Origin of the sequence: Pseudoalteromonas sp. GCY, from assembly GCF_016695175.1 — a bacterium.
Lineage (GTDB): Bacteria > Pseudomonadota > Gammaproteobacteria > Enterobacterales > Alteromonadaceae > Pseudoalteromonas.
On record NZ_CP068023.1, the window covers coordinates 1 to 107,500 of the forward strand.

The 107,500-nt window shown below is 44.9% G+C and carries 98 protein-coding genes, 2 tRNA genes and 3 rRNA genes (1 of these 103 cut by a window edge); 50 read left to right on the forward strand and 53 right to left on the reverse strand.

The window, feature by feature from the left end; translation table 11 throughout:
* The 7 genes from dnaA to JJQ94_RS05310 all read left to right on the forward strand — a co-directional run bounded on the left by dnaA (nt 1) and on the right by JJQ94_RS05310 (nt 9,704).
* Entirely contained in the window at nt 1–1,401 is a 1,401-nt protein-coding gene (dnaA, locus tag JJQ94_RS05280) for a chromosomal replication initiator protein DnaA (RefSeq protein WP_099030049.1), read from the forward strand.
* Between the two features lie 10 nt (nt 1,402–1,411).
* Entirely contained in the window at nt 1,412–2,515 is a 1,104-nt protein-coding gene (gene dnaN / locus JJQ94_RS05285; RefSeq protein WP_099030050.1) for a DNA polymerase III subunit beta, read from the forward strand.
* 4 nt (nt 2,516–2,519) lie between these two features.
* Nucleotides 2,520–3,608, forward strand: coding sequence for a DNA replication/repair protein RecF (recF, locus tag JJQ94_RS05290; RefSeq protein ID WP_010604162.1), 1,089 nt, complete (start codon nt 2,520–2,522; stop codon nt 3,606–3,608).
* 12 nt (nt 3,609–3,620) lie between these two features.
* Nucleotides 3,621–6,038, forward strand: a complete 2,418-nt coding sequence (gyrB, locus tag JJQ94_RS05295) for a DNA topoisomerase (ATP-hydrolyzing) subunit B (protein ID WP_010376837.1) — start codon at nt 3,621–3,623, stop codon at nt 6,036–6,038.
* A gap of 176 nt (nt 6,039–6,214) precedes the next feature.
* Entirely contained in the window at nt 6,215–7,117 is a 903-nt protein-coding gene (gene glyQ, locus JJQ94_RS05300; protein ID WP_010376835.1) for a glycine--tRNA ligase subunit alpha, read from the forward strand.
* Nucleotides 7,117–9,186, forward strand: a complete 2,070-nt coding sequence (gene glyS / locus JJQ94_RS05305) for a glycine--tRNA ligase subunit beta (protein WP_099030051.1) — start codon at nt 7,117–7,119, stop codon at nt 9,184–9,186. The genes glyQ and glyS overlap by 1 nt, the downstream gene beginning before the upstream one ends.
* A 71-nt stretch (nt 9,187–9,257) precedes the next feature.
* Complete coding sequence (locus JJQ94_RS05310; protein ID WP_010376831.1) at nt 9,258–9,704, forward strand: hypothetical protein; 447 nt, start codon at nt 9,258–9,260, stop codon at nt 9,702–9,704.
* 66 nt (nt 9,705–9,770) lie between these two features.
* Here JJQ94_RS05310 and tusA read toward each other — a convergent pair whose 3' ends face one another.
* The 3 genes from tusA to fadB form a co-directional block, all read right to left on the reverse strand.
* Nucleotides 9,771–10,010 carry a sulfurtransferase TusA gene (tusA, locus tag JJQ94_RS05315; protein ID WP_010376829.1) on the reverse strand — a complete coding sequence of 80 codons (240 nt, stop codon included), beginning with the start codon at nt 10,008–10,010 and terminating at the stop codon, nt 9,771–9,773.
* A gap of 420 nt (nt 10,011–10,430) precedes the next feature.
* Entirely contained in the window at nt 10,431–11,600 is a 1,170-nt protein-coding gene (fadA, locus tag JJQ94_RS05320; RefSeq protein ID WP_099030052.1) for an acetyl-CoA C-acyltransferase FadA, read from the reverse strand.
* A gap of 2 nt (nt 11,601–11,602) precedes the next feature.
* Nucleotides 11,603–13,765, reverse strand: a complete 2,163-nt coding sequence (fadB, locus tag JJQ94_RS05325; RefSeq protein WP_099030053.1) for a fatty acid oxidation complex subunit alpha FadB — start codon at nt 13,763–13,765, stop codon at nt 11,603–11,605.
* 280 nt (nt 13,766–14,045) lie between these two features.
* Between fadB and JJQ94_RS05330 the strand changes: the two genes are divergently transcribed.
* The 6 genes from JJQ94_RS05330 to JJQ94_RS05355 all read left to right on the forward strand — a co-directional run bounded on the left by JJQ94_RS05330 (nt 14,046) and on the right by JJQ94_RS05355 (nt 21,043).
* Nucleotides 14,046–15,935, forward strand: a complete 1,890-nt coding sequence (locus JJQ94_RS05330) for a transglycosylase SLT domain-containing protein (protein ID WP_099030054.1) — start codon at nt 14,046–14,048, stop codon at nt 15,933–15,935.
* A 94-nt stretch (nt 15,936–16,029) separates the two neighbouring features.
* Nucleotides 16,030–17,352 carry a Xaa-Pro dipeptidase gene (gene pepQ / locus JJQ94_RS05335; protein WP_099030055.1) on the forward strand — a complete coding sequence of 441 codons (1,323 nt, stop codon included), beginning with the start codon at nt 16,030–16,032 and terminating at the stop codon, nt 17,350–17,352.
* Between the two features lie 65 nt (nt 17,353–17,417).
* Nucleotides 17,418–18,035, forward strand: coding sequence for a YigZ family protein (locus JJQ94_RS05340; protein ID WP_099030056.1), 618 nt, complete (start codon nt 17,418–17,420; stop codon nt 18,033–18,035).
* 63 nt (nt 18,036–18,098) lie between these two features.
* The gene (locus JJQ94_RS05345; RefSeq protein WP_099030057.1) at nt 18,099–19,550 is read left to right on the forward strand and encodes a TrkH family potassium uptake protein; all 1,452 of its coding nucleotides are present in this window, start codon (nt 18,099–18,101) and stop codon (nt 19,548–19,550) included.
* A 147-nt stretch (nt 19,551–19,697) separates the two neighbouring features.
* Nucleotides 19,698–20,231, forward strand: a complete 534-nt coding sequence (locus JJQ94_RS05350; protein ID WP_236596548.1) for a hypothetical protein — start codon at nt 19,698–19,700, stop codon at nt 20,229–20,231.
* A gap of 128 nt (nt 20,232–20,359) precedes the next feature.
* Nucleotides 20,360–21,043: a flagellar brake domain-containing protein gene (locus JJQ94_RS05355; protein ID WP_099030058.1), complete on the forward strand. Its 684-nt coding sequence runs from the start codon at nt 20,360–20,362 to the stop codon at nt 21,041–21,043.
* Between the two features lie 6 nt (nt 21,044–21,049).
* On the opposite strand, the gene trkA is transcribed toward JJQ94_RS05355, so the two are convergent.
* From trkA to def, 4 genes are read right to left on the reverse strand one after another with little or no spacing between them, the layout of a single operon-like run.
* Entirely contained in the window at nt 21,050–22,426 is a 1,377-nt protein-coding gene (gene trkA, locus JJQ94_RS05360) for a Trk system potassium transporter TrkA (RefSeq protein WP_099030059.1), read from the reverse strand.
* A 22-nt stretch (nt 22,427–22,448) separates the two neighbouring features.
* Nucleotides 22,449–23,732 carry a 16S rRNA (cytosine(967)-C(5))-methyltransferase RsmB gene (rsmB, locus tag JJQ94_RS05365; protein WP_099030060.1) on the reverse strand — a complete coding sequence of 428 codons (1,284 nt, stop codon included), beginning with the start codon at nt 23,730–23,732 and terminating at the stop codon, nt 22,449–22,451.
* Nucleotides 23,729–24,676: a methionyl-tRNA formyltransferase gene (fmt, locus tag JJQ94_RS05370; RefSeq protein ID WP_099030061.1), complete on the reverse strand. Its 948-nt coding sequence runs from the start codon at nt 24,674–24,676 to the stop codon at nt 23,729–23,731. The genes rsmB and fmt overlap by 4 nt, the downstream gene beginning before the upstream one ends.
* 33 nt (nt 24,677–24,709) lie before the next feature.
* The gene (gene def / locus JJQ94_RS05375; protein WP_099030062.1) at nt 24,710–25,222 is read right to left on the reverse strand and encodes a peptide deformylase; all 513 of its coding nucleotides are present in this window, start codon (nt 25,220–25,222) and stop codon (nt 24,710–24,712) included.
* Between the two features lie 127 nt (nt 25,223–25,349).
* On the opposite strand from def, the gene JJQ94_RS05380 reads away from it, so the two are divergent.
* The 6 genes from JJQ94_RS05380 (at nt 25,350) to hemF (ending at nt 30,358) form a co-directional block, all read left to right on the forward strand.
* On the forward strand, nt 25,350–26,489 hold the full coding sequence (locus tag JJQ94_RS05380) for a LysM peptidoglycan-binding domain-containing protein (protein ID WP_099030063.1): 1,140 nt from the start codon (nt 25,350–25,352) through the stop codon (nt 26,487–26,489).
* Between the two features lie 47 nt (nt 26,490–26,536).
* Nucleotides 26,537–27,619, forward strand: coding sequence for a DNA-processing protein DprA (gene dprA / locus JJQ94_RS05385; protein ID WP_099030064.1), 1,083 nt, complete (start codon nt 26,537–26,539; stop codon nt 27,617–27,619).
* Between the two features lie 4 nt (nt 27,620–27,623).
* Complete coding sequence (locus JJQ94_RS05390; RefSeq protein ID WP_010376797.1) at nt 27,624–28,097, forward strand: DUF494 family protein; 474 nt, start codon at nt 27,624–27,626, stop codon at nt 28,095–28,097.
* 199 nt (nt 28,098–28,296) lie between these two features.
* The gene (locus JJQ94_RS05395; RefSeq protein WP_099030065.1) at nt 28,297–28,863 is read left to right on the forward strand and encodes a DNA topoisomerase family protein; all 567 of its coding nucleotides are present in this window, start codon (nt 28,297–28,299) and stop codon (nt 28,861–28,863) included.
* On the forward strand, nt 28,860–29,438 hold the full coding sequence (locus JJQ94_RS05400; RefSeq protein WP_099030066.1) for an L-threonylcarbamoyladenylate synthase: 579 nt from the start codon (nt 28,860–28,862) through the stop codon (nt 29,436–29,438). Before JJQ94_RS05395 ends, JJQ94_RS05400 begins: the two co-directional genes overlap by 4 nt.
* 8 nt (nt 29,439–29,446) lie before the next feature.
* Nucleotides 29,447–30,358 carry an oxygen-dependent coproporphyrinogen oxidase gene (gene hemF, locus JJQ94_RS05405; RefSeq protein WP_099030067.1) on the forward strand — a complete coding sequence of 304 codons (912 nt, stop codon included), beginning with the start codon at nt 29,447–29,449 and terminating at the stop codon, nt 30,356–30,358.
* Between the two features lie 48 nt (nt 30,359–30,406).
* Here hemF and JJQ94_RS05410 read toward each other — a convergent pair whose 3' ends face one another.
* Nucleotides 30,407–32,014, reverse strand: coding sequence for a methyl-accepting chemotaxis protein (locus JJQ94_RS05410; protein ID WP_099030068.1), 1,608 nt, complete (start codon nt 32,012–32,014; stop codon nt 30,407–30,409).
* A gap of 105 nt (nt 32,015–32,119) precedes the next feature.
* The gene (locus JJQ94_RS05415) at nt 32,120–32,569 is read right to left on the reverse strand and encodes a group II truncated hemoglobin (RefSeq protein ID WP_099030069.1); all 450 of its coding nucleotides are present in this window, start codon (nt 32,567–32,569) and stop codon (nt 32,120–32,122) included.
* Between the two features lie 29 nt (nt 32,570–32,598).
* Here JJQ94_RS05415 and aroE point away from each other — a divergent pair, with 29 nt between their 5' ends.
* Together aroE and JJQ94_RS05425 are read left to right on the forward strand one after the other, a co-directional pair.
* Nucleotides 32,599–33,411: a shikimate dehydrogenase gene (gene aroE / locus JJQ94_RS05420; RefSeq protein ID WP_099030070.1), complete on the forward strand. Its 813-nt coding sequence runs from the start codon at nt 32,599–32,601 to the stop codon at nt 33,409–33,411.
* Nucleotides 33,412–33,413: 2 nt separating this feature from the next.
* The gene (locus tag JJQ94_RS05425) at nt 33,414–33,647 is read left to right on the forward strand and encodes a DUF1488 family protein (RefSeq protein ID WP_099030071.1); all 234 of its coding nucleotides are present in this window, start codon (nt 33,414–33,416) and stop codon (nt 33,645–33,647) included.
* On the opposite strand, the gene JJQ94_RS05430 is transcribed toward JJQ94_RS05425, so the two are convergent.
* The gene (locus tag JJQ94_RS05430; protein WP_099030072.1) at nt 33,633–34,178 is read right to left on the reverse strand and encodes a gamma carbonic anhydrase family protein; all 546 of its coding nucleotides are present in this window, start codon (nt 34,176–34,178) and stop codon (nt 33,633–33,635) included. The genes JJQ94_RS05425 and JJQ94_RS05430 overlap by 15 nt on opposite strands.
* Nucleotides 34,179–34,748: 570 nt before the next feature.
* Here JJQ94_RS05430 and JJQ94_RS05435 point away from each other — a divergent pair.
* From JJQ94_RS05435 to JJQ94_RS05450, 4 genes are all read left to right on the forward strand, one after another.
* Nucleotides 34,749–36,281 (forward strand): 16S ribosomal RNA (locus tag JJQ94_RS05435).
* A 268-nt stretch (nt 36,282–36,549) separates the two neighbouring features.
* Nucleotides 36,550–39,433: ribosomal RNA gene (locus tag JJQ94_RS05440) — 23S ribosomal RNA — on the forward strand.
* Between the two features lie 116 nt (nt 39,434–39,549).
* Nucleotides 39,550–39,663, forward strand: a 5S ribosomal RNA gene (gene rrf / locus JJQ94_RS05445).
* The 16S, 23S and 5S rRNA genes sit together here, the layout of an rRNA operon.
* Before the next feature lie 440 nt (nt 39,664–40,103).
* Entirely contained in the window at nt 40,104–40,289 is a 186-nt protein-coding gene (locus JJQ94_RS05450) for a hypothetical protein (RefSeq protein WP_099031424.1), read from the forward strand.
* Between the two features lie 17 nt (nt 40,290–40,306).
* On the opposite strand, the gene JJQ94_RS05455 is transcribed toward JJQ94_RS05450, so the two are convergent.
* The 5 genes from JJQ94_RS05455 to JJQ94_RS05475 form a co-directional block, all read right to left on the reverse strand.
* Complete coding sequence (locus tag JJQ94_RS05455) at nt 40,307–40,687, reverse strand: hypothetical protein (protein ID WP_099031423.1); 381 nt, start codon at nt 40,685–40,687, stop codon at nt 40,307–40,309.
* Nucleotides 40,688–40,695: 8 nt separating this feature from the next.
* On the reverse strand, nt 40,696–41,196 hold the full coding sequence (locus JJQ94_RS05460) for a hypothetical protein (protein WP_099031422.1): 501 nt from the start codon (nt 41,194–41,196) through the stop codon (nt 40,696–40,698).
* Nucleotides 41,197–41,303: 107 nt separating this feature from the next.
* Complete coding sequence (locus JJQ94_RS05465) at nt 41,304–42,680, reverse strand: class II fumarate hydratase (protein WP_099031421.1); 1,377 nt, start codon at nt 42,678–42,680, stop codon at nt 41,304–41,306.
* 8 nt (nt 42,681–42,688) lie between these two features.
* Nucleotides 42,689–43,099, reverse strand: a complete 411-nt coding sequence (locus JJQ94_RS05470) for a hypothetical protein (RefSeq protein ID WP_099031420.1) — start codon at nt 43,097–43,099, stop codon at nt 42,689–42,691.
* A gap of 117 nt (nt 43,100–43,216) precedes the next feature.
* Entirely contained in the window at nt 43,217–43,399 is a 183-nt protein-coding gene (locus JJQ94_RS05475) for a hypothetical protein (protein WP_010378070.1), read from the reverse strand.
* 166 nt (nt 43,400–43,565) lie between these two features.
* Here JJQ94_RS05475 and JJQ94_RS05480 point away from each other — a divergent pair, with 166 nt between their 5' ends.
* Nucleotides 43,566–44,156, forward strand: coding sequence for a DUF938 domain-containing protein (locus JJQ94_RS05480; protein WP_099031419.1), 591 nt, complete (start codon nt 43,566–43,568; stop codon nt 44,154–44,156).
* Here JJQ94_RS05480 and JJQ94_RS05485 read toward each other — a convergent pair.
* The 3 genes from JJQ94_RS05485 to JJQ94_RS05495 form a co-directional block, all read right to left on the reverse strand.
* Nucleotides 44,136–45,266, reverse strand: coding sequence for a GNAT family N-acetyltransferase (locus JJQ94_RS05485; protein ID WP_099031418.1), 1,131 nt, complete (start codon nt 45,264–45,266; stop codon nt 44,136–44,138). The genes JJQ94_RS05480 and JJQ94_RS05485 overlap by 21 nt on opposite strands.
* Nucleotides 45,259–46,539 (reverse strand): alpha/beta hydrolase, encoded by a 1,281-nt coding sequence (locus tag JJQ94_RS05490; RefSeq protein ID WP_099031417.1) that lies wholly within the window; start codon nt 46,537–46,539, stop codon nt 45,259–45,261. The genes JJQ94_RS05485 and JJQ94_RS05490 overlap by 8 nt, the downstream gene beginning before the upstream one ends.
* 63 nt (nt 46,540–46,602) lie before the next feature.
* Nucleotides 46,603–47,070 (reverse strand): Lrp/AsnC family transcriptional regulator, encoded by a 468-nt coding sequence (locus JJQ94_RS05495; protein ID WP_172439969.1) that lies wholly within the window; start codon nt 47,068–47,070, stop codon nt 46,603–46,605.
* Nucleotides 47,071–47,186: 116 nt separating this feature from the next.
* Between JJQ94_RS05495 and JJQ94_RS05500 the strand changes: the two genes are divergently transcribed.
* Complete coding sequence (locus JJQ94_RS05500) at nt 47,187–48,374, forward strand: PrnB family protein (RefSeq protein WP_099031416.1); 1,188 nt, start codon at nt 47,187–47,189, stop codon at nt 48,372–48,374.
* Nucleotides 48,361–49,473, forward strand: a complete 1,113-nt coding sequence (locus JJQ94_RS05505) for an aminotransferase class V-fold PLP-dependent enzyme (RefSeq protein WP_099031415.1) — start codon at nt 48,361–48,363, stop codon at nt 49,471–49,473. Before JJQ94_RS05500 ends, JJQ94_RS05505 begins: the two co-directional genes overlap by 14 nt.
* Here JJQ94_RS05505 and JJQ94_RS05510 read toward each other — a convergent pair.
* The 4 genes from JJQ94_RS05510 to JJQ94_RS05525 all read right to left on the reverse strand — a co-directional run bounded on the left by JJQ94_RS05510 (nt 49,470) and on the right by JJQ94_RS05525 (nt 50,919).
* Complete coding sequence (locus tag JJQ94_RS05510) at nt 49,470–50,219, reverse strand: MBL fold metallo-hydrolase (protein ID WP_099031414.1); 750 nt, start codon at nt 50,217–50,219, stop codon at nt 49,470–49,472. The genes JJQ94_RS05505 and JJQ94_RS05510 overlap by 4 nt on opposite strands.
* Nucleotides 50,220–50,346: 127 nt before the next feature.
* Nucleotides 50,347–50,439: transfer RNA gene (locus JJQ94_RS05515), tRNA-Ser, on the reverse strand.
* A gap of 18 nt (nt 50,440–50,457) precedes the next feature.
* Nucleotides 50,458–50,548, reverse strand: a tRNA-Ser gene (locus JJQ94_RS05520).
* A gap of 224 nt (nt 50,549–50,772) precedes the next feature.
* Nucleotides 50,773–50,919 carry a hypothetical protein gene (locus JJQ94_RS05525; RefSeq protein ID WP_017219379.1) on the reverse strand — a complete coding sequence of 49 codons (147 nt, stop codon included), beginning with the start codon at nt 50,917–50,919 and terminating at the stop codon, nt 50,773–50,775.
* A gap of 285 nt (nt 50,920–51,204) precedes the next feature.
* Here JJQ94_RS05525 and JJQ94_RS05530 point away from each other — a divergent pair, with 285 nt between their 5' ends.
* Nucleotides 51,205–52,047, forward strand: coding sequence for a diacylglycerol/lipid kinase family protein (locus tag JJQ94_RS05530; protein WP_099031413.1), 843 nt, complete (start codon nt 51,205–51,207; stop codon nt 52,045–52,047).
* Between the two features lie 41 nt (nt 52,048–52,088).
* Here the strand turns inward: JJQ94_RS05530 and JJQ94_RS05535 are convergent, their stop codons facing one another.
* On the reverse strand, nt 52,089–53,003 hold the full coding sequence (locus tag JJQ94_RS05535; protein WP_099031412.1) for a DMT family transporter: 915 nt from the start codon (nt 53,001–53,003) through the stop codon (nt 52,089–52,091).
* On the opposite strand from JJQ94_RS05535, the gene JJQ94_RS05540 reads away from it, so the two are divergent.
* Nucleotides 53,002–54,561: an aminotransferase-like domain-containing protein gene (locus tag JJQ94_RS05540; protein WP_099031411.1), complete on the forward strand. Its 1,560-nt coding sequence runs from the start codon at nt 53,002–53,004 to the stop codon at nt 54,559–54,561. The genes JJQ94_RS05535 and JJQ94_RS05540 overlap by 2 nt on opposite strands.
* Nucleotides 54,562–54,599: 38 nt before the next feature.
* On the opposite strand, the gene JJQ94_RS05545 is transcribed toward JJQ94_RS05540, so the two are convergent.
* A complete protein-coding gene (locus tag JJQ94_RS05545; RefSeq protein WP_099031410.1) occupies nt 54,600–55,385 on the reverse strand; it encodes a DUF2884 family protein in 786 nt (261 codons plus the stop codon).
* 288 nt (nt 55,386–55,673) lie between these two features.
* Between JJQ94_RS05545 and JJQ94_RS05550 the strand changes: the two genes are divergently transcribed.
* The gene (locus tag JJQ94_RS05550) at nt 55,674–55,859 is read left to right on the forward strand and encodes a PA3496 family putative envelope integrity protein (protein ID WP_010604204.1); all 186 of its coding nucleotides are present in this window, start codon (nt 55,674–55,676) and stop codon (nt 55,857–55,859) included.
* A 191-nt stretch (nt 55,860–56,050) separates the two neighbouring features.
* Here the strand turns inward: JJQ94_RS05550 and JJQ94_RS05555 are convergent, their stop codons facing one another.
* The 3 genes from JJQ94_RS05555 to JJQ94_RS05565 form a co-directional block, all read right to left on the reverse strand.
* Entirely contained in the window at nt 56,051–56,497 is a 447-nt protein-coding gene (locus JJQ94_RS05555) for a c-type cytochrome (RefSeq protein WP_010378096.1), read from the reverse strand.
* A gap of 102 nt (nt 56,498–56,599) precedes the next feature.
* Nucleotides 56,600–57,064, reverse strand: coding sequence for a DUF2721 domain-containing protein (locus JJQ94_RS05560; RefSeq protein WP_017219384.1), 465 nt, complete (start codon nt 57,062–57,064; stop codon nt 56,600–56,602).
* A gap of 12 nt (nt 57,065–57,076) precedes the next feature.
* Nucleotides 57,077–57,589 (reverse strand): TlpA family protein disulfide reductase, encoded by a 513-nt coding sequence (locus JJQ94_RS05565; RefSeq protein WP_099031409.1) that lies wholly within the window; start codon nt 57,587–57,589, stop codon nt 57,077–57,079.
* A 106-nt stretch (nt 57,590–57,695) separates the two neighbouring features.
* On the opposite strand from JJQ94_RS05565, the gene JJQ94_RS05570 reads away from it, so the two are divergent.
* Nucleotides 57,696–58,124 (forward strand): YqaA family protein, encoded by a 429-nt coding sequence (locus JJQ94_RS05570; RefSeq protein WP_099031408.1) that lies wholly within the window; start codon nt 57,696–57,698, stop codon nt 58,122–58,124.
* Nucleotides 58,125–58,168: 44 nt separating this feature from the next.
* Here JJQ94_RS05570 and folX read toward each other — a convergent pair whose 3' ends face one another.
* From folX to JJQ94_RS05600, 6 genes are all read right to left on the reverse strand, one after another.
* Nucleotides 58,169–58,531 (reverse strand): dihydroneopterin triphosphate 2'-epimerase, encoded by a 363-nt coding sequence (folX, locus tag JJQ94_RS05575; protein WP_010378103.1) that lies wholly within the window; start codon nt 58,529–58,531, stop codon nt 58,169–58,171.
* 7 nt (nt 58,532–58,538) lie between these two features.
* Nucleotides 58,539–59,093, reverse strand: a complete 555-nt coding sequence (gene folE, locus JJQ94_RS05580; RefSeq protein ID WP_099031407.1) for a GTP cyclohydrolase I FolE — start codon at nt 59,091–59,093, stop codon at nt 58,539–58,541.
* A 6-nt stretch (nt 59,094–59,099) separates the two neighbouring features.
* Nucleotides 59,100–59,816: a dihydromonapterin reductase gene (gene folM / locus JJQ94_RS05585; RefSeq protein ID WP_099031406.1), complete on the reverse strand. Its 717-nt coding sequence runs from the start codon at nt 59,814–59,816 to the stop codon at nt 59,100–59,102.
* 72 nt (nt 59,817–59,888) lie between these two features.
* Nucleotides 59,889–60,725, reverse strand: a complete 837-nt coding sequence (nadE, locus tag JJQ94_RS05590; RefSeq protein WP_099031405.1) for an ammonia-dependent NAD(+) synthetase — start codon at nt 60,723–60,725, stop codon at nt 59,889–59,891.
* 60 nt (nt 60,726–60,785) lie between these two features.
* Nucleotides 60,786–61,415, reverse strand: a complete 630-nt coding sequence (locus JJQ94_RS05595; protein ID WP_099031404.1) for a YceH family protein — start codon at nt 61,413–61,415, stop codon at nt 60,786–60,788.
* A 92-nt stretch (nt 61,416–61,507) separates the two neighbouring features.
* Nucleotides 61,508–64,864 carry an ATP-binding protein gene (locus tag JJQ94_RS05600; protein ID WP_099031403.1) on the reverse strand — a complete coding sequence of 1,119 codons (3,357 nt, stop codon included), beginning with the start codon at nt 64,862–64,864 and terminating at the stop codon, nt 61,508–61,510.
* A gap of 195 nt (nt 64,865–65,059) precedes the next feature.
* On the opposite strand from JJQ94_RS05600, the gene JJQ94_RS05605 reads away from it, so the two are divergent.
* Nucleotides 65,060–67,354 carry a penicillin acylase family protein gene (locus JJQ94_RS05605; protein WP_099031402.1) on the forward strand — a complete coding sequence of 765 codons (2,295 nt, stop codon included), beginning with the start codon at nt 65,060–65,062 and terminating at the stop codon, nt 67,352–67,354.
* 22 nt (nt 67,355–67,376) lie between these two features.
* On the opposite strand, the gene JJQ94_RS05610 is transcribed toward JJQ94_RS05605, so the two are convergent.
* Nucleotides 67,377–68,447, reverse strand: a complete 1,071-nt coding sequence (locus tag JJQ94_RS05610; RefSeq protein WP_099031401.1) for a GGDEF domain-containing protein — start codon at nt 68,445–68,447, stop codon at nt 67,377–67,379.
* A 157-nt stretch (nt 68,448–68,604) separates the two neighbouring features.
* Between JJQ94_RS05610 and JJQ94_RS05615 the strand changes: the two genes are divergently transcribed.
* The gene (locus JJQ94_RS05615) at nt 68,605–70,131 is read left to right on the forward strand and encodes a carbon-nitrogen hydrolase family protein (RefSeq protein ID WP_099031400.1); all 1,527 of its coding nucleotides are present in this window, start codon (nt 68,605–68,607) and stop codon (nt 70,129–70,131) included.
* A 1-nt stretch (nt 70,132) separates the two neighbouring features.
* Nucleotides 70,133–70,447 carry a DMT family transporter gene (locus JJQ94_RS05620; protein ID WP_010604216.1) on the forward strand — a complete coding sequence of 105 codons (315 nt, stop codon included), beginning with the start codon at nt 70,133–70,135 and terminating at the stop codon, nt 70,445–70,447.
* On the opposite strand, the gene JJQ94_RS05625 is transcribed toward JJQ94_RS05620, so the two are convergent.
* On the reverse strand, nt 70,434–71,303 hold the full coding sequence (locus tag JJQ94_RS05625; protein WP_099031399.1) for a DMT family transporter: 870 nt from the start codon (nt 71,301–71,303) through the stop codon (nt 70,434–70,436). The genes JJQ94_RS05620 and JJQ94_RS05625 overlap by 14 nt on opposite strands.
* Before the next feature lie 303 nt (nt 71,304–71,606).
* Between JJQ94_RS05625 and JJQ94_RS05630 the strand changes: the two genes are divergently transcribed.
* Entirely contained in the window at nt 71,607–71,993 is a 387-nt protein-coding gene (locus JJQ94_RS05630; protein ID WP_099031398.1) for an MAPEG family protein, read from the forward strand.
* Nucleotides 71,994–72,016: 23 nt separating this feature from the next.
* Here JJQ94_RS05630 and JJQ94_RS05635 read toward each other — a convergent pair whose 3' ends face one another.
* Nucleotides 72,017–72,709: a pseudouridine synthase gene (locus JJQ94_RS05635; protein WP_099031426.1), complete on the reverse strand. Its 693-nt coding sequence runs from the start codon at nt 72,707–72,709 to the stop codon at nt 72,017–72,019.
* Between the two features lie 84 nt (nt 72,710–72,793).
* Between JJQ94_RS05635 and JJQ94_RS05640 the strand changes: the two genes are divergently transcribed.
* Nucleotides 72,794–73,099 (forward strand): DUF6482 family protein, encoded by a 306-nt coding sequence (locus tag JJQ94_RS05640; RefSeq protein WP_099031397.1) that lies wholly within the window; start codon nt 72,794–72,796, stop codon nt 73,097–73,099.
* 3 nt (nt 73,100–73,102) lie between these two features.
* Here the strand turns inward: JJQ94_RS05640 and JJQ94_RS05645 are convergent, their stop codons facing one another.
* Nucleotides 73,103–73,972 carry a dTDP-4-dehydrorhamnose reductase family protein gene (locus JJQ94_RS05645; RefSeq protein ID WP_099031396.1) on the reverse strand — a complete coding sequence of 290 codons (870 nt, stop codon included), beginning with the start codon at nt 73,970–73,972 and terminating at the stop codon, nt 73,103–73,105.
* 114 nt (nt 73,973–74,086) lie between these two features.
* On the opposite strand from JJQ94_RS05645, the gene JJQ94_RS05650 reads away from it, so the two are divergent.
* Nucleotides 74,087–75,427, forward strand: coding sequence for a hypothetical protein (locus JJQ94_RS05650; protein WP_099031395.1), 1,341 nt, complete (start codon nt 74,087–74,089; stop codon nt 75,425–75,427).
* A gap of 29 nt (nt 75,428–75,456) precedes the next feature.
* Here the strand turns inward: JJQ94_RS05650 and JJQ94_RS05655 are convergent, their stop codons facing one another.
* The 7 genes from JJQ94_RS05655 to lptM form a co-directional block, all read right to left on the reverse strand.
* Nucleotides 75,457–76,968: a peptide MFS transporter gene (locus JJQ94_RS05655; protein ID WP_099031394.1), complete on the reverse strand. Its 1,512-nt coding sequence runs from the start codon at nt 76,966–76,968 to the stop codon at nt 75,457–75,459.
* An 84-nt stretch (nt 76,969–77,052) separates the two neighbouring features.
* Entirely contained in the window at nt 77,053–77,754 is a 702-nt protein-coding gene (locus JJQ94_RS05660; RefSeq protein WP_099031393.1) for an HAD-IA family hydrolase, read from the reverse strand.
* Nucleotides 77,755–77,756: 2 nt separating this feature from the next.
* Entirely contained in the window at nt 77,757–78,680 is a 924-nt protein-coding gene (locus tag JJQ94_RS05665) for a tyrosine recombinase XerC (RefSeq protein ID WP_099031392.1), read from the reverse strand.
* Nucleotides 78,677–79,303: a DUF484 family protein gene (locus JJQ94_RS05670; protein ID WP_099031391.1), complete on the reverse strand. Its 627-nt coding sequence runs from the start codon at nt 79,301–79,303 to the stop codon at nt 78,677–78,679. The genes JJQ94_RS05665 and JJQ94_RS05670 overlap by 4 nt, the downstream gene beginning before the upstream one ends.
* On the reverse strand, nt 79,300–80,130 hold the full coding sequence (gene dapF / locus JJQ94_RS05675; RefSeq protein ID WP_099031390.1) for a diaminopimelate epimerase: 831 nt from the start codon (nt 80,128–80,130) through the stop codon (nt 79,300–79,302). The genes JJQ94_RS05670 and dapF overlap by 4 nt, the downstream gene beginning before the upstream one ends.
* A gap of 127 nt (nt 80,131–80,257) precedes the next feature.
* A complete protein-coding gene (gene lysA / locus JJQ94_RS05680; RefSeq protein WP_099031389.1) occupies nt 80,258–81,511 on the reverse strand; it encodes a diaminopimelate decarboxylase in 1,254 nt (417 codons plus the stop codon).
* A gap of 1 nt (nt 81,512) precedes the next feature.
* Complete coding sequence (gene lptM / locus JJQ94_RS05685) at nt 81,513–81,689, reverse strand: LPS translocon maturation chaperone LptM (protein WP_099031388.1); 177 nt, start codon at nt 81,687–81,689, stop codon at nt 81,513–81,515.
* A 155-nt stretch (nt 81,690–81,844) separates the two neighbouring features.
* Between lptM and cyaY the strand changes: the two genes are divergently transcribed.
* The 7 genes from cyaY (at nt 81,845) to add (ending at nt 88,866) form a co-directional block, all read left to right on the forward strand.
* Entirely contained in the window at nt 81,845–82,165 is a 321-nt protein-coding gene (gene cyaY / locus JJQ94_RS05690) for an iron donor protein CyaY (protein WP_010604230.1), read from the forward strand.
* Nucleotides 82,165–82,821, forward strand: coding sequence for an alpha/beta hydrolase (locus tag JJQ94_RS05695; protein WP_099031387.1), 657 nt, complete (start codon nt 82,165–82,167; stop codon nt 82,819–82,821). Before cyaY ends, JJQ94_RS05695 begins: the two co-directional genes overlap by 1 nt.
* A gap of 45 nt (nt 82,822–82,866) precedes the next feature.
* Nucleotides 82,867–83,778 carry a DUF2914 domain-containing protein gene (locus JJQ94_RS05700; protein WP_201435443.1) on the forward strand — a complete coding sequence of 304 codons (912 nt, stop codon included), beginning with the start codon at nt 82,867–82,869 and terminating at the stop codon, nt 83,776–83,778.
* A 103-nt stretch (nt 83,779–83,881) separates the two neighbouring features.
* Nucleotides 83,882–84,820, forward strand: coding sequence for a hydroxymethylbilane synthase (hemC, locus tag JJQ94_RS05705; RefSeq protein WP_099031385.1), 939 nt, complete (start codon nt 83,882–83,884; stop codon nt 84,818–84,820).
* Entirely contained in the window at nt 84,821–86,638 is a 1,818-nt protein-coding gene (locus JJQ94_RS05710) for a uroporphyrinogen-III C-methyltransferase (RefSeq protein ID WP_099031384.1), read from the forward strand.
* Nucleotides 86,635–87,738 carry a heme biosynthesis HemY N-terminal domain-containing protein gene (locus JJQ94_RS05715; RefSeq protein WP_099031383.1) on the forward strand — a complete coding sequence of 368 codons (1,104 nt, stop codon included), beginning with the start codon at nt 86,635–86,637 and terminating at the stop codon, nt 87,736–87,738. Before JJQ94_RS05710 ends, JJQ94_RS05715 begins: the two co-directional genes overlap by 4 nt.
* Nucleotides 87,739–87,870: 132 nt before the next feature.
* Complete coding sequence (gene add, locus JJQ94_RS05720; protein ID WP_099031382.1) at nt 87,871–88,866, forward strand: adenosine deaminase; 996 nt, start codon at nt 87,871–87,873, stop codon at nt 88,864–88,866.
* 20 nt (nt 88,867–88,886) lie between these two features.
* Here the strand turns inward: add and JJQ94_RS05725 are convergent, their stop codons facing one another.
* The 3 genes from JJQ94_RS05725 to ubiD form a co-directional block, all read right to left on the reverse strand.
* Nucleotides 88,887–89,294 (reverse strand): CBS domain-containing protein, encoded by a 408-nt coding sequence (locus tag JJQ94_RS05725; protein ID WP_099031381.1) that lies wholly within the window; start codon nt 89,292–89,294, stop codon nt 88,887–88,889.
* Nucleotides 89,295–89,427: 133 nt separating this feature from the next.
* Nucleotides 89,428–90,141 (reverse strand): NAD(P)H-flavin reductase, encoded by a 714-nt coding sequence (gene fre, locus JJQ94_RS05730; protein ID WP_010378155.1) that lies wholly within the window; start codon nt 90,139–90,141, stop codon nt 89,428–89,430.
* A gap of 77 nt (nt 90,142–90,218) precedes the next feature.
* Nucleotides 90,219–91,691, reverse strand: coding sequence for a 4-hydroxy-3-polyprenylbenzoate decarboxylase (gene ubiD, locus JJQ94_RS05735; protein ID WP_099031380.1), 1,473 nt, complete (start codon nt 91,689–91,691; stop codon nt 90,219–90,221).
* A 316-nt stretch (nt 91,692–92,007) separates the two neighbouring features.
* On the opposite strand from ubiD, the gene JJQ94_RS05740 reads away from it, so the two are divergent.
* Entirely contained in the window at nt 92,008–94,620 is a 2,613-nt protein-coding gene (locus tag JJQ94_RS05740; protein WP_099031379.1) for a sensor domain-containing protein, read from the forward strand.
* Here the strand turns inward: JJQ94_RS05740 and JJQ94_RS05745 are convergent.
* A complete protein-coding gene (locus JJQ94_RS05745; protein WP_099031378.1) occupies nt 94,617–95,387 on the reverse strand; it encodes a tetratricopeptide repeat protein in 771 nt (256 codons plus the stop codon). The two genes, JJQ94_RS05740 and JJQ94_RS05745, sit on opposite strands and share 4 nt — an antisense overlap.
* A gap of 89 nt (nt 95,388–95,476) precedes the next feature.
* Nucleotides 95,477–96,871: a M20/M25/M40 family metallo-hydrolase gene (locus JJQ94_RS05750; protein ID WP_099031377.1), complete on the reverse strand. Its 1,395-nt coding sequence runs from the start codon at nt 96,869–96,871 to the stop codon at nt 95,477–95,479.
* Between the two features lie 190 nt (nt 96,872–97,061).
* On the opposite strand from JJQ94_RS05750, the gene dbpA reads away from it, so the two are divergent.
* Nucleotides 97,062–98,444 (forward strand): ATP-dependent RNA helicase DbpA, encoded by a 1,383-nt coding sequence (gene dbpA / locus JJQ94_RS05755; protein ID WP_099031376.1) that lies wholly within the window; start codon nt 97,062–97,064, stop codon nt 98,442–98,444.
* On the opposite strand, the gene JJQ94_RS05760 is transcribed toward dbpA, so the two are convergent.
* Nucleotides 98,433–99,017, reverse strand: coding sequence for a DNA-J related domain-containing protein (locus JJQ94_RS05760; protein ID WP_099031375.1), 585 nt, complete (start codon nt 99,015–99,017; stop codon nt 98,433–98,435). The genes dbpA and JJQ94_RS05760 overlap by 12 nt on opposite strands.
* 71 nt (nt 99,018–99,088) lie before the next feature.
* On the opposite strand from JJQ94_RS05760, the gene JJQ94_RS05765 reads away from it, so the two are divergent.
* Entirely contained in the window at nt 99,089–101,923 is a 2,835-nt protein-coding gene (locus JJQ94_RS05765) for a response regulator (protein WP_099031374.1), read from the forward strand.
* Here JJQ94_RS05765 and JJQ94_RS05770 read toward each other — a convergent pair.
* The 3 genes from JJQ94_RS05770 to trxA form a co-directional block, all read right to left on the reverse strand.
* Nucleotides 101,920–103,182, reverse strand: a complete 1,263-nt coding sequence (locus tag JJQ94_RS05770) for a methyl-accepting chemotaxis protein (RefSeq protein WP_099031373.1) — start codon at nt 103,180–103,182, stop codon at nt 101,920–101,922. The genes JJQ94_RS05765 and JJQ94_RS05770 overlap by 4 nt on opposite strands.
* A 137-nt stretch (nt 103,183–103,319) precedes the next feature.
* A complete protein-coding gene (gene rho, locus JJQ94_RS05775; protein ID WP_010378171.1) occupies nt 103,320–104,579 on the reverse strand; it encodes a transcription termination factor Rho in 1,260 nt (419 codons plus the stop codon).
* Nucleotides 104,580–104,784: 205 nt separating this feature from the next.
* A complete protein-coding gene (trxA, locus tag JJQ94_RS05780; RefSeq protein WP_099031372.1) occupies nt 104,785–105,111 on the reverse strand; it encodes a thioredoxin TrxA in 327 nt (108 codons plus the stop codon).
* Between the two features lie 91 nt (nt 105,112–105,202).
* On the opposite strand from trxA, the gene rhlB reads away from it, so the two are divergent.
* Both rhlB and gppA read left to right on the forward strand, forming a co-directional pair.
* Entirely contained in the window at nt 105,203–106,483 is a 1,281-nt protein-coding gene (gene rhlB, locus JJQ94_RS05785) for an ATP-dependent RNA helicase RhlB (protein ID WP_017219421.1), read from the forward strand.
* Between the two features lie 52 nt (nt 106,484–106,535).
* A protein-coding gene (gppA, locus tag JJQ94_RS05790; protein WP_099031371.1) for a guanosine-5'-triphosphate,3'-diphosphate diphosphatase crosses the window boundary here: on the forward strand, nt 106,536–107,500 show its 5' portion. The gene runs 544 nt beyond the window's last position; 965 of the gene's 1,509 nt are visible here — the first part of the coding sequence; it begins with the start codon at nt 106,536–106,538; its stop codon lies off the right edge, out of view.

The window sequence follows — 107,500 nt, forward strand, 5'->3', positions numbered from 1 at the left end:
GTGTATCTGTCGGTTTGGCAAAGTTGTTTATATGTTTTGCAAGATGAATTGCCATCTCAGCAATTTAGCATGTGGGTAAGACCACTACAGGCAGAAAGTACTGATGATACGCTAACTATCTATGCGCCAAATCGTTTTGTATTAGATTGGGTACGAGAAAAGTATCTCCACCGCATCAATGAACTGCTAATTGAGATCTGTGGTGATGAAGCGCCAGAGTTGCATTTTGATGTGGGCAGCAAACCTGTATTAGCAACTCAACCGAGTGTATCTAACGGAAAAGCCACAAGTGTAGGCCATGCAGCCGATAACACGTCGATGTTGCAAGGCACGCAGCCAAAGATGGCGGAAAAGGTCGAGCCTGCTCCTAAATCTTCGCACAAGGCTAATATTAAAGAGAATTATACCTTTGATAACTTTGTAGAAGGTAAATCTAACCAGTTGGCAAAAGCCGCTGCAACGCAAGTTGCAGATAATCCAGGCTCTGCATTTAACCCGGTATTTATTTATGGTGGAACTGGTTTAGGTAAGACACACCTATTACACGCCGTGGGCAATGGTATTCTTGAACAAAAACCGGATGCAAAAATCGTTTATATGCATTCAGAGCGTTTTGTGCAGGACATGGTTAAAGCCCTACAAAATAATGCCATTGAAGAATTCAAGCGTTACTACCGTAGCGTTGATGCATTGATGATTGATGATATCCAATTCTTTGCAAACAAAGAGCGTTCGCAAGAAGAATTCTTCCATACTTTTAATGCGCTGCTTGAAGGCAATCAACAGATTATTTTAACTTCTGACCGTTACCCTAAAGAAATAGAAGGGGTTGAGGACCGACTGAAGTCGCGTTTTGGTTGGGGGTTAACTATTGCTATTGAGCCACCAGAATTAGAGACTCGCGTTGCTATCTTAATGAAGAAAGCGCAGCAAAGTAATATTAATTTGCCACACGAAGTTGCCTTTTTTATTGCTAAGAAATTACGCTCTAATGTGCGAGAGTTAGAAGGTGCGTTAAATCGCGTAATTGCTAATGCCAATTTCACTGGTCGTCCAATTTCTATCGATTTTGTTAAAGAAGCGCTACGCGACTTATTAGCGTTACAAGACAAACTCGTTACCATCGATAATATCCAGCGCACCGTGGCGGAATATTATCGAATTCGTGTTTCTGACTTATTGTCAAAACGTCGTAGCCGTTCAGTTGCAAGGCCAAGACAAGTTGCCATGGCATTGTCTAAAGAGCTTACAAACCATAGCTTACCAGAAATTGGTGATGCATTTGGTGGCCGCGACCATACCACCGTGTTACACGCGTGTAGAAAAGTAAAAGCACTTCGTGATGAAAGTCATGAGGTAAAAGAAGATTATCAAAACTTAATTAGAACGCTGTCTTCTTAAGGGTTAAATGATGCAAATAACGATTCCAAGAGAACTATTTTTAAAGCCACTGGTACAGGTGTCGGGTGCCATTGAGCGCAAACATACACTGCCTATTTTGTCTAATGTATTGCTAGAAGTGAAAAATGGTGCACTACATATGACAGGTACAGATTTAGAGATAGAGCTTGTTGCATCTGTTGCCCTTGAAACAAATGTGCCAGACGCCAAGATCACTTTACCGGCGAAAAAGCTCCTAGATATTTGTAAGAGCTTGCCTGATAACTCGGATTTAGTGCTGAGTAGCCAAGAGCATCAATTGCTACTGACTAGCGGTCAAAGTCGCTTTTCATTGACAACCTTAGCCGCTGAAGACTTCCCTAATCTTGAAGAGTGGGACGGTGAGGTTGAGTTTGCCATAACGCGTTTAGAGCTTAGAAAATTGCTAGAAGCAACGCATTTCTCTATGGCTAACCAAGACGTACGTTACTATTTAAATGGTATGTCGTTCGAAGTAGATAATAGTGAAATTAAAACGGTAGCTACTGACGGTCACCGTTTGGCAATTGCGCAGCAAAAATTACCTGAGTCATTGCAAACACAACGTCAATTGATCATTCCTCGTAAGGGCGTGCAAGAGATCATGCGCTTACTGCCTGCGGATGATGAAACTATCACCATTCAATTTGGCGCTAATCATGTGCGCATCATCGACAGCGAATTTACTTTCACGAGTAAGCTAGTGGATGGCCGATTCCCTGATTATCGTCGCGTATTACCTCGTGGTGGGGACAAGTTGGTTACCGCAAATCGCGATTGGCTACGTAGTGCATTTCAGCGTGTATCTATTCTTTCTAACGAGAAGTTTCGTGGCGTGCGATTGAATCTGAGTAATGGACAATTAAAAATTAGTGCCAATAACCCAGAGCAGGAGCAAGCTGAAGAAATTGTTGAGGTAGGTTACCAAGGTGATGATCTTGAAGTTGGTTTTAACGTTTCTTACTTATTAGACGTGTTAAATACAATAAAGTCTGAAGATGTGCAATTTACGCTTTCTGATGCGAACAGCAGTGCGCTTATTGAAGCCGCTGGTGACGAACATGCAATGTATGTAGTTATGCCGATGCGTTTATAGAGTTATGAGTTTAACTCACCTTAGCCTCAATGCGTTTCGAAACATTGAGGCGATGGCGCTTTCACCTAGCAATGCCGTTAATGTCATTCTCGGTGAAAATGGTAGCGGTAAAACCAGTCTGCTCGAAGCCATTTACTTTCTCTCCAGTGGTAAATCTTTCCGTACCAACCTGCAAAAATTAATGATCAAGCATGAGGCTTCTCATTGCGTTGTTCATGCTAAAAAACAACTACATAACTTGTCTATACCGCTTGGCATTAGTAAATATACCAGTGGTGAAACTAAGCTTCGAATTCAGGGGCAGGCAAGCCGGAAAGTGGCAGAATTAGCACAGGTTTTACCTGTTCAAGTTATTACACCAGAAAGTTATGAACTGTTTTTTGGTGGTCCAAAAGAGCGTCGTAAGTTTCTTGATTTAGGTGTGTTCCACGTGGAACATCAGTTTTATTCCACATGGAAAATGTTCAATCAGGTGCTCAAGCAACGTAACGCTTTATTGAAATCTAAACCGAGAGATCTCCAATCCCAGCTAAGTTATTGGGATAAGGAGTTTGTGCGCCTTGCTGAGCAAATAAATATGTTTAGAGAGGCTTATATAGGTAGGTTTCAGACGCATTTTTTTGATAAGATAGGGGATATAAGCCCTATCTTTAAAGGCCTTGAAATTCGCTTTCAAGCGGGCTGGAAGGGGGAACTAGCTGAGGTATTAACAAATCAGTTAGAGCGAGATGTAAAACTTGGCTATACAAGTAAAGGGCCGCATAAGGCTGACTTTAACTTTTATACTCAAGGAAACAGCGTAGAACATATTTTTTCTCGTGGTCAACTCAAGTTATTACTGTATGCACTTAAAGTAATGCAAAACAGTTTGATTGACCAAGAGAGTAATAAGCAGTCAATACTGCTTATTGATGATTTACCTTCGGAGCTTAGTGAAGATACTAAGGTGGCAGTATCGCGTCTATTGGCGCAATGTCAGTCACAGCTGTTTATCACTGCTATTACTCCAGAAAGTATTGCCGCCGTTATTGAACCAATGGAACGTGAAATTAAAATGTTCCACGTGGAACATGGCAGCTTAATAACAAAATAATTGGAAGAAACCATGTCGGAAAATTACGATTCGTCGAGTATTAAAGTACTTAAAGGATTGGATGCTGTAAGAAAGCGTCCGGGAATGTATATCGGTGACACAGACGATGGTACTGGTTTACATCACATGGTGTTTGAGGTCGTTGATAACTCAATCGACGAAGCACTAGCAGGATATTGTGACGATATTTTCGTAACAATTCATACCGATGGCTCTGTATCTGTTCGAGATAATGGTCGTGGTATCCCAACTTCAATTCACGAAGAAGAAGGGGTCTCTGCGGCGGAAGTTATCATGACTGTACTACATGCCGGTGGTAAATTTGATGATAACTCATATAAAGTATCTGGCGGTTTGCACGGTGTAGGTGTTTCTGTTGTAAATGCACTTTCTGAAAAACTACAATTAACAATCCGCCGTGATGGCAAAGTGCATCAGCAAAAATACACTATGGGTGTTCCAGATGCGCCGTTAGGTGTTATCGGTGAAGCGGAATCTACTGGTACAGAATTGAGATTCTGGCCAAGTGCTGAAACGTTCTCAGATACAAATTTCCACTACGATATTCTAGCCAAGCGCCTACGTGAACTATCTTTCCTTAACTCTGGTGTGAGCATCATTTTGAATGATGAGCGCGAAGAGAATAAACAAGATCACTTCAAATACGAAGGCGGTATTCAAGCATTCGTTGCGTATCTAAATCGTAAGAAGACACCAGTTCATCAAAGTGTTTTCCACTTTTCGACGGAACGTGACGATGGCATTAGCGTAGAAGTCTCAATGCAATGGAATGATGGTTTCCAAGAAAACATCTACTGTTTTACCAATAACATTCCTCAACGCGATGGTGGTACTCACTTAGCGGGTTTCCGTGCAGCACTTACGCGTACGCTTAACACCTATATGGAAAAAGAAGGCTTTAATAAAAAGTATAAAACCAGTGCTACGGGTGACGATGCCCGTGAAGGTTTGACTGCTGTTGTTAGTGTTAAAGTTCCTGATCCTAAGTTCTCTTCACAGACAAAAGATAAGCTCGTTTCTAGTGAAGTGAAAGGGGCTGTTGAGCAAATGATGGCTGAAAAGCTAACTGAATTCTTGCTAGAAAACCCAGGCGATGCAAAAACCGTTGTAAACAAAATCGTTGATGCTGCGCGCGCGCGTGAAGCTGCACGTAAAGCACGTGAAATGACCCGTCGTAAAGGCGTTATGGATTTAGCTGGTCTACCGGGTAAACTCGCTGACTGCCAAGAACGAGATCCTGCACTTTCTGAACTATATATAGTGGAGGGTGACTCGGCGGGTGGTTCTGCTAAGCAAGGTCGTAACCGTAAGAACCAAGCAATTCTGCCGCTCAAAGGTAAAATCCTGAACGTAGAAAAAGCACGCTTTGATAAGATGCTTTCTTCTCAGGAAGTGGCAACACTAATTACTGCATTAGGTTGCGGTATTGGTCGTGATGAATATAACCCTGAAAAGCTAAGATATCACCGCATCATCATCATGACCGATGCGGACGTGGATGGTTCGCACATTCGTACGCTACTACTGACTTTCTTCTATCGTCAAATGCCAGAGATCATCGAACGCGGTTACGTCTATATTGCTCAGCCACCACTATACAAAGTGAAGAAGGGTAAGCAAGAACGTTATATTAAAGATGATAATGCGCTAACTTCATATTTAACGACATTAGCTTTAAACGAAGCATCACTATATCCGTCGGAAGGTGCAGAGCCAATTACTGGTAACAGACTAGAAAACCTAGTACATGATTATCAGAATACGATAGATATCATTGAGCGTTTAAAGCGTAAGTATCCGTCTTCAATCATGAACCGTTTGCTTTATCATCCAGAGCTAACCGAGTCAGACTTATCTGATGAAGCAAAAGTAACGGCGTGGACTGAAAACTTGGTTGCTGATCTTGTGAAGAAAGACGAAGACGCCACTATCTTCAACGCAGAAGTTGCATTTGATGAAGAGCGCCATATGTATTATCCGGTGATCAATATTCGTCAGCACGGTGTTGATAAAGCGCATACTTTGAACTTCGACTTTATTACATCTAAAGATTATGTTCGCATTGCGAACACGGGTCGTCAGATTGGTAGTTTGATCAGCGAAGGCGGTTACGTACAGCGTGGTGAGAAGACTCAAGCAATCGAATATTTTGAGGCTGGTCTTGAATGGCTTATATCAGAATCTAAGCGTGGCTTGTATACACAACGCTATAAAGGATTGGGTGAGATGAACCCTGACCAACTTTGGGAAACAACGATGGATCCAGGTGCTCGCCGTATGCTACGTGTGACTATTGAAGATGCCATTGCTGCAGACCAATTGTTTGCAACCTTGATGGGTGACCAAGTTGAACCTCGTCGAGAGTTTATCGAAACAAATGCACTGAGAGTTGTTAACTTAGACGTGTAAACTCAAACATCTAGTAAAAAGGAGGGATTTTCCCTCCTTTTTTTATGCTTTAAAGCTTAAAACCCTCCTGCGCTCGCGGTATACTGAGCATAATTTTCAATCATTGAATCTAGCGTGAGCGCCAAATTACTGTAGGCGTTTACATACGATAAGTACCAGATAAAAATAAGCCAACTATGCAAAAATACGATATCAAAACCTTCCAAGGTTTGATCCTGGCTTTACAGGATTACTGGGCGCAGCAAGGCTGTGTTGTAGCTCAACCTTTAGATATGGAAGTTGGTGCGGGTACATTCCACCCGATGACCTTCCTTAAGTCCATTGGTCCTGAGCCAATGTCGAGCGCATACGTACAACCTTGTCGCCGCCCGACAGATGGTCGCTATGGTGAAAACCCTAACCGTCTTCAGCATTATTACCAATTCCAAGTTGTATTGAAGCCATCGCCTGAGAATATTCAGGAGCTCTACCTAGGCTCTTTAGAAGCGTTGGGCATTGATACATTAACGCACGAAGTGCGCTTTGTTGAAGACAACTGGGAGTCACCAACGCTAGGTGCTTGGGGATTAGGTTGGGAAGTATGGTTGAATGGCATGGAAGTGACTCAGTTTACTTACTTCCAGCAAGTTGGCGGTATTGAATGCTCACCGGTAACGGGTGAAATTACTTATGGTTTAGAGCGCCTTGCAATGTATATACAAGGTGTAGATAGCATTTATGATCTCGTTTGGACTGATGGTCCGATGGGGCGCGTAACTTATGGTGACGTGTTCATGCAAAACGAAATCGAACAGTCGACATACAACTTTGAATATGCGGATGTAGAGGCATTATTCAAGCAGTTTGACCAATGTGAAAAAGAAAGCGAAAAACTAATCGAAGCGGGACTTCCATTGCCAGCTTATGAGCAGGTAATGAAGGCATCTCATGCATTTAACCTGTTAGACGCACGTCACGCTATCTCAGTAACTGAGCGTCAGCGCTATATATTAAGAGTTCGTGCTTTATCAAAAGCCTGTGCACAGGCTTACTATGATGCACGTGAAGCACTTGGCTTCCCGCTTTGTAAGGATAAATAATGTCGACTGAAAACTTACTCGTAGAAATTGGTACTGAAGAGCTACCACCAAAGGCGTTACGCAACCTTGCTGAGTCATTCGCAGAAAATACTAGGCAAGAGCTAGAAGCATTGGAGCTTAGCCATGAAGGTGTGAGCTGGTATGCATCACCTCGTCGCTTAGGTATTCAAGTTAAAGCATTACAAACGCAACAGGCCGACAAAGTGGTTGAAAAGCGTGGTCCAGCTATTCAGGCGGCATTTGACGCCGATGGTAACGCGACTAAAGCGGCGCTAGGTTGGGCTCGTGGTTGTGGTATTGATATTAATGATGCTGAGCGTTTAGAAACTGACAAGGGTACTTGGCTGCTACATAAAGCAAAAGTAGAAGGGCAACAGACCTTAGCCTTATTAAGCGATGTGATCAACAAAGCATTGGCTAAGTTACCTATTCCAAAGCCGATGCGCTGGGGTGCGAACAAGACGCAATTTATCCGTCCTGTGCATACTGTGGCTGCACTACTTGGTAGTCAACAAGTTGAAGGTGAAGTGCTAGGTAAAGCTATCAGCAATGAGCTGCAAGGACATCGCTTCCATCACCCTGAGCGTGTTCGTGTTGAACATGCTGATGATAGCCATGCAGTGCTAAAAGGCGCATACGTTATTGCGGATTATGAAGCACGTAAAGCGTTAATTCGTGGCCAAATTGAAGCTGAAGCTGAAAAGCTCGGCGCGCAAGTCGCGATGGATGAAGATCTTCTAGAAGAAGTTACGTCACTAGTAGAGTGGCCAGTAACTTTAGTTGCCTCGTTTGAAGAAGCCTTCTTGCAGGTGCCTGATGAAGCACTTATCTACACTATGAAAGACGACCAAAAGTACTTTCCACTGTTAGATAAGCAAGGCAACTTGATCAACAAGTTCTTGTTTGTTTCTAACATTGAAAGTAAAGATCCAAGCGTGGTGATCTCGGGTAATGAGAAGGTAGTTCGCCCACGTCTGGCTGATGCCCAGTTCTTCTTTGAAACGGATAAGAAGAAAACGCTGGAAAGTCGTCTTGAGTCACTTGATTCAGTGTTATTTCAGAAGCAGCTTGGCACACTAAAAGATAAGTCAGAGCGTATCTCGGCACTGGCTGGTTTTATTGCTGAACAGCTTGGCGCTGATAAAGCACTAGCAGAGCGTGCAGGTTTACTAAGTAAAACTGATCTTATGACTGAAATGGTCATGGAATTTACTGACGTTCAGGGCGTCATGGGTATGCATTACGCGCGCATTGATGGTGAAGCGGAAGAAGTTGCACTAGCACAAAATGAGCAATATATGCCGCGTTTTGCTGGTGATAATCTACCGTCTAACCCAATCAGTTTTGCCGTGGCGCTTGCGGATAAGTTTGATACTCTGGTTGGCATCTTTGGTATCGGCCAGACACCAAAAGGCGATAAAGACCCGTTTGCACTGCGTCGTGCTGCCATTGGCGCATTGCGTATTATGGTGGAAAAAGAACTACCATTAGACATTCAGGATATCGTTGCCAAAGCAATGACGTTATTCGGTGATAAGCTAAGCAATGCAAACGTTGCCGATGAAGTGGTTGAGTTTATGTTAGGCCGTTTCCGTGCCTGGTACCAAGATGAAGGTATCAGCGTGGATGTGATCCAAGCAGTACTTGCAAGACGTCCAACGAGCCCAGTTGATTTTGATCGCCGAGTAAAAGCGGTTAGTCACTTTAGAACGTTGGCGGAAGCCGAAGCGTTAGCCGCTGCCAATAAGCGTGTAAACAACATTTTAGCGAAGAATAACGTCGCGTCAGAAGCTGCGGTGGAGAGCTCACTCCTGCAAGAAGAAGCTGAGCAAACATTGGCTGCACAAGTTGCTGCGTTAACTGCTGAGCTTGCACCTGTTTACGCTGAAGGTGATTATCAAACTGCACTGACGCGTTTAGCAAGTTTACGTGAAGCAGTAGATAACTTCTTTGATAATGTTATGGTAATGGCGGACGATGAAGCGGTTAAAGCCAATCGTTTAGCACTACTTGGTCAGTTAAGTAAGTTATTCCTTAATACTGCAGATATTTCAGTGTTACAAAATTAATTGCTGATACAAAAGCCAGCAACTGCTGGCTTTTTGCTGATTGGTAAAAGCAAGTAAAAGGCAGTCTAGCTATGATTAAAAAACAAGGGGCAATGGCGATTGCGCTATTAGCACTTACCGCTTGTAGTAGTAACTTTCAATTACCAACGACTTCAACTTCACCGGTTGTTGCTGGTGAGTTGGATAAGACAATGTATTTACGCGGTGACTTCACTCTGTGGGATGCCGAACCTCAGTATCGCCTAGAAGAAACACAACCGGGGATCTACGCAACAAAAGCAAGATTCATGAGCCCAGGTAAAGTGTATGAATTTAAAATTGCTGATGAGCAGTGGAGTGAAGGCTACAACTGTGGCTATAAGAGTGAAGGGCAGTTAACGCTAGGGCAACCGCTGGTCGCGGATTGTAACACTGTGTATAACTACTTTAGCTTTAAGCCAAGTAAAAAAGGTTGGTACGAAATCCGCTTAGATTATCGTAATCCTCGCTCACCAAAGGTGGTGATTGTAAAATCTTAAAAAAGCGGCATCTGCCGCTTTTTTATTGTCTATGACTCATGAGTTCAAATAGTGTTAAAGAGGAGATCACTGACCTTTCTTAATCACATATTTGTAAGGCGATTCGGCCACTGCTTTGGCAACCAAAGTGTGATCCATAAATTCACAGAAGCTCGGAATGTCTCTCGTCGTTGATGGATCATCTGCGATAACTAACAACGTCTCACCTAAGTTCATCCTTCTCACCATGCCTCTAATCATCATTACCGGCTCCGGACAACGTAAGCCTACTGCATCTAAGGTATGGTCGGTATTATCAAAACTCATTGTGGGTGGCCTTGTTAGTTACGAAAGCCGCTATTTTAACCTCATGTTATAAGTAAGCTCAAGTTTGGATAACTCATGCCTGATACCAATTAGTCTTAATACTTGCTCAATTTGAAGGAGCAAATCTGACGCTAACTGCGTTAAAAATTTCTCATTTAGAACAACTAAATAGCAAAATATTTGCCTTGCCTACATGGATGTAGGTACCTCAGCGATAGCAGGACGCGGTAGCGGTGTTATCGACAAGATATTCTCGCCTCAAAATAGACCACTTAATTAAGATAATTGGTATTAGCCAACCGAGGTGAGGTAAATGCAGGTAATAAAAAAGGCAAAACAGCTGTGCCGTTTTGCCTTGGTCACCAAGTTGAAGTTGTGTGCTGGTATTGTCTTAAAGAGCCCAGTACCAGCTGGTTGGAATTAGTTATCTACGCGCTCGAATACGGTAGCGATACCTTGGCCTAAACCAATACACATAGTTGCAAGACCATACTTTGCGTCTTTCTCTTCCATTAGGTTGATAAGCGTTGTGCTAATACGTGAGCCTGAGCAACCAAGTGGGTGACCGAGTGCAATTGCACCACCGTTGAGGTTCACTTTCTCATCTACCTTGTCTAGTAGGCCTAGGTCTTTTAGCACTGGTAGTGATTGCGCTGCAAAGGCTTCATTTAGTTCTGCAACATCAATATCATCGATAGTAATGCCCGCCTGCTTCAAGGCTTTTTGTGATGCTGGAACTGGACCATAACCCATGATGGAAGGATCGCAACCTGCTACTGCCATTGACTTAATACGAGCACGAATTGGAAGACCGAGTTCTCTTGCTTTAGACTCGCTCATGACCAACATAGCTGAAGCACCGTCAGAAAGCGCTGAAGAGGTACCAGCAGTTACCGTACCCGATGCTGGGTTAAATACAGGACGTAGCTGTCCTAGACCTTCTAGGCTTGTCTCTGGGCGGATAACTTCGTCATGCTCAACAAGTACTGGCGTGCCATCGGCATCATGACCTTCCATTGGCAGGATTTCTTTTGCAAAACGCCCTTCAACGGTTGCGGCATGTGCGCGCTGGTGTGAACGTACGGCAAATTCATCTTGCTGCTCACGACTGATACCGTGCATTAGCGATAAGTACTCAGCCGTTAACCCCATCACACCAGCAGCTTGTGCTACAGATGTCGCAAGGCCTGGGTGAAAGTCATTACCATGTGTCATTGGTACGTGACCCATGTGCTCAACACCACCGATAAGGTAAGTGTCACCAGCACCTGTCATGATAGCGCGAGCTGCGTCATGCAATGCCTGCATTGACGAACCGCATAGGCGGTTTACGGTTACCGCCGGTACGGTATGAGGAATGCCAGCTAAGAGTGCAGCGTTACGACCAACGTTAAAGCCTTGCTCTAAAGTTTGCTGTACACAGCCCCAGTAAATGTCATCAATTGAGTCTGGTGCTACTTGAGGGTTACGCTCAAGTAGGCCTTTCATCAAGTGTGCGCTGAGGTCTTCGGCACGTTTATGCTTAAATACACCGCCTTTTGAACGGCCCATTGGGGTACGAATACAATCTACGATTACCGCGTTTTCCATGTTTACTTCTCCTCCACTTGATAGAACACTTTACCTTCATCTGCCCACTGTCTAGTTTGCTCAGAAACCTGATAAATTTCACCAAGATGAGCGTACTTGTCAGCCATTGCTACAAAGTTTGCGAGGCCGATTTGGTCTAGATAGCGGAATGCACCACCTCTGAATGGAGGGAAGCCGATACCGTAGATCAGTGCCATGTCTGCTTCTTGCGGTGAAGCAACAATGTTTTCTTGCAGACACAGTAACACTTCATTGATCATTGGCACCATACAACGCTCAATAATCGTTTGTTTATCAAATTCAGTTGGTGCGTCACAAATACCGCTCAGCAGCTCAAGCGCGCTGTCGTCTTTGCTTTTCTTCAGACGACCTTTGCGATCTGGTGCGTATTGGTAGAAGCCTTTTTGGTTTTTCTGACCAAAGCGTTCGGCACCCGCAAGTACTGCGACAGGATCTTTGTCTTTACGCGCCATGCGAGTAGGGAAGCCATCAGCCATTACACCAGTACAATGGTTTGCCGTATCGATACCCACTACGTCTAGTAGATACGCAGGACCCATTGGCCAGCCGAAGACATTTTCCATAACCTTATCTACTTTTGCGAAGTCAGCACCTTCTACAACAAGTTGGCTGAAGCCTGCAAAGTAAGGGAATAGAACACGGTTTACGAAGAAACCTGGGCAATCGTTAACAACGATAGGAGACTTGCCAAGCTTTAAGGCATAATCTACCACTGCGGCAACGGTTTCATCCGATGTTTGTTCGCCACGAATGATTTCTACCAATGGCATTTTTGGCACTGGGTTAAAGAAGTGCATGCCACAGAAGTTTTCTGGCTTCTCAAGTGCGGTGGCTAACTCATCAATACGAATAGTCGATGTGTTTGAAGTCAGGATCGTACCTTCTGGTAATTGCGACTCTAAACTCGCCAATACCGTTTTTTTGATTTTAGGGTTTTCAACAACGGCTTCTACGATGATGTCTGAGCCTTGTAGATCGTGATCGTTGAGCGTTGCTTTGATTTTACCTAAAGTGGCAATCATCTTGTCCATCGACATGTGGCCGCGCTGTACTTTTTTACCAAGTAGTTTTGCAGCCTCACCCATACCAAGGTCTAGGGCACCTTGTTGGATGTCTTTCATGACAATTGGCGTGCCTTTGTATGCTGATTGGTAAGCGATACCGCCACCCATAATACCAGCACCAAGTACCGCTGCTTGTTTGATCTCTGTTTTACTTTGTTTTGCTTGTTTCTTGGCAACCGTTTTGATGTATTGATCCGCCAAGAAAATACCGGTTTGCGCTGCGGCTTCTGCCGTTTTGGCAAGTTTAGCAAAGTTTTGGTTTTCGAGTGCCATCGCTTCGCTGCGGCTAAGGTTAGCTGCCGCTTTAAGCGTTTGTACCGCCATCATTGGTGCTGGGTAATGGCCTTTGGTTTTTGCCATGACTAAGCCTTCTGCCATACCAAAGCTCATGCCTTGTTCAACACGATTCATCTTCAGTGGTTCGAGCTTGATTTGGCGTTTCGCGCGCCAATCCAATTTACCTGCAATGGCTTGCTCTAAGGTACGAATAGCAGCAGCCATGAGTTTGTCAGCAGGTACTACACCATCAACCGCACCCACTTTTAGCGCGTCATTCGCTCGGTTTTCTTGGCCTGTGGTGATCCACGTCATTGCGTTGTCAGCGCCGATTAAGCGAGGAAGTCTTACGGTACCACCAAAGCCCGGCATAATGCCAAGTTTAACTTCTGGTAGGCCAATTTTTGCGTTGTCAGTTGCAATACGGTAATCCGTGGCGAGTAACCACTCGCAACCACCGCCAAGTGCGAGGCCATTTACTGCCGATAGTGTAGGGAAAGGTAAATCTTCTATTGCGTCGAAGACATCGGTTGCGGTTTTAATCCAACCAACAAGTTCTTCTTCTGGGCGTTGGAAAGTAGGAAGGAATTCAAAAATATCAGCGCCAACAATAAAGTGGTCTTTGTCGCTGGTAAAAATTAAGCCGTCGATATCGTCGCGCTGGCTCAATTCGATAAGCGCTTCGTGGCTTTCCTTAAGTACTTGCTGAGATAGTTTGTTTACTGAGCCTGGTAGGCAAAACTTAAACTCAGCGATATTGCCTTTGCAAAAATCAACTACAAAGGACTCGCGTTTGATTAACATACATGTTCTCCCGTGCTTTACACTGGTACGATGAGTTGTAATTTAAATCAGTGTGGATCCTTTGGCGGCAAATTGCAATGAAAAATTTACCGCACATTTACTGAAATACCTGAGTCGGTTTGCTATGGTGGCTTAACGCACCTCGCATTTAGTGTCATTTATGAGCACGCTCGCAAGTGACAAGCCGAGTTTTGGTCTTCAGCGCCATCTTTAGATAAGCATAATTTGGCTGTATTTCAATTTAGGTGTGTATTCTTTTGGCAGATAAAAAAGGGTTTGCATGACATATTGGTTACCCCGCTTAGCTGCAGGCAGCTTATGTATGGTGAGCTGGCTCTGTGCAGCCGATAGCACTCACGACGAATTTAAAGAGGCTGAGCGTATTGCTTGGTCTGGTAATTATAGTAATTTTAAAGCGGCAACAGCACAGCTCGATCACCCACTTAAGCCGTACGTTGAAAAGGCGTTTTATGAACGTCATCCTAAGCTCAAGTACCAGCAAGAAATTCAGCATTTTTTAACGGTATACGAACACACCCCATTAGAATGGCCAGTGCGCTCCGCTTGGCTCGATTATTTAAAGCGTCATAAAAAGAAAGCACGATTCATTGAGTTCTATCGTGAGACCAGCGATATTGAACTCAAGTGTACTTATTTAGCTTATCAGTTGGACTTAGGCGCACCGAAAAAAGCCATTCTTGATCAGGTAACCGATATTTGGACGGTGGGAAAGTCTCAGCCCAAAGCCTGTGATAGTCTTTTTAATCAATGGCAAAAAGCCGGGTATAGGACGCCTGAGCGAGTTTGGCAGCGTATTTCCAGTGCCGCGCAATCCGGTCAAACGTCACTGCTAGATTATCTTGAGAAGCTGCTACCAAAAAATGAGGCGTATCTTGCCGAGCTTTATAAAAAGGTTCGCCAAGATCCGAGTGCGGCTGCCGGGCTTTATCGTTTTAGTAAACGCACCGAAAAAGAAGCCGAAATTGCGGTATATGGTGTAAGGCGCCTAGTTTGGCGTGATCCTGATTTAGCGCTGCGTGCCTGGCAGAAGATGCAGGATATGTTTACCTTTACCCAGCAGCAAAAGGATAGCGTTGCTTATCGTTTTGCTCTGGCGCTTGCGTCTAAAGGCCATGAAGATGCACGGTTTTGGCTAAATAAAGTCCCTAAATCGCTGCAGGACAAAAAGCTACTCCAGTGGCTGATGAGTAACATGCTGAAAGAGCAAGATTGGGAAGGGATCTCGGCCTTGTTCGTGGGTCACGAGCAGCTTAGCAATGGTCAGCAATACTGGCTTGCATATAGCCTCGCGAAGCGTGACGAGTTGGCAAAGGCTAATGAGATTTGGCAGCAATTAGCAAAAGAGCGTGATTACTACGGTTTTTTGGCTGCTGCACGCTTAGGATTACCAGTCTCACTGAATGAAGAGCCGTTAAATGTTGACCCCAGCATTGTAGAACGAGTATCTCATGCGCCTGGTTTTAAGCGAGCAAAGGCTTTATACGAACTGGAAAGATATACTCAAGCACGTCGAGAGTGGAACTATCTCACTAACACTTCAAGCAAAGAGGAAAAGCTTGCAGCATCCATATTGGCTGCTGAATTTGATTGGTACGACAGCACTATTTTTACCCTTGCACAGATCAAAGCATGGGATTACGTTGATTTGCGTTTCCCGATGGCGTTTAAAGATCTGTTCACTAAATATAGTGAGCGTAATCGAGTCGATGTCGCATGGAGCATCGCGATTGCTCGCCGGGAAAGCTCTTTCGCACCGGATGCACGCTCAAGTGCGGATGCTCACGGTTTAATGCAGCTGCTGCCAAGCACCGCCAAATACGTCAACAACCGTAAGCGCGTGGCAAAAAACCGCCTATATCATCCGGCCACGAACATTCGTTTGGGGACCAGTTATTTAGAGTATCTGAAGCGTAAAAATGCCGGGAATGAGATTTTGGCGACAGCATCGTACAACGCGGGCTACCATAGAATTAAGCGTTGGCTGCCTTCAGAGGCCATGCCTGCTGAGCTTTGGATTGAGCTAATACCATACCGAGAAACACGTGACTACGTGAAAAATGTGATGGCATATCGACAGGTTTACCATGCCCGTCTTGGTCGTGATGGCAACATATTGGCAAGTATCTTGGATATGAAAATTGTGAAATAACCGCACATGGCTGGTGCTTAGACTCAGTTCGTCGTTTTTAGGTAGCAGCTATGATAGACTCGATAGTATGTGAATTTTTGAAAATGGGTACACCATGGATAAGTTAGCAAATTTATACGCAGAGCATATTGCCACGTTGCAACAGCGTACAAGAACGATAGTAGATAGAGAAGGACTGGATGGGCTTGTGATCCATTCGGGGCAAGCAAAGCGTCAATTCCTTGATGATATGTACTATCCGTTTAAAGTTAACCCGCAATTTAAAGCTTGGTTGCCTGTTATCGATAATCCGCATTGCTGGATTGTGGTCAATGGCAGTGACAAGCCGAAACTCATTTTTTATCGTCCGGTTGATTTTTGGCATAAAGTGCCAGATGAGCCGAGAGATTTTTGGGCAGAGTATTTTGATATTCAACTGCTAGTTAAGCCAGATCAGGTTGAACAGCTACTGCCATACGACAAAGCAAACTATGCCTATATCGGTGAATATTTAGAGGTTGCACAAGCGCTTGGCTTTACTCAAGTGAATCCAGAGCCGGTGATGAACTTCTTGCATTATCATCGTGCATATAAAACTCAGTATGAAATGGCATGTTTACGTGAAGCAAGCCGCCTTGGTGTGCTTGGCCACATGGCGGCGCGCGATGCCTTCTTTGCTGGTGGCTCCGAGTTTGAAATTCAACAAGCTTATCTAAGTGCAACTCAGCATATGGAAAACGATACACCATATGGCAATATTGTCGCCTTGAATGAAAATTGTGCGATTTTGCACTACACCCATTTTGAGCGTAAAGCGCCGAGTAGGCACTTGTCATTTTTGATTGATGCCGGTGCAAACTTTAACGGTTATGCGTCAGATATTACCCGTACTTATGATTTTGCTAAGCAAGGTGAGTTTGCCGAGTTGGTGAAAGTCATGAACGCTCACCAAATTGAGTTGGGCAAAGCATTGCAACCGGGCAAACTATACGGTGAGCTGCATATCGATTGTCACAATCGCGTGGCGCAAGTGCTGAGTGACTTTGGTATTGTTAAGCTTGATGCTCAGGCCATCGTCGAGAAGGGAATTTCTTCCACTTTCTTCCCTCATGGTCTCGGTCACCATATTGGTCTACAAGTACACGATATGGGCGGATTCATGGCTGATGAAGCCGGTACGCACCAAGCACCACCTGAAGGCCACCCGTTCTTGCGTTGTACTCGTAAGATAGAGGCTAATCAGGTGTTCACTATTGAGCCTGGGTTATACTTCATCGATTCATTGTTGGAAGACTTGGCGCAAACAGATAACAAACAGTATATCAATTGGGATAAGATTGATGCACTGAAGCCTTACGGTGGTATCCGTATTGAAGATAACATCATTGTGCATGAAGATAGACTAGAAAATATGACGCGAGTTCTCGGTCTCGAGTAAGCTGACTTCTAGCACTAAATGCAAGTATTTGGGGGCCGATTGGCTCCCTTTTAGTTTGGAACATTATGTCTGAATATTTCATTCCGAGTGGACCACTGAGTCATCATGAGGAAATTAAGAAAAGCACGTTTATCGTGCATTTGGCCCACACGCCAACCATCGAAGATGCTAAAGCGTTTATTAAACAGATTAATGACGCGTATCCCGATGCAAGACACAATTGTTGGGCCCATATTGCCGGCCCCCCAGGTGGCAGCCATGTATTAGGGTTTTCTGATGATGGCGAGCCAAACGGGACGGCTGGTAAGCCAATGCTCAATGTTCTGATGGGATCAGGGATTGGTGAGATCACTGCGGTGACGACGCGTTATTTCGGCGGTATTAAGCTCGGCACTGGGGGATTGGTTAGAGCCTATGGTGGCACGCTTAATAACGCTTTAGCACAGCTAAGCACGACTAAAAAGGTACCGGCTTCTATTATTGTTGGCCACAGTGATTACCATCTTCAAGGTGTGATAGAGCAGCTATTACAAAGTCAGTTTACAGTGCTAAATTTAGATAAAGAATACGCTGCTAATATTACCTGGCAAATAGCAGTAGATAGTCGTGAAACACAACAAATCATTGATGCTATTTATGAATTAACCAATGGTGTTGTATTATTTAAGCAACTCAAGGAGTAGGCTCTACTTCTTTACATTCACTAATTAACCTCTGGTTAAATAACAAAAAGCGCAGCGTACAAAATGCAATTTCGTACCATAATAAAAATACTCGGGCAGTTAGTCGCTCTATTTAGTATCACTATGGTGCCACCAGCCATTGTATCTTTGATATACAAAGATGGTGGTGGTGTACCTTTTGTTTTAGCTTTCATTTTTAGTGTGCTAATGGGCCTGTTTGCGTACTACCCAAACCGCAAGGAAAACGGCGATCTTAAAGCCAGAGAGGGCTTCTTAATCGTTGTCTTATTCTGGCTGGTACTGGGGTCGTTTGCATCATTACCGCTCATTTTCTTAGATAAACCGAATCTATCCCTCGCAGATGCCGTTTTTGAAGCTTTTTCTGGGCTGACAACTACTGGAGCAACGGTATTGACGGGCATAGAACATTTACCTAAAGCGGTATTATTCTATCGCCAACAGCTACAGTGGCTAGGTGGTATGGGGATCATTGTATTGGCCGTAGCAGTTCTCCCTATGCTTGGTGTTGGTGGCATGCAGTTATATCGCGCAGAAACGCCAGGTCCAGTTAAAGACTCAAAGATGACACCGCGCATTGCAGATACGGCCAAGCACCTATGGTATATCTACGTGTCTCTAACAGCCGCATGTACGGTGGCATACTGGGTAGCAGGAATGAATTGGTTTGATGCTATCTGTCATGCGTTTGCTACGATAGCCATCGGTGGCTTCTCAACCTATGATGCTTCTATGGGTTACTTCGATAACCCATTTATCAACGTTATTTGCGTCGTCTTCTTGTTGATTGCTGCCATTAACTTCTCGCTACATTATGCTGCTGTATCGAGTCGCAATATTAAAGCCTATTTGCGAGATCCTGAGTTTAAAGTCTTTCTGTTTATCCAATTAGCGTTGGTGGTGATTTGTTTTGCGGTATTGTCGTCAAACAATGTCTATGAAACGGGTGATGAGACCTTAGATCAAGCGATGTTTCAGGCTGTGTCAATTAGTACCACCGCAGGTTTTGCGACCGATAGTTTCTCAACCTGGCCGCTGTTTTTACCTATTCTCTTGATTTTCTCTAGCTTCATTGGTGGCTGTGCAGGCTCTACGGGTGGCGGGATGAAGGTTGTGCGTGTCTTCTTACTCTATTTGCAGGGGATCCGTGAGCTTAATCGTTTAGTGCATCCACGCGCTATTTACTCGATAAAATTGGGTCGAAAGGCATTGCCTGATAAAGTGGTTGAAGCGGTGTGGGGGTTTTTTTCGGCTTATGCACTGGTGTTTGTGATTATTATGATTGCATTGCTGGGGACGGGACTCGATAACATTACTGCATTTTCAGCAACTGCGGCTTGCCTAAATAACCTGGGCCCAGGATTGGGAAGCGTTGCAGCACACTACGGCGATATTAGCGATGCCGCAAAGTGGATCCTTACGCTTGCTATGGTTTTTGGTCGTTTGGAAATTTTCACACTGTTAGTGCTGTTCACTCCTACCTTCTGGCGTGGTTAACCACGCCCAATTGAGTTGGCTTTCATTGCTGAAAGCCCGCTCGCAAAATGCTCTTGTCTTCGTGTGACGAACTGTCATCTTATTTTTGAACTTCGCAAAGAAAAAGTTAATAAAAATTTCAAAAACTCGGATTTTCGGGGTTTTCAAGTGTCAATATTTTTACAACGATTTAACTTGGAGGTGACCATCTTGCTTGCCACATGCTTTTCAGATAAAGGATTTAAAGTGATAAAGGGATTTGCTGCTAGCCATGAGCAGGGTTTAGGTATGCAGCTTATAGAACGAAGCGTAATACAGTTGAATAGCTTAATCGATGAAGTCGGTTACTTGCAGCTTAATCAGCTTACATTAGGTCGTGCCCAGAGCTATGACTTATTTCATCAAGTTGGCTGTGAGAGCGGTGCGCGTTTCGTTGTTCAAGTGATCTCAGAAAATGAGCTCTGGCAAAAGCGCCAGATACCAGCAATTGTCGATGATTTTGAGACTGAGGGAGTGAGCTGTTTATTCAAGCGTGATGTCTCGGGCATATTATTTGTTGCTAAGCGCAATAGTGAACCTATGATGTTGTTTATTGAAGCTGAAGAGCTCGCATTGCCACAAAGTTCACTCGAAGTACAAAGTAGAATGATGACGCTAAGAGATGGCGCAATAATGCTAAAAAGCCACTTTTTAGTAAAATAATTGACCCTTTTTTAGGTATTGTTGGTGATCGAAGAGTTGTAATTAATTTGAATTCAGTTTTAAATGGCCTTCCGCTAAAACTGCTACAATAAAAAAGTAGTAGAGTGAACTCAGGAAGGGTTGGACCTATGTTAAAAACTCAGGAGGTTGAGCAAGATACTTTGCTCACCGCTATCACCGCTGGAAGTATTGTTGATTTAGAAATTTGTTTACCGGCAAATAGCAAAAGAGTAAAAACAGAATACGTCGGTATGCTCCAAGGGGCATTTTTAATTCTTAACCATCCCAACCCTAAGCGATTAGGCGCGGCGCTGGACTTTGTGATGGAAGGGACTTCGGTTATCGTCCGAGCTTTGCTCGAGAATGGTGATGGCCAAGTCATTGCATTCAAATCGCAAATAAAAGCGGTCTCAGTCCATCCCGCGCGGCTTATTTTTCTTTATTTACCCGAAAAAGTACAAACCTACAAACTCCGCTCGCAAAACCGGGTGCCAACCTTAATCCCCGCAAAATTTCACTGCCATGGCAGTAAAGATGTTGGGGTAATAAAAGACATTTCACTTGCTGGTTTACAGCTAGACTTAACGTCGATTGATGCCGAGCATATGGAAGAGGGGCTGAAATGTGAGGTTTTCATTGAAGGAAAAGAAGGGAATCAGATCACGCTAGAGGGGGATATTCGACGCATAAAAAGTCATGAACAAATCGTCTCTTTAGGTATTCATTTAACTTCAGATGCGGACATAATCCGTAGCGTATTAAAAGATTACCTAATCGACTTGTCTATTTTTCAAGACCAACAAGATACCTAGGGCGCTTTAAACGAATAAAGCGCTTACTTGGAAGAGTTTTTCCACAACACCTATTTGCTTTTTGTCGATCAGGAACATGATCACATGGTCGCCAGAGAGAATAATGGTATCGTCATGAGCGATCAGTACATCTTCATCACGGACAATTGCGCCGATAGTTGCACCTGGTGGTAATTTAATATCTCGAATTGCACGACCGACAACCTTAGAAGTGTTTTCATCGCCATGTGCGACAGCTTCAATGGCCTCTGCAGCACCTTTACGCAATGAATAAACATTAACGATATCACCACGGCGAACATGGGTTAGTAGCGCTGAGATAGTCGCTTGCTGTGGTGAGATAGCAATATCAATGTCGCCACCTTGTACGAGGTCGACATAGGCACCACGTTGAATAAGCGCCATGGTCTTTTGTACGCCCATACGTTTTGCAAGCATCGCAGCCATAATGTTGGCTTCGTCGTCGTTCGTCACCGCGATGAACACGTCTACTTGTTCTATATGTTCTTCTGATAACAGTTCTTGGTCTGAGGCATCGCCACAAAAAACCACCGTATTATCGAGCATTTCAGACAATTGTGTGGCACGAGCTTGATTGCGTTCAATGAGCTTGACGCTATGGTTTTTGTCTAATGAACTGGCCAATCCCGCACCTATGTTACCGCCACCGGCAATCATAATTTTCTTGTAAGAGCGTTCGAGCTTTTGTAGCTCGTTCATGACCGCGCGAATATGCTTAGTTGCGGCGATAAAGAAGACTTCATCATCGGCTTCAATTACGGTGGTGCCGAGTGGCTTGATGGCTTTGCCTTGGCGATAAATAGCGGCAACGCGGGTGTCGACGTTTGGAATATGCTCTTTTAATGCAGAAAGTGCATAGCCAACGAGTAAGCCGCCGTAATAAGCTTTAACCGCCACGAGTGACAGCATGCCCTCTGCAAATTGCAACACCTGCAAAGCGCCTGGGTAATCTATTAGCCTGCGGATATATTGCGTTACTAGCTGCTCCGGTGCTATGTAATGATCGACCGGTAAGTCGTCATTGTGAAACAGCTTTTCTTTGTACTTTAAGTATTGCTCAGAGCGGATCCGAGCAATTTTGGTCGGCGTATTGAAAATACTATAGGCAACCTGACACGCAATCATATTAACTTCATCCGAGCTGGTTACTGCGATTATCATGTCGGCGTCTTCAGCACCTGCTTGACGTAAGATCTCAGGGTGAGCACTGTGGCCAGTGACCCCCTGTAGATCGTATTTGTCTTGCAGCTCTCTTAAGCGCTCGCCATCGATGTCGACAACGGTAATTTCATTTTCTTCACCGACGAGGTTTTCTGCCAGTGTCCCGCCGACTTGGCCGGCGCCTAAGATGATGATTTTCATATTGGTTACGGTCGATTTTCTATTATTGTTTTGTCAACTTTGCGTAGTAAAACCCATCACTCAATCCGGGTAATAGCTGCAAGCCAGGTTGTGTTTGTGTGTCTGCATCATGCAAAGGTACAAGCGTCGCATCAGGGGTCACAGAAAGAAAGCGTGCGATCTGTTGCTGGTTCTCTTGTGGTAGTACCGAGCAGGTAGCATAAACTAGTGTGCCACCGGGCTTAAGCAATGGCCAGATTTTATCAATAATTTGTGCCTGTAACGTCACCAAGTTATCAATATCAGAAGCACGTCTTAGCCATTTGATGTCAGGGTGTCGTCTAATAACGCCAGTTGCAGAGCAAGGTACATCCAATAAGATGCGATCATATTGCTCGCCGTCCCACCATGCTTCAGGGTCGCTTGCATCGCCCTCAAGGCATTTGGCCGATAATCCGATACGCTCAAGGTTTTGCTCCACACGTTGCAAGCGATCACCATCAGTATCAATTGCGGTCACTTTGGCGTCTGCTAACTCCAAAATATGGCAAGTCTTACCGCCTGGGGCGGAACAAGCATCAAGGATATTTTCACCCGCTTGTGGCGCTAATAATCTCGCGGCTTTTTGGGCGGCGGCATCTTGCACTGAGCAAGCGCCAGCGGCAAATTGTGGTAGCGCATAAACGTCTATTGGGCTATCAAGCAAGATCCCGTCTGGGTATTCGCTATGAAGCTGATAGGCTACCCCTTCTTGGTCTAGCATTGCTGCGTAGTCGGCAGTAGAGAATTGGGATTGGTTTACACGCAGCCACATTGGTGCTTGTTGTTGATTCGCTTCTAAAATAGCTTGCCATTGAGTTGGGTAAGCCGCTTTTAGTTGATTGATGAACCAGCCTGGGTGATTGTATAAACAAGCTGGGATCTCGGCAGCACTGGTTTCTAGTTCGACCTGATGACGTTGGAAGTTGCGTAAAATTGCATTAACCAACCCTTTCATACCTGGCGCTCTTAGTGGTGTAAGCGCGTTTACAGTCTCGGCTACCGCCGCATGAGCAGGAACGCGCATATGTTGCAGTTGGTAAATACCCACATACAGCAAGAACTGGAAAACACGGCGCTTACCTTTAAGCGGTTGCTCAAGTAATTGCTGGCAATAGTGTTCAAGCGAAGGCAAGTATCTTAATACGCCGTAGCAAATTTGCTGTAGCAAGGCTTTGTCTTTGCCGTCTAACTGGCTTGTGGCAAGTGGTAATTGAGCACTTAACGACGCGCCTTTATCGACGACTTGAAATAGGGTTTGGGCAGCGAGTGCGCGTACATTACTCACGCTTCACCAACCTTAGCACCAATTGCTACCCAGTCGGCTCGACCATTCAAAAAGTCTTGTGCAGACATGGGCTTTTTACCTTGTGGTTGCAAAGTGTGAATTTCCAATGCCTGTGTGCCACAGGCAATTACGATACCGTGCTTGTCTGCACGTAGCACATGTCCTGCATCACCTTGCTCGTCAACTACCTTCGCCTGCCAAATCTTGACGCTGTTACCCGCCATATTGGTAAAGCAAACCGGCCATGGATTAAATGCGCGGATGTTACGTTCAATTTGCGCAGCTTCCATCTGCCAGTCAATGTCGGCTTCTTCTTTGCTTAGTTTCTTAGCATAATTCGCTAGCGTATCGTCTTGCTTTTCTGGCGTGATCTCGCCCGCAGATAAGCGTGCTAGCGTATCAATAAGCGCGTCAGGGCCTAGTTCAGCAAGCTTGTTGTAGAGATCTGCACTGGTATCAGTAGCCGTAATAGGGCAGCGGGCGATGTGCAACATATCACCGGTATCTAGACCCTCATCCATTTGCATGATGGTTACGCCTGTTTCATTGTCGCCAGCCCAAATAGCACGCTGAATGGGGGCTGCGCCTCGCCATCGTGGTAAAATTGAGCCATGAACATTCAGGCAGCCAAGTCGAGGAGTATCTAAAATGGCTTTTGGTAATAATACTCCGTAGGCAACAACAATCATGACATCGGCATCAAGTGCAGCTAGTTCTGCCTGTGCTTCCGATGTTTTTAATGATTGCGGTTGTAGCACTGGCAGGTTGTGTTCTTGTGCTAACACTTTTACTTCACATGCTTTGAGCTTTTTCCCGCGCCCAGCTGGGCGGTCGGGTGGGCAGTACACTGCCACGATGTCATGTTGTGATTGTATAAGAGCGTCAAGGTGGCGCGCTGCAAAATCAGGCGTGCCTGCGAAAACGATACGCAAAGGATTACTCACGAAATACCCTAAAATCAGTTGGTTGGAGATTGGTTAAGCTTGCTTTGCAGCGAACTTAGCTTCTTTTTCAAGCTTCTTACGAATACGATCACGCTTTAGTGGCGATAGGTAATCGATAAATAGCTTACCAACTAAATGGTCTAATTCGTGTTGAATGCAAACGGCAAGCAAACCATCTGCGTCTAACTCATACATTTCACCATGTTCGTTTGTTGCCTTTACCGTTACGGTTTCAGCGCGATCTACTTTTGCGTATGAATATGGCACTGACAAGCAGCCTTCTTCACTCACAGTAGAACCATCGCGTTTGGTTATTTCTGGGTTGATTAATACGCGCGGTTCGTCGCGCTCTTCAGAAACGTCAATAACGACGATGCGCTGATGAATATCAACTTGCGTAGCCGCAAGGCCGATACCATTTTCATCATACATCGTTTCCAGCATGTCTTTAACTATTTGACGTACTTCGTCATTAACCTCTGCTACAGGCTGTGCAACAGTGCGTAAACGCTCATCTGGAAACTTTAAAACTTCTAATATAGCCATGATTACCCTAAATCAATTTATCGTGTAAGCTGTTGTAAGCTAGTGTATGGTCTTATTTTAGCCATTCAAGTTCCCCTTTAACAGGTTTTGGTGGATAATAACCAAAAATAACCACAAGGAAGCCATCATGAAATATCCGATTGCTGCATTAATACTCGCTAGCTGCTCAGTTTTCTCTGTGAAAGCGGACACTTTGGCTGTAAAAGCAGATGCGCCGCAGCGTTATGTGGTGAAAAAAGGCGATACCTTGTGGGATATTTCAAAAATGTACTTGCGTTCTCCGTGGAAGTGGAAGCAATTGTGGCAGTGGAACCCTAGTATTCAAAACCCAGATCTGATTTATCCGGGAGATAGTCTTAAGCTACTCTACGACGAAAATGGTAATCCTATGCTGGTGTTAGACAAAGGTGTGAAGAAGCTGTCACCGCATACGCGCATTGTTAACCAAAAAGCGGCTGCCATTCCTACCTTGCCACTACCCATCATGGAACCTTTTTTGCGTTTTGAGCAAGCACTTTCTGAGTCGGAGTTTTCTGATAGCCCAATTGTACTGGGAGCTAATCGCAATATTAAAAATGCGACTCCGGGTCATCTTTTGTACGTTAAAGCTGATTTAGTAAAAGGTGGACACTATGCCATCTATCGCCGCGGCGAAATCTACCGTGAGTTGGATAACCAACAGCAACTAGGTATGGAGGCGGTGCTGGTTGGTACCGGTCATGTGGTTGAGCAAGGTGATCTAGCAGCAGGGCGTCCGGCAAAGCTACAGTTAGAAGTTGCCAAACAAGAGGTTAGAGCCGGGGATATTGTACTGCCTATATCTACAGGACAAAGCTTTCCAGCACAGTTTTCTATGTCCCGCCCAGAGCAGCAAACTTCGGGCCGCATTATTGCTAGCGATAATAAACTTAGAGAGTTTAGTACCATGAGTGTTGTGGTACTTGATGTGGGAAGTAAAGCACAGCTAAAAGAGGGACATATTCTTGATATTGTAAGGCAATCGCCTACAGTTATAGAAAGCCAGCACGGTCCGCGCTATATTGAAGACGCATCACGACTCGACAAAATGATCACCGAAATGGGATCTTGGTTTGGTGAGGAAAATGACGACGATAGCGTGGTATGGCACATGCCAAAGGAAAAAGTCGGTGAGCTGATGGTCTTTAAAGTGTACCAAGACTTAAGCTACGCTATGGTTGTTGAAACGTCGGAGCCGATCCGCGTTGGTGATTATGTACAAGCATTCAAGGAAACCACCAAAAACTAGGTGGTAGAATTTCTCCTTGAGTGAATCAGTAAGCTCAAGGAGAGAGTATGAAACAAACTGAACAAGCTCAAGCTTTGGCATTAACCCTGTGCCAAGGACTGGGTATCAAAACGATCACCGCATTACTTAATCAAGTCCCCATTGCGCAATTATTCACATTAAGTCAGGTTGAGCTTTGCAAGCTTGGGCTACAAGAAAATGTAGCTGCCAGCTTAGCACGTACCGACTGGATTCGTATTGAGCGCATATTGACCTACTGTAAACATCAGCAAATTTATGTCGTATCTTTGTTTTCTCCTGAATACCCAAAGCAACTGAAAGAGATCTGTAACCCTCCCTTAGTGCTATTTTGCAAAGGGAATATTGCGTTATTAAAACAACCACAAATTGCGGTTGTCGGTAGTCGCAGTTCAACGAGAACTGGGCTTGGGCTTGCACATGAATTTGCACAGGGCTTAAGTCGCTCGGGGTTGGTGGTCACGTCGGGTATGGCAAGAGGGATTGATGGCGCAGCGCACCAAGGTGCACTGGATGTTCAAGGAGGAACTATTGCCGTGCTAGGGACAGGTGTTGATGTTGTTTACCCCAAACGCCACCAACGGCTTTATGAAGACATCGTGCAGCATGGCTTGGTGGTGAGTGAATTCTTACCAAATACTCCAGCAAATAGTAACCACTTTCCACGGCGTAATCGCATTATCTCGGGTTTGTCTTTGGGCGTCTTGTTGGTTGAAGCAGAAGTAAAAAGTGGTTCGCTAATTACCGCACGCTATGCACTGGAGCAAAACAAAGAAGTGTTTGCGATCCCGGGCTCAATTAAAAATCGATTAAGTAGCGGTTGTCATTACCTGATTAAGCAAGGGGCAAAACTCACCGAAAATATTGAGGATATTTTGGAAGAAGTGAGCTTTTTTTGTGAAAACAGTCTATATAGTATAGAAATAGGGGAGCAAAAAGAGGAGCAATGTCCCGTATTAGAAAACCTTGGCTTTGAGGTGACGTCAGTCGACACTTTAACGCAAAGGACCCAGTGGCCAGTAGAGCAGGTGATTGCCAGACTATTGGACCTAGAACTCGAAGATAAAGTAGAGCGTGTACTCGACGGCTACATAAAACTCGCGAGGGGTTAAGAAGATGTTTGATATTTTAATGTATTTATTTGAGAACTATATTCACAGTGAGGCAGAAATCTTTGTCGAACAAAATGAACTCACCGATGAACTCCTTCGCGCCGGCTTTAATCAAGGCGAAATATACAAAGCGCTTGATTGGCTTGAGCAACTTGCAGATTTACAACACAGTGACGAAAACCCCTATTTAAATGCTAAACCGGACCATGCAACACGGATCTACACCGACAGCGAATGCAATATGCTAGACGTTGAAAGCCGTGGTTTTTTAATGTTTGTGGAACAAGTCGGAGTGATTGACAGTACCACCAGAGAAATGGTGATGGATCGCTTATTCGCGTTGGATAAAACCTATATCAGCCTAGATGATTTAAAGTGGGTGATACTAATGGTGCTATTTAATGTGCCGGGTAAAGAACATGCTTATGCGCAGATGGAAGATCTGATTTTTACCGAGCCTGCATCTGTAGTTCATTAACTCTGCTCTAGCAAGATAAGTTTACTTCGGTAAGTTGAGGTCTTGACCTCAGCTTACCACCTTTCAAATAATGTTTCCTGCTTAGTTGAAAACGCTGATATCAAATACTTGCAAGGGGGAATTTCCATCATTTCCTTGACCCTAAAAACGAGGCGATTATATTAGGCGCATACTTGCACAAAGGGGCGGTGGTAAAGCGATGAGTAAAATAGATCATGCATTATTTAATGCAGACAAACATGCATTAGAAAAAGAGTATGAAGTATGCCCAGAATGTGGCTCTGAGCTGGTAATCAAAAACAGTAAAAATGGTCCATTTATTGGCTGCGCTAGCTACCCAACTTGTGATTATATTCGCCCACTCGCACATCATGATAGCCATGTAATTAAAGTGCTAGAAGATGTGGCTTGTCCTGAATGCGGCAAAGATCTAGTGATAAAAAATGGTCGCTATGGCATGTTTATTGGCTGTACGGGGTATCCTGATTGCCACTATATTGGTCATGAAGATGCGCCACCAACAGCGGTGTTACCTGCGTGTCCAAAATGTCAAAAAGGCAACCTAATTCAGCGTAAAAATAAGTTTGGTAAACACTTTTATAGCTGTGACACTTACCCAAGTTGTAAGTATACCTTGAACGCCAAGCCTGTAGAGCAGACTTGCCCTGAGTGTCATTGGCCCGTGCTGGTGGAGAAAACCCGAGCGGGTAAAGCTGTGCTACAATGCCCGCAGAAATCATGTCAAAAGATAGTGGAAATACCGTGAGTAATGACAATAAAGCGGATGCTGCGACAATAACAACGCCTGAGTCAGCACTTCAAGCTGGCGAAGTGATCTGTTATCCAACGGAAGCCATTTATGGTTTAGGTTGTGATCCTGATAACCAAGATGCGGTCACTAAGTTGCTAACAATCAAATCTCGACCCATAGAAAAAGGGTTAATCTTAATCGCCGACAATTATGGTCAATGTTTGCCTTATGTGGATGACAATAAAATCCCGATGGATAAGCGCGCTGATATTTTTTCGTCATGGCCAGACGCCATTACTTGGTTATTGCCAGCGAAAGCCAGTACGCCGCATTGGTTAACTGGGGGACACGACACTATCGCTATTCGTGTTACTAGCCATCCCATTGTAAAGCAATTGTGTCAACGCTTTGGTAAGCCGATCGTTTCTACCAGTGCCAATGTAACTGGTCAAACTCCAGTTGTTTCGTTGTCGGAAGCTCGTAGCCAGTTTGGCTCGCAAGTTGGCTATTATGTTGAAGGTGAGTTAGGTGGTAATACGACCCCAAGCGTCATTAAAAATGCAATGACTGGCCAAGTGATCCGAGGATAAAAAGTACCATGAGTAAAATAAACCTAGAGACCGTAAAAGCCTTTTTATTACAACTACAAGATAATATCTGCCAAGGCTTAGAGGCTGCCGATGGTAACGCTCAGTTTGTTGAAGATGCCTGGGAGCGTGCTGAAGGTGGTGGCGGTCGCACTCGCGTGATCCGTAATGGCGATGTTATTGAGCAAGGCGGGGTAAACTATTCACATGTTTTTGGCGCTTCTATGCCAGCCTCAGCGACGGCGCACCGTCCAGAGTTAGCAGGCAGAAGCTTCCATGCCTGTGGGGTATCTTTAGTGATCCACCCGAAGAATCCCAATATTCCAACTAGCCATGCCAATGTGCGTTTTTTTATTGCTGAGAAAGAAGGCGAAGAGCCGATTTGGTGGTTTGGTGGTGGTTTTGATTTAACGCCATTTTATCCAGTTCTTGAGGATGTGAAGCACTGGCACCAAGTTGCAAAGGATTTGTGCGCACCATTTGGTAACGCGGTATACGGTGACTACAAAAAGTGGTGTGATGAATATTTTTATTTAAAACATCGAGATGAGACTCGAGGTGTGGGTGGTCTATTCTTTGATGACCTAAATCAATGGGGCTTTGAAAAGAGCTTTGCGTTTATGCAAGCTGTTGGCAATGGCTTCCTTGATGCTTATCTGCCTATTATTGAAAAACGCAAAGATACACCGTATAGCGAACAAGAGCGTCAATTCCAGCTATATCGCCGAGGCCGTTACGTTGAATTTAATTTGGTATGGGATCGAGGCACATTGTTTGGTCTACAAACAGGTGGACGTACCGAGTCTATTTTAATGTCGATGCCACCATTGGCACGTTGGGAGTATGACTTCCAGCCAGAGCCTGGATCGAAAGAAGCTGAGTTGTATAATTATCTTACGCCAAAGAATTGGTTGGCGATGTAATAGAGTAAAAAAGGAGCCGAGGCTCCTTTTTTACTTTTAGCGGTTCACTTAATTTAATTTAAATCCGCGCACTTGCTCATCCAAATCGCGCGCAAGGGTGAGCAACTCTTCGCTGATCTGTTTAGAGCCATGGGCATCAACTAGCGAGCGCTCAGCATTATCACTAATCGCCACTACGCTACGATTGATTTCTTCAGCGGCCAAGTTTTGTTGCTCAGTGGCATCGGCAATTTGCAGGTTTAAGGCATTAATTTCGTGCATCTGTGTCGAGATGTCTTTAAGCGCTTGTGCCACTTTCTTGACCTGATGCGCGCGCTCATCTGCTTCTTCGCAAGAAGCACTCATTGCTGCCACGGTTTGCTGTGCCTCGGACTGTAGCTTATCGATAGTACGTTTGATTTCATCGGTTGAGTCATGTGTTCGTGTCGCAAGTGTTCTGACTTCGTCCGCAACAACCGCAAACCCTCTTCCTGCTTCCCCGGCGCGCGCGGCCTCTATTGCTGCATTGAGCGCTAAGAGATTGGTTTGCTCCGCGATACTACTGATCACTTCGAGTACTTTACCCACTTCAAGAGTTTGTGCTTGAAGCTGAGAAACTTGTTCTGCAGCTTGCCTTACATCTTGTGCTAATTGGTTGATACTTTGCTCAGTATGATTAGCAACAGCCATGCTTTCCTCTGCGAGGTGATTGCTGCTATCCGATTTTTCTGATGCAAAGTGGGTGGTATTTTTTACTTCACTTGAAGAGCTTTCAAGCTCATTAATCGCGGCTGCAACAGAGTCCGTCCCTTGTTTTTGCTCTTGAATGGCCAGCTCGGTAGTTTCCGCTGAAGCATATATAGATTCTGCTGAGTGAATAAGAATTTTCGAAGAGTTGGACAACTGCGCAATATTGTCTTTAAAGCTATCCATCATTTTATTGAAGTTAATCGCCAAGCGTCCAAGCTCGTCATCGACTTGGTCGTCTATTCGTAATGATAGGTCTTTATTCGTCGTTGCGAGGCGCATGGTTCGGCCTAGCGTTTTTAGTCGTACTATAAAGAGCTTCCTAAAAAGCACGCCTAAAATCACAAATGTGGTAATAAAGATAGCAGAGAGAAGCGCAGTGCTAAACCACGTATTAGTGTGTACCGTATTATCAATATCATCCAAAGAGTAGCTGATCCGCACAACGCCGAGCACATCGCCTTCCTTTGCCTGATGACAACCCAAGCAATTTGTTCCTTTATAGCTTTCTTTGGCCACCATCGGCTTTAAATAAGTCATGATGCGACTACCGTCGCGCTGTTCAATAACTAAGGTTTCTCTTCCGTTCAACGCATCAAACTCAGCCTCAGAGTTAGGTGCTTGATTTGCATTACCTGGACCGTAAAGCTTATTAACTTGCTCGGAGCGGATAATATGCGCATCCTCGATATTCGGATGATTGCGAATTTTATCACTCAGAATTTCACGGTTTGCCATGGTGCCAGTCAGCATCATAGTATTAATAGAATCAAAGTAATTATCTGCCAGTAGCTTAATATTACTTTCGACAGTTTCTTCAGCGAGAGTCTTTTGTTGACTGCTGCTACTAAGGATACTGGCAATCAAGACGAGCACGCCCGTCACTGCCAGTAACGCATAAATTTTATGTTGAATAGATTTCACACGCATCGCACCTGTACACAATTAGAACAGTGATTATGCATCTCTACTCAAGAACGGGATTTGACCTAGCGCAAAATAGCCGTGTAATTTTAATTAACTAATACTTTAGTTTTATTCTTGATTAATCATATGTGTCGCAAGCTGAGCGAGGGACTGCCTTAATCCTTCTCTTAATAATGGATTTCCTACCTCTAAGTCCAATGCTTTATTCATGCAGTGCATCCATTGATCCCGTAAATCTTGGTCGATAGGAAAGGGCATATGGCGCATTCTTAAACGTGGGTGACCATATTTCTCTGCAAATAAATCGGGCCCGCCTAACCAACCAGAAAGAAATTCAAAAAATACCTGTCTGATCCTATCTAATGGTTGTGGATGCATATCGTAAAGCGGCTTTGCATAGGGATCGGTTGCCATAATATCGTAAAAGTGGTTAGCAAGATCGCGGGTGCCTTGTTCTCCACCAATGATTTCATAAGGTGTTTTTTCTGGAGTGGGGGCACTATTTGTTTGTTCTACGGTTGCATCTTTATTAAAGATACGTTTAATTAACTGCTTCATAATGACTCTTTCAAGGCGCTCTTATAACGATGGACAAATACGCGGTATTCGGTAATCCGATAAAACATTCTAAATCGCCAGCAATCCATGCGCAATTCGCACAGCAATGCCAGCAGCAATTAGAATACGAGGCTATTTTGGCACCAGAAGATGCCTTTATTCAAACTGCATCGACATTTTTTGCCCAGGGTGGTTGTGGTGCGAATGTGACTTTACCTTTTAAAGAGCAGGCATTTGTCTTTGCAGATACCCTCACCGAACGAGCTAAGCTCGCTGGTGCCGTCAATACTCTAATCAAACAGCAAGATGGCAGTATTACAGGCGATAATACTGATGGTGCAGGTCTGGTGCGAGATCTCGTGAAACACCAAACTAAACTTGAGGGGGCTACCGTACTATTGATTGGTGCAGGTGGCGCAGCCAAAGGCTGTATCTATCCGCTTCTTCAGGCCGGAGCAAAACGGATTGTCGTTACCAACCGTACTGAGTCAAAAGCATTGCAACTAGCAGAGCAATTCGCCACGTATGGAGAGGTTACAGGGTGTGGATTAAACAATACCCCTGACATTGGTTTCGATATTGTGATTAACTCCACCTCATCAAGCATCACAGGGGAGGTGCCAGACGTTAGCCCTACTGTTATTACATCCTGCTTAGTTGCCTACGATATGTTCTACAGCGACCAGCAAACAAGTTTCTTAGACTGGGTGGCGCAACATAATCAACAAACGCAATTGATAGATGGCATAGGTATGTTAGTTGAGCAGGCCGCAGAAGCGTTTTACCAATGGCGAGGGGTGAGACCTGATACGTCCGAAACATTTAGGCTTATTAGAAGGTAAATATGAACCAAGCAATACTGTTTAATGATGACATCAGTTATCAACAAGGAGTGTTAACGTTTACGGCGATGGCCAGTGGTCAGCTGATCCGCTGTAAAATTGCAACTAAGCTTGAGCAAGAAGCTGCAATAGCACACTTTGCTCAGCACCAATTCGATTATGAAATGCAGGCTGAGCAATTAATTGAGGATGAAGCGTTTAATGAGGCGGGAGAGATAAGCTTAGCTTTCCTCTAAATATTCATCTTTCAGTTCCACGTAATTTTGAGCGGACACTTTTAAAAATTGTAGCTCTTGTTCTGTAAGGGGTCTGGCTTGTTTTACCGGACTACCGACATATAAAAAGCCGGACTCAAGATTTTTATTGGGCGGGACAAGTGCACCACCACCAATAATAACGTCATCTCCTACGGTGACGTTGTCCATAATAATTGCACCCATGCCTACAAGAATACGATTACCAAGTTTGCAACCATGCAACATGACTTTATGACCAACAGTGACATCATCACCAATAATAAGCGGGTAACCGTCAGGTACTAAAGCGCTCTTTCTTGTTAAATGCAGTACACTTCCGTCTTGAACATTGGTTCGTTTACCTATCTTGATGTAGTTCACATCGCCTCTTGCTGCAACCAATGGCCAAACGCTGCTGTCTTCGCCAATTTCTATATCACCGACCAAAACGGATGATTCATCAATATAAACGCCTTGTGCCAAGCGCGGGGATTTACCTTTATAACTTCTAAGCATGTCTAGATTACTCATCTCTCGTGTCTTGTGTCACTAGTGTAGAGTGTTGAATTGTAAAACTCTAGTACGAAAAAACTGCAAAAAGATAAGCAAAAGTGTCAAAAATAAGCGTTTCGCTTCATTTTTGCTCGAACAAACGTTTTTTCGCAATTTTCTTTAAAAAAGGGTTGCACTAAAATCGGATCGCCCTATAATGCGACCCCACTGACACGGGGCGCTACGCTGAAAAGCAAAGCAGCAACGAGTTGGCGTCAAGTAAAACTTAAATTAGAAGCTTCTTCTAAAGAAATTCAAAATTAAGTGTTGACAAAAAATCGGGAATGCTTAGAATGCACATCCCTCGAAACAGCGAAATGTTTCGAAACGTTCTTTAAAAATATGAAGCAATCATCTGTGTGGGCACTCGTACAGATTGAGTTCTAACAGCAGATTCTAGTTCGCTAGATGACGCAAACAAATTTAGAGTCTCAATTGAGCTGAGTGACCAACGGAATAAACATAGTTTATTCAGCACAGTCAATTCGATTTCTTAGGAAATCAAAATCAGAATTCATTGAGCACGAAACTTAGGTTTCAAAAAACTTTTAATTGAAGAGTTTGATCATGGCTCAGATTGAACGCTGGCGGCAGGCCTAACACATGCAAGTCGAGCGGTAACATTTCTAGCTTGCTAGAAGATGACGAGCGGCGGACGGGTGAGTAATGCTTGGGAACATGCCTTGAGGTGGGGGACAACCATTGGAAACGATGGCTAATACCGCATAATGTCTACGGACCAAAGGGGGCTTCGGCTCTCGCCTTTAGATTGGCCCAAGTGGGATTAGCTAGTTGGTGAGGTAAAGGCTCACCAAGGCGACGATCCCTAGCTGGTTTGAGAGGATGATCAGCCACACTGGAACTGAGACACGGTCCAGACTCCTACGGGAGGCAGCAGTGGGGAATATTGCACAATGGGCGCAAGCCTGATGCAGCCATGCCGCGTGTGTGAAGAAGGCCTTCGGGTTGTAAAGCACTTTCAGTCAGGAGGAAAGGTTAGTAGTTAATACCTGCTAGCTGTGACGTTACTGACAGAAGAAGCACCGGCTAACTCCGTGCCAGCAGCCGCGGTAATACGGAGGGTGCGAGCGTTAATCGGAATTACTGGGCGTAAAGCGTACGCAGGCGGTTTGTTAAGCGAGATGTGAAAGCCCCGGGCTTAACCTGGGAACTGCATTTCGAACTGGCAAACTAGAGTGTGATAGAGGGTGGTAGAATTTCAGGTGTAGCGGTGAAATGCGTAGAGATCTGAAGGAATACCGATGGCGAAGGCAGCCACCTGGGTCAACACTGACGCTCATGTACGAAAGCGTGGGGAGCAAACAGGATTAGATACCCTGGTAGTCCACGCCGTAAACGATGTCTACTAGGAGCTGGGGTCTTCGGACAACTTTTCCAAAGCTAACGCATTAAGTAGACCGCCTGGGGAGTACGGCCGCAAGGTTAAAACTCAAATGAATTGACGGGGGCCCGCACAAGCGGTGGAGCATGTGGTTTAATTCGATGCAACGCGAAGAACCTTACCTACACTTGACATACAGAGAACTTACCAGAGATGGTTTGGTGCCTTCGGGAGCTCTGATACAGGTGCTGCATGGCTGTCGTCAGCTCGTGTTGTGAGATGTTGGGTTAAGTCCCGCAACGAGCGCAACCCCTATCCTTAGTTGCCAGCGATTCGGTCGGGAACTCTAAGGAGACTGCCGGTGATAAACCGGAGGAAGGTGGGGACGACGTCAAGTCATCATGGCCCTTACGTGTAGGGCTACACACGTGCTACAATGGCAGGTACAGAGAGCAGCGAGCTAGCGATAGTGAGCGAATCCCTTAAAGCCTGTCGTAGTCCGGATTGGAGTCTGCAACTCGACTCCATGAAGTCGGAATCGCTAGTAATCGCAAATCAGAATGTTGCGGTGAATACGTTCCCGGGCCTTGTACACACCGCCCGTCACACCATGGGAGTGGGTTGCTCCAGAAGTGGATAGTCTAACCTTCGGGAGGACGTTCACCACGGAGTGATTCATGACTGGGGTGAAGTCGTAACAAGGTAGCCCTAGGGGAACCTGGGGCTGGATCACCTCCTTATACGATTTAGAACTTATTTGTTCGAAGTGTCCACACAGATGATTGTTGCTTGGCCTGATGGCTAAGTGATATTGCTCTTTAAAAATTTGGAAAAGCTGAAAAATTAAATTCTGATAGATAACGTAAAGTTATTTATCGAGTTTTCGAAAGAAAATGCCGATTAATCATTTCGATGATTAATTAGCGTCTACTTTAGTATTCAATATTAACTTCTGGCGAAGTTAAATCAGTCTTTGACAGTACAACTTAAAACTATTTTGGGTTGTATGGTTAAGTGACTAAGCGTACACGGTGGATGCCTTGGCAGTTGGAGGCGATGAAGGACGTACTAACTTGCGATAAGCCTAGTCAAGCCAGTAAGAGGCGCTTGAGACTAGGATTTCCGAATGGGGGAACCCACCTGCTTGCAGGTATCGTTAACTGAATACATAGGTTAACGAGGCGAACGCGGAGAACTGAAACATCTAAGTACCCGTAGGAAAAGAAATCAACCGAGATTCCGAAAGTAGCGGCGAGCGAAATCGGACCAGCCCTTAAGCTTTAGTGTGGTTAGTGGAACATGCTGGAAAGCATGACGAAACAGGGTGATAGTCCCGTACACAAAAACTTATCTAAAGTGAAATCGAGTAGGTCGGAGCACGTGAAACTTTGACTGAATATGGGGGGACCATCCTCCAAGGCTAAATACTCCCAACTGACCGATAGTGAACCAGTACCGTGAGGGAAAGGCGAAAAGAACCCCTGTGAGGGGAGTGAAATAGAACCTGAAACCGTGTACGTACAAGCAGTAGGAGCCTACTTGTTGGGTGACTGCGTACCTTTTGTATAATGGGTCAGCGACTTATATTCTGTAGCGAGGTTAACCATTTAGGGGAGCCGTAGCGAAAGCGAGTCTTAACTGGGCGCTTAAGTTGCAGGGTATAGACCCGAAACCCGGTGATCTAGCCATGGGCAGGTTGAAGGTTGAGTAACATCAACTGGAGGACCGAACCCACTAACGTTGAAAAGTTAGGGGATGACCTGTGGCTAGGAGTGAAAGGCTAATCAAACCGGGAGATAGCTGGTTCTCCCCGAAATCTATTTAGGTAGAGCCTCGGACGAATACTTACGGGGGTAGAGCACTGTTAAGGCTAGGGGGTCATCCCGACTTACCAACCCTTTGCAAACTCCGAATACCGTAAAGTAATATCCGGGAGACACACGGCGGGTGCTAACGTCCGTCGTGGAGAGGGAAACAACCCAGACCGTCAGCTAAGGTCCCAAAGTGTATGTTAAGTGGGAAACGATGTGGGAAGGCTAAAACAGCTAGGAGGTTGGCTTAGAAGCAGCCACCCTTTAAAGAAAGCGTAATAGCTCACTAGTCGAGTCGGCCTGCGCGGAAGATGTAACGGGGCTAAACATACCACCGAAGCTACGGCTGCGAACTTAGTTCGCGGGGTAGGGGAGCGTTCTGTAAGTGGCTGAAGGTGTGCCGGGAGGCATGCTGGACATATCAGAAGTGCGAATGCTGACATGAGTAACGACAAGAGGAGTGAAAAACTCCTCCGCCGGAAGACCAAGGGTTCCTATCCCATGTTAATCAGGGTAGGGTGAGTCGACCCCTAAGGCGAGGCTGAAGAGCGTAGTCGATGGGAAACGGGTTAATATTCCCGTACTCGGTATGAATGCGATGGGGGGACGGAGCAGGCTAGGCAAGCATGGCGTTGGTTGTCCATGTGAAAGGCTGTAGGCTGGTGACTTAGGAAAATCCGGGTTGCCAAGGCTGAGAGTCGAGACGAGCCACTAAGGTGGTGAAGTTGTTGATGCCCTACTTCCAGGAAAAGCCTCTAAGCTTCAGTTCATACTGAATCGTACCCTAAACCGACACAGGTGGTCAGGTAGAGAATACTAAGGCGCTTGAGAGAACTCGGGTGAAGGAACTAGGCAAAATTGTACCGTAACTTCGGGAGAAGGTACGCTCTTGTTTGTGAAGGACTTGCTCTGTAAGCAAACGAGAGCCGCAGTGACCAGGTGGCTGGGACTGTTTATTAAAAACACAGCACTGTGCAAAATCGTAAGATGACGTATACGGTGTGACACCTGCCCGGTGCCGGAAGGTTAATTGATGGGGTTAGCTTAGGCGAAGCTCTTGATCGAAGCCCCGGTAAACGGCGGCCGTAACTATAACGGTCCTAAGGTAGCGAAATTCCTTGTCGGGTAAGTTCCGACCTGCACGAATGGTGTAACCATGGCCACGCTGTCTCCACCCGAGACTCAGTGAAATTGAAATCGCAGTGAAGATGCTGTGTACCCGCGGCTAGACGGAAAGACCCCGTGAACCTTTACTACAGCTTGGCACTGAACATTGACCCTACATGTGTAGGATAGGTGGGAGGCTTTGAAGCAGAGACGCTAGTTTCTGTGGAGCCGACCTTGAAATACCACCCTTGTAGTGTTGATGTTCTAACTTAGGCCCCTGAATCGGGGTTGAGGACAGTGCCTGGTGGGTAGTTTGACTGGGGCGGTCTCCTCCCAAAGAGTAACGGAGGAGCACGAAGGTTTGCTAAGTACGGTCGGACATCGTACGGTTAGTGTAATGGTAGAAGCAAGCTTAACTGCGAGACAGACACGTCGAGCAGGTACGAAAGTAGGTCATAGTGATCCGGTGGTTCTGAATGGAAGGGCCATCGCTCAACGGATAAAAGGTACTCCGGGGATAACAGGCTGATACCGCCCAAGAGTTCATATCGACGGCGGTGTTTGGCACCTCGATGTCGGCTCATCACATCCTGGGGCTGAAGTCGGTCCCAAGGGTATGGCTGTTCGCCATTTAAAGTGGTACGCGAGCTGGGTTTAGAACGTCGTGAGACAGTTCGGTCCCTATCTGCCGTGGGCGTTTGAGAATTGAGAGGGGCTGCTCCTAGTACGAGAGGACCGGAGTGGACGAACCGCTGGTGTTCGGGTTGTGATGCCAATTGCATTGCCCGGTAGCTACGTTCGGAACTGATAACCGCTGAAAGCATCTAAGCGGGAAGCAGGCCTCGAGATGAGTTCTCACTTTGACTTAGAGTCAACTGAAGGGCCGTTGAAGACTACAACGTTGATAGGCGAGATGTGGAAGTGCTGTGAGGCATTAAGCTAACTCGTACTAATTACCCGTGAGGCTTAACCATACAACGCCAAAGTGGTTTAAGCGACAGAAGTTAATAGACTAAAGTAGACAAAAGAATTTAATAAGCTTTTTCCGGATTTACATTGATGAGGGAGACTTCATTGATGAACAGAATTTCCTGGTGACTATAGCGTTTTGGACCCACCTGACCCCATGCCGAACTCAGAAGTGAAACAAAACAGCGTCGATGATAGTGTGGATTACCCATGTGAAAGTAGAACATCGCCAGGGCCAAATAAGAGAAACCCGTTGCAGTAATGCGACGGGTTTTTTGCTGTTTGGCGTATAGAAAACCTCGCGAGGTAAACTCGCTCCCACTCCCACTCCCACCATAGTATCAGCACAGTGCAACATGGTAAGAGGTGGTTTATCCACCGATGGCTTGCAATGAAGTTCCAGCAAAAAAACATGTACATTAAAACCAGTTTCAGCAATGCGACGGGTTTTTTTGCTATTTGGGGTATAGAGTTTTGAGGCATAGAAAACCTCGTGAGGTTTTCTAAACCTAAGTAAATGCGCTCCCACCACAGCATCAGCACAGTGCAACATGGTAGGAGGTGGTTTACCCGCCGAGCATTTGCAAGCAAGAGGCAGCTATAAGGTTTTATGCAATAAGGGCTATAAGGAAGGGTCAATTAACGATATGATGGGCTCAAAACAGGGGGTTTAGCGTGTCATTTCATTTAATTGCACTGTTGGTAATATTTGCATTGTTTGGTACTTCAGCCACTTATCTAATTCGCTTTATGTATAGCTATTGGATTAAGAAGCAGCTTGAAGTGAAGTATATTATTAATGCGAGTATTTGTGCGCTTTTAGTGATGGTGATCTCAGTGATTAATGAGCTTATCCAATAACCTGAGTGCTCATCAGTTTACAGGGGTACAGCCTGACAGGTATGCGCAATACATAGTGTTTGTATTGGCATCACAGGTTCACAACTAACCGCTGGCGCTTTTCCTTTGTTATTCAGCTTTTCTTGGTCTGTAAGGTCGCTAACGACTGCTTCTACATCTTGCTCATCAGTATGCTTCGTTGAATAGATCAGGTATTCTCTTGGTCCACCACAGGTTAATCGCTCACCTACTCCAATTACTTTACACTGATAGCTTGCATCACATCCTATATTTGCTCTTATATCGCTGAGTGTATGCGCAGTATTAGAGCGACTTGTTGCATCGCCTGATGTCATTTCACAGCCAGATAACGCCGCAATTAGTGTGCCGATGCAAGCGAGAGAAATAGCTAACTTCATTATTGCCTCTAGTATGTAGGACGACTATTTTCTAGTTTAACACACTTATTTTCAACGCATTGTGTTGCGGGTTCAATTAAATGCTGACAGATACTCATCATCTGATTTTGCATATTATAGGCGCGCTCTAATGTAGTAGTTTGCTCCGCTAATTGTTTTACTTGTGCCTCATCTGTTGATTTTGTTGAATACACTAGATAAGAGGAAGGGCCGCCACAGGCGCGATCGCCAACGGCAATAACTTTACACTGGGTATCGTTATCACAGCTTTTGTCGGCTACGATGCTTTCCAATGATTGTTTATGGGCTTTGATGTCAGAGATATCGAGCTTTTTACCATCTTGTTGAATAGGCAAGCTTGCTTCTTCTGATTCTTTAATTTCGGTGTGCTTTTCGCTTACAGGCTTAGTCTCTTGTGCTTTTTGTTCGGCTGTTTCTTCTTTAGTTACTTCTTCTTGGCAACCAAACAACAAAAAGGTTGCGAGTAAAGTGGGGATCATCTTGTTCATTATATGCTCTCCTAATGTTTGCTAATTAAACTACGCAAGTCTTTAAGGAATAGCAAGCTCTGTAGCCTGCATACACTATATGTGATTGCAGGCTGTGAAGGACGGCGCTATAGACCGCCTTTGGTGAGTTTTTGCGGATCGAGTAATGATTGGAGCTCGTCTTCACTCAGATCGGTTTGCTCAGCAGCGACCTCTATGATTGGACGTCCTTCTTTGTAGGCAAGTTTGGCAATTTGTGCTGCTTTTTCATACCCGATCACAGGATTTAACGCGGTAACTAAAATCGGATTTTTAGCCAGTGCCTTTTGAATATTCTGCTCATTCACCTTAAAGCTTGAAATAGCTTTGTCCGCAAGTAGCCTCGCGGTATTTGCGAGGATCTCAATGCTTTGCAAAATATTTAATGCAATCACTGGCAGCATAACATTCAGCTCAAAATTGCCAGACTGGCCTGCAACACTAATCGTTGCGTCATTACCTATCACTTGAGCACTGGCCATTGCAGCCGCTTCTGGAATAACAGGGTTTACTTTACCTGGCATGATTGAAGAGCCGGGTTGTAGCGCCTCAAGTTCGATTTCACCTAGGCCAGCAAGCGGTCCTGAATTCATCCAGCGTAAGTCATTGGCTATCTTCATTTGTGCTACTGCAAAGGTTTTAAGTTGGCCTGAAAGTCCCACTATCGCGTCTTGTGAACCGATATGATAGAAAAAGTTGCTGCCTTTACTGAAGCGGATCCCGATGTTAGTGCTCAGGTTTTGGCTAAATAATTTAGCGAACTGTGGATCGGCATTAATACCTGTGCCAACCGCTGTTCCACCTTGACCTAACTCGTAGACTTTTTCTAAGGAATGAACAATGCCCTGACAAGCGTTATCGACTTGCGCTTGCCAGCCACTTAATGTTTGTGCAAAGGTCACCGGCATTGCATCCATCAAGTGCGTCCGGCCAGTTTTGACGTGATGACCAACTTGCTCTGCTTTTTGTTCAATACTACTAGATAAGTGTTTTAGTGCTGGCAGAAGGTCATACACTGCTGTGATTGCACTACTCACGTGAATCGCTGTTGGGATCACATCGTTTGAGCTTTGGCCCATGTTAACGTCATCATTAGGATGAATTGCGACACCGCTTAATTCAGTCGCTAGAGTAGCTATCACTTCATTGGCATTCATGTTTGAACTGGTACCAGAGCCAGTCTGAAAGACATCCACTGGAAATTGATCTAAGTGTTTGCCATCAATTAGCTGCTGACAGGCACTCACAATTGCTTTTGCTTTATCACTTGATAGATGTCCAAGGGATTGATTGGTTTCTGCTGCGGCTTGTTTGATGTAGGCCAATGCTTTGATAAAGCTACTTGGCATTGTGATCCCGCTAATAGGAAAGTTATTTACAGCGCGCTGTGTTTGCGCCTTGTAGAGCGCATGCTCAGGAACATCTAATGTTCCCATACTATCGGATTCTTGACGAAATGTAGTCATCGTTGCTCCTAATAAAAAGGGTTAAACTGCTGGCAGGTTTGGCACGCATCTCGCTGGAGCTTCAAAAATTGCCGTGGCGAAGTATGGTGATGTTTATAAAACCGTTTTAGTGCCAACAAAGGTTTAAATAATTGATCCATGCATTGTTTACGTATGGCTGTATCAACGAGTGGATCGGCAATCTGTTCTAACAGTTCGGACAATGTATTTTTAAGATAAAGCTCTTGCAGCAGCGGGTTATTATGGCGCTCGTACCATTTTGCCATGCCTATACCAGCCGAAATATATTCCGCAACCAAGAGCGGCGCCTCAAGTTGTGGTCGCTGGCAGTGGCGATTAAGCTTCGCACGATAAGTTTGTAATAAAGTAGCTAGCTGCATAAATACAAAACCAAACGATGTAATGATAATGGTTATCATTACATCGTTTGATTGGCAATTCAAGCTTTAGTATTCGCACTGCCAAACAATTTGTTTAGCATTCACCATAGCAGCTCACTATGAGTCTGAAATGAATTTAGGAAAGTGTGATTGAGCTTAATTATAGCCGAGGAGATATTGCTGCTCTGAATGCTCTTTCTCTTGTTCTTCGAGTTGCATCAGGTTAGCGACTTCTTGTCGGTAAGCGCGACTTTTCGTGAAGGTATTTTTACGCTTCTTCAGGACAAGTCCTTCGCTTTTAAGTTGGCTTGGCATTTGGGTGATCTCTGAAATTTTCATGCTCGCTTCTCCTCTTATTACTCTTTAAACTTAGCAGAAGTTGTACCAAAATAAATTTCTTTTCTAATTTTAATTGCTTAGTAGAAGTTTTAGCTATTTGCCTTGCAATTGAGATAAATTCTTGCCTCAATGAGGCGCATAAATCGATCAAAATAGTGCAAACGAGATGACAAAACCTTACTCTCAAGCGTGTGAAAACAATAAACAGCCAATATTAGAAAAGCTCACTCCCTATCTAAATAAACCTTTGGAAGTGCTAGAGGTAGGCTCTGGTACGGGTCAGCATGCGGTGCACTTTGCTGCGGCGTTACCGCATTTAACGTGGCAGACGGCGGACAGAGAGGTTAATCACGCAGGTATTCAAGCGTGGCTTGATGACGCAGAGTTAGAGAATACTTTACCGCCATTGGCGCTAGACTTACACCATGCGTGGCCTGTTAATCAGCGTTATGATGTGATCTATACCGCTAATACCTTGCACATTGTGTCATCAACGCTCGTTGAGCGCTTAATCGCAGGAGTAGGACGACACCTTAAAGTAAGCGGCTACCTGATAGTTTATGGGCCGTTTAATTATCAAGGTGAATTTACCAGCGAGAGTAACCGAGAGTTTGATGCGTATTTAAAATCGCAAGACCAGAATAGTGGCATTCGCGATCAAGAATGGGTATTGGCGCTTGCTGCAGAGCAAGGACTTACACTACAGCAAGACTATGCGATGCCGGCTAATAATCGCTTATTGGTGTTTAAACGGTAGTTTTGCTTGACACTCGGTAAAGTAATGCCCGAGTGCGTCAGCTTCGCGCTTGGTAAAATCCTCAAGCGCTTGTTGAAAGTCAGGTTGAAATAAGCGGTGATACGATTGCCTCCACACCGGCTCAAAACCCCTCACTAACTTGTGCTCGCCTTGAGCACCCGCGTCAAAGACAGCAAGCTGATTAGCAATGGCGTACTCTATGCCTTGATAGTAACACAGCTCAAAATGCAAAAAGTCGTAACTATCCTCAATCGCGCCCCAATAGCGACCATACAGGGTATCACCATCCACAAGATATAAACTGGTGGCGATAATTTCGTGGTTTAAGTAGGCGCAGCAAAGGCGAAGCTTATCTGGCATCGAGGTGATAACTTGCTGAAAAAAGTCGCGAGAGAGATAGCCGTGGTGTCGCGATCGTTTAAGGTAGGTGAGCTGGTAACTGAGAAAAAACGCATCGAGTTGTGCTGTGCTTATTTCTCTGCCAGCAGTCCAGCTTATGTTAATACCTTGGGCAGTCACAGTTTGGCGTTCTTTCATGACCATTTTACGCTTTCTTGATGTGAGTCGTGCGAGAAAATCAGCGAACTCGGCGTAACCTTGATTATGCCAATGAAATTGCACATTGCGGCGCATCGTTAAATGACTCTGAGTGAGAAAGTCACTTTCACGACAAAAGTTAATATGGACTCCACTAATGCCTAGTTGGGCGAGGCTCGTGAGCGTAGCGTCAATATATTCAAGCAAGCAAGAAGATAGACGTTTAGTTAATATTCTTGGTCCTTGAGTGGGCGTAAAGGGGACGCCACACAGCCATTTCGGATAGTAATCTAATCCGTGGCGCTCGTAGGCTTCAGCAAAAGCCCAATCAAAAACGTACTCGCCATAAGAGTGCGATTTAATATAGCCTGGTAAAATTGCAATCAGCTCGCCCTGGCGTTCAATCATTAGGTGATGCGGTATCCAGCCAGTCTCTTTGCTGGTGCAGCCGCTCAACTCTAATGCAAGCAGCCAAGCATAGCTCGTAAATACATGTGATGGTGAAACACAGTCCCACTGTGCTTCTGTCACTTCAGTCAGAGAATGAATAAACCTGTGTTGGTACTCAGTCATTGTGGCCGTCAAAAAATGCGAGCAGTGTTTGCTCAAAGTTGCTGTAATCAGGGTTAAACGTGATCCGCGCAAGAGCGGCGTATTGCGTCATGCTTTTTTCATGGCGTTCGCCAAAGTGGACGGTTTTACCTGTGCGGCAGTTAATGAAGGCTTGGTCTTCTAAGTGGTAACTGGTGCAATTACGATAAGGCCCTTTGCGGCCATAAAAAACATGTTCAGGTGGCTGCAAAATACCAATATGAGACATATCGACAATGTTGTCGGCTTTCACGCTCCGATAATTCACACCTTGCTTAGCCTTAGCCGGTGGCGTTTCCGAGTAGATAAATCGGGTCAACTTTGACTTAGGTTGCCACTTTTCTAGTAGCTTTGCCGTTGCATGATTGTCTATGGTGGTATCGACATCGCTGTAGCTGATAAACATCGGTACATCTGGCAAAGTGGTGAGTGATTTGAGTGGCGCCATAGCCTGATGGGCTAACGTTGCGCCATGCCATGGGAAAGATTCATATTTGGCGAAATCCAAATCAGCGTCTTCATCTATCCAATTGACAAATGGCACGTAATCAATCCATTTGGCTAGCCAACCGTTCTTATTATGTGGCTCCGTGGCGGGTGAGATAAGTGCAACAGAGCCTAAATTATTGGGCTTGTGCTTCGCTATGCTACTCAGTACTATGGCGGCACCAGTGGAATAACCAAGTACTGAAAAGTGCTTAAAATCTTGGCTCGTCTGTGCGATGGCATAATCCGTATGGGTTTGCCAATCGTCAATATCAACTTCGGTTAAATCGCTTGGTGCAGTCGCGTGGCCTGGCAGTAACATGGTTCTGACATTGTATCCCGCTTCATAGAGCGCTGCCGCAAGGTAGTGAAAAGTAAAAGGAGAATCGGTCAGACCATGGATAAGTAAAATGGCGTGATCTTTGTTGTCATGCTCAAGTGAAAATGGCGCGATTAAGTCACTTACCTTGGGGTTTGTCAGGTTGAGTAATTTTGCAGTAGGCGTCATTAACGGGCACGGCAGTGTAGCGCGGGGATTGCGGCTTTCAATAATTTGCTTAGTCGAACGAATATAATCGTTATAGTTTTTTATATTCGCTATATCGACGGTGACAGGGCCTTTATCGATCGCTTCGCGAAATAATCCCGACGCTTTGCTCTTGGTGAATAGCGACATATCACTCACTTGGGTAACACAGTCTTGTGCGATGACCAAAGGTGAGGCAAGCAGGCTAAAAGCAAATACTGTGGAGGTAAGGTAGTGGCGCATAGTCGGTCCTTATGAGCATAAAATCACATGCAGTATAGCGAGAACAGATGACGATAAAAATGGTTAGCGGATCGGTAATATGCGTTTTGCAAAAGTTTGCTTGAGTACAATCGTTGATTCAATCCCGCTAATCACCTTACAGGCACCCAGTTGATGTTTGGCAAACTGTTCATAGCTGGGCAAATCCTTTGCTACGATTTCCAATAGGTAATCATGACTTCCGGAGATCACCGAACAGCTGATCACCTGATCTTCTGACTCAACGTGTTGCTCAAATAAATGTGCTGCGGTTGCGGTATTTTCACTGAGTTTTATAAATGCATAAACCAAAATACTTAAGTCAACTTGCGCTCTATCAAGTGCCGCATGATAGCCTGAAATTACTCCTGTATCTTGCAAGCGTTTTACGCGTCGAAGACAGGGAGTATCTGAAAGGTTTGCCTTTTCGGCGAGAGCGGCATTACTCAAACGTGCATTATGTTGCAAGGCGTTAAGGAGCAATTTGTCCTTGGCATCTAGATTTACCGACATAAACCAAATAAAAGAGTGATTCTTGCTAATCAGTATTAAACTTTTAGAGAAAATTGGCAAATTATGCTCGTGGTGATTTGCTAGCCTTAGCTGTGGAATAATCACGAGAAGTAATAATGAGTCCATTAGCCGTACAATTTGACGCTTGGATTAGAGGTCCGTTTGTCGACCTTAACGACAAGCTTGAACATCTTTATTGGCAGCAACAGGATAAAGCAAACGTTGAAGGCGTTGGTGAAACGCTAAAAGCACAGTTATTAGAAGAAGGTAATCAACTGATCCAGGCCCTGCTAGAAGAAGGCAATACCGACGAAGGCTTTGAGCAAGCGTTCGACTTACTGGGTAATGTTGGTCTATTTATGGCAGCATGTAGGCGCCACGAAATTACCGAGCCAAGCCGTGAAAGGGTGTCTCCGCTGATACAAGCATCGGCACTGGCCATGCATATTGGTGCCTCTTTGGGGGTTACGCCGCGCTTCGCAACGGCTCATCTCACCACACACAACCGCGCAATCAACGGCGTGTATAAGCGCTTTACCTCTCATCCGGCAGAGCGCTTATTCATCGACTACAATACTCAGGCCATTCTTGCCTATAAACGTGCGTCCGAATCGTTAATGAAGGTACATCATTTGGGAATTTCTCATCCCATGTCATTGGTGCTGCTCAAACAAGTTAAGCAAGCGCTGCTTGAGGTGATAGAGTCTAATCGAGAGTTATTTAAGGAACTAGATCCCGAGGCATTCTTTTACGTTGTAAGACCCTATTACAAACCATACCGAGTTGGTAAAGAGGTCTATCGTGGCGCAAACGCTGGAGATTTTGCGGGTATCAATGTTATCGATATGATGTTGGGGTTATGCCCGGCTAATGACATTAGTTACGGTCAAATGCTGGTGGAAAAATTCCTCTATATGATGCCAGAAGACCAAGCAACCCTGCGTGAATGCATGCGTACGCCTAATTTAATGGATGCGTTTCTGAGTGCATTGAAAGGGCCGAAAGGTGATTGGTTTGGTCCTGCCTGTAGCTTGTTTATACAAGTATGTAAGCTGCATGGAGATACGGCTATACAACATCACAATCAACTCGTAGAAAAGTATATCGCCAAACCTTCGCAAGCGATGCAGCAACAGCACTTAAGCAAAGTGACCGCCAGCGGTCCACCGATTGAAGTGTTACTCAAAGAACTTGCAGACTTAAGAGATAGACGAGCTGCTGCCGAGCGCGATGATATCTTTACTCGGCATCATGATTTAAAACGATTACGCCAAGCAATAGGGGTTAAGCATGAAGCAATATAGGGACGATTTTTACCTGCCTATGGGTCACTATTTATTGAGTCATTCCGTTGGTCGTATGTTGAAATCTGCGGCGGAAGATTTTCATCAGCAATTTATGGTGCCGTGGCAACAACAAAACCAAGAGCCTTGGCAGCACTGGTTAAGCGGTATTGATCGCTTTACCTCAGCCTTAGCTTCACTATTACACACTGATGCGCGCCTGTTTTGTCCGCAAACAAACCTTTCCAGTGGTTTGACGAAATGGGCGATGAGTTTACCCGAAAGTGGCATTCGCAAAGTGCGCGTGTTGATGAGTGAGCAAGACTTCCCTAGCATGGGGTTCGCGTTACAAAACGCGTTGGACAATATTGAGATTGTTTATATTCCCGAAGCGATGAATATGCACGACCTAAGCGTGTGGCAGCAATATATTGATGAGCAAATTGACTGGGTATTTGTCAGCCATGTGTATTCGAACAGTGGTCAGCAGGCCCCTGTCGCTGACATCATTAGCCTTGCCAACCAATATGGCTGTCGAAGCATTATTGATATTGCTCAGTCACTTAGTGTATTGCCAATAAATTTAAGCGAGTGGGGCGCGGATTGCGTTATCGGCTCTTGTGTGAAATGGAGCTGTGGTGGCCCTGGCGCCGGTTTTATCTGGGTGAGTGAGGATGTCTTACCTTATTGTGAACCAAAAGATGTTGGCTGGTTTTCGCATCAAAATCCATTCGAGTTCGATATTCATCATTTTGCGCTGAGTGAAAGTGCGCTGCGTTTTTGGGGCGGTACTCCAAGTGTGGCACCTTATATCTATGCGGGGCACAGCCTTGGCTATTTTGCCGAGCTTGGGATTGAGCAAGTAAGAACGTACAACTTTGCTTTGTTATCTGAATTACAAGCGGCATTGCCTGAATTTTATCGCTCTCCTACAGCACAGAGTGCTTGCTCTGGGACCGCTATTTTGCATTTTGGCTCGCGGCATGAAGCAGTGATGGAGCAGCTTAAGTGTGCAGGCATTGCTGTGGATAATCGTCGCTACGGTATTCGCGTCTCACCACATATTTATAATAGTCAGGAGGACATTTCGCGGTTGGTGCAGGTTATCAACGAAAGCTAGTTTCCTAACCCTAGTGCTTTTTTGGTCTTCTTCTTCACCGAGCGCCAATGTGTCATTGGCTGCTTGGGCGCACGCGCTATCAATGCGTTGAAATCAATTTCTTCTGCAAGCACTTCTCCTTGATGCGCCAAGATCACGGAGTGGGGTTGTAGTGCCTTTACTTTGGCAAGAGATTGGCGATACAAGCGTGGATAGAATACCGGAAAAGGCGCAACAAATTGCCCTTTCACTTTTACCGTCAAATCCGCCACATAGATGCGCTTACTGGGGAGATGATACAAGCTCAAGTCTCTATCTGTATGACCGGGTGTGTGTATCGCTTGCCATTCGTTAAAGTAGGGCAAGCTATCACCATCGGCTAGGTAAAAGTCTGGTGATAATTGTCTTGGATACCAAAGATTACGTTTGGCCTTGCGCTTTCTCCCAGCAACCCAAAGTGCCAGCGCCATATCGGAGAGGTGCATCATGACACCATCAATACCACGATACCACTGGCTGGGGGCATTTGCGGCCGCAATCTTTGCGCCCGTGAGCTTTTTGAGTTTGTGCGCGCCACCGGCATGATCTGGGTGCATATGCGTGACCACAATCAGCTTGAGTGCGCTAAGTGGCTTTTGCAATTGTAGGATGTAGTTGCAGACCAACTCAACATCAGCACGACAGCAACCATCGAGTAACAGTAGGCCCGTTTCGTGCTCAACCAGATAAATATGTTGAATATAGCCTTCTAAGACATGGATTTTCATTAGTCACACTCATTTCCCCAATCAGATCTCAACATAGCATAGGTTAAAGACATCTGACCAGTTGTGTGTGGAAGTGACAAATCGCAGACATAAAAAAACCGCAATTAAGCGGTTTTCTTATAAGTGATGGCGGAGAAGGAGGGATTCGAACCCTCGATAGGGCTACAAACCCTATACTCCCTTAGCAGGGGAGCGCCTTCAGCCACTCGGCCACCTCTCCGACGCAATACTTTAAAAATGGCGGAGAGATAGGGATTTGAACCCTAGATACGCTATTAACGTATGCCGGTTTTCAAGACCGGTGCTTTCAACCACTCAGCCATCTCTCCATGGGCAAAGATAATACTTAGCGATTTAGGCGCTGTAAACCGTTTTTAAACTGTTTGCTTAAAAAATGTGCTAAAAGAGGGTTTTTTTTAAAATTGTGCTAGAAATTAGCGGTTTGACGAAGAGGTTTTGTACAAAAATGCTGGTTGAAGTGGTGCTTTTATGGTCTATTTAAACAAATGCTGACGAGAGCATGGCGGGTTGGGACGCCATGCTCTGTGCAGACTTACTTATACATAATCACGTCTTTTAACGCTAAGTGTTGACCACATACTGCCAACCACTTCGTCCAATTGATACGACGTTGTTTAGTTGGTTGTGTTTGGTTAAACGTGTTTTGTGATGGGCTGCAAGGTGCAGCTGAATTAAGCATGTCTGGCTCCTAATAAGCTATGATTGAAAACAAGGCTATTTTGCACGCAATTTGTTTAAATTTAAAACGATAAAAATTTATGTTTTCGGATAAAAATAACTAATGAATTAATGGTTTGTTCATTTTTGTTTTAATGGGTTTTTTGCATGGTTATGCATGGTTGTGATTGTTTTGATTAGGCTGTAACCCAGTTAATATGGGTGTTTGTGGTTTTTGCTTTTGATTTTTGGTTTTAGTTTTGGTTTTTTATTCATATAAGTTGAGTTTTTGTATTTAAGGGTTTTTATGCTGGTGGTAGTCAACCCTTTAGCGGGGGCTGAGGGGAAAGCGCAAATTGCATGGTTAAAGCAACAATTAAAACAACAACAGTTGACGGCAACTTGGTTTAATACCACTGGAAACTTTGTCGCAGATAGGGACGCAATTACTCAAGCAGCTACGGCGGGAGTTAGCGTGGTGGTGATTGGGGGGGATGGCACTTTGCACCTAGTCGCCAATGCCATTGCCGAACGTGATAACACGCTCGCACTACTGCCAGCGGGGACTGGCAACGATTTTGCTCGGCAGTTTAATTATTCCAAAGTACAGTGGCGAGCAGCTGTATTTTCAGATCAGGTCACAAGTATTGATTTGGGTAAAGTGGACGGGCGCTGGTTTGTCAATGTCGCTGGGATTGGCTTTAACGCGCATGTCATGAATAACTTAGGACAGACCAAACGTTTAGGTAAGCTGAGCTATATCTATGCGGGACTAATGTCGCTGTTTACTGCCAAACTCATTCGCTATCACGGCAACGCATGGCCTGAGCACGGTATGATGTTGTTACTTGCGAATGGCAAACACTTTGGGGCAGGGTTAACTCCCGCCCCAATGGCTTGCCTTGATGACGGTTTGCTGGAGCTGCTGTGGTTCACGCCACAAACGCATTGGCAGCGGGTGGTATTGTTTGTCAATATGCTGCTTAAACGTCATATGGGCATGAGAAATGTGCATCACGACCGCATTGCAGAGCTTTATATCGCACAAGAGGGGTATGACATTGAGGCTGATGGTGAGATTATTGGGTGCACGCCTGCTACGATAACCTGCTGCCGCCGAGCACTGAGCATAAAAAAAGCGCCATTATAAAATGGCGCTGAAAAGTAAGAAGCTAAAGCATTGGTAAGACTTCAACTTCTAACTGGGGACCGAATGGACAACCAAGCGTAGATGCGATCTAAAGGCGTGAGTACAATCGCATTACCTAGGATGACCAAAATAAACCCAATAAAGGTATTTTGCTGCCACTCAAAGCCTTCAAATAAGGTACTCAAGGCCACGGCAACAAAAGGAAATAACACTATCAAATAACTCGCTTTCTCAGGCCCAATATTCTTGAGTAGTGAGAAATAACAACCAAAGGCAATAACGGTGCCAAACACGCTTAGGTAGATCAGAGACCACCAATATGATGCCGGCGCTTGGTTGATAAACTGATGTTCACTAAAGGCGACATAGGCTGCTAGCATGACAGCGCTGTAAAGCATGCCCCAAGCATTTCCCGCCATAACATCAATTTGCTGATTAGAATTGCGCACGCTTACCATATTACCGAGTGACGCGACCACTGTTCCCAATAGAGCTAATGATAATCCCAAGAAGGCCTCGCTTTGCAAATCAAATGCGACCAAATCGTGCCAAAACAAGCTGACTATCCCAAGCGTGCCCAGTGATGCACCAAAGTAAATTCGCTTTGCAATAGGTTTGGCAAAAAACAACTTAGTGTTGACGATATTAACGACTAATAATAATGAAAACGCAATTGATGCCATTGCTGACGTTAAATGTGCCTGAGCCCAATACAAGAAGAGATAGTTAGCACCAAAATTACACAGCGCTAAGAGGATGAAAAAGCCGTGATCTCGGCGAGAAAATCGCATTGGCACACGCTTATAGATGACAAACGCCCACATACAAACCGCGGCGAGGCCAAAGCGGTAAAACAGCGACACAAACTCGTTGATGCTGCCAAGTTGGTATTCAATGGCAAGCCATGTTGATCCCCAAATCAACACAGTGATGGCGTAAAGAAATAGATTTTTCATGATCGGCTCTAGATTCAAACAGCAGTGGAAGTCTGTAGTTTACGCTGTTATTCTGTATAAGCTATATACAGAATTTGCTAATTTATACCTATACAGATTATTGCTTATGAGTACCGTTATTCAACGCCAACATTCCGCCTTTCTCTATCAGCAGGTGATCCAAATGATCTTGTCGATGGCAGAACAAGAGTCTATTTTACCGGGCGAAAAGCTTCCCTCATTGCGTGTTATGGCGCAAAACTTAAATGTCAGTATCCCAACTGTAAAGCAGGCCTATCAAGCACTTGAAGATCAAGGAAAAGTCATTGCCAAAGAGAAGTCCGGCTACTTTTTATGCCACAGATCTTCACACAACGACTCACCGAAGCGCGCACGATTGCCCGCCAAACCTGTGGTGGTTAACAAGCAGGCGTTGATTGAACAAGTGTATAAGGGGATCCATCAACCACATGCAATCCCTTTAGGTATCGCCAACCCCATCGCCATTGCTGGTACTGAGCAGGTTCTTGCCAAAATTATGCGCCGCGCAATGAAAGAAGCGGGGAATGAGCTCATCAATTATGGTCCTATGGATGGTTTGGATAGCTTAAAAAAGCAAATCGTGCGGCGTTATTTGGATATGGGCTTAGCAATCGACATGGATGAAGTGGTGATCACCAATGGCGCGCAAGAAGCATTAGCGATTGCGTTACAAGCGGTGACCAAGCCCGGAGACGTGATAGCGATTGAATCCCCCTGTTATTTTGGCATTGTTGAACTGGCTGAAAACTTAGGGCTAAAGGCCATTGAAATACCTGTTTGCCCGGATGATGGCATTTGGCTGAGCGACCTTGAACGGGCGCTTGAAAAGCATGATATTCGAGCGTGTGTGTTTTCTACCAGTATTAGTAACCCGCTTGGTAGTTTTATGCCAGATACGAGACGTGCGCAGCTGGTGGCGCTATTAGAGCAACGTGACGTGGTGTTGATAGAAGACGATGTGTATGGCGATTTATATTTTACCGAGCAGCGCGGCATACCGGCACAAGCATTTAGCCAAAAGGGCTTAGTGATCACATGTGCGTCATTTTCAAAAACCGCAGCGCCTAGCTATCGGGTGGGTTGGATGGTCGCCAGTCAATTTAGTGCAAAAGCAAAGCGCATAAAACGTGCGTTGAGTTGCTCGTCATCTTTAATGAATCAATGGGCTCTGGCGGATTTTCTCAGCTCTGGAGGCTACGAGCGCCATTTAAAGTTGGTCCGTAAACGGTTAATTGAGAATCGAGATCGCATGATCCAAGCGGTGAATGTTGCATTTGGTAGTGAGGTAAGAGTCAGTCGCCCGCAAGGCGGTTGTGTGCTGTGGTTAGACTTAGGTAAGCACGTCGATGGTGCCTTGCTGTTCCAAAAAGCCTTGGAGCACGGGATCAGTATTACGCCTGGTACGCTATTTAGTGCCAGCAAAAAGTATCAAAATTGTATACGTATCAGTTATGGTTTGCCGTGGGATGCGTCGGTAGAGCAAGCGATTAAAACGCTGGGGGAGTTGGCTGATGCACAAAGGAAAGGGTTGGCATAACGTACCCTTAATTAAATGTAAGTTATGCCAACGTTAGATTATTTAAATTTAAACAGTTGGTACTCTGACATTGCGGGGATAGACCTTGCTACAATAGCTTCGTTTTTCGCGATTTGTTCAAAGTCGCCACACAGTGCGTCGGCTTTTTTCTCAATAGATTCTGCCTGTTGTTCAACTTTAGTTTCGATTTGTGTTGCGAAGTTTTCCATACGTTGTTCAAAGCTGCTCATATCACCGTTTGCATCTGACATTTCGTTGCCAATCGCAACCAGTAAGCTACCTATCGATTGCATCATGGCACCTTGTACTGCGGTCTCGATTTTTTCTTCAAACTGATTATCGAAATTTTGGCCGAACTCATCAAAGGTTTGCTTGCCCATCACAAACGCACCTTGCTGATAAAACGTATTTTGCACTTCTGTTTCGAGGTCATCGATCACAGCATGGATGCTATCTAAACTGGTTAAATTAAAGGTTTGCGCCACTTCATTAAGGGCAACGCCCGCTAGTTTTATGCCTTCAAAAGCAATATCAGCCACTTGTGGTAGGCGGCCTCTTAGTTCATCACCATATTGCGTGAGCATCGTTTTTTGCTGTGTATTAAGTGCGATGCGCTCGCCATTGAGTGTCAGTTCGCCAAGATTGTTGATCTCAGCTGTTTTGTTTTTGGCCGTTGTGATCACCAAGTTATCAGGCGTGATCCTAACGTCATTCTGAAATTCTACTTCACAATTGTCACCGCTAAACGTGATGTTATTTTTTTCGTGTGCAGCGACGGTGGTTGTCATCATTGTTGCTGCTGTTAGTAGTAAAATTTTATTCATGGTCGATCCTTATTGGCTCAGTTGCATGATTGTTGTTACAAGAACAATGCCAAATATAAACTCAAATAAAATCAATGTATTGTGTTTTATTGTTGAAAGTTAATGTGCTCTAAAAGTGATGAAATTGACTAAAATATAGTTGTTTTTGTCAAAATGAATTAGGCAATAAAAGATTTTTATTGTAAGGATAAGAAACTCTCACTTTTCAGAATGACAATTTAGCGCTAAATAGTGATCTTGAGAGACGGCTCTCATTTTATTAATGACTATTTTATTTTGGAGTTAGTTGTGGGTAAGACATTCTCTTACGATGCGCTTGATGATGATTTTGCAGACGATGAATTTGAAAAGTTGGGTCGTAACCAACATGACAAGCAAAAGCGTAAAGTCAAAAGAAAGCTAGACGACTACTTAGAGCAAAAACGCCTACGTAGAAATCTAGGCGATGATGATTTCGACTATATTGATGATTGATCACTAGACGCCATCTACGAGTCTAGCACTGACAGTAATTCAATTTGGCTGTGTGATTAAGCAGGGCTGTGGGTTACTCGGTGCGATGTCTGAGTTATTATGTCGTTGGTGATAGCCAAGCAAGTGACGAGATATTCAGATAGTAAGCAGCCGCAAATATGCGGCTGTTTTGTTTTTATACGCTGGTGTTCTTAATCTTTAAAAGATTTATGACAGTCTTTACAGCCTTTTGCCCAATCTTTAAATGCAGAAGCAATCAGCTTTTTGTCACCAGAGTCAGCTGCAACAGCCAGTGCTTGAGCATACTCGGCAAATTGCTTGGCTTTACCATCGAACTCAGCTCTGTTTGACCAAACGGCTGGTAAAGCATCAGTATTGCCTTTGTCAGAACCGTCAATGAATGCTTCCCAAGGCATTTGCGATAATTGCGCAGCATTGTGAGCACGTTGTTTAAATACTTCAGCATCAAATGGTACTTTGCCTTTTAGCATGTCGCCCATATTGCCAATCTGGAAACGGATCAATTGGAAAGACGCTTGGCGGTATTCAATAGCATCTTCAGCCGATTCAAACATAGTGTTAGCTTGCGCTGTTGCTGCAAGACAGCTAAATAGTGTGACGGTAAGTAGTTTCTTCATAGTAAACCCCTAATGATTTTTCCCTATTTTCAATGTAAATTACAAATATAATCAAACAATTGCGATAAGTGCCCTGTGACGAAGGCAACGAGTTTCAAATAATCAGCTCTCGATATCTTTGAATATCATGCCCCTGCGCATACTGCGGGTGGCAAGAAATATTTCTCCAAGCAAAGAGACAAACGCGCCAATAAGCAGCACCATAGCGGCGATAAAACAAGACGATAAAGTAATGCCCAATGGCATACTGTACAAGTGTGACATGAACAGCAGCATAACCACTGCACACACAAGCAACGCACTGAGTACACTCATGCTAAATGCAACGTGAATAAAACGAGACCGTTTTAACAGTGCGCGCATTTCACGGCTAAAGTGCATTTTGAGTTCTTCATCTTGCGTGGTATTAATCTTGCGATCGAGTAAACGCGCCCTATCCGTGATCCGTGCTAAGCGGTTTGATAGTACCCCTAAGGTCGCAGCAATACCCGTAATTAAAAATACAGGGGCAACGGCGGTTTGGATAACTTTGGCCATCGTGAGAATGCTAACGACTTCTGGATTCATATAGTTACCTCGTTAATTCCAGTTTAGTTTTGATAAGGTGTTGGGTTGCTCACCGATGAGGGTTTGCATCACTTGGTTGCGTTCATCAAGCAAGATGACTCTAGGAATGCCTTTATTGGCATACGTGTTGTAAATATCTCGATTGGGATCGGCAACAAAATGGATGGGCAATTGCATGGTTTCGTTGAATTGCTCAAGTGTAATGTTAGTTTCTTCTCGACCAATGGCAACGATGGTTAACTCGGCCTGGGTGAGTAATTCAGATTGTTTTAGTTCACTCAATAAGCGTTGCGAATCGGAGCACCATGTCGCGAATAAAATTACCAACTTTTTGTGATTAGCATCGAACCTAACGGCTTGGTTTTTGATATCCGTAAATTGCAAATGTTTAAAGGTGTCGCCAGTGTGGATATAGGTCTGATAGCCATCGTCTGCTTGTGGTAGCGCTTCGTTAGAGGCCTTGCAGCCGCTTAATCCGGTAGCGAGTACGGTGCTAAGTAGTAACATTTTTATTGTTGTTTTCATGCCTATCCCTTGATTCCATGTCGGTGTTTTTGAAGTCTTGCGCACATTTCAGTATATTGCCCGACTTAGATGATTTCTTAAAGTCCAATTTCTTATAGCCGTTGATATGATTTATCTTTCTTTATTTGGGCTTGCTTTTATTGCCGCAACCTTATTACCTGCGTCGTCGGAGCTGGCGCTAAGTGGGTTCGTTGTGAAACAGCAAGGCGAACTGGTTTGGTTATGGCTGGCTGCGACAACAGGTAATTTACTAGGTAGCTGTGTGAACTATTATCTTGGCTGGTTTATCGCTAAGTGGCGGAATAAGCGCTGGTTTCCGGTTTCTCAACAGCAATATGATAAGGCTTGTGGACTATTTAATCGTTACGGTAAGTTTTCATTGCTATTTGCTTGGCTACCCATAGTCGGAGATCCTTTGACTGTGGTAGCGGGGTCTCTACGGACCTCTTTTGGGTGGTTTTTTGTGTTAGTCGCGCTCGGTAAAGGCGCCCGTTACGCACTGGTGATTTACCTTGCCTTACAGGTGATTTCTTAATACCAGAAGGCAAGGAAGTGCATATCAGGGTCTTATCGCTTAGTTTAGCTTCTGTACCAATCAAGCGTGAGTGACACTGAGTCAGCAAACCGTAAAGCGTGCGGTTTATCTACGGTGACTTTTGCATACGTCACGTCTTGATGTTGGTGACATTCAGCAAGTATGTCAGCCACTAATTTCTCAAGTAACAAAAAATGCCCTTCTTCTACCAGTGTGATGACAGCTTTGGTCACCGTTTTGTAGTTAAGCGCGTGAGCCACGTTATCATGATCTAAACATGCCGTATCCGCTGGGTAGTGAATTTCAATATTGATCACGACATCTTGCTTTTTTTCCCGCTCCTCGGGATTAAAACCAATAAAGGTACGCAGCCTTAAATTCGTCACCTTAATAATGGCGTTCGACATAGCGTGCTTATCCTTTCACTAACTGTAAGAATTCGTTGCGGGTTTTGGGATCGCTTCTGAAGTTACCAAGCATGACAGAAGTTCGCATGCTAGAGTTTTGTTTTTCAACCCCACGCATCATCATACACATATGTTTGGCTTCAACGATCACGCCAACGCCTTTTGCGCCAGTGACTTCCTCAACGGCCTGAGCGATTTGATGAGTCAGCTGTTCTTGAATTTGAAAACGACGGGCGAACATGTCAACAATGCGAGCAAATTTAGACAAGCCAAGCACTTTACCGTTAGGTATATAAGCGATGTGACAACGACCAACGAAAGGTAGAAGGTGATGCTCACACATAGAGTACAACTCTATATCTTGGACCAGCACCATATCATCGGCATCCGAGCTGAATACCGCGTTATTGGTGATTTCATCCAGTGTTTGACGGTAGCCCTGAGTCAGATATTCCATCGCTTTCGCTGCGCGCTTTGGCGTATCTAATAATCCTTCGCGGTCTGCATCTTCACCCACGGCTTCAATAATCGTTTTATAACTCTGTTGTAATTTGTCTTGCATAATGCGTTACCTCAAATGGCGGCCACCGTCGATTTGTACCGTGCGTCCTGTCATATAGTTGCTAGAGAGTATCATGTCGACACTATTGATAACTTCTTTGCTACCAGGCTCAATTCCCATAATAGACTTTTTCAAGGTTTTTGCCTTGTACTCATCACTATCGTCTTGATTAAAGATGATAAGAGAAGGTGCAATGCTATTCACTTTGATGTTAGGTGCAAACTTAGCGGCAAATGACCGAGTTAAGTTATCTAATGCAGCTTTACTAGCGGCATAGGCAATGTGTTTTGGACTGCCTTTTTCTACTACATAGTCAGTAATATGGATCACATCGCTGACGTTATTCCTGGCTGTCAATAAGTCGCTCAAGGCATGATTGATCAAATAAGGGACTTTAGCGTGGATCCGCATCATATTGTCGAATAATGCTGAAAAATCAGGGTTGTTGGCTTCACAATCCCAGCTCGATGCATTGTGGATGATGGCACTGAGTGCGTCGGTATGGGCACGAATTTGGTTGTTGAGTTGCGTGATAGCTTCTGGTTCATCAAAATCAGCCTTGATACAAATGGCACCTAGCGATTCTAGTTCATCGATGACTTGGTGTTTGGTGCGATACGTCAATATGACGGCTTGCTGTTTAGCGAGAAAGTGCTTCACCAAAGCAAGTCCAATGCGCTGTGCGCCACCAGTAATTAAAATAGGTGCAGCTGCTGGGCTCATACGTTAATCACCTTGTGAATTGAGAGATTAGGGTTGGCAGGACGAATAATGGGTTATCTCCTGCCAACAATACTATTGTTCGTCGTATACCGTAGGAATTGGTTGACGCTTGTGTTGTGTGCGCTGATAGATGGCAATAAGCTTTTCGCTCACTTCACTGCTTACGGGCTTACCTTCAAGGAAATCATCAATATTGTCATAGCTTAGTCCCAGCGCTTCTTCGTCGGAAAGGCCTGGACGGTCGCATTCGAGATCTGCTGTCGGTACTTTATGTACTAGTCCGGCAGGTGCCCCGAGAAAAGCCGCTAGTGCGCGAACTTGGCGTTTTGACAGGCCAAACAAGGGCGCTAAGTCGCAGGCGCCGTCACCAAACTTGGTATAAAAGCCCGTGATGTTTTCAGCGCTGTGATCGGTGCCGACTACTAAACCGCGAGTCAGGCCTGCTATTTCGTACTGCGCTACCATGCGCTGGCGTGCTTTTACGTTTCCTTTAATAAAATCTACGCTGGCTTGTGATGGTAATTGAAGGTTGCCACCTTCCATTGACGCAAGCGCTTGCTCGTGCATAGCATCCGCCGCAGGTTTGATATTGACCGTTAAGCGCTGACTTGGCTGGATAAACTCAAGCGCAAGTTGCGCTTCATCTTCATCAGCTTGAACGCCATACGGTAAGCGCATGGCAATAAATTTATAAGCCCCAGTACCATGTTCAGCATTGAGTTCATCGATAGCCAGCTGGCATAGGCGTCCACAGGTTGACGAATCAACCCCTCCGCTTATGCCAAGCACTAGGGTGAAGCAGCCAGAGGCTTGTAATCGTGCTTTTAAAAATGAGACACGTCGTTTGACTTCAAATTCTGGGTCAATAATTGGCTGAACTTTCATTTCGGCCATGATTGCTTCACGCATACTGGTTCCTCAATACTATCGGGGCGATAAACTTCTATTATGTTGGTGCTGACGCGCTTTTTAAAGCCCTAAATGTGCTTTGATGGTGGCGAGCTCTTGCTTTAATTGTTCGATCTCGGCAATCAAGCTTTCGATTTCGCTGTCATTTTGTGTGCAGGTTATGGGTTCTGCCGACGTTGCTTCTGGTTCAACGACTTGATCGCCAAACAAGTGTTGATATCGACTTTCTCGTTTTCCAGACTCTTTGGCAAGCTTAACCACATAATCATGTTCTTGCATGGCACTTAATGTCGATTCAACGTCCTGTACGGAGCTAAATTCTGCGAGACGGCTGCTGCGGGTGCGCAGTTCACCTGGGGTTTGTGGTCCACGCAGTAACAATAAACAGATAATCGCTTTTTGTTTTGCGTTGACTTTTAGGTAGCCAAAATCACTGTTACAAAAGCGCTGGCTATACTTGTCGACGCGACCAGACAGTGCTTCATCACAGGTAATTAAGCGTTTTTCTTGTAGGCGAGTCAGTGTGTCTAGCACGTCATTTTGAGAGAGTTCCATCACCGGCTCGCGATTCGACTTTTGATTGCACGCATTCGTGAGGCCGTTGAGTGACATCGGATATTGTTCTGGGGTGGTGACTTGCTTTTCGATTAAGCTACCCAGTACACGTTGCTCTTGAGTATCTAAGTGCATCACTTTCCTTATTTTTGTTGTTGCTGAGATGAATAACACCATCTTGATAGTAGCAATATAACGCCAATATTTAGTGTAGCAAAGTGCGTGAACTAATTTTGTTGGGCCGCAGGCGAAGGTGCCTGAGTTATTTGCTGAGGTTTTATTTGCAGAAGTTTGGCTTTTAGCTCATCAAAGTCAATCGGTTTGGTGAGGTAGTCATCCATACCAGCATTGAGGCATTTTTCTCTATCACCTTGCATCGCGTTGGCGGTGAGTGCAATGATCACGCTATTTTGATGGATTTTTCCGGCAACACCTTGGCGGATCTGCTGTGCTGCCTGATAACCATCCATCACTGGCATCTGACAATCCATTAGAATTACATCGTAAGGATTGTTAGTTGATTGCAAGTGTGCAAGTGCTAACTCTCCATTTTCTTGACAGACTACTTTTGCACCTAAACGTTCTAACATCGTCATCGCAACGGTTTGGTTTATCCGATTATCTTCCACCAATAAGATTGAGCGTGCTAACAGAGGGTCTGCATTGATAGGCGAGTCGGTTTTGACGGATTTCGGCTTGTCTGGATCTTGATAATCAGCGTTGAATACCTGAAGTGCTGCATATGGTGTGATAGGATAGTACACCCGCTCACAGGAGGAAAATAGCGAGAGCGTTTCGCTACTTTGTTCTTCGACAGCAACCACATGAACGATCTGTTGTTGTGTTAGCAGCGTTTTGAGTGCTTGTTGTTTTTTCCGCGGCGCGGCATTGAGTAACTTGGCATCCAAAATAACAGCAAGATGTGAGGATGGCTGTTGTAGTTGTGTCATGAGCATATCAAGTTGCTGCACGTATAAGCACGTGATATGCCAAGGCTTTAGTAGTTTACCGTAGTCTTCATTGATTTCGCTTAATATATATAACGTTGAATTATCAGACTTTTCATGCGCGGTAATGGGTTTAGCTGCTGTTAGTAGTACATTACAGGAAAACGTGCTGCCAACGTGCTCTTTACTAAATGCTTGTAGGTCGCCACCGAGCAATTGAGACAATTGCTTTGCAATGGTGAGACCAAGCCCAGTACCACCATATTGCCGAGTGGTTGATAAATCTGCTTGGGTAAATGAATCAAACACTTTATTGAGTTTTTCCTTTGAAATACCAATACCGGTATCTTCTACACTGCACCATAACCGAGTTTGATCGCCCGTTTGTTCGGTATGGCAGCTTAATGTCACTGAACCATCATGGGTGAACTTAATCGCATTGCTTAGCAAATTATTAAGGATTTGTTTGAGGCGATTAGGATCTGTTTGCGCAGTATGGACTTTCATGCCTGACAGATCGATATGTAGCCGGTTATTGTTGGCATCAGCGGCGTGCACAAACCCAGACAGCATATTACTTAACATCTCGATAAGATCGAACTCAACAAATTCTATCGTTAGCTTACCAGCCTCAATTTTGGAAAAGTCGAGAATGTCATTAATGATGGTGAGCAAGGATTTCGCTGAACTATGTGCCAAAGAGAGCTGGTGGTGTTGAGTCGAAGTGAGTTGTGAGTGCATGACGAGCTCAACCATGCCCATGACGCCATTGAGTGGAGTGCGTATCTCATGACTCATACTTGCTAAAAACTCAGCCTTCATTTTTGCGGATTGCTCTGCTAAATCTTTATCAATGATAGCTTTATTTTTCGCTTTCTGATGGGCTTTATTGATAAAAAGGCTTCCTAACATGGCGGCGATAGACTTTATTAAACGGATATCGCTTTGACCCCAAGCTGGACTTACTACGTCGTACTCGGCACAAAGTACTCCTAAAGTTTGGTTTTTATGACTGATAGGGCAGCAAAGCATCGCCTTAATTTCAAAAGGTTCAAGGTACGTTGTGGTGAGGGCCATCGTTGCAGGGTGGTTTTCAGCTTGCTCTGCCGCAATTATTTGGCCACTCTCAATTGCATTGAATAACGCTGGCGCTATTGCTTTTCGCCAAGGAGGAAAGTGCTCTAAGTTATCCATCGCTGCAGTTGTAAAACACACCGGGATCAGCTGATTTTTATCCTCATTAAATTGCCAAATGCTGACTTTATTAACCTCCACTCCTTTTTTACAGGTATCTGCACAGAGTGTGAGTGCCTTACTGAGATGGTTATTGAGGATGGCTTCGTGAGAGCTCAAATGGGCAAGGAGCTCATTATTTTTGGCGAATTTATCATGTTCCATCTCCATTATTTTGCGTTTATGGATGTTTTGAATGGAACCAAAAATGTGGGTAGTGCGTTTGCCACTGCGAATAGCGCGTGCTTTCACTAGCACCCATAAGTCATCCTGATTTTGGGTTTGGATGATAAATTCTTCTTCGAACTCATGGCCTGCTTTTATAAGTGCATCAACACAGTCTTGCAAGCGCTTTCTGTGTATACCAGCTTTGAAAAACTCTGTGGTATTCATCCAAGAGGGCTGAAATTGCCTTGGCACGCAGAAAATACTCCGGGTGACGTCCGACCAAATAATATCGCGTGTTTTGACGTTAATTTCCCATGCACCAACTTCTGCGAGTATGCCCATATTGGTAAGTGATAAAGCATTGCGTTGAAGTTGCGATAGCAGTCGAGTGATAAAGATAAATGCGGCAATAAAGATGATAATCAGCGCGATGATAGCTAAGCGAAAAGGCCATACCGCGGTTGCCGCTGGTTGCCAGCCAACGCGAGGCACGGCGTAGAGTTCCCATTCACCGGAGGGCACGTTAACACTAAATGCGATGGGGGCAAGTGAGTGTATATTGCTGTTGCCATAAAAGTACTCTCCTTCTCGACCTTTGCCATCGACGCCTTGAATCGCTAACAGATATTGACTTTCTAATGCGGTAAAATTTGCTTGTTGATACAAGCCATCCATATCGAGTACGACAGAGAGCAATCCCCAGAAGTGAGTTTTGTCGGTGTAAACCGGAACTCTTGCGATTAAGCCTGTGCCTCCTTGAAGCAACTCTAGTGGGCCTGCCATCACGATTTCGAGACTCTCTTTGGCGAGTAATGCACCGTATTTTTGCGTCGGATGGGTTTGATAGTCTAGGCCTATGGCTTTTTCATTGCCTTTTAAAGGATAAATATAGTCGAGCCGCATATTTGGGGCTGCCCCGATATTGCGAAGGATTTGGCTACTATCGAATAAGGGTTTTGCGAGCTGTTCGAAGCGAGCTTGAGAGAGCTCGGATTGACCTGAAAGGGCAATGCCTAGCCCTCTGACAAGTTGTACATTTTTCGCCAAAATTCCTTCTATTTTGGTGCGGTAGACATTCACTTCCTCGGTTGAGCGGCTCTTCTCTATCGCGATTAAGCGGCGATAGTTTACTTGATCAACATACCATGCCACCGCGATGATCACGACTAGCAAAAGCCAGAAGCTACATTTCACAAAGCGAAATTTAAGTGGTGATGTCGATAGTTCAGAGATCATGGTGCTTCTGTGTTGAAGACGATGATTTAACTATAGTTCAGTCCTCGCAAAGCGAAATCTAATTAAACAAAATAAAATGCTTTAACTTGATTGTCTTATCACTGTGACAAAGTCGAGAAAATTGGTTTATTAGCCAATGACATGCTATATCTTCTAGGCATAAATTAGCGCTGGATACATTGTTAAGGGATGGTCATGCTTACTTGGATTAAACGAATTGTTGTCGCTCTGCTGCTACTGGTATTGCTTGGCACTGCAAGTATATACGGCTTGCTTGCGCTGAGCTTGCCCACACTGGATGGTAAAGGAAGTACATCGGAGATAGATAATACAGTGACGATAGCGCGAGATGCCATGGGGCAAGCCGTGGTGTCGGCTGACACCCGAGCTGATGCATCGTATGGATTGGGTTTTGCGCATGGTCAGGACCGTTTTTTTCAAATGGACTTGCTGCGTCGCAATGCTGCAGGTGAGTTGAGTGAGTTATTTGGCTCGGCGGCCATTAACCTTGATGAAAGCATGCGTTTCCATCAATTCAGAAAACGGGCAAAGCTTATCTTGATGTCCTTACCTGAGGCGCATAGACAAATCCTTGAGCGTTATACACAAGGGGTGAACGATGGGCGAGTACAATCTGGTTTCACCAGTTTTGAATACCTGCTTCTAGGTGCAACTCCTGCACCATGGCAGCCAGAAGACAGCTTACTCACTATTTTTAGCATGTATCTAGACTTGCAAGCGGGTACTTATGAGCGCGATGAAACCCTAATTGCGCTTAAGCAGCAATACGGCCAAGGTATGCTCGATTTTATCTTGCAGCCCAGTCAATATCAGGCTGCTTTGGATAACAGTGTAATAACGGCATCTCCGGTCACTATTCCTGCATTACAGCAGCAAATCGTGCAAGCTCAGCCATCACATATTGCCGATGTGCCGCTTTACGGCAGTAATAATTGGGCGGTAACAGGTGCGCTCACAAAGACAGGGGCGGCAATGCTATCCGATGATATGCACCTTGGCTTAAATGTGCCGTCGATTTGGTATCGCGCCCAGCTGAATTATCAGGAGCAAGGCAGTGCATTTCAGGTAACTGGGGTGTCGTTGCCGGGCGCTCCAGCCATTGTTGTTGGGAGTAATAATCGTATAGCGTGGGGGTTCACTAATGGTTATTTAGATACTGCCGATTGGATTGAGCTTGACGCAGACGCCAAGACGCAGTTCATTGCTGAAGAAATTAAATTGCCTGATGGCAAAAGCCATACCTATCAATTGGAAATGAGTGCGTTCGGTCCCGTTAAACAACTTGGAGATAGGAAGCTAGCACTGAGTTGGGTTGCTCATCAACCCTATGCGGTAAACCTTGAGCTTGTGCAACTTGAGCGATTAACCGAAACTCAGCAAGCGACAGCGCATGCCAAAAAGGTGGGGATCCCAGTACAAAACTTGATGGTGGTAGACAGTAAAGGGGCAGCCGCTTGGACGCCGATGGGGGCTATTCCTGCACGTAAAATGGCTCATGACACGGCGTTGAATACAGAGCAATATGAGCAAGCGTGGCAGAACAACGAACAAGTTCGCCCGGTTGTGCAAAACCCTGAAAACGGCAAATTGTGGACGGCCAATTCTCGCGTGGTTTCGGTTGCAGATAATCAAAGGTTTGGTGATGGCGGCTATGCGTTAGGTGCACGTGCCGTGCAGATCCGCGATGGACTTTTAGGTCAGCAACAATTTACGGAAGCGGATTTCTATCAGCTGCAATTGGACAATCGCGCCAAGTTTTTAGCGCCGTGGCACGAGCACTTAGTATCCTTATTGCAGAATCAACATTCCCCATCTTTTGAAAATGATATTTCGCTCCTCAATGACTGGCAGGCGTGTGCTTGTGCCGATTCAGTCGGTTACACCTTAGTGAAAGCCTATCGCAATGCACTGATCGACACACTTTACGCACCCTTGGAACAGCACTTAAACACGCAAAAATTGTCGCTGAAGCCGGTTAAGCGCTATCTTGAGCCTGGACTCTGGCAGCTCTTAACCGAACAACCAAATAGCTGGTTAGGCGAGCATGATTCTTGGGTTGAGTTAGAGCTGGCTGCTTACAAGCTCGCCAAGCAGCAACTTAGCGAAAGATATGGCAGTAATATGGCAGCTTGGCGTTGGGGGGATGTGAATGCACTCAAGGTGCAGCATCCGTTTTCAAAACAAATGCCAATGCTGAGTGGTTTGTTAGATATGCCAACCGCACAAGCCTTTGGTGATACCTTTATGCCTGCGGTGCAGGGTAAATCATTCGGCGCGTCACAGCGCTTTATCGCACAACCTGGTCATTTACAAAATGCAATTTTAACGGTTGCTGGTGGACAAAGTGAACATCCTTTATCGCCGTTTTATCGGTCAGGCTTTGCTGATTATGCCGAAGGGGAGAATACCCCCTTGCTACCTGGTGAATTAACTCACCAGATAGTGATCACGCCTAATTCGTCTAAATAAAACCAATTGTGTATGAGGGGGGTTAACTTACGCCCTCCGATACACGCAAAATCGGTGCTGCGGTAACACGGTTTCGACCTGAATGTTTGCTGTCGTAAAGTGCGGCATCCGCATGTTGAATGACAACCTCAAAAGATTGACTAGGGTCCCAATTTGCAACGCCAAAACTCATGGTGACTTTAAGAATGTCGTTTTCAAAACTGGTGGCTTCGACAGCTCGTCGTAATTTTTCCATACGCTGCATTGCTTCTCCACTCGAGCAGGGCGCCAGCACGATTAAAAACTCTTCACCACCCCAACGAACGGCAATATCTGCAGGGTGAATATGCGCTTTGATTGTTTCGGCCACACTTTTTAAAATTTGATCTCCTTTGTCATGGCCAAAGGTGTCGTTGATTTTTTTGAAGTGGTCAATATCGGCCATCACCAAGCATAAAGGTGAATGAGTGGAGATGCAGTTTTCTTTAGCATGGGTGATTAGTTCGCGCGCATAGCGGCGGTTGAACATTTGCGTGAGCGGATCGTTTGCGGCGAGTTCTTCTAATTTGTCTCTTTGTTGCACCGTCATCTTACGTATGTGGCTGATCGTGTAGATCATCGGAATGCCACATATAAGCACATTGGCAAAATGCACATAGGGAATTAACTGTTGATAGCGATACTGATAGGCAATATCGCCGAATAACAACTCTAAGAAAGCGAATAGCGTGATCAGCACAACGGAATAAATAACGGCGTTACGTAACCTAAGCTGATAATCTAGCAGCATGAGGCAAGATACTGTCCAGAGATAGTATTGAAATCCGAGTGACATGCCTAAGTAGGCACACACCAGTGTCGCATGTATGGCGACTTCAAGGCAGAAAACCCGCAGTGCAATCGAGGGTTTACTCGCATCAATGAGCTTAATGCCTGTATACCACATTAGCACACTACCCACGTTTACCAAGGCAAGTATGTTCACCTCTAAATGCCAGAATACACCAATAAGCCCAATGTGCAGCCACATGCAGTACACAGCCACGCGTCGTAATAATGCAAATTTTAATGCTTCTACTTGGTCTGGTTTGCTATAAGGGTGGTATTTAGTCAAACGTAAGCTCTTGTGGTATTCACAATAAAATAAGTATAGAAGCTCTATTTTGATTTGCCGTCTATTTGACCTAAGCTCTGGTTATTCGCTCAGCATCCAGCAAGGTTCGCTGTAGTAGAGTGAGAATTAGGTAGATAATAAAAGCTTTGGAGTTGATATGTCTGTAGAAAAAGCGCGGATCACGCTATGTAACCTAGAAAAGCCTGACTATGATCAGGTTAAATCATTAATGGATGAAGCCTACCCAGATCTCGGTGGTGCGTGGCCTAGTCATACGATATTTAGGTTGATTGACCAGTTTCCTGAGGGACAGATCGGTGTCAAAGACGGTGATCGTCTCGTCGGTATTGCGCTTAGTGTTCAAGTTGACTATCAAACCTTTTCTAACCCGCATACCTATGAAGACATCGTTGACGCGCATAGCCGAATTTTTAGTGATAGTAATGCCGATGCGCTGTACGGGCTGGACGTAGTGATAGCGAAAAGTCATCGTGGTCTACGTCTTGGTCGGCGACTGTATGATGCCCGTAAAGAGCTTTGTCGTCAGTACAACTTGCGTGCGATTTTAGCGGGTGGTCGTATTCCGCTTTATAAGCAATTCCGTGGCAGTATGTCGCCAATGGAGTATATAAACAAAGTCGATCACAAAGAATTACACGACCCCATTCTAAGCTTCCAACTTGCAAACGACTTCCAAGTAAAGCGACTGCTTAAACAATATCTGCCGGAAGATCAGGACTCCGAAGGCTATGCGACCCTACTTGAGTGGAATAACATACTATTCGAGCCTACAGATACAGTGATCGAAAGTAAGAAAACCATCGTCAGAGTGGGGGCAGTGCAGTGGCAGATGCGCCGGGTGGAATCGGTAGAGGAGCTAATGAAGCAGGTTGAGTATTTTGTGGACACGGTCTCGGATTACCAAAGTGACTTTATCCTTTTCCCTGAGTTTTTTAACGCGCCACTAATGGGTCTCGGAAGCTATAGAAATCAGACCGAAGCTATTCGTGCGTTGGCGACGTATACCGAGCAGTTTAGAGCCGCTATGTCGCAAATGGCGATTGAGTACAATGCCAATATTATCACGGGCTCTATGCCGCTACTTGAGGGCGACAAGCTCTATAACGTCAGTTACTTATGTCATCGCTCCGGCAAAGTGGATGAACAACGTAAAATTCATATCACCCCTCACGAAGACTACGATTGGGTTATCAAAGGCGGTGATAAAATTGAAGTGTTCGATACGGATGCTGGTCGGGTAGGGATCCAAGTATGCTACGACGTGGAGTTTCCAGAGTTATCGCGGATCATGGCTGAAAAAGGGCTGGATATTTTGTTTGTACCATTTTGGACTGACACGAAAAACAGTTATTTAAGGGTGAGGCACTGTGCGCAAGCTCGTGCGGTTGAAAACGAATGCTACGTGGTTATCGCAGGAAGCGTTGGCAACTTGCCACAGGTAGAAAGCCTAGATGTGCAGTACGCACAGTCGGCGGTGTTGACGCCATCGGACTTTGCTTTTCCTCATGATGCCGCGCTCAACGAAGCAACACCAAATACGGAAATGCTGTTATTTAGTGACTTAGACTTAGATAAACTCAAAATATTGCATAGTGAAGGAACGGTGCGTAATTTACGAGACCGAAGAAAAGACCTGTATTCTGTGGAGTTGAAACAAAAATAGTATGGCGTGGGTTTATTTAATTATGGCTGGCCTGTTTGAAATAGGTTGGCCCGTTGGTCTGAAAATGGCTCAACAAGCCGATACTCGTTGGTTAGGCATAGTGATAGCCGTTGGTTTTATGGCCTTGAGCGGCTGGATGTTATGGCTGGCGCAAAAGCAAATTCCACTGGGTACCTCGTATGCTGTGTGGACGGGTATTGGCGCGGCAGGCACATTCTTGGTGGGTATCTTTTTCTACGGTGACCCAAGTAGTTTTATGCGCTACTTGGGCGTGTTACTTATCATCAGTGGGGTTGTGGTACTTAAGTTAGCATAACCAAAATAGCCGCGACGGCGATGAGTAAGAGTCCCATTGAGTCGCGCTTCTTTACTGGTGCTTTGAGCCATAAGAATGAGATAAGTAAAGTGAAAAACACTTCGATTTGGCCGAGTGTTTTCACGTAGGCTACATGCTCAAGGCTCATTGCGCTAAACCAACCTATAGAACCTATGCAACTGCTAACACTAATGGCCAGCGTCAGTTTGCGGCGTTGCCACAGTGCGCGCCAAGAGTGTGGCTCGCGCATCGTCAAATACATACTCAACATTACAGTTTGGCAAACCAGCACTAACAATAACACCCAGGCTGCACTGTGGGGGAAAGGTAGGCCCGATGCGATACTGGCTTCACGCACCCAAAGAGAAGTAAGCGCAAAGCTTGTTCCACAGGCAAGTCCCACTAGTGCAGTTTTACCATTGAAAGCACGCAGGCTAAACCCACTCAATAACAACACCGCGATGGCGCCGATAAAGACACCAAACCAACCGAGTAAAGTTAAGCTTGAGCCAAAAAAGAGTACGCCCAAAATTGCCGCCACGAGAGCCTCACTCTTCGCAAGTCCAGCGCCTATGGCGTAATTATTTTGCTTAAATAGCACCACCATTAATCCTGTCGCGATGATTTGCATGACACTGGCACCCAGCACAAAGGCTAAAAAGTCATCGTTAATGACGAGCGATTCTGCAGGGGCGATCTGATAAAGACTCCAAAGATATAGCCCCGCAAGTGGGCTGGCTAAAATAAATCTTGCGAGGGTAACGCTGGCTGTGGAGGCGCTTTCACTCAATTTGCTTTGAAAAGCATTTCGCCAAGCCTGAGAAAAAGCCGCTAGCAAAGTGAACAAAATCCACATGAAAGGTGACTCTACAATGCTCGAATGTGTATCAGCATACCGGATAGGAGCGGGTCTGAATAAATGAATTATCGTGATAGTGAAAATAATTCAATGTGTATCAAGGTGCTAGGGAGCAACTCTTGTGGTTGGCGTACTGCGACAATTTGCCACATGTTCAATTTTCAGTATCACGATATGATTAACGTCGATGCTACAAGATTGGGCCATAGGTTAGGGTATTACGTATTCACTTATGGCTTTTCTTTTTAACGCTATTCTGCTCTACTGAGTTGAATAATCAAAAGGTTGAAGGAGTATCTTGTGGGTATACTAATCATCTGTGCAATTCTTGCTATCTTACTGCCTTATTTTGCCAAAATTCCTGTGGCAGTGGCAATGAACAAAGAAGGGGGCTATGACAACAAGCACCCGCGTGAACAACAAAAGAAACTAACTGGGCTGGGGGCAAGAGCACTGGCCGCACATCAAAACTGTTTTGAGTCATTAGCCGTGTTTGCTGTCGCCTTGGCCGTTGCGTTTGGCACCCAAACCTACACTCCTCTAGTCGAATGGCTAGCCATAGGCCATATTGTCGCTCGAGCATTATATTGTGTGCTGTATTGGGCGAATATTGACGTGCTGCGCTCCATCGTATGGGCGCTAGGACTCGGCTGTGCTATCGCCATTACTGTGGTGTGTGGTTTATAGTCGTCCTTTGCGTGACTCTACATTCAGGTCAATTGAATTAACTCTGCTGAAATCTCTTTCACTTCAGCAGAGTTAACCTCCAACTGTGCCAATGCTAAGTTTGCGATACGCACTCGATATAAATCGATCACTCGATAACCACAGTGATGTGCCATTCTTCTTATCTGGCGATTGAGGCCTTGGCGTAACACTATTCTAAAGCGGTCATGTGCGATTTGCTCAACGGTACAGGGGAGTGTCATTTGGCCCTTCACAGGCACGCCTGCTGCCATTTTAAGGCAAAAACCTGGGTCCAGAGGCTTGTCGACTTGCACCTCATATTCTTTCTCTTGATGATGGTCAGGGTGGATTAACTGCTGACACAGTGCCCCATCATTGGTGAGTAGTAGTAAGCCTCGACTGTCTTTGTCTAGCCGACCTATCGGATACACACGACACGATTCTGGTAGCACATGGTAGATACTGGCAGGGTCATTTGGATTCACTTTGCAGTCTATACCAACAGGTTTATGGTAAACAAAGAGTCTTCTCGCTTGCGGCGGCGCGACCGATTCACCCTCGACCATAATGCAATCGGTCAAATTGATGTGATCTATGTGATTGGCTAAGCGACCATTTACGGTCACTCTTGCGGTATCAATTAAGCGAGACGCTTGTCGCCTAGAGCAAACACCGCAGTGGCTGAGATATTTAGCCAACCGCATCGGATAGGACATAGAGACATTCACATGATCAAAAAGAGATAACAGCGCGTATTGTAGGGCAACAGACTGTTTGGATCTATACATGGGGGAATATCAATGGCCATTGCGTTTTCAAAGTTAAAACAGCATCAACCGCTGCAAAAGGTAATAGTGCATTCCATTGATTTAGCGCTTTATCAAGTCAGCGTGCTTATTAATAACGTGGAATATTATGTCACGGAAGAAAATGGCGAGTTTTTAAAAGCACATAACCCGCTGCAAATTCAAAAACGCCTGCTTGATATTAGCTACATGGAAATGGTGATTAGGCATCAAAGCGCTTATGACGAGATGGTAGGGCACCCAGTATCAGCCGATGACAATACATTGGAAGTGCCCTTTGGTCGTAATAACCTGTTTTAAGCGTTATCTGTGTTTCGTGAGTACTTCACTCACCGCGGTTGCAAAATCGCGTTGGTGAGCGATCCCCATGTTAATCAATCTGGTGTCTTTTAGGGCACAATTTTGTGGTCTTGTGGCATCGTCACTCGGTTGGCTCAGCGGCACGAGATCTTGCGTCGGTAGCCGCAAAGCCTGCGCCATGACCTGCGCCATTTCATACTTAGTTAATGCTTGATTGCCACTGATATGAATAATCCCACCAAGGCTAGGCTGTGCGATAACATCTTTGAGCGTTAGCGCAATATCATTAACATGGGTGGGGTAGCGAATGGCCCAATGATCGTGACTTGAAGCGGGGTTGGCTAACAGCTGTTTTGCAATAACGGTTACCGCAGATTCTTCCAGCGTTTTTACCTCGCCGTATAAAACTGGCACTCGTACTATGGTGTGTAATGCGCTGTCTGCCAGTATGGCACGCTCCGCAGCTTGCTTGGTTTGGCCGTAGAAGTTCACAGGATTAGTGATATCTGTTTCAACATAAGGTGCTGAGGTGCCGTCAAACACATAGTCAGTACTAATAAAGAAAAATCGAATATCTCTTTCTCGGCAGGCTTGGGCTAAGAACTCGGTTGCTGCAACATTGAGCGCAAGCGTCGCTGCTTGATCTCGCTCACATTGCTCTGGCCTGCGCTCTGCTGCTGCGTGAATAAGTATCTCTGGGCTGTGATTATCTAAGAAATCTAAAACCGAACTGTGGTCAGCCAAGTCAAGTTTGTGAAGTGGCGCGGCTGCTCGGCTAAAGCCACATCCTAAAATCTCGTGGGTACTACTTAGCTCTTGGCAAAGTGCGCGGCCCAATAAGCCCGTTGCACCAGTGATCATGACTTTAGACATAGAAAACAGCATCCTTTTTTAAAAGAGCCAGTACAGTAGCAAAGTCGGAAGAAAAACTACAGATTTGTATCAGATTACGCTAAGGTTGAGATAAGGCTAAAAAAGGGACAAAAAATGAAAAAAAATATTTTGCTAGCTGGTTTGTTTACGTTGAGTGTGCAAGTGAATGCGACCCAAATATTTGCGAAAAATAGTGATTGTGTCATTGATGAAAGTAAAGCGCCCATTGAAATATACAAGCAAAGCTCAAAGTCAATGCGTTTGTTGGGGGGACAAGAGGCGAGTAATGGTGAGTTATCGGATGTTGTCACTGTGCTGTTTGACAATGTTAGATTGTCACTATTTGACGCATTATCTGAAGAAGCTAAAGCATTTGAGAAAGGTATAATTATTAAAAATGCTTCATTTAAAAGAACGGCTGATGGGTGGTCGAAAAGAGCTGTTGTATCCGGGAAAGTTGTAGCTCAGCCCGTTTTATCTTGCCATTATACTGAAGTACTTACAGCAAAAAACACTGAGCTGATATCTGGTGCTGTTTTTTCATCCAAACCAACGACCCATTCAATTACTTATAACACAACGATTGATCCGAACAAAAGTCGACTCAAGCTAAAGCTAACAGAGGTACTTGATACTTCTGTTACTACGGACCAAGTATTTGGTATTAAGCTCGGAGACTCTTTTTCACAAGCGGAAGAAAAAATAGGCCGTTTTACGATGCAATGGCCTATTAATGAATATCAAAAGTTTGCATTTATTGGTCGCAATAACGTGTTTTTATTTGAACATGATAAGCTCGTCGGGTACCAATATGCATTCAATCTTCTTCCTATCAGTCTTGCAAATCTAATTGATATTTATGATGTTGCTCTTGCGACACCACTAAGTCACCAGCAAACTCAAATTGCAAACCGTGACTTGGATGAGATGACGGTTTCTGCACTTAAAGAAAAGTTTCCTGACATTAAGTTTTTTGTCGAGGGTAGATATACTACCGATCCGAAGACCAAATTATCTGCCCTAACCATAGGCAAAACAGAGATTGCGAAACCAATCGCTCCTGCATGCTGGAGTGGTCAAGAAGACATCGGAGCTTTTATTACAAAGCATCAGGGTGGCTTAATGCAATGGCGTGGCATAGATAAACAAACGCTATTTTACACTGGGTGTAATCAGTTAATTGAACAAAGCCAATTTGGCCGAGTGATAGGAGTTAAGCTGCTAGAGAGTTGGTCGTTAAGTAATGCTAATTTATCTGGATTGACCGTGATATCGAATGTACTTACTCCTTGGCAATTCTATGGGGTGAATTATCTTGACCCTGAAAGTCGCGCATCTCAAATAGGTTCGATTGAAAATCTATATGGCACGATAGAAGTAGTAAACTCTGATTGGGTTGGCCACTTCAAATCTTATGACGGCCAGCTTGTTTCTGCTGAGTTTGAGAAGATGTAGAAGCCATTACTCCTACATCTCCAATTCGCTTAAGCCGTTTGCTCTGTCAGCGGCTTTTCAGATTGCTTTTCCCAATGCTTGGTTTTTAGACCAAGTACACCGACAAATACACCAATACCGATAGTAAATAGCGCAATTTGTAGGTATAGATTTGGTAAGTCTTCGATATTATTAGGATCAAAGCTACCAGCGAGCAGGCCCGAGAAGATATTACCAATTGAGTAAGTGAGTACGAAAACCCCCATCATTTGCCCAGCAAAACGTTTGGGAGATAACTTACTTACAGCGCTCAACGCCACTGGGCTTAAGCAAAGTTCACCCACGGTGTGTAGAAAGTAAGTGGTGATCAACCACATTGGTGCTACTTGTAGGCCTTGGGCAGCATATTGGGAAGCGAAAAACATCACAATAAATCCGCTCGCCATGATGATCAGACCAATCGCACATTTCACGCTATAGGTTGGAGTGATCATGCGCTTAGCCAAGTTAATCCAAAGCGCGGCAAAGAAAGGGGATAACACGATAATGAAGAAAGCGTTGGCTGATTGGAACCAAGCGGTTGGAATACTAAAACTGCCGACTAATCTGTCTGTGTAATCGCGGGCAAATAGATTAAGCGAAGAGCCAGCTTGTTCAAAACCAGACCAAAAACAAGTGGATGCAACGCAAACCAAAAAGAGTGCCCACATCCGGCGCTTTTCATCGGCATCAAGATTACCGCCAAAGTAGATATAACCGTAATACAAAAAGAATGTGACAGTAAAAGCAATCGCAACATATTTTGCGAGCTCTACAGGATTAATCACAAAAACACCTGAAAACGCCGCTGCCGTTATTGCTGCAACAGCCGCAATGACTAAAGCTATCGCACCCCAAGCTTTAGTACTTTGACTCCCCGTCATTGGGTTAGTTGGCGCATTGCCAACGGTAGCGATGTGTTTGTCTGTTAGGCGATAATTGACTAAACCGATTGCCATGCCTACCGCGGCTGCACCAAAGGCCCAGTGCCAACCAACGTTTTCCATAAAGTAACCACATACCGCATAGCCGATCACTGACCCTAGGTTGATCCCCATATAGTAAATCGCGTAGCCGCTGTCACGGCGGTTATCTTCATCGCTATAAAGCTGGCCAACCATAGCGCTAATATTGGGTTTTAATAAACCAGTCCCACTGGCAACAAAGATAAGACCAACAAAAAAGGAAAATTGGCTTGGGATGGCAAGAATGATGTGGCCGCACATGATGATAATGCCGCCGTACCAAACTGCACGTTGGCCACCCAATAAACGGTCTGCTATCCAGCCTCCCGGTAGACCTAAGAAATAAACCGAACCAGTATAGAGGCCATATATTGCGGCGGCGGAGGCAACGGTGAAGCCAAGACCTTCTTGCTGTAAGGTGGCCGTCATGAAAAGTACTAACATGGCACGCATGCCATAATAACTCATTCGTTCCCACATCTCGGTGAGAAACAAAGTCTGCAGGCCTTTTGGATGACCAAAAAAGCCTGTATCACTTGTTGTGTCCTGTGATGACATATTTCACTTCCATTATTATCGTTTTTTGGAAGTCAATATTAGTACGTTATTCAAGCACCGAATGCAACCGCATGAAAGGAAACATTACATCATCTTTTTTAACATTTGTATGTCATCGATTTCCACATTGGGCAATCCTTTGTACTGGTATGGCGCAAAGTGATTGCGAAGCCAAACACTAGGGCAGCCGGCACGGTGTGCTCCTTGCACATCGGTATCTAAGCTATCGCCAACATGCAGAAGTTGATGTGGTGCAAGGTTAAAATGCTGGCAGGCAAGCTGGTAAAGTTCAGGATGAGGCTTGGCGCGGCCATCAATACCAGCGCGAAGTACTAAGTCAAAACTGTCTCTAAGGTTAAACTTCTCGACCTCGACATTGCCATTGGTAATAGCAATGATGTGATACTGCCGGCGCAACTGAGCAAGTAGACGGATGACAGCGTCGCTGACCGTAATATTACTGCGGGCATCGGCAAAGGCTTGATAAGCGTGTAGCGCGTGCTGTTTACTTGTTGCGGTATCAAACCCCAATGCAGTGAAGCCCCACTCAAGTGCCACTTGACGCCACTTTGTCACATCTTCTGCAAGCGCACTGTTTTGTTTGAGCGCTTCGTTTCGACATTGAGACCAGAATGATCCCCCTTTCGCTTGCCACTCGGGAATAGCATTCAGGTGCGCTGTCATAGCGTTAACAGCCGCAATGATAACAGGCCTGTTGTCGTATAGCGTATCGTCTAAATCAAAACTGATGGCGGCAATGTCTGAAATGGGCTTATTGAATCGCATTGTTACTCGTCTTTTTGCTTTTTCGCTCTTGGGTGAGCGCTATCATACACTTTTGCTAAGTGTTGAAAATCTAAATGGGTGTAGACCTGAGTGGCTGATAAGCTGGCATGCCCAAGCATCTCTTGTACCGCGCGCAAGTCACCGCTGGATTCTAGCATGTGGCTGGCGAACGAGTGCCTCAGTTTATGGGGGTGAATAGGTGTACTAACCCCTTGTTTCAGACCCCATTCTTTCATTCTTGCGCGGACATGGCGAGGACTGATCCGGCGCTTTAATTTGCTCACAAAAAGCGCAGATTCTTCCAACGTTGCAAATTGCGGCCTTATTTTGAGCCAATCAGCTAGCGCGTTTAGCGCTTTGCCGCCGACAGGCACAACACGCTCCTTGCCGCCTTTACCAAGCACGCGTATTTCACCGTCTTTGACATCCAATAGGTTTGCACCAACCAACTCGCTTAATCGCAAACCACTAGAGTACATTAATTCCATCATGGCTTTGTCACGAATGGCAAGCGCATCATCTGCCTGAATTTCCAGAAGTTGTCCCATTTGGTCAACATCAAGGTTCTTTGGGAGTGGCTTTTGAAACTTAGGCCCTCGGATCCCTTGCGCGGGATTGACGACAGCCTGTTGCGATTGTGACTTGAGCTTGAGAAATTTATATAAGCTCCGAATACAACTGAGCTTAAGGTTGATGGTTCTTGGGCTGTAATTTTGACCACGAAGCTTCATGCTGTAGCGGCGGATTTGCTCGCCACTGACTTCAAGCCAAGAAGAGGCGTGGTCACTAAAATACTGCGCTGCTTGGAGCAGCTGAGTGTTGTATTGAGTTAGTGTATGTTCTGAGTAGTGCTTTTCGTGGCGCAAGTGTGCCATAAAGGCGGTTACTGGTTGCGTCCAATCTTCCGATAGTGGTGTTAGGCTCATGCCAGCGCTTCGAGCTTAAGCGATAATGTTTGAATAAAAGCCGTGATCAACATATTGTCATGTTGTGGCGAAAAGTGCTCTGGTGAGTGGCTGGCAAAGGCCAGAATAAAGCGACCTTTGTCTGACGCATCAACGCGGTAAAGTGCTACCGATCCTACTTCAATATCGGCAAACAAGAGTTCAGCTTGTGACTGACTGAGTCGTCCTAAGTAGCAGTTGTTACTGCTCAGTTTAGCTGACACTAGTTCCAAAAGCGTATCATCGATGTTGATGAGTTTACATGCTTGGATGTCCGGGTGGTCCTCAAAGCGCTGTGCTAACGTATGATTGATAGCACTCAACTCAGTACAACGCATGATAGCCAATTGGCATTCACTCAATTGCTTGAAAACCAGCTCGTTGGCTTTTGCATAATGGACCATGTCTTTGATCTGCTGCTGTAGTGAGTTGACTTCGTCGCGGAGCATCCGCTGCTGGTGCAAAGCAAGGTTTGGGAGCCCTTGCTGCTGGTGGTGTAGCTGCAAATCCAATAGCACATAAGGGTGTCTGAGCAAAAAATCAGGATGCTTGCGCAGGTACTCAATGACTAATTGTTCAGTTGAATTTGCTTCTTTTATGGTCATATTGCGATTTGCCCGTCAAAAACATGCTCCGCCGGTCCGGTCATTTTCACTACTTGACCTTGACCGCCCCAACGTACCTGAAGACTGCCACCTGGTAGGTCGACCCTAACGGTTTCCTCTAACTTGCCTTGCATTATGCCAGCAACAACAGCGGCACATGCACCAGTCCCACAGGCAAGCGTTTCGCCAGCGCCGCGCTCCCATACACGTAGCTTAACGTATTCACGAGAAATCACTTCCATAAAGCCAATATTGGCCTTTTGTGGGAAACGTTCGTGGTGTTCAAGGAGTGGTCCAAGTGTAGCTACCTCAGCGGTTTCTACGCTATCGACAATAATCACGCCATGAGGATTGCCCATAGAAACCGCGCTACAAAACACCGTATGTTCTTCCGCTCTTAAAATATAGGTGTTTTCTTGTTTGTTTGCACGAAACGGAATGGCTTGTGGGTTAAAGTTTGGTTTGCCCATATTCACGGTAACTTGGCCGTCTTTTTCGGTATAAAGGGTGATATTGCCGCCCTTTGTAGAGACACAAACCTTGTGTTTGTTCGTTAAGCCCTTCATTCGCACAAAACGAGCAAAACATCGAGCACCGTTACCACACTGCTCAACTTCGTTACCATCCGCATTGAAAATACGATAATGAAAATCTAAGTCCGGGGAATAAGGCGCTTCAACCATCAACAGCTGATCAAAGCCAATTCCAAAGTGGCGATCTGCTAACTTCTTAATTTGGTCTCGAGACAAAAACACATTTTGGGTGACATTATCTATCACCACAAAGTCGTTGCCTAAACCATGCATTTTTGAAAAGTTTATAAACATAGAGTGGTTATCTTTTGGTATAAAACCATGGCCTCACTTTGCTAATACTTTGCCATGGATACCTCGACTAGGGAAGCTGCTTGGCATTAAGCCTTGTTTTGCATCCCTAGGACGTATCCAAGTCGGATTATTGTGGCAGTAGTTGCTCAAATTGCCACAGAGATTCTAACGGCTCTCTTTGGCGGATTAGATGGTGTTGGTTGTTATCAACCATGACCTCAGCACAGCGGGGACGTGAGTTGTAATTTGAACTCATGGTAAAGCCATACGCGCCTGCACTGCGCTGTACTAATAAGTCACCAGCCTTAATTTTAAGTACCCGGTCTTTACCTAGAAAGTCACCCGTTTCACATACTGGACCAACCACGTCGTAATTTATCGCGTCAACGTCGTCTCGCGGTGTGACTGGCACGATATTTTGCCAAGCCTGATAAAGCGATGGTCGCAGCATGTCGTTCATGCCAGCATCAACAATGGCAAAATGCTTATGCTCGGTTGGCTTAATAAATTCTACTTTAGTCACCAGCACACCGGCATTGGCAGCAATCGCACGACCAGGCTCAAAAATGAGCTCTAGATCATTGAACTGCGCCAATCGTGCTTTAATCTCTGCAGCGTAAGCACTCGGATGTGGCGGTTTTTCACCGTCATAAGGCACGCCAAGACCGCCACCAATATCGAGATGATGTAAGTAAATTCCCGCTTTTTCAAGTTGAGAAATTAGGGCCAGCACTTTATCTAAAGCCGCTAAAAATGGATTAACCTCAACCAACTGAGAGCCGATGTGGAAGTCGATCCCAACCACTTTTAAACCCGGTAGTGCATAAGCGAGCTGGTAAACATCAAATGCGGCTTTGATATCAATACCAAATTTGTTCTCTTTTAACCCAGTTGAAATATAGGGGTGAGTTTTTGCATCGATATCTGGGTTTACACGCAATGAAATTGGCGCAATCTTATCCAGTTTGGTTGCCACTTCACTGATACGGTGAAGCTCTGCAATCGACTCAACATTAAAGCATTTAATACCAGTCTCAAGCGCAAACGCGATTTCATCTTCCGTTTTCGCAACACCAGAAAAAACGACTTTTTGGGGATCTCCCCCTGCTTTTAGCACTCGCGCAAGTTCACCCTTCGACACAATATCAAAACCAGAACCAAGCTGAGCCAAGACGTTCAACACGGCGATATTTGAATTCGCCTTTACTGCGTAACACACTAAGTGGGGATGACCGGCTGCGGCGTCCGTAAAAGCGTGATAATGCCGCGCTAAAGTCTTCTTCGAGTAGACATAGCAGGGAGTGCCATATTGCTCGGCGATTGTGGTTATGGCGACATCTTCAGCGAATAGTTCGCCATCTTGATAATTGAAATAATCCATTTTAACGCTCCTGTTGTTCTGCTTCAGGCTGGTTTGCTTGTGCTGCTTTCGGTTGGTTTGGTTTTTTAGCCTGTTGTTCAGGCAAATAAAGCGGACCGCTTTGACCGCAACCCGATAATCCGATTAAAGTAGTAAAAACAAGTGCCGTTACGCTAAATTTATAAGGTGTCGCTTTCATTAGATAATTCGTGTCAGTGCCTTTATAATCGCAGAGTAACAGAATTGATAAAAAAAGCAGCTTTTCGCTATTGAAATTTCGTCTTCATCAAATTGCTCAAATAGCGAGTTAAGCTTAGGCACCATGCCGCAGTGCGTCAGTAAGAGGAAATCACGATGACAGAAAGTGAATATCATGAGTTAGCCGATGCGCTAATGTTGACTATTGAAGAGCAGATCGATGATTGTGACGCTGATTTAGATTACGAATCAGCATCGGGAATTCTAGAGATTATTTTCCCTGACAAGAGCAAAATTGTTATCAACAAACAAGCACCATTACACCAAGTCTGGGTGGCGACTAAGTTTAATGGTCATCACTTTGAATTGCGTGGGGAACAGTGGATTGATAATCGCTCAGGTGCTGAGTTTTGGCAATTTATGAGCGATGCGGCGACTAAACAAGCAAATATCGCAATAGAGTGGCAGCACGATTAATGTTGGAGTTTGTAGATTATCCTGCCAAAGGACAACATAAAGCGAGTATTATTTGGCTCCATGGTTTGGGCGATTCAGGTAACGGCTTTTTACCCATTGCATCTGAGTTAAACCTACCTGACGAATTGGGTGTACACTTTATTTTTCCACATGCACCAGAGCAACCGGTCACTATAAATGGTGGCATGGTGATGCGTGCATGGTATGACATTAAATCATTTGATCTGGATAAAAGAGCGGATGAGCAAGGTGTGCGAGACTCATCAGCTCAGGTTGAAGCGTTAATTCAGGCACAGTTAGATAAAGGTATTCCAGCTAACCGTATTATCCTAGCTGGTTTTTCTCAAGGGGGCGTGATTGCGCTCCATCTTGCGCCGCGTTTAACTGTTAAATTGGCTGGTGTCATGGCACTATCAACTTATATGTGTGTGCCTGAAAAGCTCAGCGTAGAAGCTCAGCAAAGCGAGCTCACTATTTTTATGGCGCATGGCAGTGCTGATCCTGTCGTGCCGATGTTTGCAGGTGAGCACGCATTTAACACGTTACAACAGCAAGGCTATGAAGTGAGCTGGCAAGACTACCCAATGGAGCATCAGGTATGTCTTGAAGAGTTAAAAGCCATTCGCGCTTGGTTAATTACGAGACTAAGCGATTAATATTAAGTGGTATAAGGTACTGGTGACAGATACAGGAGCAAAGCAATGTCACAAAAGATTGTCATAAAAACGTCGGTGAGTAAGCAACCCTCAGAGCCCTCAGCGGTGACCTATCAATGGCACTGGAAACGCATTTTTATGGCAACGGCAGCATTTGCTGGCATTGCAACCGTGGGTGTTTATGGTGTCGTGGATAACGTTAACGCAGATGAAGATGATGTCCAAGTGACAGTACCTATGCATGCCACCATTGCGAAAACCGATACATCGCTGAATGATTCTCCTGCATTAGTAGACTCTAATGAGGAGCTTGAGGGCGAAAGTGCTGATGTATCGCCCGATACCGCTTTAGCGACGCCCGAACTTACCCCAGTTGGTGCCGCGACGACCTCAATAGAGGTCGCTCAAGTCATTGCGTTAGACCAAGTGCAACAACAAACTTCTGAAGAAACAGAAACAGAAACAGAAACAGAAACAGAAACAGAAACAGAAACAGAAACAGAAACAGAAACAGAAACAGAAACAGAAACAGAAACAGAAGTAATGGCTGAAGCTAAAAATCAATTTGATGCTGAAGCGCGCATAGCCAGTGTCGCGCTAGGAGCAAAAATAGACACGCAATTTATCAGCCGCGCTGTGCTTACTACGATGATTGACGACCGCGAACCAACAAACGTGTTAAAAGACGTGATCGCGACAACTCAGTTTAGTGACAAGCTCTACTTTTTCACCGAAGTACATGCGCTTAAAGATCAAGTGGTGTCGCACCTGTGGTTTCATCAAGACGAGTTGATGGCAGAAGTGGAGCTGCCGATCCAAGCCGCGCGCTACCGTACTTATTCAAGTAAGAACGTCATGCCGAGTCAAACCGGGGATTGGCGTGTTGAGGTGGTGACGCAGTCTGGACAACTGCTTGCCCAAAAGACGTTCCGCATTGTGGACAACAGTCAGCAATAATCTTACACGCAGTATTGTGTATGGCAGCACGCGACTGACTGCCATCACCACATAGTTAACTCTTTGCAGCGGCAATAACGCTGTAATAAAAGAAAGGCAAATCATGACAGAACAAGTTTCCATATTACGTATTGCAACGCGCAAAAGTGCTTTGGCGCTATGGCAAGCCGAATTTGTGAAGGCAGAGCTTGAAAAACACCATGCGAATCTAAAAGTAGAGCTCGTGCCGATGTCGACTAAAGGCGACAAGATCTTAGATACACCACTGGCAAAAATTGGCGGTAAAGGGTTGTTCGTCAAAGAGCTTGAGCAGGCCATGCTAGAAGGGCGCGCAGATATTGCGGTGCATTCTATGAAAGATGTACCAGTTGATTTCCCAGAGGGGCTAGAGCTGCATACTATTTGTGAACGTGAAGACCCAAGGGACGCGTTTGTGTCTAATACTTATACCTCACTTGCAGAGTTGCCTGAGGGCGCTGTGGTTGGCACATCAAGCCTGCGTCGCCAATGTCAAATTCGAGCAGCGCGTCCGGACTTAGTCATTAAGGATTTACGTGGTAATGTGAATACTCGCCTAGCCAAGCTCGATGCGGGTGAGTTTGATGCCATTATTTTGGCCGCAGCGGGACTCATCCGTTTAGAAATGGTGGATAGAATCGCAAGTTATATTGAACCTGAAGCTTCATTACCGGCCAATGGTCAAGGTGCTGTCGGCATCGAATGTCGTAGCGATGATGCTCAAACCAAAGCATTCCTCGCTCCACTGGAGCACACTGATACGCGTATTCGTGTACTTGCCGAGCGGGCAATGAACCGCCGTTTGGAAGGGGGGTGTCAGGTTCCTATCGGTGCTTACGCAGAAGTCTCGGGCGATCAGGTGCACTTGCGCGGCTTAGTGGGCGCTGTTGATGGCAGCGAAATCTTGCGCGGCGAATGCTCAGGTACGGTTGCAGAGGCCGAGCAACTTGGAATTCAATTGGCAGAATCATTACTTGCGCAAGGTGCAGATAAAATTCTTGCTGAGGTTTATAGGGACGCTTAAATGAAAGTTGTGCTAACTCGACCCGTTGGCAAATCAGAACCTTTATCTGAGTTACTGACACAGCAGCAAATTAGCTCTGTGATTTGCCCAGTATTGCAGCTTAATGAAGTGGCGGTGAGTGACACCGCCAAAGCAATGATAAGCGAAGCTGAGTTAGCTATTTTTGTCTCGCCGGATGCGGTGCGATACTTTCACCAACTAGAAGTACCATTAGCCGGACATTGTGCAGCTTTTGCTGTTGGCGAAGGCACGGCAGATGCTATCCTGCACACCCTAAACATCAAGGCCAAATACCCCAAACAACCTGATTCCGAAGGCTTGCTTGCACTCCCGCAGCTATCCTCAGTTGAGGGCAAGCGTGTATTATTGGTCAAAGGGAAAGGCGGGCGTCCCGTCATTGCACAAACCTTAAAAGCACGGGGTGCTATTCTTGACAGTCTGGTGGTTTATGAGCGTGTTGCAGTAAAAGACAATGCAGATGGCTGGTTAGACCACTGGCGAAGCCAACAGATTGAAGGTATAGTCATTACCAGTAATAGTGCAGCGGATGCGATTTTTAATACGCAGTCGTCAGCAAGTAAAGATTGGTTGGCTCAGCGCACTTTCTTTGTTGTGAGCCAACGTATTGCTGAGCATGTACAGCAATACTATAACATCAAACAGTCTCAAATTGTGGTATGTCATGGCCCTGATAATCGTGCCATCGCAGGGAGTATCATCGACTATACCAAGCAGCAAGGGCGCAAAATGACTCAGTCTGAATCGCAAACAAAGAATACAAATCCTCAGCAAGCTGCAAAAACAGCAGAGCAAACCGTAACGCCACATCACGCGAAGGCCGGTGTGAGTAAGGTTGCGCTCTTTGCGTTATTGGTGGCGTTGGGTAGTGGCGCTGGTGCTGGCTATGTCTATTTGCAACAGCAACAACAGTTGCAACAAGCGTTGCTAGCTAACCAAGCGATTAACGCTGAAAATCAGCTACTAAACACGCAGCTGAGTGGCGCTAAATCGCAACTTCAGCGAGTAGAAAAAGTGCTTGATTCGCTGCAAGACAATGTCGCAAAGCGATTGGCTGAGCAGCAACAGCATGTGGAAACTCAGCTAACGCAGACGCTTGCCAAGGCGCAGCAGCAAGTAAGCGGAGCAGTGGCCTCTGAGGCGCTGTATTTACAGCGCCTTGCTGCATTTAAGGTTGCGGCAGAGCAAGATTATCTTGGTGCAATCGCTATCCTTCAGCGCTTGCAAGAGAGCTTAGAGTCTGAGTCCAACACGGCTGCTGTTAAGCAGGCGATTGCTAAAGACATTGCCGCTTTGAAGGCCTTGCCTAAGCCGCAAACGGAGTCACTTTACTTTGAGCTTCATGGTTTATTGTCTCAAGTTGATACGCTAGCGATCAAAACCAAGCAAATTCCGCAAAAGGCAGCGAGTGAAGATGCTGCGTTGTCGCAACAGGTTGATGATTGGCAAGCGAACTTAAAGCGCTCTTGGCGGGGATTGGTTGATGACTTTATTACCATACGTCACCATGATGAAGTGGTGATAGACCCACTCCTAGATAAAAATGAGCAGCTGCTTATACGCACGCAGCTGCGTGCCTATTTAACCCAAGCACAAACCGCATTAATGGATCAACAAGCGAGCATTTACTTCAGTGCGCTTGATAGTGCGGCCGACACGTTGGCGCGTTATTTTGATACGCAACACGCGCCTGTGAGCGCGATGCAGCAGGCTTTAAACAAGCTGAGCCGCAGTGAAGTTCAGCGCCAAGAGTCGATTGAGCTTGCCACCCCAGCAGCAGTAAAAGGGTGGCTAAAATGATGGCAAAAATCATCACCTTCGCGCTTATTTTTATCGCGCTAGCCGCCAGTCATTTGCTCATTGATGAGAAAGGCTATGTGTTGATCTCTTTTAATCAAACCACGATTGAAGGCAGCATAGTGTCTTTCACTATCTTGCTGTTGCTTGCCATCACAGCTTTCGTGTTGTTGGGTAAGGTAGTGCGTTGGTCGTGGCATCGTCTAGTCAATACGAAAGGTCATTTTTCCAGAAAGCGTAAACTAAAAGCGCAACAAGCATGGAACGAAAGTTTGTGGCTATTTATTAACGGCGAAGTGGAACAAGCCGCAACCTTATTGACGAAAACGCCGCAGCCGGATGAACGCCAAGACTATGTGCGTGCCATCGCAGCCAAAGCGGCGTTAAAGCAAGGAGATGTTGTCAAAGCGAATACGGAGCTAGAAGCAATATCGGATGATAATCAAGGGCAGCTCGCGGCACTGTGGATAGAGGCAAATAATAGTGAACAGGCGTTGGCTTTACTTGATGACAAAATGTCTATTGCTAAACCGACGTCTGCGGTGCTTAGCGGTTACATTTTAGGATGCCTACAGGCTAAGCAACCGGAGCTGGCCGCTGCACAAATCGCGAAGTGGTATAAAAAGCTTAACTGGAGTGATGTACAGTGGCAGAGTGTGTTCGAGCGCATGTTTGTGATAGCCCCAGAGCAAGCAGACACTTTGTTTAGTACGCTACCTAAGGCAGTAAAAGCGCATGCAATACCAGCCCTTAATAAGCTGAAGCTGCAACAGGGGCGCATAGCGGAAGTGTTGGGGGAGCTCAAGAAGCTGCTCAAACAAGGTCAATATCACCAGTTGGCGGACTATCTGCAACACAGCACGCAAAGTAGTAATGAACTCAAGTTAGCACTGCAGCAGCAATTGAAAAAACATCCAGATGACAAGGAGTTGCTGTTCGCATTAGCTTGCCTTTGCAATGCTGAGGGGGATTATGAGCTTGCTGCGAAGATCTTTGACTCCTTAAGCGCAAACCCTTGGGAAGCGCGTTGGAGTAAGCAAGCTCAGCTCGCCTACGAAAAAATGCATACGTACGAGAAAGCGTATTTAATCGCAAAATCGTAACGAAAAGCCTGTGCAGCAATGTGCAGGCTTTTTTGCATTAAAGTTAGCTATACTCCATTCTGACATATGTCCTTGCTATCTCAGTTTAGGTGCGTATGATCCCAAAAATTTTAACTGCAAATCGAGTCTCTTATGATCAATAACACACTTCCACTATTAGATTTACATCGCCACTTAGATGGTAACGTTCGTGCTACAACGATTTTAGAACTTGGCCAGCAGTTTAATATGGATTTACCTGCAACGGATCTCGAAGGTCTACGCCCGCATGTTCAAGTGTTGGACAATGCACCCAATCTAATGGCGTTTCTTGAAAAACTAGATTGGGGCGTAAAGGTACTAGGTGACTACGATGCTTGTCGCCGTATTGCGATTGAAAATGTTGCCGACGCAGTTGCACAAGGTATTGATTACACTGAACTAAGATTTAGTCCTTACTACATGGCAAAAAACCATAATCTACACCCGCAGGGTGTTGTTGAAGCCGTAGTCGATGGTGTACAAAGTGCCGTTAAAGGTCAAGACATTAAGGTTAACCTGATCGGGATTATGTCACGCACATTTGGTGTGGAAAAGTGCCAATATGAGCTAGACGCGCTACTTGCCTTTAAAGAGCAGTTGGTTGCGATTGACCTCGCGGGTGACGAGCTGGGTTTCCCGGGCGAGCTGTTTATTGAGCATTATAAGCAGGTTCGCGATGCTTACCTTGGCGTGACGGTACATGCTGGCGAAGCTGAGGGTGCGGTAAGTATCTGGCAAGCCATTAAAGAACTTGGTGCGACACGTATCGGTCACGGAGTTAAAGCAATCCATGACCCAGCACTGATGGACTATTTACGTGATAATCGTATCGGGATCGAGTCTTGCTTAACCAGTAACATTCAAACAAGCACTGTCGAAAGTTTAACAACGCATCCCTTGAAAGCATTTTTAGATCATGGCGTATTGGCAACCATCAATACAGATGATCCTGCGGTTCAAGGTATCGAGTTGGATAACGAGTATAGCCATGCAGCTGCGGCGGCAGGTTTAGATTTGAGTGATATCCATAAAGCGCAGCGCAATGCAGTTGAGATTGCCTTTTTAAGTGAAGCTGATAAAAAAGCGTTGCTTGTAAAGAAAGCGTAAGTTGAAATTGCTGTGTGGGATCACCCCGCACAGCTAAGATAACTCTCTTTTAGTGCCGCAACGACTTGGCTGCGTGTCACAATACCAATAACTTTGCCTTCATTGAGTACGGGATAAACCTTAGGACTATTTTGCTGCATGCGTTGTGCAAGGTCGACAACGGTTGTTGCAGCTTCAATGCTGAGGGCAGGCGTTGCCAGTAAATCTCTCAGCTGTACTTTACCATCACAAAAGTAGCTAGAATTAAGCAAAGGCTTGAGCAGCTGCTGCTCTGATATAAATCCAACAAGATGACGCTGTGAATCTATCACTGGTGCACCAATTAAATGATGCTTTTGCAGCAAACTAATCGCGTTGGTCAGTTCGGTCTCGGCGGTTAATAGTGGGAAATCGGGTGACATGATGTCACGAACATAGAGTTTACTCATCATACTTCTTGCGGTGTTTGTGTGTAATATGAGAGTAGCGGGTGAGATTTTCTTGGTAAAATGGATTATTTTGATTGGTTTGTTCTGTTTTTTCGATGTGTGACTAAAGATCAGTCACACATTGTATAAATCGCTATTTAATAAACGCAAAGGCGTCGGCATACATAAAGTCGCGCTCAGCACCATGATTGATAAAGTCATCACGCACGATGCCAATCATGTCAAAGCGGCCAGCCATATAAATGCTGTACGGCTCTAAAGAAACGATATCTTTCATCACAGCCTGATGAACGAAACCACGATGGCCTTTCCATGCTTCACTGGCATTTTCTACCACAGGAATAAACTGGAAATGTTTATTTGAGGCGGCCCAAGCTTCCATCTCCGCTTTTGCATACAACGCAGCTTCTTCTTTTACACCCCAGTAAAATAATACTGGTTGGTCGTAACCCGTTTCAGCCAAGTGATCGGCCATAGATTTGACATAAGAAAACCCTGTGCCGCCGGCAAGTAGTACTAGTGGACGCGCTTGATCAACACGGATCTGAGAGACGCCAAGACCAACTTCTAATGCAACGGTTTGCTTTGTATCAAAAGCGTTACGTAGGTGATCTAGTGATTGCATGGCATAAGAGTCAGCGCCAGAAGCACCGATATGTAACTCTAACTGCTCTGTTTTTGAAGGGCTGCTGGCAATCGAGAAAGCACGTTTGTCTTTTTCACCAAGTACCAATTGCAGATACTGGCCGGCTTCGAATTGCACCGCTTCTTCAGGTTTTAATATAACTTTGTGAACAAATTCCGTAAGAGGTGTAATTGAGACAACCTCTGCTGCTAATACTTGCATGTGTTACCTTTATTAAGCACGTGGCTAAAGTCTGTGCACTCTAGCATAGCTGAGTGCACAATGTTAGATGATATATGTCATTTGATGGTGATCCCTAGGGTATCCCAAATTTCGTCAACGCGTTGTTTAACCTCGGGATCCATAACGATAGGCTGGCCCCATTCACGGTCGGTCTCACCCGGCCATTTGTTGGTTGCGTCCATACCCATTTTAGAACCAAGTCCAGACACGGGGGAAGCAAAATCGAGATAATCGATAGGCGTGCTTTCAACTAAGGTGGTGTCTCTAGCGGGATCCATACGTGTTGTTATCGCCCAAATCACATCATTCCAGTCACGAGCATTTACATCATCATCGCAAACAATGACAAACTTGGTGTACATAAACTGTCTAAGGAAAGACCATACGCCCATCATCACGCGTTTAGCATGCCCCGGATACTGTTTTTTCATGGTGACGACCGCCATGCGGTATGAGCAGCCTTCTGGTGGAAGGTAAAAATCGACGATTTCCGGAAATTGCTTTTGTAAAATCGGCACGAATACTTCGTTGAGGGCAACGCCAAGAATGGCAGGCTCATCAGGCGGGCGGCCCGTATAAGTGCTGTGATAAATTGGATCTTTGCGATGCGTCATATGGGTGACAGTCATTACAGGGAAGTCGTCAACTTCATTGTAGTAGCCGGTGTGATCGCCATATGGACCTTCTGGCGCGAGCTCGCCCGGTTGAATATATCCTTCTAAGACGATTTCGGCACTCGCTGGTACTTGCAGGTCGTTAGAAATAGATCTAACGACCTGCGTCTTACTACCACGCAATAGACCAGCAAATGCATATTCGCTCAAGGTATCTGGAACCGGGGTTACCGCACCTAAAATCGTCGCCGGATCAGCGCCAAGTGCAACAGATACCGGATACGGTTCGCCCGGATGCTCTTTGCACCACTCCTGAAAATCAAGCGCGCCGCCGCGATGTGATAGCCAGCGCATAATAATTTTGTTTTTACCCAATAGCTGCTGACGATAAATCCCTAAGTTCTGACGCTTTTTATAAGGACCTTTGGTTACCGTTAACCCCCACGTGATTAAAGGTGCTGCATCACCAGGCCAGCAATGTTGAATAGGTAGTTTAGTGAGATCGACCTCACCACCGCTCAATACGACTTCTTGGCATGGGGCTTTTTTCACTTCTTTGGCAGGCATATTCAACACTTGTTTGAATACCGGTAGCTGGCCAATGGCTTCTTTAATTCCCTTCGGTGGATCGGGTTCTTTTAAAAAAGCGAGTAACTTGCCGACTTCTCTTAGTTCACTGACATCGCTTTGTCCCATCCCCATTGCAACGCGCTTTGGTGTGCCAAATAGGTTAGCCAGTACAGGGATGTCATAACCAACAGGGTTTTCAAATAGGATTGCGGGTCCACCTGCTCGCAGCGTCCTGTCTGCTATTTCAGTCATTTCTAATTTGGTGGAAATGGGCTGCTTGACGCGAACAAGTTCTCCTTGTTTTTCAAGCTGGGTTATAAAATCTCGTAAGTCTTGGTATTTCATTGGCGCACTATGAATTGAGTTTGGCTTAGTATATCAACTAGGCATATTTTTCCTAGCTGTACGGATGGGATGGTGAAAAGGTTTAGTTACCCACTTTTGCGTCTACACTATTGCGAAATAGACTACACTTTCAGAACTTATCGGCTTGTCAGTGCGCCAGAGCAAGTGTATAAATTGTTATAAATAGATGTGTGTGTTGAGTTGTTTTGATATGAAACAAGCAAAAATCGACTTTCGATGTAGCTCACATACCCTTTGCGCTATAGTCGCCGCGGTTGCATAAAACGATATCCTGAGGGGTCTGAGTTTGAAGTTGATGTCAAAATTGCTCGGGGGGCTGCTGTTGCTGTTTTGTATGTCAGCGCCAGCTAACGAGTTACCATATTATACTTTTTCTAATCATAGTGCGGTGATGCTGATCATTGAGCCCACGTCTGGAAAAATTTTGGATGCCAATAAGGCAGCTGCCGCATTTTATGGATACAGCGAGGCGGTATTAGAGTCAAAAGTCATACAAGATATCAACTTATTTACTGCCGAGCAGGTTGCTAATGAGCGCCAAGCGGCATTAAATGAAGGCCGTAATTATTTTATCTTCCAACATCAAACCGCAGACGGCAGTGTGAAAACGGTGAGTGTTCACTCAACACCATTTGAGGATAGCGATGGCAAACCTAGGTTACTTTCTATCATTCAAGATATGAGTGAGCAGCGTAAGCTACAGCAAGATCTCTGGCATTACCAAGCCAATCTTGAACAACAGGTCATGCTGCAGACTGAAAAAATCAAGCAAGCCAATATGGTACAGGTTATTTTGTTAACTGCGGTGATAGCTGTGCTGATTCTATCGATGGCAGTATTGATGACCGTTTTGGTCAGGCTAAGGCGCTCCAATCAGCGAGCACAAGACCAAGGTGCGAAACTCAGTGCCATTTTTGATTGTATGACAGCGTACTTGGTGTTTACGGATGAAACACATCATATTGAGGCTGCTAATGGCTCAGTGCTTAGTGACTTCGAACGCTTTGAAAATCTAAAATCCAAGTCTATTTATACCCTGTTCGATGCATTAGACAGCGAACGATTGTTGCTTGATGGAACATTGGAATGTCAATTAGATGCTCGATTTGGTTATCGCAATGTTCGGGTTTCTTGTGCCCCTGTAGTAAGTGAAACACAAGCAAAGCTTGGCTTCATTTATGTCATCCAAGATATCACCGAAGAACTTGAGAATGAACGAGAGCAGCGTTTAGCAAGTACGGTATTTGCGACAACCACTGAAGGCGTGTTGGTCTCCGACAAGCATAATCAAATCCAAATGGTAAATCGCGCATTTAGCGAAATTACAGGTTTTGGCATGGATGAAGTAATTGGGGAAACGCCGGCAATCCTCAATTCTGGACGTCACGATGAGCGCTTTTTCAATGCGTTATATGATGACTTGGTTAACAAAGGCCATTGGGAAGGAGAGATTTGGAATAAGCGTAAAAATGGTGAAATTTATCCGAGTTGGCTGCAGGTATCCGCAGTATTTAACGAAGCTCGGGAAATTGATATGTATGTAGCCCTATTCAGCGATATTACTTCGAGGAAACGTAACGAACAGTTGATGTGGCAGCAAGCCAACTTTGATAGTTTGACGGGCCTTGCAAACCGGCATCATTATCACGTTAAATTTGATTTAGCATTAAAACGAGCAGCTCAGCTAGAAGAGCGCTTTGCAATTTGTTTTATCGATCTTGACCGCTTTAAAGCGGTGAATGACACGCTTGGGCACCATATTGGTGATCTATTACTCAAAGAAGCTGCAAACCGTATTAATGAGTGCGTGCGCAGTTCTGATACCGTTGCAAGATTAGGTGGGGATGAATTTGCGTTATTGCTACAAGATATAAGTTCTATCAGTGATTTAGAGCTGGTTGCGACTAAGATTTTACGTGCGTTAGCTAACCCTTTTCATTTGGAAGGGCACGAAGCTTATGTATCCGGTAGTATGGGGATCACGCTTTACCCAGATGACGGCACCGATCGAAAAATCTTGCTACGTAATGCCGACAGTGCAATGTATAAAGCCAAGGAACATGGTCGCGACTGTTTTCAATTCTACACTTCAGCGATGCATCAACATGCCAAAGCGCGTAGCGTGTTAGAAAGTGCTTTGCATAAAGCACTGTCTAATCGAGAATTATCACTGGTGTACCAGCCTATTTTTTCACAGCTTGGCAGCGGCGACCTCGTTGGCTGCGAGGTGTTGTTAAGATGGAAAAGTGAGTTGCTGGGCCATGTTTCACCCGATCAGTTTATTCCCGTTTGCGAAGAACTAGGCCTTATCTTACCCATTGGAGAGTGGGTGCTGTATCACGCTTGTTCTCAAGTTAAAGCCTGGCAAGACAACTACGGTAGGCCCTTATTTATTGCAGTTAACGTTTCTAGTATTCAGTTTAAACGCCAAGATATGGTCGAGCTAGTAAGAAAAGTACTTAGAGATACCAAACTGGAAGCGAAATATCTGACATTGGAAATCACAGAGTCGGTGCTGGTTGAAAACTCAGATAAAATATTATCGCAATTGAAGGCACTCAGAGAAATGGGCGTAGAACTGGCGATTGACGACTTCGGTACTGGATATTCGTCGTTGAGTTACCTCAAGCGCTTCCCGCTTTCTAAATTGAAAATTGATAGAACCTTTATTCGTGATTTACCAGAAGATGAAGAAGATAAAGCGCTCGTCAGTGCGATTATCTTGATGGCGCATAAATTAAACTTAAGAGTCATTGCGGAAGGGGTTGAAACCCCTGCACAATGTATGTTTTTAAAGAATTTACTGTGTGATATGACACAAGGCTATTTCCATTCTAAACCGGTGGCACAGCAAGAGTTTGAAGCAAACGTTCTAACCATGCAGTATCACAAGCAAAGTCACAGTTAACATGGGTGGTCTTGACATAACTTAGTCAGGGCCGTTTGTGCTTTATGATTACCTTGCTCGGCGGCAAGTTTAAGCCAGTGGATCGCTTTTTTAATGTCTTTTGCACCGCCTTCACCGTCACGAAGCATTGTTCCATAGTTATATTGTGCCCAGGGATTGCCAGTTTTAGCCGCCGCTGCAAATCCCGTTTTTGCTTCTTCAAAATCTCCTAGGCTGTAAGCGCGAATTGCTTCTTGATTCCGTGCAGAGATCTTAGGTCCATTATATAGTGGCTTCGGCTTTTTGAATCGTTGTCTAACAACGCCGCCAAGCACATGGATCCCTACGGGTCTGTAGACGGAGATTATGGTTTCATCGTCAAGTAAGTCTAATAGGTTATCTTTTTCTAGCGTCAGCCTTTGTGGCTTAAAATAATGATCGGTCATTAGCATGCTGACACGGATATCTCGGGTGATGTTACGCATTGTACGGTAAGTGTAGGCACTTTCCTTTACTTCAATGTTGTCATCTGTCAGCTCAGTAATTTGTAAGACCTGAAAAGCAGGATCATAAGCTTGCCCTGTGTTTTTACCTGCATCGAAAATAATCAGGTCATCGATTTGTGGGGATGCTAAGTATATTTGATAACTAGCGATTTGTTGTTGATGTTGGTTATAAAAGTAAAGTGCAATAGTGACCACAATCAGTGTCGACACGGCAACTTTATATTTACTGATAAAGTTGAATATTGTGTCGTAAAAGGAAAAAAATACGCTTTTGATTTCCATATTCTATTAGTTAGTTACGTGTGGGTATGTCTAAGGTAGGCAACTTGAGTGTAGGGGACAAGTGTACTTGTCCCCGTAAGTGTAAGATTTTATTTCCCTGCCATTTTCGTTTTGGCGTCGGCAGCCATTAAGGCAAATACGGCGTATGCCGCGGTATTTTGCTTTAATTTTGCTGGATCGACTTTATCAAGTGTGTCATCAGCAGTGTGGTGATAATCAAAGTAATCCGTGCCATCTTGGTGTAAAGCAAAGATGGGAGCCGATGTGGCATTTTTCAGCGGAATTAAATCAGGACCACCATGTGCGCTATTTTTGCCAATATAAGTAACGCCGAGTGGTGCCAACTGCTTTGCAATTTCACGTACAACCGGTAAAGAGGCGGCATTTACGTTTGATTCAAATGCATACACTACGTCCGCACCAAAATCGGACTCGGACGCGGCTACGATGCGGTCTAATTCTGCCTGATGCTTTTTAAAGTAGGCTTTTGCTCCCCAAAGACCTAGCTCTTCTGCAGCAAATAGGACTACGCGGACACTACGTTTAGGGCGTTTTACATCGGCAATATGTTTCGCTGCTGCCATTGTTAACGCAACACCCGCGCCATCATCGAGCGCACCAGTACCCAGATCCCAAGAGTCTAAATGGCCACCAATCAAGACATATTGCTCTGGAAATTCGGTGCCCGTGAATTCACCGATGACGTTGTAACTGGTTCCTTCACCTAAGTCCTCGGTTTGAATATTTAGCGCGACTTTAACGGCATGACCTGAGTTGATAAGGCGTGCTAGCTGATCCGCGTCTGGGTTCGCAACTGCAGTTGACGGGATCTTTGTCACTCCCGCTTTATAGTGACTGCCGCCAGTGTGCGCGAAGCGGTGGTGGCTGGTACTGACTGAGCGCATCATATAGGCGATAGCGCCTTTTTTAGCTGCTTCTACGGCGCCGCTATTACGAGCTCTTACCGCGGGTCCATAGCCATTACCATCAATATCGCGGTTCATGCGGTAGTTAATAAAGGCTATTTTACCTTTTAAGCTATTGTCTGGCGCGGCAATAAGCTCATCGAGGGTTTCAAATAAAACCACCTCACCACTTAGCCCATCTTTTGGTGTGCTAACGCTGTTACCGAGCGCAGTAAGGTGCAGTGGTTGTTCGCTCGGTATCAGTATTTTTGCAGACTCATGGTAGCGGCGCCATTCAGGAAAGGTCGCTTCCTCAAGCCAGACTTTGTCAAAGCCCAGCTGCTCAAATTGTTTCTTTGCCCAAGCTACCGCTTTTTTATCATTTTCGGTACCCGGTAAGCGTGGGCCTACTTCTGTGGTGAGGGATTCCAGTAATTGCCAGCTTAGGTTGCTGTGGCTTGCCGCTTCTCTGACTTGTTTAACTTGTTCTAGTTGTTGTGTAGTAAATTCTTCGGCTTGCAGTGCTGTGCTCAAACCTGCGCTTAATAAACCAAATGCCAATAGTGATTTAAACTTCATGATAATCCTTGGTAAAAATGGAGTTACCAAGCGATTAAAGCATAAATTGTGATGTAAGTCCGTGTATTGCGATGAGGAAAATTCATCCACAATCTAGGGCGCTTTATCTTGGAATAATAGGGTAAAGCGGTTAGCGAATTTACACATTTGGTATAAAATACGCGATTAAGATAGCGAATAGGAAAGCACTGTGTCGATCACTTCATTTTCTCAATTACCTCTAAACCAAGCGCTTGCTCAGCGCCTTGTAGATCTTAACTACATGGTGCCAACGGCAGTACAATCTGTGAGTTTAGCGCCGGCGCTGACTGGACGAGATATAGTCGTGAAAGGGAAAACCGGATCTGGTAAAACACTGGTGTTTTCACTTGTGCTGCTGAATAAGTTGCAGCCCGAGTGCAATGAGGTTCAAGCTTTGGTATTGTGCCCAACGAGAGAGTTGGCTGACCAAGTGGCGCAAGAGATCAGAAAAGTTGCGGCTTTAATTGGTAACGTTAAAGTGCAAACACTTTGCGGAGGAACGCCAATTGAACCTCAAACTCGGGCGTTACAACATGGCGCGCATATTGTTGTTGGTACACCTGGTCGGGTTGAAGAGCATGTTTTTAATGGCTCACTCATGCTGACTGAAACGCAGACTGTGGTATTCGACGAAGCCGATCAGATGTTGGATATGGGCTTTACTGAAACGCTAGAAAGCATTCTAGTGTATGTGCCTGAAGTTCGACAAACACTGATGTTTAGTGCGACTTACCCAGACAAGATCATGAAACTGGCGAAGCAATATATGCGTGAGCCAGAGTTTGTTGAAGCGAAAGAAGAACAAGCACACCACAGCATTAAGCAAACCTTTTATAAATTAGACAACAATAGAATGCGCTTTAACGCGCTGAGAGTGCTGTTAATGCAGCACCAGCCGCAAAGCTGTATCGTTTTTTGTAATACCAAAGCTGAGACTAAGCGACTATTCGAAGAATTACGTCAAACCGGACTTGCTTGCGTCGAGTTACATGGCGATTTAGATCAAGGTGCACGTGAGTGGTCATTGCTCACTTTTGCCAATAAGAGTGCCAATATTTTAGTTGCCACTGACGTTGCCGCTCGAGGGCTCGACGTTGAGGAAGTTGAGCTTGTGGTTAACTATCATTTGGCACTTGAGCCGCAAACGCATATTCACCGTGTTGGTCGTACGGGTCGGGGTGAGCATAAAGGTATCGCAGTATCTCTTTATGGAGAAAAAGAAGCCTTCAAAATAAAACAGTTGGCGGAAATATATGGTCAAGAGCTAAAACATGGCACGTTGCCGGGTCATTCACTGCTCGAAAAACCAGCCTATAAGTCGAATATGGTGACCCTAATGATTGAAGGCGGAAAGCAGCAAAAACTCCGCAAAGGAGATATCGTAGGCAGTTTGACGGGTGAAGAGGGCATAAGCTTTAAGCAAATTGGTAAAATCAATATTTATGATGTGCAAACATTCGTGGCTGTAAAACGCGAGGCAGTGAAGCCTGCACTACGTAAGCTTAACAATAGTAAGATTAAAAATAAGCGCTATAAAGCCTTACGTGCTTAAGGCCTGCTTGAGTATTTCATACTCGTTCATTAAGCGTTTGAAAGTCTCCTCATCACCTGATTTATCCGGGTGATGAGTCAGGGCCTGTTTTCTCCAACATTGACTTAACATCCTGCGATCATAATCTTCAGAAAGTCTCCAGCGTGTTTTAATCGCGTTTAATTCGTCAGGTTTGATGGCAAGTTGCTGGCGAGCGCCATTAAATGCAAAGCGCTGCCAAAAGTTATCCAACAGAGCACTGACTTCTTCACTACTGGTTTCGTAATGCTGCCAGTCTAAATAGTAACTTCTGAGCGGATCATCTAATGCTAATTGGTGTTCATCTAATTGTGGAGCTAGATAAATATTGAGTGCTTCAACATGTAGATACTGGCCCTCAGCTAACACTTCTTGCTGAAGTTGATACAGGGCATTCATGATCAGGAAGTTACGTTTAAATAGATTTTTATTTTCATCTTCATCAAGGCGAGGTAGTTGCTGTTGTTCCATCAGAGCAGCGGCAAGAGTGTGTACTTTTAAAGATTGATTCTGACAAATTAGTCTAAAAATAACATCTGTTAGCGGATTGAACATTGTCGCCTCTTTAGTCTTGGTGTATCTTCACACTACCACGCAGACTAAATGATAAGCAATGGAGAGCAACAATGAATTTATCGAGGCAACTAAAGCCATGGTCTGTGTTTGCCTGTTGTCTGTGTTTCTCCAGTTGTTTTCAAGTTAACGCCACACTAAATGATAGCCCCCTTGCTGAGCGCATCTCAGAGGTGGAGCAAACCACCAATTGGCAACAACAAAAAACGCTGGGCACCGAGTTGCTCGCGGAACAACAACTGGGAAAGGCAAGAAAAGTAGAGCTTTTGCTTAGCCTAGGTAAGTCTGCTTTTAAACAAAATCAATTCAAAGATGCACTCGTTTTTCTCAATCAGTTAGAGTTGATAACGCAATCAGATAGACTGAGTGACAACCATTTTACAGCAGTGAAGGTTCAAGGGATCTGCTACTTTTACCTCGGTCATTATCAACAGGCAATCGAGTTTTACTCACGAGCATTAGCGCTAGCTGAGCAACGTAATGTCCCCATAGAAATGGCCAATTTACATAGTAATTTGGGTCTAGCGTATTTTAATAGCTTCACACTGGATTTAGCACTACATAATTATTTAAAAGCTGATGAGCTTTACCAAGAGTTTGGCGATGCTCAAGATCATGCCGATATTTTACTAAATATATCGGGTGTTTATATTCGTCAAGGTGCCTATGACAAAGCGGAAGAAATGCTCCATGAAGCCCTAAACGCATTCGTCGAGTTAAACGATGAATATGGTGTTGCGCTAGCTCAGGCAGATCTTGGTGTGCTATACACTGAGACTAAACGCCCCGCGCTTGCCAAAGCGTCATACCAAGCAGCAATTGCTTATTATGAAGCGCAGAATGACGTCCGCCACTTGTCATTTGAATATGGCAATCTTGCCTTATTGAGCTATTCACAAAACCAATTAGAACTAGCCGAAAAAGAAGCCAACTTTGCGCTCTATTATGCTGAAAAGGCTCAGAATCCTGCCAACCTTATGGAAGCCCAATTTACCTTAGCACAAATCTTCTTCGCTCAAGGGCGGCTGACAGAAGCCCTGACTAATGCAGAACAAAGTTTAGCGGCTAGTCGAGTTATGCATGAACAGAAAAGAGAACGTATGGCACTTCGTTTGCTAGCTCTGATTGAGGCGGCACAAGGAAATATTAAGCGCGCTAGAGACTATGACTCACAAAATTTGGAAGCGCAAAACCGCTTGATGAATGATGACATGCTGAAACGGATTAATGACTATCGTGCTAAGTATGAGGCCAGTGAGCTTTCTCGAGAAGTCGAAGTGCTCAAGCAAGAACAAAAATTACAGCTATTGAAAGAGGAGCAGCGCAGCCAGTTACAATTGTTGGGTGTTATCATCGCGCTATTAACCTTACTGACAACTTTCGCACTCTATCGACGTAAGGTTGAGCAAAGAGCAAAACTGGAGTTAAGCCAAAAAGTGGCATTAAGAACATCTGAGCTTCAGCAAAAAGCGGATGAGTTAAAAGCGGCCAATCAAGTGAAAAGTCAATTTCTGGCAAACATGAGCCATGAAATCAGAACGCCACTTACTACGGTGCTGGGACACGCAGAAGACTTGTTGGTCGAACAAGATTTAAATGCTCAGGCACAAGCATCGGTCAGAACTATTTATAATCAAGGATTGCATTTACGCGATCTCGTCAATGATATTTTGGATTTAAGTCGAATCGAAGCCGAGCGGTTAGAGCTAGAAGCGACGGAATTTTCGGTAAGCAGCTTACTTGCTGACTTATGTGATATGTTTCAACAAAATATACAGAGTAAGCAATTGGAGTTTATCGTCTGTGATCAGGTAAGGGCTAACGCTTACGTGCGTCTAGATTACATTCGAGTAAAACAAATACTGATAAACTTGCTAAGTAATGCCCTAAAGTTTACCGAAAAAGGCCGTATTGAATTGGCGGTATCTGAAACGCACCATGGTTTACAGTTTGTGGTGAAGGACACTGGCATTGGCATGACTGAGCAGCAGATAGGCCGAATTTTTGATAATTTCCAACAAGCTGACAACAGTATAACAAGGCGCTTTGGTGGCTCTGGGCTCGGATTAAGCTTGTCGAGCCAGCTTGCTCACATGATGAATGGTGAAATCAAAGTACAAAGTGTTGTCGATCATGGCAGTGTTTTCTCCTTCAATGTCCCTTGTACGGTTTACCTCAATACGGCTATTGCCGAAATTCAAGAGCCGCAGTCCAAGCAACCTTTGCTCTCAGGTACGGTGCTGGTTGTGGAAGATCACCCAGAGAATCGGCAACTATTCTCTCGCATGATTGAGCGAACGGGGGCGACGGTTATTGTAGCCGAAAATGGTGCTCGAGCGGTTGAACAGTGTCTTAGTGACTTTCCTGATTTGGTGCTTATGGACATTCAAATGCCAAGAATGGACGGGGTCGAGGCACTTCGGATCATTCGCTCGGCGGGCTACTCTGGTCCAATATACGCGTTAACCGCTAATGTACTGATGGAAGAGGTAAAATCATATATTGATTCAGGATTTAATGGTCATATTGGCAAGCCGATTAATAAAAATGAATTATTAGCCGTATTGAATACGCATTTAAACTTTGAGTCTGACGGCAAAGCGTATGAACTTAATATTGATTTATCGGATTTGCGAGATAGTTTCGCAAGCACTTTTGAGCAAGAGCGCTACTTGCTGATTGATGCTTGGCAAAACAAAGACCTGATCACACTTCAGACTATTTGTCATAAGCTGGCGGGGGCGGCATCTATGTTTGAATTTCCGGAGCTTGCGAGTATCGCTATAGAATTTGAGAAAGTATTAAAGCAAGGGGGCGAAGATCAATTTCAATCTTTGTTTTTAGCAATGTGTGATCAGTTAAAGTCTCAAGAATCATTAGCCTCCTAAAATAACTCTATATCGTCTGAATCTTCCAGCTTTAAATTGTCAGGTTGCTTAACATCACTGATTGATACACGGGAGCTGTCTGTTCTGGTATCTAGTTCTGGGGTGTAGTCGGTGATTTTAAAAATAGACAGTTTTTCATGAATGCTTTGCGAGAGGGCTATAAGGTCGCGATTGGAAACGGCCTGTATTTTTGTACTTGAAAGTGCATCGGAATTTAGGTGTACCATAGACTCTATACTTTCTTGAGCAGCGTCAGAAGCTTGCTTCTGCTCTCCAACTTGTTGATGAATGTCATGAGACATTTGATTGATAGAAAGCATCGCGTTTTCTATTTCATCCACTTCTTTTGTAGAAGCTTCGCTTAATTTTACCGTGTTATCAGTTTCCTTTAGCGCCGCTTGCATCAGCGCATAAACAGAATCTGTGCTTGATTGTATTTTTCTAATTACTTGGCTTACTTCCTTGGTAGATTGACTCGTTCTTGCTGCGAGATTACGAACTTCATCAGCAACGACGGCAAAGCCTCGCCCTAGCTCGCCTGCTCGTGCGGCCTCAATTGCGGCATTCAGCGCAAGTAAGTTGGTTTGCTCTGCAATACCATTAATTACTTCAAGCACAGAACTAATTTCATTGCTGTCAGTTTTGAGTAACTCTATTTGTTCACTGGTTTTTTTGATGTTATCTGCAAGTGTTAGCAGGCTTTCTTGACTTTTATCGGTATCTAATCGGGTCTGTTTCACTGCCGTTGTGGCGTTTTCTACAGATGCGTAGATCTGCTCTAAGCTAGTATCTAAACGCGCAGAAATCTCTAGCATAGACTGTATCGAGGTGGCTAAGTATTCACCGTGAGTATGTTGTAGCGTCGCCTTTTGTGTCATGGATGCATAGGTATCTCTTAAGCTATCTGCCATTGGGTGAAGTCGAGAAGAAGATGCGTACACTTCACTAATTATATGTTCTATAACGGCGAAGCAATCATTCATTAGTAGGCAGGACTTGGAAATATTCTTATCTTGTTCGTTAAAGCGATACGTTAGGTCGACACCATTGTCACTGATAAAATTGCGAACTAGGTGTTCCATATGTTTTTCAGCGGAAAAAGCTTTTTTAAAACATAAGAATTGCAATAGTGCCCCCAGTGTTAAAGCACTAACTGCGACGGCTACTTTAGCCTCATCAGAGGATAGTAAGGTAATTGCGAGTGTTACAGAAGCCAAGTTAAAAAGCGTGATAGCGGCAATAATACGACTCGGCTTCATTCTACGTCCCTAGGCTCATTATTCAAATGCGTTTTAATTTTATAAGGTAGGTATAGAACAAAAACAGGAAGTTGGCGAACCTGAAATGCAAAAAGCCAGCATAAGCTGGCTTTGCAATAACTAGACTTGGAGTCTAATTACTTACGACGCATTGAGTCGAAAAACTCATCGTTTGTTTTGCTCATGGAAAGCTTATCAATAAGGAATTCCATGGCATCGATCTCACTCATTTCATGAACAATCTTACGTAAGATCCACATTTTCTGAAGTTCATCAGTTTTCGTTAGCAGTTCTTCACGACGGGTACCAGAGCGGTTGAAGTCGATAGCTGGGAATACACGTTTTTCCGCAATCTTACGGTTTAGGTGTAGTTCCATGTTACCCGTACCTTTAAACTCTTCGTAGATAACTTCATCCATCTTAGAGCCGGTATCGATAAGTGCCGTTGCGATGATGGTTAAGCTTCCGCCTTCCTCAACATTACGCGCAGCACCGAAGAAGCGCTTAGGCTTGTGAAGTGCATTGGCATCAACACCACCAGTTAATACTTTACCTGATGAAGGAATAACCGTGTTGTATGCTCGAGCAAGACGTGTAATTGAGTCAAGTAGAATAATAACATCCTTCTTATGCTCAACTAAGCGTTTTGCTTTTTCGATTACCATTTCAGCTACCTGAACGTGGCGGTTAGCTGGTTCATCAAACGTAGAGGCAATAACTTCACCTTGAACAAGGCGCTGCATCTCAGTTACTTCTTCCGGACGCTCATCGATAAGTAGTACCATCAAAGTTGCATCTGGGTTGTTGTATGTGATGGACTGAGCAATGTTTTGTAGCAACATTGTCTTACCCGCTTTTGGTGGTGCAACGATAAGTGCACGTTGACCTTTACCGATTGGAGAAGCAAGGTCTAATACTCGAGCAGTAATATCTTCGGTACTACCATTACCTCGTTCCATTACCATACGCTCATTAGCATGAATAGGCGTTAGGTTTTCGAATAGGATTTTGGTACGAGAGTTTTCAGGCTTATCGAAGTTAACTTCATTAACTTTCAATAATGCAAAATATCTTTCGCCATCTTTTGGTGGTCTGATTAAACCAACGATGGTATCACCGGTACGCAGGCTGAAACGTCTAATCTGGCTCGGAGAAACATAAATATCATCAGGGCCAGCTAGGTAAGATGCTTCTGAAGAACGTAAAAAGCCGAAGCCATCTTGTAAAATTTCTAAAACACCGCCGCCGTATATATTCTCGCCGCTTTTCGCGTGCGCTTTCAAAATAGCAAAGATAATATCTTGTTTTCTTAAACGAGCTACGTTTTCAAGTCCCATGGACTCAGCAAGTTTTACAAGTTCATTGATTGACTTGTCTTTTAATTCGCGTAAATGCATATTGGTGGGTTCTTTATTACAGTTGTCATTCTCGTTAGTTTCACGAGAGAGGTTGATTTGATAAAGCTTAAAGGTTTGTGGCTTTATAAGTTAGCAGCTAGGCGTCGGGTCGTCCAGTGTTTATACAAATTTTATTCTATTAAAAATGATATAGATCAGCTTCACAACTGCGGCAGTTATGCCGCAGAGTGTCTAACAACCTGAATTATAGGTTGTTTTCTAGGAACTCAACGAGTTGAGTCTTAGATAGAGCACCAACTTTAGTTGCTGCTACTGCACCATCTTTAAACAGTAATAGTGTTGGAATACCACGGATACCGTACTTAGGTGGAGTACCTGAGTTTTGGTCGATATTTAGTTTGCCGATCGCTACGCGGTCACCGTGTGATTCTGCAACTTCATCAAGGATAGGCGCAATCATCTTACAAGGGCCACACCATTCTGCCCAGAAATCTACTAGTACAGGCTTGTTAGATTTGATTACGTCAGCTTCAAAGCTGTCATCAGTTAGTTGGATAATTTTGTCGCTCATTACGCTCTCCGTTAGAATTAGGCGAAATATTTAATGCGTATTTAAACACTCTTGTTTCTTATTGCAAGTTTAAACGTTATGCTTTATTGCTATGACTAAGACACATTTGACCAATAAAAAATTCAACGACTTTGCTTTAGCACCGGAAGTGGTCGCCGGTTTACAGGAAAATGGCTTCGAATTTTGTACGCCAATCCAAGCAAAGTGTATACCTTACATCTGTGAAGGCCGCGATATCGCGGGCCAGGCACAAACTGGTACGGGCAAAACCCTTGCGTTTTTGACCGCGACCTGTCATCGCCTATTGCAGACCAAAAAGGATAAAAAAACGCAACCTCGTGCAATTATTATGGCACCGACTCGAGAGTTGGCTATACAAATACATAAGGACGCGCAAGTCATTGCGCCACGTTGTGATCTTAAGCTTGCCCTTGTATATGGTGGCGAAGATTACGAAAAACAACGGGCTCAACTGGAAAAAGGCGCGGATATACTAATCGGAACGACTGGGCGTTTAATCGATTTTTATAAGCAGGGTGCTTATAACCTCAATGATATCGAAGTGGTTGTGCTAGATGAAGCAGACCGAATGTTTGACTTAGGTTTTATCAAAGACATTCGCTATTTGTTCAATCGCATGCCAGGTCGTGAAGAGCGATTAAATCTATTATTCTCTGCAACACTTTCATACAGAGTGCAAGAGTTAGCATTCGAACACATGACCAACCCTATTCATGTACAAATTGAGCCAGATGTAAAAACGGGCAAGCGTATTCAAGAAGAGCTATTTCACCCGTCAACAGATGACAAAATCCCTTTACTGCTGACTTTGATTGAAGAAGAGTGGCCAGAGAAGGCAATCATTTTTGCTAATACTAAGCACAGCTGTGAAAACGTGTATGCATGGCTGAAAGCAGATGGCCACCGTGCTGGCTTGCTTACTGGCGATGTGAACCAAAAGAAACGCCAATCAATTTTAGCGCAGTTTACGCGTGGCGATGTTGATTTACTGGTGGCGACTGATGTTGCTGCGCGTGGTTTACATATTCCTGAAGTAAGTCATGTGTTCAACTTTGACTTGCCGGATGACAGAGAAGACTACGTTCACCGCATTGGTCGTACGGGTCGAGCTGGTGCATCTGGACATGCGATTAGTTTCGCGTGCGAGCAATACGCCTATAATTTACATGAGATAGAGGAATACATAGAGCATGCAATTCCTGTTTCTCATTATGATAAAACAGCACTATTAACTGACTTGCGTGCGCCTCAAGTAAATAAACGTCGTCATTCAGGCCATGGTAATAGTGGTAACAAGCAACGTGGTGGTGGTCGCCGAACAGGTGGCTATAGAAAACCACAATCCAAGTAAACTTGGATAGTAAAGTAGTAAGCGCTTAAAGCGATTTGTTGAGGTTTAAAAAGTGGCAAAGACTGCTTCGAAGGAAGATATTTACGCTGTAATAGACTTAGGTTCTAACAGCTTTCATATGTTGATAGCGAAACATATGGCAGGCGGTATTCACACAATTGGCCGTGTGAAAAGGAAGGTGAGGCTGGCATCTGGGCTTAATGACCAAAATGAATTGTCGCTTGAGGCGATGCAAAGAGGATGGGAATGCCTTGCTTTGTTTGCTGAGCGCTTACAAGATATCCCCAAGCAAAACGTCAGTATTGTAGCGACTGCGACATTGCGTTTGGCTATTAACGCTCACACATTTATCGAAAAAGCGGAGCAGATCCTTAATCATCAGGTAAATGTGATCAGTGGGGAAGTGGAAGCGAAAACCATTTATAAAGGTGTCGCTCACACATCTGCCTGTCAAGGTAAGCAACTCGTTATTGATATCGGTGGCGCGAGTACCGAAGTCGTGATTGGAAAAGGCTTTGATGCCTTACTGTATAAAAGCTTAAATATGGGGTGTGTGACTTATCTAGATAGATATTTCAGCGATGGCCTATTAAGTTTCGAAAACTTTGACGCTGCTGAGCAGGCAGCAAAGCAGGTAATACAGCCTATTCAGGTCAAATATAAAAAGCTTGGCTGGGAGTTAGCTATTGGTGCGTCAGGTACTGTTCAAGCCATTCAGGAGATTTTCGCTGCGATGGGCGAGAATGAACAACTGACGCTAAGCAAGTTGGAAGAAGTAAAGCTTAAAGCAATTGAATGTGAAACGGTGGCTGCGCTAACTTTACCTGGGCTAATTGAAGAACGCCGCTTAGTCTTTGTATCGGGCCTTGCAATTTTGATTGCACTATTCAAGTCATTGGATATTCAATCTATGGGTCTTGCCGGTGGCGCACTTCGAGAGGGTGTACTTTATAGTATGATCCCTGATTTTCAGGCTGTCGATATCTGTCAGCGCACATTGGATGGTTTCACTCAGCG

What these genes read in the sequence shown, in the direction of transcription:
- JJQ94_RS05330 (WP_099030054.1), top strand. Translation starts at nt 14,046, where the DNA reads ATGACATATTGGTTACCCCGCTTAGCTGCAGGCAGCTTATGTATGGTG.
- JJQ94_RS05710 (WP_099031384.1), top strand. Translation starts at nt 84,821, where the DNA reads ATGAAAGTTGTGCTAACTCGACCCGTTGGCAAATCAGAACCTTTATCT.
- JJQ94_RS05715 (WP_099031383.1), top strand. Translation starts at nt 86,635, where the DNA reads ATGATGGCAAAAATCATCACCTTCGCGCTTATTTTTATCGCGCTAGCC.
- JJQ94_RS05670 (WP_099031391.1), bottom strand. Translation starts at nt 79,303, where the DNA reads ATGACCATAAAAGAAGCAAATTCAACTGAACAATTAGTCATTGAGTAC.
- JJQ94_RS05695 (WP_099031387.1), top strand. Translation starts at nt 82,165, where the DNA reads ATGTTGGAGTTTGTAGATTATCCTGCCAAAGGACAACATAAAGCGAGT.
- lysA (WP_099031389.1), bottom strand. Translation starts at nt 81,511, where the DNA reads ATGGATTATTTCAATTATCAAGATGGCGAACTATTCGCTGAAGATGTC.
- JJQ94_RS05645 (WP_099031396.1), bottom strand. Translation starts at nt 73,972, where the DNA reads ATGTCTAAAGTCATGATCACTGGTGCAACGGGCTTATTGGGCCGCGCA.
- JJQ94_RS05395 (WP_099030065.1), top strand. Translation starts at nt 28,297, where the DNA reads ATGAGTAAAATAGATCATGCATTATTTAATGCAGACAAACATGCATTA.
- folE (WP_099031407.1), bottom strand. Translation starts at nt 59,093, where the DNA reads ATGCAAGACAAATTACAACAGAGTTATAAAACGATTATTGAAGCCGTG.
- rhlB (WP_017219421.1), top strand. Translation starts at nt 105,203, where the DNA reads ATGACTAAGACACATTTGACCAATAAAAAATTCAACGACTTTGCTTTA.
- JJQ94_RS05470 (WP_099031420.1), bottom strand. Translation starts at nt 43,099, where the DNA reads ATGATAACCATTATCATTACATCGTTTGGTTTTGTATTTATGCAGCTA.
- JJQ94_RS05415 (WP_099030069.1), bottom strand. Translation starts at nt 32,569, where the DNA reads ATGAAGCAGTTAATTAAACGTATCTTTAATAAAGATGCAACCGTAGAA.
- JJQ94_RS05485 (WP_099031418.1), bottom strand. Translation starts at nt 45,266, where the DNA reads ATGACTGAGTACCAACACAGGTTTATTCATTCTCTGACTGAAGTGACA.
- lptM (WP_099031388.1), bottom strand. Translation starts at nt 81,689, where the DNA reads ATGAAAGCGACACCTTATAAATTTAGCGTAACGGCACTTGTTTTTACT.
- JJQ94_RS05700 (WP_201435443.1), top strand. Translation starts at nt 82,867, where the DNA reads ATGTCACAAAAGATTGTCATAAAAACGTCGGTGAGTAAGCAACCCTCA.
- JJQ94_RS05535 (WP_099031412.1), bottom strand. Translation starts at nt 53,003, where the DNA reads ATGAAAAATCTATTTCTTTACGCCATCACTGTGTTGATTTGGGGATCA.
- JJQ94_RS05660 (WP_099031393.1), bottom strand. Translation starts at nt 77,754, where the DNA reads ATGCGATTCAATAAGCCCATTTCAGACATTGCCGCCATCAGTTTTGAT.
- nadE (WP_099031405.1), bottom strand. Translation starts at nt 60,725, where the DNA reads ATGCGTGAAGCAATCATGGCCGAAATGAAAGTTCAGCCAATTATTGAC.
- JJQ94_RS05540 (WP_099031411.1), top strand. Translation starts at nt 53,002, where the DNA reads ATGATCGGCTCTAGATTCAAACAGCAGTGGAAGTCTGTAGTTTACGCT.
- JJQ94_RS05565 (WP_099031409.1), bottom strand. Translation starts at nt 57,589, where the DNA reads ATGAAAACAACAATAAAAATGTTACTACTTAGCACCGTACTCGCTACC.
- JJQ94_RS05475 (WP_010378070.1), bottom strand. Translation starts at nt 43,399, where the DNA reads ATGAAAATTTCAGAGATCACCCAAATGCCAAGCCAACTTAAAAGCGAA.
- JJQ94_RS05560 (WP_017219384.1), bottom strand. Translation starts at nt 57,064, where the DNA reads ATGAATCCAGAAGTCGTTAGCATTCTCACGATGGCCAAAGTTATCCAA.
- hemF (WP_099030067.1), top strand. Translation starts at nt 29,447, where the DNA reads ATGAGTAAAATAAACCTAGAGACCGTAAAAGCCTTTTTATTACAACTA.
- JJQ94_RS05525 (WP_017219379.1), bottom strand. Translation starts at nt 50,919, where the DNA reads ATGCTTAATTCAGCTGCACCTTGCAGCCCATCACAAAACACGTTTAAC.
- JJQ94_RS05500 (WP_099031416.1), top strand. Translation starts at nt 47,187, where the DNA reads ATGAGTCCATTAGCCGTACAATTTGACGCTTGGATTAGAGGTCCGTTT.
- JJQ94_RS05615 (WP_099031400.1), top strand. Translation starts at nt 68,605, where the DNA reads ATGTCTGTAGAAAAAGCGCGGATCACGCTATGTAACCTAGAAAAGCCT.
- JJQ94_RS05655 (WP_099031394.1), bottom strand. Translation starts at nt 76,968, where the DNA reads ATGTCATCACAGGACACAACAAGTGATACAGGCTTTTTTGGTCATCCA.
- JJQ94_RS05505 (WP_099031415.1), top strand. Translation starts at nt 48,361, where the DNA reads ATGAAGCAATATAGGGACGATTTTTACCTGCCTATGGGTCACTATTTA.
- JJQ94_RS05430 (WP_099030072.1), bottom strand. Translation starts at nt 34,178, where the DNA reads ATGAGTAATCTAGACATGCTTAGAAGTTATAAAGGTAAATCCCCGCGC.
- hemC (WP_099031385.1), top strand. Translation starts at nt 83,882, where the DNA reads ATGACAGAACAAGTTTCCATATTACGTATTGCAACGCGCAAAAGTGCT.
- JJQ94_RS05765 (WP_099031374.1), top strand. Translation starts at nt 99,089, where the DNA reads ATGAATTTATCGAGGCAACTAAAGCCATGGTCTGTGTTTGCCTGTTGT.
- folX (WP_010378103.1), bottom strand. Translation starts at nt 58,531, where the DNA reads ATGTCGAACGCCATTATTAAGGTGACGAATTTAAGGCTGCGTACCTTT.
- JJQ94_RS05605 (WP_099031402.1), top strand. Translation starts at nt 65,060, where the DNA reads ATGCTTACTTGGATTAAACGAATTGTTGTCGCTCTGCTGCTACTGGTA.
- folM (WP_099031406.1), bottom strand. Translation starts at nt 59,816, where the DNA reads ATGAGCCCAGCAGCTGCACCTATTTTAATTACTGGTGGCGCACAGCGC.
- JJQ94_RS05595 (WP_099031404.1), bottom strand. Translation starts at nt 61,415, where the DNA reads ATGCACTTAGATACTCAAGAGCAACGTGTACTGGGTAGCTTAATCGAA.
- trkA (WP_099030059.1), bottom strand. Translation starts at nt 22,426, where the DNA reads ATGAAAATCATCATCTTAGGCGCCGGCCAAGTCGGCGGGACACTGGCA.
- JJQ94_RS05480 (WP_099031419.1), top strand. Translation starts at nt 43,566, where the DNA reads ATGACAAAACCTTACTCTCAAGCGTGTGAAAACAATAAACAGCCAATA.
- JJQ94_RS05460 (WP_099031422.1), bottom strand. Translation starts at nt 41,196, where the DNA reads ATGAACAAGATGATCCCCACTTTACTCGCAACCTTTTTGTTGTTTGGT.
- JJQ94_RS05465 (WP_099031421.1), bottom strand. Translation starts at nt 42,680, where the DNA reads ATGACTACATTTCGTCAAGAATCCGATAGTATGGGAACATTAGATGTT.
- JJQ94_RS05355 (WP_099030058.1), top strand. Translation starts at nt 20,360, where the DNA reads ATGTTAAAAACTCAGGAGGTTGAGCAAGATACTTTGCTCACCGCTATC.
- recF (WP_010604162.1), top strand. Translation starts at nt 2,520, where the DNA reads ATGAGTTTAACTCACCTTAGCCTCAATGCGTTTCGAAACATTGAGGCG.
- JJQ94_RS05725 (WP_099031381.1), bottom strand. Translation starts at nt 89,294, where the DNA reads ATGAGTAAACTCTATGTTCGTGACATCATGTCACCCGATTTCCCACTA.
- JJQ94_RS05380 (WP_099030063.1), top strand. Translation starts at nt 25,350, where the DNA reads ATGAAATATCCGATTGCTGCATTAATACTCGCTAGCTGCTCAGTTTTC.
- glyS (WP_099030051.1), top strand. Translation starts at nt 7,117, where the DNA reads ATGTCGACTGAAAACTTACTCGTAGAAATTGGTACTGAAGAGCTACCA.
- JJQ94_RS05545 (WP_099031410.1), bottom strand. Translation starts at nt 55,385, where the DNA reads ATGAATAAAATTTTACTACTAACAGCAGCAACAATGATGACAACCACC.
- JJQ94_RS05490 (WP_099031417.1), bottom strand. Translation starts at nt 46,539, where the DNA reads ATGCGCCACTACCTTACCTCCACAGTATTTGCTTTTAGCCTGCTTGCC.
- cyaY (WP_010604230.1), top strand. Translation starts at nt 81,845, where the DNA reads ATGACAGAAAGTGAATATCATGAGTTAGCCGATGCGCTAATGTTGACT.
- glyQ (WP_010376835.1), top strand. Translation starts at nt 6,215, where the DNA reads ATGCAAAAATACGATATCAAAACCTTCCAAGGTTTGATCCTGGCTTTA.
- JJQ94_RS05740 (WP_099031379.1), top strand. Translation starts at nt 92,008, where the DNA reads ATGTCAAAATTGCTCGGGGGGCTGCTGTTGCTGTTTTGTATGTCAGCG.
- JJQ94_RS05570 (WP_099031408.1), top strand. Translation starts at nt 57,696, where the DNA reads ATGATTTATCTTTCTTTATTTGGGCTTGCTTTTATTGCCGCAACCTTA.
- JJQ94_RS05620 (WP_010604216.1), top strand. Translation starts at nt 70,133, where the DNA reads ATGGCGTGGGTTTATTTAATTATGGCTGGCCTGTTTGAAATAGGTTGG.
- JJQ94_RS05650 (WP_099031395.1), top strand. Translation starts at nt 74,087, where the DNA reads ATGAAAAAAAATATTTTGCTAGCTGGTTTGTTTACGTTGAGTGTGCAA.
- def (WP_099030062.1), bottom strand. Translation starts at nt 25,222, where the DNA reads ATGGCTATATTAGAAGTTTTAAAGTTTCCAGATGAGCGTTTACGCACT.
- JJQ94_RS05745 (WP_099031378.1), bottom strand. Translation starts at nt 95,387, where the DNA reads ATGGAAATCAAAAGCGTATTTTTTTCCTTTTACGACACAATATTCAAC.
- JJQ94_RS05310 (WP_010376831.1), top strand. Translation starts at nt 9,258, where the DNA reads ATGATTAAAAAACAAGGGGCAATGGCGATTGCGCTATTAGCACTTACC.
- dnaN (WP_099030050.1), top strand. Translation starts at nt 1,412, where the DNA reads ATGCAAATAACGATTCCAAGAGAACTATTTTTAAAGCCACTGGTACAG.
- JJQ94_RS05340 (WP_099030056.1), top strand. Translation starts at nt 17,418, where the DNA reads ATGTCTGAATATTTCATTCCGAGTGGACCACTGAGTCATCATGAGGAA.
- rho (WP_010378171.1), bottom strand. Translation starts at nt 104,579, where the DNA reads ATGCATTTACGCGAATTAAAAGACAAGTCAATCAATGAACTTGTAAAA.
- ubiD (WP_099031380.1), bottom strand. Translation starts at nt 91,691, where the DNA reads ATGAAATACCAAGACTTACGAGATTTTATAACCCAGCTTGAAAAACAA.
- dapF (WP_099031390.1), bottom strand. Translation starts at nt 80,130, where the DNA reads ATGTTTATAAACTTTTCAAAAATGCATGGTTTAGGCAACGACTTTGTG.
- JJQ94_RS05750 (WP_099031377.1), bottom strand. Translation starts at nt 96,871, where the DNA reads ATGAAGTTTAAATCACTATTGGCATTTGGTTTATTAAGCGCAGGTTTG.
- JJQ94_RS05455 (WP_099031423.1), bottom strand. Translation starts at nt 40,687, where the DNA reads ATGAAGTTAGCTATTTCTCTCGCTTGCATCGGCACACTAATTGCGGCG.
- JJQ94_RS05555 (WP_010378096.1), bottom strand. Translation starts at nt 56,497, where the DNA reads ATGAAGAAACTACTTACCGTCACACTATTTAGCTGTCTTGCAGCAACA.
- JJQ94_RS05495 (WP_172439969.1), bottom strand. Translation starts at nt 47,070, where the DNA reads ATGTCGGTAAATCTAGATGCCAAGGACAAATTGCTCCTTAACGCCTTG.
- pepQ (WP_099030055.1), top strand. Translation starts at nt 16,030, where the DNA reads ATGGATAAGTTAGCAAATTTATACGCAGAGCATATTGCCACGTTGCAA.
- JJQ94_RS05600 (WP_099031403.1), bottom strand. Translation starts at nt 64,864, where the DNA reads ATGATCTCTGAACTATCGACATCACCACTTAAATTTCGCTTTGTGAAA.
- trxA (WP_099031372.1), bottom strand. Translation starts at nt 105,111, where the DNA reads ATGAGCGACAAAATTATCCAACTAACTGATGACAGCTTTGAAGCTGAC.
- JJQ94_RS05390 (WP_010376797.1), top strand. Translation starts at nt 27,624, where the DNA reads ATGTTTGATATTTTAATGTATTTATTTGAGAACTATATTCACAGTGAG.
- JJQ94_RS05625 (WP_099031399.1), bottom strand. Translation starts at nt 71,303, where the DNA reads ATGTGGATTTTGTTCACTTTGCTAGCGGCTTTTTCTCAGGCTTGGCGA.
- JJQ94_RS05510 (WP_099031414.1), bottom strand. Translation starts at nt 50,219, where the DNA reads ATGAAAATCCATGTCTTAGAAGGCTATATTCAACATATTTATCTGGTT.
- fre (WP_010378155.1), bottom strand. Translation starts at nt 90,141, where the DNA reads ATGCAAGTATTAGCAGCAGAGGTTGTCTCAATTACACCTCTTACGGAA.
- gyrB (WP_010376837.1), top strand. Translation starts at nt 3,621, where the DNA reads ATGTCGGAAAATTACGATTCGTCGAGTATTAAAGTACTTAAAGGATTG.
- aroE (WP_099030070.1), top strand. Translation starts at nt 32,599, where the DNA reads ATGGACAAATACGCGGTATTCGGTAATCCGATAAAACATTCTAAATCG.
- JJQ94_RS05410 (WP_099030068.1), bottom strand. Translation starts at nt 32,014, where the DNA reads ATGCGTGTGAAATCTATTCAACATAAAATTTATGCGTTACTGGCAGTG.
- fadA (WP_099030052.1), bottom strand. Translation starts at nt 11,600, where the DNA reads ATGGAAAACGCGGTAATCGTAGATTGTATTCGTACCCCAATGGGCCGT.
- JJQ94_RS05665 (WP_099031392.1), bottom strand. Translation starts at nt 78,680, where the DNA reads ATGAGCCTAACACCACTATCGGAAGATTGGACGCAACCAGTAACCGCC.
- dprA (WP_099030064.1), top strand. Translation starts at nt 26,537, where the DNA reads ATGAAACAAACTGAACAAGCTCAAGCTTTGGCATTAACCCTGTGCCAA.
- fadB (WP_099030053.1), bottom strand. Translation starts at nt 13,765, where the DNA reads ATGTTAATCAAACGCGAGTCCTTTGTAGTTGATTTTTGCAAAGGCAAT.
- JJQ94_RS05530 (WP_099031413.1), top strand. Translation starts at nt 51,205, where the DNA reads ATGCTGGTGGTAGTCAACCCTTTAGCGGGGGCTGAGGGGAAAGCGCAA.
- JJQ94_RS05770 (WP_099031373.1), bottom strand. Translation starts at nt 103,182, where the DNA reads ATGAAGCCGAGTCGTATTATTGCCGCTATCACGCTTTTTAACTTGGCT.
- JJQ94_RS05425 (WP_099030071.1), top strand. Translation starts at nt 33,414, where the DNA reads ATGAACCAAGCAATACTGTTTAATGATGACATCAGTTATCAACAAGGA.
- JJQ94_RS05345 (WP_099030057.1), top strand. Translation starts at nt 18,099, where the DNA reads ATGCAATTTCGTACCATAATAAAAATACTCGGGCAGTTAGTCGCTCTA.
- JJQ94_RS05640 (WP_099031397.1), top strand. Translation starts at nt 72,794, where the DNA reads ATGGCCATTGCGTTTTCAAAGTTAAAACAGCATCAACCGCTGCAAAAG.
- JJQ94_RS05760 (WP_099031375.1), bottom strand. Translation starts at nt 99,017, where the DNA reads ATGTTCAATCCGCTAACAGATGTTATTTTTAGACTAATTTGTCAGAAT.
- tusA (WP_010376829.1), bottom strand. Translation starts at nt 10,010, where the DNA reads ATGAGTTTTGATAATACCGACCATACCTTAGATGCAGTAGGCTTACGT.
- JJQ94_RS05635 (WP_099031426.1), bottom strand. Translation starts at nt 72,709, where the DNA reads ATGTCCTATCCGATGCGGTTGGCTAAATATCTCAGCCACTGCGGTGTT.
- add (WP_099031382.1), top strand. Translation starts at nt 87,871, where the DNA reads ATGATCAATAACACACTTCCACTATTAGATTTACATCGCCACTTAGAT.